Annotated in this window: 105 protein-coding genes and 3 pseudogenes (2 of these 108 only partly in view); 51 read left to right on the top strand and 57 right to left on the bottom strand. The window is 64.1% G+C overall.

Annotation, left to right across the window (positions count from 1 at the left end):
- Positions 1-1,350: the 5' portion of a glycosyltransferase family 39 protein gene (locus BRA1253DRAFT_RS09665; RefSeq protein ID WP_007593531.1), read on the bottom strand. The gene continues 300 nt to the left of window position 1, outside the view; 1,350 of the gene's 1,650 nt are visible here — the first part of the coding sequence; its start codon is at positions 1,348-1,350; its stop codon lies beyond the left edge, outside the window.
- 312 nt (positions 1,351-1,662) lie between these two features.
- On the opposite strand from BRA1253DRAFT_RS09665, the gene BRA1253DRAFT_RS09660 reads away from it, so the two are divergent.
- Positions 1,663-2,535 carry a hypothetical protein gene (locus BRA1253DRAFT_RS09660; RefSeq protein ID WP_007593529.1) on the top strand — a complete coding sequence of 291 codons (873 nt, stop codon included), beginning with the start codon at positions 1,663-1,665 and terminating at the stop codon, positions 2,533-2,535.
- Positions 2,536-2,695: 160 nt separating this feature from the next.
- A complete protein-coding gene (locus BRA1253DRAFT_RS09655; RefSeq protein WP_007593528.1) occupies positions 2,696-3,112 on the top strand; it encodes a MucR family transcriptional regulator in 417 nt (138 codons plus the stop codon).
- Between the two features lie 5 nt (positions 3,113-3,117).
- Here the strand turns inward: BRA1253DRAFT_RS09655 and BRA1253DRAFT_RS09650 are convergent, their stop codons facing one another.
- Complete coding sequence (locus tag BRA1253DRAFT_RS09650) at positions 3,118-3,549, bottom strand: SufE family protein (protein WP_007593527.1); 432 nt, start codon at positions 3,547-3,549, stop codon at positions 3,118-3,120.
- A gap of 67 nt (positions 3,550-3,616) precedes the next feature.
- Complete coding sequence (locus BRA1253DRAFT_RS09645) at positions 3,617-4,042, bottom strand: DUF5330 domain-containing protein (protein ID WP_007593526.1); 426 nt, start codon at positions 4,040-4,042, stop codon at positions 3,617-3,619.
- A gap of 384 nt (positions 4,043-4,426) precedes the next feature.
- Between BRA1253DRAFT_RS09645 and BRA1253DRAFT_RS09640 the strand changes: the two genes are divergently transcribed.
- From BRA1253DRAFT_RS09640 to BRA1253DRAFT_RS09630, 3 genes are read left to right on the top strand one after another with little or no spacing between them, the layout of a single operon-like run.
- Positions 4,427-6,358, top strand: coding sequence for a PAS domain-containing sensor histidine kinase (locus tag BRA1253DRAFT_RS09640; protein ID WP_088940909.1), 1,932 nt, complete (start codon positions 4,427-4,429; stop codon positions 6,356-6,358).
- Positions 6,351-7,061, top strand: coding sequence for a peptidoglycan-binding domain-containing protein (locus tag BRA1253DRAFT_RS09635; protein ID WP_007593524.1), 711 nt, complete (start codon positions 6,351-6,353; stop codon positions 7,059-7,061). The genes BRA1253DRAFT_RS09640 and BRA1253DRAFT_RS09635 overlap by 8 nt, the downstream gene beginning before the upstream one ends.
- Positions 7,062-7,118: 57 nt before the next feature.
- Complete coding sequence (locus BRA1253DRAFT_RS09630) at positions 7,119-7,463, top strand: DUF1491 family protein (RefSeq protein ID WP_007593522.1); 345 nt, start codon at positions 7,119-7,121, stop codon at positions 7,461-7,463.
- Here BRA1253DRAFT_RS09630 and BRA1253DRAFT_RS09625 read toward each other — a convergent pair.
- Positions 7,460-8,446 carry a DUF2336 domain-containing protein gene (locus BRA1253DRAFT_RS09625; protein WP_007593514.1) on the bottom strand — a complete coding sequence of 329 codons (987 nt, stop codon included), beginning with the start codon at positions 8,444-8,446 and terminating at the stop codon, positions 7,460-7,462. The two genes, BRA1253DRAFT_RS09630 and BRA1253DRAFT_RS09625, sit on opposite strands and share 4 nt — an antisense overlap.
- Before the next feature lie 253 nt (positions 8,447-8,699).
- On the opposite strand from BRA1253DRAFT_RS09625, the gene BRA1253DRAFT_RS09620 reads away from it, so the two are divergent.
- Both BRA1253DRAFT_RS09620 and BRA1253DRAFT_RS09615 read left to right on the top strand, forming a co-directional pair.
- On the top strand, positions 8,700-8,888 hold the full coding sequence (locus BRA1253DRAFT_RS09620) for a hypothetical protein (RefSeq protein WP_007593508.1): 189 nt from the start codon (positions 8,700-8,702) through the stop codon (positions 8,886-8,888).
- A 15-nt stretch (positions 8,889-8,903) separates the two neighbouring features.
- Positions 8,904-9,665, top strand: coding sequence for a hypothetical protein (locus BRA1253DRAFT_RS09615; protein ID WP_007593506.1), 762 nt, complete (start codon positions 8,904-8,906; stop codon positions 9,663-9,665).
- A 111-nt stretch (positions 9,666-9,776) separates the two neighbouring features.
- Here the strand turns inward: BRA1253DRAFT_RS09615 and BRA1253DRAFT_RS09610 are convergent.
- The 3 genes and pseudogenes from BRA1253DRAFT_RS09610 to BRA1253DRAFT_RS09600 form a co-directional block, all read right to left on the bottom strand.
- Positions 9,777-10,354: pseudogene (locus tag BRA1253DRAFT_RS09610) on the bottom strand (amino acid synthesis family protein).
- A 36-nt stretch (positions 10,355-10,390) separates the two neighbouring features.
- Positions 10,391-11,254: a fumarylacetoacetate hydrolase family protein gene (locus tag BRA1253DRAFT_RS09605; protein WP_035995055.1), complete on the bottom strand. Its 864-nt coding sequence runs from the start codon at positions 11,252-11,254 to the stop codon at positions 10,391-10,393.
- Positions 11,255-11,346: 92 nt separating this feature from the next.
- On the bottom strand, positions 11,347-12,048 hold the full coding sequence (locus BRA1253DRAFT_RS09600) for a GntR family transcriptional regulator (RefSeq protein ID WP_035995051.1): 702 nt from the start codon (positions 12,046-12,048) through the stop codon (positions 11,347-11,349).
- Between the two features lie 111 nt (positions 12,049-12,159).
- Between BRA1253DRAFT_RS09600 and BRA1253DRAFT_RS09595 the strand changes: the two genes are divergently transcribed.
- From BRA1253DRAFT_RS09595 to BRA1253DRAFT_RS46170, 4 genes and pseudogenes are all read left to right on the top strand, one after another.
- Positions 12,160-13,152 (top strand): zinc-dependent alcohol dehydrogenase family protein, encoded by a 993-nt coding sequence (locus BRA1253DRAFT_RS09595; RefSeq protein ID WP_007593500.1) that lies wholly within the window; start codon positions 12,160-12,162, stop codon positions 13,150-13,152.
- Between the two features lie 16 nt (positions 13,153-13,168).
- Positions 13,169-14,074, top strand: a complete 906-nt coding sequence (locus BRA1253DRAFT_RS09590) for a VOC family protein (protein WP_007593498.1) — start codon at positions 13,169-13,171, stop codon at positions 14,072-14,074.
- Positions 14,075-14,149: 75 nt separating this feature from the next.
- Positions 14,150-15,127: a tripartite tricarboxylate transporter substrate binding protein gene (locus BRA1253DRAFT_RS09585; protein ID WP_007593496.1), complete on the top strand. Its 978-nt coding sequence runs from the start codon at positions 14,150-14,152 to the stop codon at positions 15,125-15,127.
- A 156-nt stretch (positions 15,128-15,283) separates the two neighbouring features.
- Positions 15,284-16,659, top strand: a pseudogene (locus tag BRA1253DRAFT_RS46170) (carbohydrate porin).
- 34 nt (positions 16,660-16,693) lie between these two features.
- Here the strand turns inward: BRA1253DRAFT_RS46170 and arsC are convergent.
- The 3 genes from arsC to BRA1253DRAFT_RS09565 are packed head-to-tail and all read right to left on the bottom strand — an operon-like array spanning position 16,694 to position 18,151.
- Entirely contained in the window at positions 16,694-17,095 is a 402-nt protein-coding gene (arsC, locus tag BRA1253DRAFT_RS09575) for an arsenate reductase (glutaredoxin) (protein ID WP_007593493.1), read from the bottom strand.
- Complete coding sequence (locus BRA1253DRAFT_RS09570) at positions 17,092-17,796, bottom strand: MIP/aquaporin family protein (protein WP_007593492.1); 705 nt, start codon at positions 17,794-17,796, stop codon at positions 17,092-17,094. Before BRA1253DRAFT_RS09570 ends, arsC begins: the two co-directional genes overlap by 4 nt.
- Entirely contained in the window at positions 17,789-18,151 is a 363-nt protein-coding gene (locus BRA1253DRAFT_RS09565; RefSeq protein WP_007593491.1) for a helix-turn-helix transcriptional regulator, read from the bottom strand. Before BRA1253DRAFT_RS09565 ends, BRA1253DRAFT_RS09570 begins: the two co-directional genes overlap by 8 nt.
- Before the next feature lie 129 nt (positions 18,152-18,280).
- On the opposite strand from BRA1253DRAFT_RS09565, the gene BRA1253DRAFT_RS09560 reads away from it, so the two are divergent.
- The 3 genes and pseudogenes from BRA1253DRAFT_RS09560 to BRA1253DRAFT_RS09550 all read left to right on the top strand — a co-directional run bounded on the left by BRA1253DRAFT_RS09560 (position 18,281) and on the right by BRA1253DRAFT_RS09550 (position 21,295).
- Positions 18,281-18,598 carry a helix-turn-helix transcriptional regulator gene (locus BRA1253DRAFT_RS09560; RefSeq protein WP_007593490.1) on the top strand — a complete coding sequence of 106 codons (318 nt, stop codon included), beginning with the start codon at positions 18,281-18,283 and terminating at the stop codon, positions 18,596-18,598.
- A 51-nt stretch (positions 18,599-18,649) separates the two neighbouring features.
- On the top strand, positions 18,650-20,002 hold the full coding sequence (locus BRA1253DRAFT_RS09555; RefSeq protein WP_007593489.1) for an NAD(P)-binding domain-containing protein: 1,353 nt from the start codon (positions 18,650-18,652) through the stop codon (positions 20,000-20,002).
- A gap of 112 nt (positions 20,003-20,114) precedes the next feature.
- A pseudogene (locus tag BRA1253DRAFT_RS09550) lies at positions 20,115-21,295 on the top strand (MFS transporter).
- A 12-nt stretch (positions 21,296-21,307) separates the two neighbouring features.
- Here BRA1253DRAFT_RS09550 and fetB read toward each other — a convergent pair.
- The 3 genes from fetB to BRA1253DRAFT_RS09535 are packed head-to-tail and all read right to left on the bottom strand — an operon-like array spanning position 21,308 to position 23,739.
- Positions 21,308-22,108 (bottom strand): iron export ABC transporter permease subunit FetB, encoded by an 801-nt coding sequence (gene fetB, locus BRA1253DRAFT_RS09545; protein ID WP_007593487.1) that lies wholly within the window; start codon positions 22,106-22,108, stop codon positions 21,308-21,310.
- Positions 22,105-22,701 carry an ATP-binding cassette domain-containing protein gene (locus BRA1253DRAFT_RS09540; protein WP_007593478.1) on the bottom strand — a complete coding sequence of 199 codons (597 nt, stop codon included), beginning with the start codon at positions 22,699-22,701 and terminating at the stop codon, positions 22,105-22,107. Before BRA1253DRAFT_RS09540 ends, fetB begins: the two co-directional genes overlap by 4 nt.
- A 3-nt stretch (positions 22,702-22,704) precedes the next feature.
- On the bottom strand, positions 22,705-23,739 hold the full coding sequence (locus BRA1253DRAFT_RS09535) for a Cj0069 family protein (RefSeq protein ID WP_007593476.1): 1,035 nt from the start codon (positions 23,737-23,739) through the stop codon (positions 22,705-22,707).
- Positions 23,740-24,218: 479 nt separating this feature from the next.
- On the opposite strand from BRA1253DRAFT_RS09535, the gene BRA1253DRAFT_RS09525 reads away from it, so the two are divergent.
- The 4 genes from BRA1253DRAFT_RS09525 to BRA1253DRAFT_RS09510 are packed head-to-tail and all read left to right on the top strand — an operon-like array spanning position 24,219 to position 26,583.
- Positions 24,219-24,452, top strand: a complete 234-nt coding sequence (locus tag BRA1253DRAFT_RS09525; protein ID WP_007593473.1) for a hypothetical protein — start codon at positions 24,219-24,221, stop codon at positions 24,450-24,452.
- Positions 24,453-24,469: 17 nt separating this feature from the next.
- Positions 24,470-25,378 (top strand): DUF1259 domain-containing protein, encoded by a 909-nt coding sequence (locus tag BRA1253DRAFT_RS09520; protein ID WP_007593472.1) that lies wholly within the window; start codon positions 24,470-24,472, stop codon positions 25,376-25,378.
- Positions 25,379-25,393: 15 nt separating this feature from the next.
- A complete protein-coding gene (locus BRA1253DRAFT_RS09515) occupies positions 25,394-26,053 on the top strand; it encodes a hypothetical protein (RefSeq protein ID WP_157158569.1) in 660 nt (219 codons plus the stop codon).
- A 29-nt stretch (positions 26,054-26,082) separates the two neighbouring features.
- Positions 26,083-26,583 carry a heme-binding protein gene (locus BRA1253DRAFT_RS09510; RefSeq protein WP_007593468.1) on the top strand — a complete coding sequence of 167 codons (501 nt, stop codon included), beginning with the start codon at positions 26,083-26,085 and terminating at the stop codon, positions 26,581-26,583.
- Between the two features lie 130 nt (positions 26,584-26,713).
- Here the strand turns inward: BRA1253DRAFT_RS09510 and BRA1253DRAFT_RS41310 are convergent, their stop codons facing one another.
- Entirely contained in the window at positions 26,714-26,953 is a 240-nt protein-coding gene (locus tag BRA1253DRAFT_RS41310; protein WP_007593466.1) for a DUF1127 domain-containing protein, read from the bottom strand.
- On the opposite strand from BRA1253DRAFT_RS41310, the gene BRA1253DRAFT_RS44395 reads away from it, so the two are divergent.
- The gene (locus BRA1253DRAFT_RS44395; protein ID WP_198288337.1) at positions 26,865-27,152 is read left to right on the top strand and encodes a hypothetical protein; all 288 of its coding nucleotides are present in this window, start codon (positions 26,865-26,867) and stop codon (positions 27,150-27,152) included. The two genes, BRA1253DRAFT_RS41310 and BRA1253DRAFT_RS44395, sit on opposite strands and share 89 nt — an antisense overlap.
- A complete protein-coding gene (locus BRA1253DRAFT_RS45145; protein WP_245285890.1) occupies positions 27,139-27,525 on the top strand; it encodes a hypothetical protein in 387 nt (128 codons plus the stop codon). The genes BRA1253DRAFT_RS44395 and BRA1253DRAFT_RS45145 overlap by 14 nt, the downstream gene beginning before the upstream one ends.
- Positions 27,526-27,672: 147 nt before the next feature.
- Here the strand turns inward: BRA1253DRAFT_RS45145 and BRA1253DRAFT_RS43465 are convergent, their stop codons facing one another.
- Complete coding sequence (locus BRA1253DRAFT_RS43465) at positions 27,673-27,948, bottom strand: hypothetical protein (RefSeq protein ID WP_007593462.1); 276 nt, start codon at positions 27,946-27,948, stop codon at positions 27,673-27,675.
- A gap of 434 nt (positions 27,949-28,382) precedes the next feature.
- On the opposite strand from BRA1253DRAFT_RS43465, the gene BRA1253DRAFT_RS09495 reads away from it, so the two are divergent.
- Positions 28,383-29,201: an alpha/beta fold hydrolase gene (locus BRA1253DRAFT_RS09495; RefSeq protein WP_245285889.1), complete on the top strand. Its 819-nt coding sequence runs from the start codon at positions 28,383-28,385 to the stop codon at positions 29,199-29,201.
- Between the two features lie 636 nt (positions 29,202-29,837).
- Here BRA1253DRAFT_RS09495 and BRA1253DRAFT_RS41300 read toward each other — a convergent pair.
- The 3 genes from BRA1253DRAFT_RS41300 to BRA1253DRAFT_RS41295 form a co-directional block, all read right to left on the bottom strand.
- On the bottom strand, positions 29,838-30,032 hold the full coding sequence (locus BRA1253DRAFT_RS41300; RefSeq protein ID WP_007593453.1) for a hypothetical protein: 195 nt from the start codon (positions 30,030-30,032) through the stop codon (positions 29,838-29,840).
- Between the two features lie 814 nt (positions 30,033-30,846).
- Positions 30,847-31,314 carry a hypothetical protein gene (locus tag BRA1253DRAFT_RS09480; RefSeq protein ID WP_007593451.1) on the bottom strand — a complete coding sequence of 156 codons (468 nt, stop codon included), beginning with the start codon at positions 31,312-31,314 and terminating at the stop codon, positions 30,847-30,849.
- 15 nt (positions 31,315-31,329) lie between these two features.
- Positions 31,330-31,494, bottom strand: coding sequence for a DUF2933 domain-containing protein (locus tag BRA1253DRAFT_RS41295; RefSeq protein WP_245286078.1), 165 nt, complete (start codon positions 31,492-31,494; stop codon positions 31,330-31,332).
- On the opposite strand from BRA1253DRAFT_RS41295, the gene BRA1253DRAFT_RS45140 reads away from it, so the two are divergent.
- A complete protein-coding gene (locus BRA1253DRAFT_RS45140) occupies positions 31,432-31,647 on the top strand; it encodes a hypothetical protein (protein WP_245286123.1) in 216 nt (71 codons plus the stop codon). The genes BRA1253DRAFT_RS41295 and BRA1253DRAFT_RS45140 overlap by 63 nt on opposite strands.
- Before the next feature lie 91 nt (positions 31,648-31,738).
- The gene (locus BRA1253DRAFT_RS43460; protein WP_007593448.1) at positions 31,739-31,909 is read left to right on the top strand and encodes a hypothetical protein; all 171 of its coding nucleotides are present in this window, start codon (positions 31,739-31,741) and stop codon (positions 31,907-31,909) included.
- Positions 31,910-32,231: 322 nt separating this feature from the next.
- On the opposite strand, the gene BRA1253DRAFT_RS09470 is transcribed toward BRA1253DRAFT_RS43460, so the two are convergent.
- The 3 genes from BRA1253DRAFT_RS09470 to BRA1253DRAFT_RS09460 are packed head-to-tail and all read right to left on the bottom strand — an operon-like array spanning position 32,232 to position 35,705.
- Positions 32,232-32,816 (bottom strand): DUF1254 domain-containing protein, encoded by a 585-nt coding sequence (locus tag BRA1253DRAFT_RS09470; protein WP_007593446.1) that lies wholly within the window; start codon positions 32,814-32,816, stop codon positions 32,232-32,234.
- Complete coding sequence (locus tag BRA1253DRAFT_RS09465; protein WP_007593444.1) at positions 32,813-33,391, bottom strand: DUF1214 domain-containing protein; 579 nt, start codon at positions 33,389-33,391, stop codon at positions 32,813-32,815. The genes BRA1253DRAFT_RS09470 and BRA1253DRAFT_RS09465 overlap by 4 nt, the downstream gene beginning before the upstream one ends.
- Before the next feature lie 25 nt (positions 33,392-33,416).
- On the bottom strand, positions 33,417-35,705 hold the full coding sequence (locus BRA1253DRAFT_RS09460) for a transglycosylase domain-containing protein (protein WP_007593442.1): 2,289 nt from the start codon (positions 35,703-35,705) through the stop codon (positions 33,417-33,419).
- Positions 35,706-35,999: 294 nt separating this feature from the next.
- Between BRA1253DRAFT_RS09460 and BRA1253DRAFT_RS09455 the strand changes: the two genes are divergently transcribed.
- Positions 36,000-36,515 carry a YcgN family cysteine cluster protein gene (locus BRA1253DRAFT_RS09455; protein WP_007593435.1) on the top strand — a complete coding sequence of 172 codons (516 nt, stop codon included), beginning with the start codon at positions 36,000-36,002 and terminating at the stop codon, positions 36,513-36,515.
- Between the two features lie 155 nt (positions 36,516-36,670).
- Positions 36,671-38,251 (top strand): MDR family MFS transporter, encoded by a 1,581-nt coding sequence (locus BRA1253DRAFT_RS09450; protein ID WP_007593433.1) that lies wholly within the window; start codon positions 36,671-36,673, stop codon positions 38,249-38,251.
- 3 nt (positions 38,252-38,254) lie between these two features.
- Here BRA1253DRAFT_RS09450 and BRA1253DRAFT_RS09445 read toward each other — a convergent pair whose 3' ends face one another.
- From BRA1253DRAFT_RS09445 to BRA1253DRAFT_RS09435, 3 genes are all read right to left on the bottom strand, one after another.
- Complete coding sequence (locus BRA1253DRAFT_RS09445) at positions 38,255-39,892, bottom strand: alpha/beta-hydrolase family protein (RefSeq protein WP_088941312.1); 1,638 nt, start codon at positions 39,890-39,892, stop codon at positions 38,255-38,257.
- A 78-nt stretch (positions 39,893-39,970) separates the two neighbouring features.
- On the bottom strand, positions 39,971-42,472 hold the full coding sequence (locus BRA1253DRAFT_RS09440) for a GAF domain-containing protein (RefSeq protein WP_007593425.1): 2,502 nt from the start codon (positions 42,470-42,472) through the stop codon (positions 39,971-39,973).
- 113 nt (positions 42,473-42,585) lie between these two features.
- Entirely contained in the window at positions 42,586-44,241 is a 1,656-nt protein-coding gene (locus tag BRA1253DRAFT_RS09435; RefSeq protein ID WP_256375821.1) for a thiamine pyrophosphate-requiring protein, read from the bottom strand.
- A gap of 441 nt (positions 44,242-44,682) precedes the next feature.
- On the opposite strand from BRA1253DRAFT_RS09435, the gene BRA1253DRAFT_RS46165 reads away from it, so the two are divergent.
- Both BRA1253DRAFT_RS46165 and BRA1253DRAFT_RS09425 read left to right on the top strand, forming a co-directional pair.
- Positions 44,683-44,895: a hypothetical protein gene (locus BRA1253DRAFT_RS46165; RefSeq protein ID WP_157158568.1), complete on the top strand. Its 213-nt coding sequence runs from the start codon at positions 44,683-44,685 to the stop codon at positions 44,893-44,895.
- A gap of 153 nt (positions 44,896-45,048) precedes the next feature.
- Positions 45,049-46,494 (top strand): hypothetical protein, encoded by a 1,446-nt coding sequence (locus BRA1253DRAFT_RS09425; RefSeq protein WP_007593419.1) that lies wholly within the window; start codon positions 45,049-45,051, stop codon positions 46,492-46,494.
- 1 nt (position 46,495) lies between these two features.
- Here BRA1253DRAFT_RS09425 and BRA1253DRAFT_RS09420 read toward each other — a convergent pair whose 3' ends face one another.
- The 7 genes from BRA1253DRAFT_RS09420 to BRA1253DRAFT_RS09390 form a co-directional block, all read right to left on the bottom strand.
- Positions 46,496-47,179, bottom strand: a complete 684-nt coding sequence (locus BRA1253DRAFT_RS09420; protein ID WP_007593418.1) for a class I SAM-dependent methyltransferase — start codon at positions 47,177-47,179, stop codon at positions 46,496-46,498.
- Between the two features lie 8 nt (positions 47,180-47,187).
- On the bottom strand, positions 47,188-48,183 hold the full coding sequence (locus tag BRA1253DRAFT_RS46160; RefSeq protein ID WP_007593416.1) for a glycosyltransferase family 2 protein: 996 nt from the start codon (positions 48,181-48,183) through the stop codon (positions 47,188-47,190).
- 175 nt (positions 48,184-48,358) lie between these two features.
- The gene (locus tag BRA1253DRAFT_RS09410) at positions 48,359-49,921 is read right to left on the bottom strand and encodes a hypothetical protein (protein WP_051058520.1); all 1,563 of its coding nucleotides are present in this window, start codon (positions 49,919-49,921) and stop codon (positions 48,359-48,361) included.
- Between the two features lie 182 nt (positions 49,922-50,103).
- Complete coding sequence (locus BRA1253DRAFT_RS09405) at positions 50,104-50,268, bottom strand: Flp family type IVb pilin (protein ID WP_007593411.1); 165 nt, start codon at positions 50,266-50,268, stop codon at positions 50,104-50,106.
- 191 nt (positions 50,269-50,459) lie between these two features.
- Positions 50,460-50,642 (bottom strand): hypothetical protein, encoded by a 183-nt coding sequence (locus tag BRA1253DRAFT_RS09400; protein ID WP_007593409.1) that lies wholly within the window; start codon positions 50,640-50,642, stop codon positions 50,460-50,462.
- Between the two features lie 174 nt (positions 50,643-50,816).
- Positions 50,817-51,053: a hypothetical protein gene (locus tag BRA1253DRAFT_RS09395; protein ID WP_007593407.1), complete on the bottom strand. Its 237-nt coding sequence runs from the start codon at positions 51,051-51,053 to the stop codon at positions 50,817-50,819.
- A gap of 57 nt (positions 51,054-51,110) precedes the next feature.
- On the bottom strand, positions 51,111-52,094 hold the full coding sequence (locus BRA1253DRAFT_RS09390; protein ID WP_007593405.1) for a Ku protein: 984 nt from the start codon (positions 52,092-52,094) through the stop codon (positions 51,111-51,113).
- A 234-nt stretch (positions 52,095-52,328) separates the two neighbouring features.
- On the opposite strand from BRA1253DRAFT_RS09390, the gene BRA1253DRAFT_RS44390 reads away from it, so the two are divergent.
- The 13 genes from BRA1253DRAFT_RS44390 to BRA1253DRAFT_RS09330 all read left to right on the top strand — a co-directional run bounded on the left by BRA1253DRAFT_RS44390 (position 52,329) and on the right by BRA1253DRAFT_RS09330 (position 68,274).
- Positions 52,329-52,484 carry a hypothetical protein gene (locus BRA1253DRAFT_RS44390; protein ID WP_007593402.1) on the top strand — a complete coding sequence of 52 codons (156 nt, stop codon included), beginning with the start codon at positions 52,329-52,331 and terminating at the stop codon, positions 52,482-52,484.
- Between the two features lie 230 nt (positions 52,485-52,714).
- A complete protein-coding gene (locus tag BRA1253DRAFT_RS09385) occupies positions 52,715-53,386 on the top strand; it encodes a response regulator transcription factor (RefSeq protein ID WP_007593400.1) in 672 nt (223 codons plus the stop codon).
- A 121-nt stretch (positions 53,387-53,507) separates the two neighbouring features.
- Entirely contained in the window at positions 53,508-54,884 is a 1,377-nt protein-coding gene (locus BRA1253DRAFT_RS09380; protein ID WP_035993063.1) for a sensor histidine kinase, read from the top strand.
- A 159-nt stretch (positions 54,885-55,043) separates the two neighbouring features.
- Positions 55,044-56,444, top strand: coding sequence for a hypothetical protein (locus BRA1253DRAFT_RS09375; RefSeq protein ID WP_007593396.1), 1,401 nt, complete (start codon positions 55,044-55,046; stop codon positions 56,442-56,444).
- Positions 56,445-56,544: 100 nt separating this feature from the next.
- On the top strand, positions 56,545-56,814 hold the full coding sequence (locus BRA1253DRAFT_RS09370) for a hypothetical protein (RefSeq protein WP_007593394.1): 270 nt from the start codon (positions 56,545-56,547) through the stop codon (positions 56,812-56,814).
- Between the two features lie 131 nt (positions 56,815-56,945).
- Positions 56,946-58,061 carry a c-type cytochrome biogenesis protein CcmI gene (gene ccmI / locus BRA1253DRAFT_RS09365; protein ID WP_007593383.1) on the top strand — a complete coding sequence of 372 codons (1,116 nt, stop codon included), beginning with the start codon at positions 56,946-56,948 and terminating at the stop codon, positions 58,059-58,061.
- A gap of 37 nt (positions 58,062-58,098) precedes the next feature.
- Positions 58,099-58,608, top strand: a complete 510-nt coding sequence (ccmE, locus tag BRA1253DRAFT_RS09360; RefSeq protein WP_007593379.1) for a cytochrome c maturation protein CcmE — start codon at positions 58,099-58,101, stop codon at positions 58,606-58,608.
- Entirely contained in the window at positions 58,605-60,587 is a 1,983-nt protein-coding gene (locus BRA1253DRAFT_RS09355) for a heme lyase CcmF/NrfE family subunit (protein WP_007593375.1), read from the top strand. Before ccmE ends, BRA1253DRAFT_RS09355 begins: the two co-directional genes overlap by 4 nt.
- A gap of 4 nt (positions 60,588-60,591) precedes the next feature.
- Positions 60,592-61,074, top strand: coding sequence for a cytochrome c-type biogenesis protein (locus BRA1253DRAFT_RS09350; protein WP_007593373.1), 483 nt, complete (start codon positions 60,592-60,594; stop codon positions 61,072-61,074).
- A 231-nt stretch (positions 61,075-61,305) separates the two neighbouring features.
- Complete coding sequence (locus BRA1253DRAFT_RS09345; RefSeq protein ID WP_007593372.1) at positions 61,306-62,889, top strand: Do family serine endopeptidase; 1,584 nt, start codon at positions 61,306-61,308, stop codon at positions 62,887-62,889.
- Between the two features lie 282 nt (positions 62,890-63,171).
- The gene (locus tag BRA1253DRAFT_RS09340; RefSeq protein WP_035969420.1) at positions 63,172-63,852 is read left to right on the top strand and encodes a response regulator transcription factor; all 681 of its coding nucleotides are present in this window, start codon (positions 63,172-63,174) and stop codon (positions 63,850-63,852) included.
- Positions 63,836-65,290: an ATP-binding protein gene (locus BRA1253DRAFT_RS09335; RefSeq protein WP_007593370.1), complete on the top strand. Its 1,455-nt coding sequence runs from the start codon at positions 63,836-63,838 to the stop codon at positions 65,288-65,290. The genes BRA1253DRAFT_RS09340 and BRA1253DRAFT_RS09335 overlap by 17 nt, the downstream gene beginning before the upstream one ends.
- On the top strand, positions 65,287-68,274 hold the full coding sequence (locus tag BRA1253DRAFT_RS09330; protein WP_007593369.1) for a bifunctional [glutamine synthetase] adenylyltransferase/[glutamine synthetase]-adenylyl-L-tyrosine phosphorylase: 2,988 nt from the start codon (positions 65,287-65,289) through the stop codon (positions 68,272-68,274). The genes BRA1253DRAFT_RS09335 and BRA1253DRAFT_RS09330 overlap by 4 nt, the downstream gene beginning before the upstream one ends.
- Here BRA1253DRAFT_RS09330 and BRA1253DRAFT_RS09325 read toward each other — a convergent pair.
- Genes BRA1253DRAFT_RS09325 through BRA1253DRAFT_RS09305 form a run of 5 tightly spaced genes read right to left on the bottom strand, consistent with a single transcriptional unit; the run spans position 68,231 to position 74,199 of the window.
- Positions 68,231-68,464, bottom strand: coding sequence for a formate dehydrogenase subunit delta (locus BRA1253DRAFT_RS09325; RefSeq protein ID WP_007593368.1), 234 nt, complete (start codon positions 68,462-68,464; stop codon positions 68,231-68,233). The genes BRA1253DRAFT_RS09330 and BRA1253DRAFT_RS09325 overlap by 44 nt on opposite strands.
- Positions 68,454-69,281, bottom strand: coding sequence for a formate dehydrogenase accessory sulfurtransferase FdhD (gene fdhD / locus BRA1253DRAFT_RS09320; protein WP_007593366.1), 828 nt, complete (start codon positions 69,279-69,281; stop codon positions 68,454-68,456). Before fdhD ends, BRA1253DRAFT_RS09325 begins: the two co-directional genes overlap by 11 nt.
- 4 nt (positions 69,282-69,285) lie before the next feature.
- Positions 69,286-72,159, bottom strand: a complete 2,874-nt coding sequence (gene fdhF / locus BRA1253DRAFT_RS09315; RefSeq protein ID WP_007593363.1) for a formate dehydrogenase subunit alpha — start codon at positions 72,157-72,159, stop codon at positions 69,286-69,288.
- A gap of 10 nt (positions 72,160-72,169) precedes the next feature.
- The gene (locus tag BRA1253DRAFT_RS09310; RefSeq protein ID WP_007593362.1) at positions 72,170-73,726 is read right to left on the bottom strand and encodes an NADH-quinone oxidoreductase subunit NuoF; all 1,557 of its coding nucleotides are present in this window, start codon (positions 73,724-73,726) and stop codon (positions 72,170-72,172) included.
- Positions 73,723-74,199: a formate dehydrogenase subunit gamma gene (locus tag BRA1253DRAFT_RS09305; protein ID WP_007593361.1), complete on the bottom strand. Its 477-nt coding sequence runs from the start codon at positions 74,197-74,199 to the stop codon at positions 73,723-73,725. The genes BRA1253DRAFT_RS09310 and BRA1253DRAFT_RS09305 overlap by 4 nt, the downstream gene beginning before the upstream one ends.
- Positions 74,200-74,421: 222 nt before the next feature.
- Between BRA1253DRAFT_RS09305 and BRA1253DRAFT_RS09300 the strand changes: the two genes are divergently transcribed.
- A complete protein-coding gene (locus tag BRA1253DRAFT_RS09300) occupies positions 74,422-75,315 on the top strand; it encodes a LysR family transcriptional regulator (RefSeq protein ID WP_007593359.1) in 894 nt (297 codons plus the stop codon).
- Between the two features lie 3 nt (positions 75,316-75,318).
- Here the strand turns inward: BRA1253DRAFT_RS09300 and BRA1253DRAFT_RS09295 are convergent, their stop codons facing one another.
- From BRA1253DRAFT_RS09295 to BRA1253DRAFT_RS44385, 14 genes are all read right to left on the bottom strand, one after another.
- Positions 75,319-77,649: a PAS domain-containing sensor histidine kinase gene (locus BRA1253DRAFT_RS09295; RefSeq protein ID WP_007593358.1), complete on the bottom strand. Its 2,331-nt coding sequence runs from the start codon at positions 77,647-77,649 to the stop codon at positions 75,319-75,321.
- A 227-nt stretch (positions 77,650-77,876) separates the two neighbouring features.
- Positions 77,877-79,250, bottom strand: coding sequence for a cation-efflux pump (locus BRA1253DRAFT_RS09290; RefSeq protein ID WP_007593356.1), 1,374 nt, complete (start codon positions 79,248-79,250; stop codon positions 77,877-77,879).
- A gap of 212 nt (positions 79,251-79,462) precedes the next feature.
- On the bottom strand, positions 79,463-80,434 hold the full coding sequence (locus tag BRA1253DRAFT_RS09285) for a zinc-binding dehydrogenase (protein ID WP_007593352.1): 972 nt from the start codon (positions 80,432-80,434) through the stop codon (positions 79,463-79,465).
- A gap of 25 nt (positions 80,435-80,459) precedes the next feature.
- Positions 80,460-81,455: a nitronate monooxygenase family protein gene (locus tag BRA1253DRAFT_RS09280; RefSeq protein ID WP_007593350.1), complete on the bottom strand. Its 996-nt coding sequence runs from the start codon at positions 81,453-81,455 to the stop codon at positions 80,460-80,462.
- Between the two features lie 1,045 nt (positions 81,456-82,500).
- Positions 82,501-83,151 carry a hypothetical protein gene (locus BRA1253DRAFT_RS09275; RefSeq protein ID WP_007593348.1) on the bottom strand — a complete coding sequence of 217 codons (651 nt, stop codon included), beginning with the start codon at positions 83,149-83,151 and terminating at the stop codon, positions 82,501-82,503.
- Between the two features lie 70 nt (positions 83,152-83,221).
- Entirely contained in the window at positions 83,222-83,422 is a 201-nt protein-coding gene (locus tag BRA1253DRAFT_RS09270; RefSeq protein ID WP_007593347.1) for a hypothetical protein, read from the bottom strand.
- A 172-nt stretch (positions 83,423-83,594) separates the two neighbouring features.
- Positions 83,595-84,353 carry a hypothetical protein gene (locus BRA1253DRAFT_RS09265; RefSeq protein ID WP_007593346.1) on the bottom strand — a complete coding sequence of 253 codons (759 nt, stop codon included), beginning with the start codon at positions 84,351-84,353 and terminating at the stop codon, positions 83,595-83,597.
- A gap of 19 nt (positions 84,354-84,372) precedes the next feature.
- Positions 84,373-85,779 carry a hypothetical protein gene (locus BRA1253DRAFT_RS09260; RefSeq protein ID WP_007593345.1) on the bottom strand — a complete coding sequence of 469 codons (1,407 nt, stop codon included), beginning with the start codon at positions 85,777-85,779 and terminating at the stop codon, positions 84,373-84,375.
- A gap of 302 nt (positions 85,780-86,081) precedes the next feature.
- Positions 86,082-86,867 (bottom strand): fumarylacetoacetate hydrolase family protein, encoded by a 786-nt coding sequence (locus BRA1253DRAFT_RS09255; protein ID WP_007593344.1) that lies wholly within the window; start codon positions 86,865-86,867, stop codon positions 86,082-86,084.
- Positions 86,867-87,886, bottom strand: a complete 1,020-nt coding sequence (locus tag BRA1253DRAFT_RS09250; RefSeq protein WP_007593343.1) for a 2-dehydropantoate 2-reductase — start codon at positions 87,884-87,886, stop codon at positions 86,867-86,869. Before BRA1253DRAFT_RS09250 ends, BRA1253DRAFT_RS09255 begins: the two co-directional genes overlap by 1 nt.
- Positions 87,887-87,990: 104 nt before the next feature.
- Complete coding sequence (locus BRA1253DRAFT_RS09245) at positions 87,991-88,416, bottom strand: CBS domain-containing protein (protein ID WP_007593342.1); 426 nt, start codon at positions 88,414-88,416, stop codon at positions 87,991-87,993.
- A 176-nt stretch (positions 88,417-88,592) separates the two neighbouring features.
- Positions 88,593-89,915: an oxalate/formate MFS antiporter gene (gene oxlT / locus BRA1253DRAFT_RS09240; RefSeq protein WP_007593337.1), complete on the bottom strand. Its 1,323-nt coding sequence runs from the start codon at positions 89,913-89,915 to the stop codon at positions 88,593-88,595.
- Between the two features lie 256 nt (positions 89,916-90,171).
- A complete protein-coding gene (gene oxlT, locus BRA1253DRAFT_RS09235) occupies positions 90,172-91,458 on the bottom strand; it encodes an oxalate/formate MFS antiporter (protein ID WP_007593335.1) in 1,287 nt (428 codons plus the stop codon).
- 247 nt (positions 91,459-91,705) lie between these two features.
- Positions 91,706-91,843 carry a hypothetical protein gene (locus BRA1253DRAFT_RS44385; protein WP_007593333.1) on the bottom strand — a complete coding sequence of 46 codons (138 nt, stop codon included), beginning with the start codon at positions 91,841-91,843 and terminating at the stop codon, positions 91,706-91,708.
- A gap of 280 nt (positions 91,844-92,123) precedes the next feature.
- Here BRA1253DRAFT_RS44385 and BRA1253DRAFT_RS09230 point away from each other — a divergent pair, with 280 nt between their 5' ends.
- Complete coding sequence (locus tag BRA1253DRAFT_RS09230) at positions 92,124-93,494, top strand: Hsp70 family protein (RefSeq protein WP_007593331.1); 1,371 nt, start codon at positions 92,124-92,126, stop codon at positions 93,492-93,494.
- Between the two features lie 187 nt (positions 93,495-93,681).
- Here the strand turns inward: BRA1253DRAFT_RS09230 and BRA1253DRAFT_RS09225 are convergent, their stop codons facing one another.
- From BRA1253DRAFT_RS09225 to pcaB, 3 genes are all read right to left on the bottom strand, one after another.
- Positions 93,682-94,125, bottom strand: a complete 444-nt coding sequence (locus BRA1253DRAFT_RS09225) for an SRPBCC family protein (RefSeq protein ID WP_007593330.1) — start codon at positions 94,123-94,125, stop codon at positions 93,682-93,684.
- A gap of 262 nt (positions 94,126-94,387) precedes the next feature.
- Entirely contained in the window at positions 94,388-95,377 is a 990-nt protein-coding gene (locus tag BRA1253DRAFT_RS09220) for a tripartite tricarboxylate transporter substrate binding protein (protein ID WP_007593328.1), read from the bottom strand.
- A gap of 6 nt (positions 95,378-95,383) precedes the next feature.
- The gene (gene pcaB / locus BRA1253DRAFT_RS09215; protein ID WP_007593326.1) at positions 95,384-96,787 is read right to left on the bottom strand and encodes a 3-carboxy-cis,cis-muconate cycloisomerase; all 1,404 of its coding nucleotides are present in this window, start codon (positions 96,785-96,787) and stop codon (positions 95,384-95,386) included.
- Between the two features lie 674 nt (positions 96,788-97,461).
- On the opposite strand from pcaB, the gene BRA1253DRAFT_RS09210 reads away from it, so the two are divergent.
- From BRA1253DRAFT_RS09210 to BRA1253DRAFT_RS09200, 3 genes are all read left to right on the top strand, one after another.
- A complete protein-coding gene (locus BRA1253DRAFT_RS09210) occupies positions 97,462-97,671 on the top strand; it encodes a cold-shock protein (protein WP_007593324.1) in 210 nt (69 codons plus the stop codon).
- Between the two features lie 98 nt (positions 97,672-97,769).
- Positions 97,770-98,012 (top strand): hypothetical protein, encoded by a 243-nt coding sequence (locus BRA1253DRAFT_RS09205; protein WP_007593322.1) that lies wholly within the window; start codon positions 97,770-97,772, stop codon positions 98,010-98,012.
- Positions 98,013-98,066: 54 nt separating this feature from the next.
- Positions 98,067-98,291: a hypothetical protein gene (locus BRA1253DRAFT_RS09200; protein WP_007593316.1), complete on the top strand. Its 225-nt coding sequence runs from the start codon at positions 98,067-98,069 to the stop codon at positions 98,289-98,291.
- A gap of 65 nt (positions 98,292-98,356) precedes the next feature.
- On the opposite strand, the gene BRA1253DRAFT_RS09195 is transcribed toward BRA1253DRAFT_RS09200, so the two are convergent.
- The 4 genes from BRA1253DRAFT_RS09195 to BRA1253DRAFT_RS09180 all read right to left on the bottom strand — a co-directional run bounded on the left by BRA1253DRAFT_RS09195 (position 98,357) and on the right by BRA1253DRAFT_RS09180 (position 102,851).
- Positions 98,357-98,539, bottom strand: a complete 183-nt coding sequence (locus BRA1253DRAFT_RS09195; protein WP_007593314.1) for a hypothetical protein — start codon at positions 98,537-98,539, stop codon at positions 98,357-98,359.
- A gap of 375 nt (positions 98,540-98,914) precedes the next feature.
- Entirely contained in the window at positions 98,915-100,192 is a 1,278-nt protein-coding gene (gene frc / locus BRA1253DRAFT_RS09190) for a formyl-CoA transferase (protein ID WP_007593311.1), read from the bottom strand.
- A 154-nt stretch (positions 100,193-100,346) separates the two neighbouring features.
- Positions 100,347-102,080, bottom strand: a complete 1,734-nt coding sequence (gene oxc, locus BRA1253DRAFT_RS09185) for an oxalyl-CoA decarboxylase (RefSeq protein ID WP_007593310.1) — start codon at positions 102,078-102,080, stop codon at positions 100,347-100,349.
- A gap of 78 nt (positions 102,081-102,158) precedes the next feature.
- Positions 102,159-102,851, bottom strand: a complete 693-nt coding sequence (locus tag BRA1253DRAFT_RS09180; protein ID WP_197031202.1) for a GntR family transcriptional regulator — start codon at positions 102,849-102,851, stop codon at positions 102,159-102,161.
- A gap of 348 nt (positions 102,852-103,199) precedes the next feature.
- Here BRA1253DRAFT_RS09180 and BRA1253DRAFT_RS09175 point away from each other — a divergent pair, with 348 nt between their 5' ends.
- The 6 genes from BRA1253DRAFT_RS09175 to hyi form a co-directional block, all read left to right on the top strand.
- Positions 103,200-105,329 carry an acetate--CoA ligase family protein gene (locus BRA1253DRAFT_RS09175; RefSeq protein WP_007593308.1) on the top strand — a complete coding sequence of 710 codons (2,130 nt, stop codon included), beginning with the start codon at positions 103,200-103,202 and terminating at the stop codon, positions 105,327-105,329.
- A 196-nt stretch (positions 105,330-105,525) separates the two neighbouring features.
- On the top strand, positions 105,526-106,374 hold the full coding sequence (locus BRA1253DRAFT_RS09170; protein ID WP_007593306.1) for an IclR family transcriptional regulator: 849 nt from the start codon (positions 105,526-105,528) through the stop codon (positions 106,372-106,374).
- A gap of 108 nt (positions 106,375-106,482) precedes the next feature.
- Positions 106,483-107,283, top strand: a complete 801-nt coding sequence (locus BRA1253DRAFT_RS09165) for an NYN domain-containing protein (protein WP_007593304.1) — start codon at positions 106,483-106,485, stop codon at positions 107,281-107,283.
- Positions 107,284-107,368: 85 nt separating this feature from the next.
- A complete protein-coding gene (locus BRA1253DRAFT_RS09160) occupies positions 107,369-109,171 on the top strand; it encodes an adenine deaminase (protein ID WP_007593302.1) in 1,803 nt (600 codons plus the stop codon).
- 153 nt (positions 109,172-109,324) lie between these two features.
- Positions 109,325-111,115, top strand: a complete 1,791-nt coding sequence (gcl, locus tag BRA1253DRAFT_RS09155) for a glyoxylate carboligase (RefSeq protein WP_007593300.1) — start codon at positions 109,325-109,327, stop codon at positions 111,113-111,115.
- An 11-nt stretch (positions 111,116-111,126) separates the two neighbouring features.
- A protein-coding gene (gene hyi / locus BRA1253DRAFT_RS09150; RefSeq protein WP_007593299.1) for a hydroxypyruvate isomerase crosses the window boundary here: on the top strand, positions 111,127-111,597 show its 5' portion. 315 nt of this gene lie beyond the right edge of the window; 471 of the gene's 786 nt are visible here — the first part of the coding sequence; it begins with the start codon at positions 111,127-111,129; its stop codon lies beyond the right edge, outside the window.

Raw genomic sequence — 111,597 nt, 5'->3', positions numbered from 1 at the left:
CTGCTTCAGCGCCAGACCCCAATAATCCAGCATGAAGCGGTCGTCGGCGCCGCGCACGGTGCCGGCGATGTGGTTGAAGTGGGTGTATTGATAGGGATGCAGGCGGATCATCTCGGCGAGCGAGAGCGCCAAGCCAAAGCAGAAGGTGGCGAGCACGACCGGCTGCCAGGTGCGGTGATTGGCGCGCAGGCGCTCCATGGCCCAGCCAAAGGCAACGCCGCCGAGCACCGCCATCGGCGGGATCACGAAGACGAAATGGCGGATGCCGTTGTACAGCGCCGGCCGCTTCACCATTGCGATCGCCAGCGGCAGCGTCGCGGCGAGCGTGAGCATCAGGAGAATGGCCTTGCGGCGGGCGGGAACATCGCGGCGCGGCAGCAGTGCGAAGGTGCCGATCACGGCGCCGAACATCAGCACCAGCATCACCTCGGGCAACTGAAGCGCGAACAGCGTCGGCAGATAGGACCAGGGCATGTCGGGCACGGAAACGATCGCGCCGTCGAACATCTCCTTCCAGGGTTTCTCGAAGAAGTGCGAGAAGTAGGTCAGCGCCTCGAAGGGATTGCCGGGCTCCATGATCGACCACGGCCAGATCAGCCCCATCACGATGTAGCCGAGCACGAGGCCGGGCAACAGCACGTAGACGACATAAGCGAAGCGTCGGACCGATTCACGCAGGCCCTCGGTGCGCAGTTCCTCCAGGAACAGCGGCATGAAGCCGATCACGGCATAGACCAGCGCAAGGCCGCCGAGGATGCGGGTGCCGAGCGAGAGGCCGGCGCCAAGGCCGACGATCAGGATCGTGCGCGGCGACGGCTGCGGATATTCCTCGGCAAGGCGGACGAGGCCCAGCATCAGGATGATCATGGCCACCGCGAAGGGCGCATCCTTCGGGTTCATGAACATGTGGCCGTAGAAGATCGGGCAGAGCGCGAGCAGCAAGAGTGAGGCAAGTCCCGCAAGGGGACCACCGACACGGCGGCCAAGCCGCCACGTCACCGCAAGTCCGATCACGCCGACTACGGCGCCGAGCAGCCGGCGCGTCTCGAACAGCTCGAGCGGAATCACCTTGTGCAGGAGGGCCGCGACCATGTCGAAGCCGCCGCCATACATGTAGAGGTTGGCAAAGGAGAGGGCCGCGGTGTCCTTGAAACCGGAACCGAACATGCGCAGCAGCAGATCGGCGTATTCGGCGTGGGTGTAGTCGTCCCAGCCGAGCCCGTAGTCGCGGAAGGTCAAGCCTGCAATGACGGCGACCGCAGCCAGCACCAGCATGGCGAGATCGTCGCAAGTCCGTTCAACCGAGCGCCGCAGGGGCGTGTCGATCGCCGAAGTCGTGATGGATGTCATGGCTATTGGTGACCCGGAATCCCCTCTTGGCCCTGCTGGTGCGCGCGGGCCTGCTCCCCGGAATCCCTATAGCGCAGTTCCATTAGCAAGTAATTGGGCATTATGGCTAATTCCTGATGCGACGCAGCAAATCCGGCCAAACTTGAGAGCGGCCTAAAGTAGCGAGCCGTAGCTGAAGGGAATGTGAATAAGTCCCTGATTTCCTTTCCTTAAGGAACGCAGGTTATAATTCGACGTTGGCGTGGAACACCGGATGACGGTATCGTGGCGTGACGAGGGTCGCGTGTGGCTGCGCGGCCAGGGGTGAGTTCGATGGCGTTGGCATTGTTGATCGCGGGGATTTTCGCCGTTTTGGCGGGCCTCCTTGCGATCCTGTTCGGCTTCACCGTCAGGGAATTCAGTCTCGGCAGTACCCTCATAATCGCCGGTACCATCGGCGTCTGCTCCGGAATGTTACTGGCCGGCCTCTACGTCGTGGTCGCGGAATTGAAAGGCATGGCCCGCCGGCTGGCTGGATCCATCGCACCATCCGACGTTCGGGTCAGGCCCGTGCTGCCGGGTCTCGGGATGGCTGGAACGCCTGGCCCCGCGCCTGAGCCGGGCGCAGAGAAGATCGAGCCGGCGCCGCCATTGCCGGCCGCAGGACCGCCGCCCTGGCAGAACGAAGCAGCCGCGCGCGAGCGTCCGCGCGCCGAGCCTCCGCCACCGCCGGAAGCTCCGAGCCCGCCGGAGGTTCCGGAACCGCCGCGCCGGCGCAACCTGATGTTCGCCTCGACCTCCCGCAAGGAGCGCGAGCGCGCCGAGGCGAAGACCAGCGAGGGCTTGCCGCCGCTGCCGCATGCCGAGCCGTCGGCGGAGCCTGCCGCCCCGGAGACGCCGCCTGCGAGCTTTGACGACGCCTGGCCGAAGCCGGACCGTATGAGGCCTGCCGAGCCGCCGGCCGCCTCGCGGCGCCCGCCCCCGCGCTCGCCGTCGACCTTCGCTGAGACTGCTCCGCCGCCCGCACCGGAGCCGGCGGCCGCGGCCGAACAGGCGCCCGTGACCGTGCTCAAATCCGGCATCGTCGACGGCATGGCCTATTCGCTCTACTCCGATGGCTCGATCGAAGCCCAGATGCCGGAAGGGATGATGCGCTTTGCCTCGATCGACGAACTGCGCTCCCACCTCGACCAGCGTGGGGCTTGAGAGAGCTGGCGCAGGCAAGTAAAGCGCTGGCGTTCTTGTTGCTTCGTCAGTAAATCAGCCCATATTCCTCAGTCATTCCATTCAGTCGAACGTATTGTTGACACGGAATACTCTGACGTCGTCTCTCCCGTGAGACGCAAGGTGGAGAAAGGCGGGGCCGATGTCGGATGCCGGGGCTAAGAATTTCATTGAGCTGACGGCGGGCATCGTGTCGGCCTATCTCAGCAACAACCCGACGCCTGCAACTGAGATTCCGAACCTGATCAGCCAGGTGCATGGCGCGCTTGTGCGCGTTTCATCGGGTCGCACCGAGACGGTGCCGCTCGAGCCCGCGAAGCCGGCGGTCTCGCTGAAGAAGTCGATCGCGCCTGATTATCTGGTCTGTCTGGAAGACGGCAAGCGCTTCAAGTCGCTGAAGCGCCATCTGCACACCCGGTACAACATGACGCCGGAGCAATATCGCGAGAAATGGGGCCTGCCGGCCGACTATCCCATGGTCGCGCCGAACTATGCAGTGGCCCGCTCACAGCTTGCGAAGCAGATGGGACTGGGACAGCAGCAGCGCAAGCGGAAGTAGGATTTCTACGACGCTTCCGCGAGCGCTTCTTTCGCGTCGGTCTTGATGCGCTCGACCATCGAGCGCAGGCCGTTGGAACGCTGCGGCGTCAGATGGTCGCGAAAACCGAACTCGTCGAATACGGCAATGGCGTCGGTCGCAAGAATCTCCTGAGGCGTGCGGCCGGAGTAAAGCGACAGCACGATCGCGACCAGCCCGCGCACGATGTGGGCGTCACTGTCGCCGCGATATGTCAGGACCGGCGGCCCGCCATCGCGACGATCGATCAGCTTCTGAAGCCAGACCTGGCTGACGCAGCCATTCACCTTGTTCTCGGCCGAATGCTCGGCCTCGGACATCGGTTCCAGGGTGCGGCCGAGCTCGATGACGTACCGATAGCGGTCGTCCCATTCGTCCAGAATCTCGAAATTATCCCTGATTTCGTCGATCGTCGTCATGCTGGCCCAAGTTCCCGTTCAGGCCAATATAGGGACGCAAAGCGCCGAAATCGATAGGGTTTGGGCGCTAATTCGCCGTCGCGGGCGCCGGGCCGCGCCATTCCAGCGCGAGGTCGTCCTGGGACAGGGTGTCGCGCGGCGCCTCGCTGGTTGCGGTATCGCCTTCGCCGGCCAGCGCGATCGAGCCGGTGTGGTCGGGGGTCTTCTTGTCGGGCTTCTCGAGCTGCTCTTTCTTGTCGTTGATGATCTGGTAGATCTTCTTCGCGCCGTCCTGCGCGCGCTGGCCGATGATGGTCGCGGCCTGTCCGCCGACCTCGCACGCCGCCGGCTGGCGCTTGCAGAACTGGGTCATGTCGGAAACAGCCGCGGTCGCAGCCTGCACCGCGTCGGCAGCGCCGATCTGCGGCAGCTTGTCCGATTCGGGCGTCTTGTCTCGCGGCAGGAGCACCAGCACCAGCCCGAGCCAGAATGTGATGCGAAGCAGAAAGCGCATCTTGCGACCTGTATGTTAGATCCCGCCGCGGCGATCTCCACGGATGTCGGGCCTAGCAACTCTCGATAAATCGCAAGTGATTGCCTTCCGCTTAATTCGCGGAAAATTGACTCAAGAATCTTTGCAATCGACCGTGTCGTAAATTTTCGATTGACGACCACGCCCGTGATTCTGCCGCCACGCCCGTCCACCATTTCGAAACCATGCGGATCACGGTGAAACCCTGTGTTCACCATCCCCGCTGATGACGTCGTCAAATCGTCTAAAAAGCCCTGCGATGACGCGGTGTCTGGCGGCGCGCCGCGCTGCCTTAGTGTTCGTTTAAGGTCGCTCTGACACGGTGGCTCAACGATAAGGAGGCGTTCCGGCGCGTCTTCCCGACGAATGAGCCGAAGCGCGAGACCCGTGACAGTTTTGAGTATCATCCGCGATTGTCTCGATGCGCTGCTGCATCCCTCCGCGCGTTACGACGCGCTGACGCGAGCGCGCCATCGTGCCTTCATGGCCCCGCGGCTGCTCGGCAGCCTGGCCGCCTTTGCCGCATTCCCGGTCTATCTCGCCATGCGCGGCGCGCCGAGCGCGATCGAGGTCGCGGCCTTCGCCTGGCTGATTGCGCCGATCCTGTTGTCCTGGTTCCTGTCGCGCACCGGCCGTTACGAAGGCGCGCATGTGCTGTCGTCGCTGGCGCTGTCGGGCCTGATCATGGCGGTGGCGGTGACGACCGGCGGCATCGAATCGTTCGCCGCGATCTGGCTGGTCGTGGTTCCCCTCGAAGCTGCGCTGTCGGCCTCGCGCCGCGTCGCGGCCTTTGCCTCGCTGCTGGCGCTGTCCTGCGCCGGCATTCTCATCCTCGTCAGCCAGCTCGGCTGGCTGTCGATTGGCGACACCAGCGCTGCGGAACGCGGCGTGCTGATGGCGTTCGGCGTCGCCTCGGCGACGCTCTATGCGGCAGGTCTGGCCTTCGGTGCGGAATCGCTCGCGCGCACCAGCGTTGCGCTGCTGTCGCGTGAGGAAGAGCGTTACCGTCTCCTGGCGCGGAATATGAGCGACGTCATCTCGCGGCATCAGCGCAACGGCGCGGTGCAGTTCATTTCACCGGCGGTGGAAGCCATGCTCGGTGTGCCCGTCGCGCAACTGCTCGGCCACGGCCTGTTCGATCGCGTCCATGTCGCCGATCGCCCGGCGTATCTGACGGCGCTGTCCGATGCCGCGCGCGGCGAGGTGCGCAGCGTCGAGTTCCGGTTGCGCCGGGAGCGTGCCGGCTCGGAGCGCGGCCAGGTTGATTTCATCTGGGTCGAGATGCGCTGCCGCCCGCTCGATCAGGATATGGGCCGTGATACCACGCGCGAGGCCGATGTTGTCGCCGTGATGCGCGATGTCACCGACCGCAAGCTCGGAGAGCAGGCGTTCGATCAGGCGCGCAGCGCTGCAGAGGCGGCCGACGCCGCCAAGACGCGCTTCCTTGCCACCATGAGCCATGAGCTGCGCACGCCGCTCAACGCCATCATCGGCTTCTCCGAGATGATCACGCAGGAGCAGACCTTGATGCTGGGCGCAGCCCAGCGGAGGGAATACGCCCAGCTCATCAACGATTCCGGCAAGCATCTGCTCTCGGTCGTCAACGGCATCCTGGACATGTCCAAGATGGAATCGGGTAATTTCGAGATGGCGTCGGAACCGTTCGCGCCGCGTGCATCATTGATGCACTGCTGCAATCTGCTGGCGCTGAAGGCGCGGGAGAACGGCGTCGATCTCGTCACCGATGCGCCGCAGGACCTGCCTGTGATGACCGGCGATCCGCGCGCTTTCAAGCAGATCGTGCTCAACCTCGTCGCCAACGCCGTCAAGTTCACCGAGCGCGGCGGTCAGGTCACTGTAACAGCGGCGGTCTCGGGCTCGCAGCTTGCGCTACGCGTCAGCGACACCGGAATCGGCATCGCACCTGACGATCTCAAGCGCATCGGCGCGCCATTCTTCCAGGCCGGAAAAACCTATCAGCGTCGTCACGAAGGCACCGGCCTCGGACTTTCGATCGTCAAGAGCCTGGTGGCGTTGCATCTCGGCGAATTGACGGTACAAAGCAGGCTCGGCGAGGGAACTGCCGTCACCGTCAAGCTGCCGCTCGTCTACACGCCGCAGGCCAAAACTTCTGATACCAAGATTTCTGAGGCCAAGATGTCCGACAGCAAGGCGAGCGAGAGCAAGATCGCGACCTTGACGCCGGTGCTGCGCCAGGAACTTCAGCACCAGGAACTGCAGGACCATCCTCACGACCAAGTTCAGGACCAACCCGCTCTGGTGAAGAAAAGTGCCTAAGAAGTCTGCCAAGGACCAAGCCGCGCCGCGCCGCCGTGGCGCCAAGGTCGCAGTCATCGATGTCGAGACCGAGCGCAATCTCGTGCTGCGCGTGCTGCTGCATAGCCCCAAGGATACGCTCGCCGGTTTCGTCGCCGTGGCCGCTATCGGCGCGATCGTTGCCAACGCGCTGTTCCTCCAGACCGGGCGGCATCCGGCGCCGATGTTCGGCACCGTGATCAATCTTCCCGCGCCCTCGTCCCTGCCGCTGTCGAACCCCTTGCCCCGTTCGCGTCCGGTCGGGGCCGATACCTCGCCGCTCGAGCCGAGAGCGACGGAGTTTCGTGCCGAGCCCAGACCTGCCGAGCCCAGACCTGCGGACAAGCCGCCGGAGAGGCCTGTCGAGGCGACCGCATCGACGCCGCGCTCAGGCGATCCCATGACCAATCTGGTCAAGCAAACGATTTCGGCGCCGCCCTCCGTTGCGCGTCCGCCGGCGCCGATCCCCGTGCAGCAGAGCGCGGCGGCGCGGCGCATCGCCGGCGTGCAGCGCGCGCTGTCCGAATATGGCTACGGGAACTTGAAGATCACGGGCGCGATGGGTGGCGAGACCCAGTCCGCGATCCAGAAATTCGAGCGCGAGCACAAGATGCAGGTCACCGGCCAGCTGTCCGACCGCCTGCTCCGCGAGCTCGGCGCCGCGATCGGCCACCCCGTCGAATAGTCGTTGCTGTTGTGCGAAGGCTGGTGCTGATTGCAGCGCTGTCCTATCGTGGCCACCATGCGTTTGAAATCGAACATCTGGGTCTCAGCCTATCTGCGCCGGTGCCAGACCGAGGGCGTGTACGGCGCGGTGCGTCGTCGCGGTGCGGAGGAGGCGGGTGCGGTGTTCGTGAAGATCTCGCTGCTTGACGGCAATGCGATGCTCTATGTGCCGGCGCCGCAGACCTCTTATGACGACGGCCGGCCGGTCGATCGCTTCTTCGTGCCGTTTGCGCCGCAGCCGATGCCGGAGCCCGCGGTGGAGGAGCGCCTGACCAAAGAGATCCGCTTCGATTCCGACATCTGGATCGTCGAGACCGAAGACCGCGCCGGGCGGCATTTCCTCGAATTGGCGAAGACCTAACGATCCGATCCGTCAGTCCCCGTCCGCACCGCGGGCGCGGAGCCGGGCTGCACGCCCGGGCGTGTCTGGCTTGCGCCCGCACGCGCGCGCTGGCGCTCGCTGTCATGCAGCGACGGCTGGTACTTTGCGCGGGTGACGGCGAGCGTCGAGCCGCGCCAGGCGGCCAGCATCACCAGCGCCGCGCGGTCGCTGAGGCGATCGTAAAGACGCGACAGCCGGTACACGTCGGTCACGGAGTTGCCGATCTCCGGCTTGAAGAACAGCAGGATGCGCTGGAACACCGGGCTCGGCATGTCGAGCGCGCGCGCGGCGACCGCGAGCGCTTCGCCGCTTGCATCGTCGACGATCTGGGCTGCGACGCGCGAGGGCAGGATCAGGCTGTCGCCGAGCTCGAAGGCGAAATTCTCGACATCGCCCGCGATCGCCGCCATCTCGAGGATCTGGATTGCGCGCTTGGCGCGCACGGTCGGAATCCGCGGCGCGGCCTTCAGCGGGGTCTCCGCCAGATTGTGCAGGATCAGCGCGCGCTCGGAGGCGCCGGCGCGGAAGAACATGTCGTAGATATCGGCCGCGTCCTTTGGCTGCATCGCCATGTTCGAGGCCATGCGCAGCTCGGCGTCGGTTGGCGTGCGAACCGGCAAGGGGGCAGGAGGGGGGGCAGAGGCGGGCGCCTGGATTTCGCGCGCGAGCGGAACCCTGCGGCCCTCCTGCGCGGCTGACAGTCCGAGCTTCTGCATGATCGGGGCGGGCGTCGACGGATAGATCGCAAGCCGGGCCTTGACCGCTGCGCGCGTCGCGTCGTCGACCTGGTCGATCAGTCGTGTGGCGAGCTCGACGAACTGGCGCTGCTCGTCGTCGCTATGGGTGCTCGACTGGACATAGAGGTCGGTCAGCACGCGCAGCAGTGTCGGACGAACATCGACGCCTTCGCGACGGGAGAGGGTCATCAGCCCGTCGAATCCTGGAAACAACGACTTGGTCATGGAGAGATACGCGACCTGGAAGAGATACTCGCCGCCAGCCTATCGCGGGCTCCTTTAAAGGCTCGTTAAGGAAAACGAGGCGTGAAGCCGAACGCTTGCTTTGAAGCGTTCTCGTGCCGCAACGGGACGGCGGGTCGCGCCCGTGCGGTTACGGTCCCGCCGGCACGTTTACACCCCGTTAACCATGAACTGATCTTAATGAATGCATGTTGCAGAGGCGCGCCGGGTCGCGCGGCAATTGAAGAGAGCTGATATGGGGACCATCATCGAATTTCCGGCCGGTCGCCGGGTGAGCGCGTCGGGGGACGTGGCTCCGCGCGCGGACATGGGCACGATTTTGATCCTTCCCGTGATCCGCATCGAGCGCGAGAGCGACGAGCCAAGCGGCGATCACGGGCCGGAGCAGGGCACAGCGCCGGGGCGCCGTCGTCGTCGCCGTTAGCCTTCGGCCTTTGCAATGCCGGAGAACCTCCGCCAGATCCGGCCCGTCGTAACGGCCATCATGCTCGCACTGCTGGGTGCGACGCTTGCCGCCTGTAGCGGCGGCGATTTCGGCCGCACCCGCGCCGACATGCGCAGCGACGACATGCATCGCTGGCTGGGCGCGGAAGTCACCTCCAGCGTTGGCCTGAAGCCATCCCAATTCCAGCTCACTGACGAGGAGCGCCAGCTTCGCGACCTCGCCTATCCCCTGATAGAGCCGCCATTGTCGCGGCCCGCCTGGAAGAGCGTGTTCGGCGACTACAAGGCGCTGCCCTCGCCCTGGCGGCAAAAGATCGTGTTCGACCGCACCATGTACGGTCGCACGCTGATCGACGAGCCGCACCGTTCGCATTCTTCGCGCTATACGCAGCTGATGGAGGACGTGCGCAACGACATCACCCGCTTCGAGCCGTTCTTCGCCTCCGCGATCCGCGTCATCGACCTCGACAAGAAGCGCAATGCCAGCATGGCGCGTGTCTCTTCCCTCTCGCCGCAGGAGAAAGAGGACGCGATCGAGCGCATGCAGGAGAATTCGCTGATCATCCAGTGGGTGCAGCAGTGCCTCGAGCAGCGCGTCTCGTCCTATCGCTGGGGTCTGGAGCGGCTGGTGATCCAGGCGCCCGACGGCATGGCCGCCGATGCCGACCGCCTCATCGGCGAACTCGCCGCCCAGACCGCCAACCCGCCGGTCGCGGGCCAGCCGCCCTACGGCCGCGCGGTCGTCTCCAAGGGCTGATCGTTTCAAGGGTCGATCATTTTACGGCAGCGCGCCGGCGCTTGATTGCGTCGGTCAAGCGCGCTGCTTCGGCAGGTTCCCGACAAAATCCTTCAGCGCATCGTGCGCCCGTCAGCGCTGTCCGTCGTGCACGGAGATCGCGGATGCCGCAAGGCCGCCGATGCGCGCGTGAGGCCGGCCGCCGGTCGCCATCACGAGCCCGAAGGCGATCTCGTCGCGCCGTGGTGAATCCCACAGCGTCATCTCCGCGGTGCCGAAATGGCTGCGGACATAGGCGGCGTGAATGTGCCCGAGCGGAACCATGAGCCGCGTGCCCGGCCGCCGATGGTCTTCGCCGCCGGAACGATCGCCTTGGGCTGACCGAGCACCTCGCGCATGCCCTGGCCGCCGGCCTCGTGCCAGACCGCGCCGTGCTCGAGCTCGCCATCCTCGCCGACGATGATGCCCTTGCCATAGGCTTCGATCTGCGCGGCACCGCCGAGCTGCGCGATCAGCCGTGTTGCGAGTTCTCGCCCGAGCTCGCGCAAGGATGCCTGAAACGGCATCAGGTCGGGTTCGAAGCGGCCCGCGAAGGGATTGCGGATGACCGCAATGGCCGTCCCGACCAGCAGCGGCATCTCCAGCCGGGGACCGCGTTCGTGCCAGATGGTCTCGACGCTGAGCGCGGTCTTGCGGATGTCATGGGACATGTCTTGAACCACCTCTTGGGAGGACATGCGCTGACTCTAGGCTTCGTCGACGACGGGATTGCGCAGCACGCCGATGTTCTCGATCTCGACCTCGACCACGTCGCCGGGCTTGAGGAAGACCGGCGGCTTGCGGGTGAAGCCCACGCCGGCCGGCGTGCCGGTGGCGATGACGTCGCCGGGGACGAGGTCGAAGATGGTCGAGCTGTACTCGATCAGCCGCGGGATCGAGAAGATCAGCATCGAGGTGTCGGAGGATTGCACCACCGCACCGTTGACGCGCGTCTCGAGCTTCAATTTGGTGGGATCGCCGATCTCGTCCGGCGTGACCAGCCAGGGACCGAACGGGCCGGTGCCGACGAAGTTCTTGCCGGAGGCGATCTGCTGGGCGTGACGCTGCCAGTCACGCACGCTGACGTCGTTGTAGATCGAATAGCCCGCCACGTGATCCCAGGCGTCGGCCTGGCTGATGTGACGGCCACCCTTGCCGATGACGACGGCCAGCTCGCCCTCCCAGTCGAAATTGTCCGAGACTTTTGGCCGGACTACCGGCGCGTTGTGCGCGACCTGGGAGCGCCAGACCCGGAGGAAGATCGGTGGAAATTCCGTGATCTCGCGCTTCATCCCGAACGCCACGGCTTCATTGTGGTGGTCGAGATAATTGCGCACCGCGCAGACGATCTTCTCTGGACGCGGGATCACCGGCAGGTATTTGACGTCGCTTAGCGCCATCGTGGGCTTGTGCCCGGCGACGATGGCCTCGCGCCGCGCATAGTCGTCGCTGCCGAGGAAGTCCGCGAGAACAGGGTATTGGGGCAGGGCGCGGCCGAGATCCACGACGCCATTTTCGACAACGGCGCCCCAGCTTTCCCGATTTCCGTCCAAGAATGACAGCAGCTTCATGGTCTCGCCCCAAAGGTTGGCATTTTCGATCTTGCTCATTATTTTCGAAAATGTGGTGAAACGCAAGCCCACGGTGATAAAAAGCGTGCCGCCTATTCGGTGTCGAGCAGGTGCCCGGCGTAGGTCGCGACGTTGTCAGCCGTGGTGCGGATATGCGTCTCGATCAGCTGCACCGCGAGATCCGGATTGCGCGAGATCGCGGCCTGCATGATCGCCTGGTGCTCGCCGGCCTTGTCGCGCGGACGCGGCCGGAAATTGGCCGACAGATGCCGATAGCGCTCGGCGCGATCGAACAGATCGCCGCGAATGGCGAGGAGTGTCGCGGAGCCGCAGGCGGACACCAGGGCCTGGTGGAATTGGCGGTGGGCGATCTTCCATTCGGGATCGCGCAACGGATGCTCGGGATCGCGCTGCTCGATGCGCTTCAATCTGTGCAGGGTCGAGATGACGGCGATTTCCCAATCGTCGTCGCCCCGCTCGATGGCGCGGCGGATCAATTCCACCTCGATCAGCACCCGCGCATCGGTGACCTCCACCAGATCCTGGCGGCTGACGGGGGCCACGCGAAATCCACGCTGCTCCTGCGCGTCGACCAGACCTTCGGCGGTAAGCGCCGTCAGTGCCTCGCGCAGCGTCGTGAAACTGACGCCGAATCGTTCGCGCAGGACGTCGAATCGCAGCGGCTCGCCCGGCGCCAGGCCGCAGGCAATGATCTCCTCGCGCAGCCGATGGGTGATGTCGGCGGCAACGGTCTTGCCGAATTCCTTGCGGGGGCGAATGGCGCTTTCGGACATGGTCTCTGTCATTGAATCGATGGCTCAACATGCCGCGCCAACGACCATCTTGCAATAATTTTCGTAAACGATATGATTTTCGAAAATACGGCTTGGGAGGGGTGTGACATCATGCGAGCGGTGCTGGTGCGTCAGCCGGGTGGACCGGATGCACTCGAACTGGTCGAGCTTCCGGTGCCTATGCCGGGACCCGGCGAGGTGCAGATCCGCGCCGAAGCGTTCGGCGTGGGGCAGCCCGATGTGCTGATCCGGCGTGGCGTCTACAAATGGATGCCGCCGCTGCCGGCCAATCCCGGCAACGACGTCGCCGGCCGCATTGCCGCGCTCGGGTCCGGCGTCGAGGGGTTTGCGATCGGCCAGAAGGTACTGCTGAGCGCACGCGACCTGTCGCAGCGCGGCGGCTGCTACGCCGACTATGTGGTCGCGCCCGCGGACGCCATTCATGTGCTGCCCGACAATGTCGATCTGCAAGCGGCCGTGTGCCTGTCGAACTACCAGGTCGCCTACGCGCTGCTGCACGAGTGCCGCCATCCGCGCGCACCGGCGAGCGTGCTGGTGATCGGGGCGGCGGGTGGTGTCGGCACTGCGCTGGTGCAGCTCGCCAAGCTCGCGCAGATGAAAGTCATCGGCACGGTCTCCACCGAAGAGAAGGCCGCATTTGCGCGGGGCAACGGGGCCGATCATGTCATCTACTACCGCCGCGAAGACGTGGTGGCGCGGACCCGCGAGCTGACCAATGGCGAGGGCGTTGGCCTCGTGCTCGATCACGTCTGTGGGCCCGAGTTCACCGGCTATCTCGGCGCGCTCGGCAAATGGGGGACGCTGCTGTCGTACAACGCCTTCGCCGGATTGCCGGAGGAAAACCTGATGGCGGCGATGCGCGACCATCTCGACATCTGCCCGGCGATACGCTGCTTCTCATTCCACATCTACGACCACGATCGCAACGAGCGTCGCGCGCTCATGCGCAACGTGATCGACGCGCTGAGCCGCAATGCGATCAAGCCGGCGATCTCGGCGGTCCTGAAACTCGACGAGGTCAGGCAGGCCCACACGCTGCTCGAGCAGGGCTCGGCGCTCGGCAAGATCATCATGACGCCATGAGGGGGTGGATTGCACGATGACGACACAAGCACCCATTGCACGCTTCACCCGGCTGCGGCACGCGAGCTTTGCCTCGCCCGATCCCGAGCGGTTGCTCGACTATTACCGCGCCGTGATCGGTCTTGGCCTCGTCGGCCGCGACGGCAACCGCATCTTCCTCGCCAACGATGCCGAGCAGCTTTCGCTGGTGATCGAACCCGGCGACGCGGCGTTGACGAGCATCGCCTTCGAGATATCGCCTGATGTCCAGATCGAGGCGCTCGGCGCCGCGCTGAAGCAGGCCGATCTGCGGCCCGAACTTCAGAGCGATCCCCTGCCTGGCGTTTCCAGGCTGCTGTCGTTCAGCGATCCCGAAGGCACGCGCTTCGAGTTGATCCAGGGCTGGACGCCGACGCCCGCGCAGGAGCGGATCGCTGCGCTTGCCGTCACCAAGCTCGGCCATGTCGCCCTTCGCACGCCCGATCCGCGCGCCGCCTCGGAGTTCTACGCGAACATGATGGGCCTGCGGGTCTCCGACTGGATCGAGGACCGCTTCGTCTTCATGCGCAGCGGCTATGAACATCACACGCTGAACTTCGCGCGCGGGCCCGGCCGCGGCCTGCATCATGTCGCGTTCGAGCTGCGGGGGCCGACCCACATGCAGCAGGCGTGCGACCATCTCGCCCGACATAAGCTCCCGGTGCTCTGGGGACCGGTACGTCACGGCCCCGGCCACAACACGGCGATCTATCACCGCAATCCCGACGGGCATCTGGTCGAGCTGTTCTTCGACCTCGATCGCATGACCGACGAGGCGCTCGGCTATTTCGAGCCGCGTCCCTGGCATCGCGATCGACCGCAGCGGCCAAAAGTCTGGGTCGGTCTGCCGCGCGACGTTTGGGGCATGCCGCCATCGCCTGAATGCACGGAGTTCGCCCGCTAGCGGATTCAAACTCGACTTGAAGAACGCCGCCTCGCTGCGGCCAACGATAGAACAATCAAAAGGGAGGACGCATCCATGCGAAGGATGAAGCGGCTTGCTGCGGCGATTTTTCTGTTTGGCGGTTTTTTAGCAATCACTTCGGCGTCGGCGGACAATTATCCGTCGCGCCCGATCCGGCTGCTGCATGGATTTGCCGCCGGCGGCGCGGCCGACACGCTGTCGCGCATCATCGCCGACGGGCTCTCGAAGAAGCTCGGACAACCGATCATCGTCGAGGCCAAGCCCGGTGCCGGCGGCAACATCGCCGCGGATGCCATCGCGAAAGCGGCGCCCGACGGCTACACGCTCGGGCTCGTCACCGGCGCCCACGCGATTTCCGCGGCGACCTACAAGAGCCTCGCCTACCAGCCGGCCGAGAGCTTCGAGATGATCTCGACGCTGGTCTATTACGCGCTCGTCATTGCCGTGCGTAGCGATTATCAGGCAAAATCGCTGGGCGAGCTCGTCGCCATGGCAAAGCAGAAGCCGGGCGCGCTCTCCTTCGGATCGGTCGGTTTCGGCAGCACGCATCATCTGGCAGGAGAGCTGTTGAACGCAGCCGCCGGCGTCGAGATCGTGCACGTGCCCTATCGCGGCGATTCTCAAGCGGTCACCGCGCTGCTCGGCGGAGAGGTTCCGGTGATCGTCGGCACCCCGGTCCTGCTCGCCGCGCAGATCCAGGGCGGTGCGATCCGCGGCCTGGCGGTGACCTCGCCGACGCGCACCGCATTGCTGCCCGACGTGCCGACGGTTCAGGAAGCCGAGATCAAGGGATATGACGTGCGCACCTGGGCCGGCCTGCTGGCGCCGAAGGGAACGCCGACTGCCATCATGGCCGCACTCAATGCGGCGACGTTGGACGCTCTTAGGGATCCCGACCTCAAGCAACGTCTGGAGACCGCCGTCGGCGGCGAGGTTCGCGGCAGCTCGCCGCAGGAGATGAAGACGCTGATCGAGACCGAGATCAGCAAATGGACCGGCGTGGTGGAGCGGGCGAAGATCCCGAAGATCTGACGATCGAAAGTATAGAAGTGAACATAGTGCCGCGCGCGGGAACAGGATTGCCGCGCCGGCTCACATTGGTCGACGACCGGCTTGAATGTCGGGCTGCGGCGTGCGTCATTGATCGCTCGGGAGGTGAGCGTGGCCGCCAGAGCAATCAGGCATTCGATGCGGGCGTTGATCGTTGCGGCTTGCCTGGTTGCGGCTGCCCAGTCCGTGGCTCAGGAAGACAAGAAAACCGACGACGACAAGCCTGCCGATCCCGACACCGGCGAGAGCACGGTCGCGGAGAAAACGCTCGGGCTGCTGCCGAACCCCTGGCAAAAGTACGGGGTGAAGTTTGCGGCCACCTATATCGGCGAGGTGCTCGGAAATCCGACCGGCGGTCTGAAGAAAGGTGCGGTCTACGAAGGCAGGCTCAATCTCGCCGTCGATCTGGATTTCGAAAAGCTCGTCGGCATCGACAAGCTGACCTTTCACGCCAACATGTTTCAGATCCACGGCGACGGCCTCTCGCGCTCGAATCTGCAGAATTTCTTCGTCGTCAGCGGGATCGAAGCGTTGCCCTCGACGCGACTCTACGAGGCCTATTTCGAGAAGCAATGGGGCGACAAGAAACTATCGCTCAAGCTCGGACAGCTGGCGGCCGACAGCGAGTTCTTCAATACCAAGTACACGGATGTTTTCACCAACGCCTCGATGGGCTGGCCGGCGATCACGTCGCTTGCTTTGCCAAGCGGCGGGCCGTCGCCGCCTTTGGCGGCCATGGGCGCGCGCCTCCTGTGGAACGTGACAGAGCAGTTGTCCATCCTTGGCGCGATTTTCGACGGCGACCAGGCCGGTCCCGGTCCCGGCGATCCGCAGGAGCGTAACCGGTATGGCGTCAATTTCCGGGTCAACGATCCGCCGCTTCTGCTCGGCCAGGTTCAATATGCCTGGAACAACAGGAAGGGTGACCCGAACTTGACCAGTTCAAGGTCGGTGGCTGGCGTCATTTCGGATCGTTCGGGGATCAGCGCTTCGCATCCAACGGCGTCTCGCTGGCCGCGCCAACGAGCAGCGGGGAACCACGGCTCTTGTCGGGCGATATTGGAGCCTGGGCGGTCTTCGAGCAGCAGATTTATCGGGTGCCGAACAGCGACGATCGGGGCATCGGCATTTTCGCACGCGTGTCGGGCGCGCCGGCTGACCGTAATCTGGTCGATGTCTATGCAGATGGCGGCGTCGAGCTGATCGGGCTTAGCAATGCGCGCCCCGACGACAAGTTCGGCATTGCCGCCGGATATGCGCATGTCTCAAAGCGGGCCCAGACGCTCGACGCCGATTATGCCAGGTTGGTCGACCCGCGCTGGCCGGTGCGAAGCTTCGAGGGGCTGCTCACGGCCGTCTATCAATACCAGATCAAGGATGGCTGGACCGTTCAGCCGAACTTTCAATACATCGTCCATCCCGGTGGCGGCGCGACGGCTCCGGCGAGTCCGCTGCCGGGAAGGGCATTGCGAAATGCCTCGGTTTTCGGATTGCGCACGACCCTGAAATTTTAAGTCGAGGCAAACGCGAGCGAGGCCATGTCGGCAATCATCGCGCTTCGACCACCTCGCCATCCTCCTTCACGAACCGGCCGACGGGGTTGTCCAGGAGATCGATGACGGCTTCCGAGGGACGACACAGGCGTGTGCCCTTGGGCGTCACCACGATCGGACGGTTGATCAGGATGGGATGCGCGAGCATCTGGTCGATCAGCTCGTCGTCGGACCATTTGGGATCGTCGAGGCCGAGCTCCTTGTAGGGCGTGCCTTTCTCGCGCAGCAGCGCGCGAGCGGAGATGCCCAGGGCCTTGATGAGCTCGACAAGCGTTTGGCGGGATGGTGGCGTCTTCAGATATTCGATCACGACGGGTTCGACGCCGCTCTGCCGGATCATCGCCAACGTGTTGCGCGAGGTGCCGCAGGCGGGGTTGTGATAGATCGTGACGCTCATGAGGTAGTCTCCGCGATTGGGATGGGGCCTTGCGCCTGGGGCCGTCCGAGCAACCAATTCATCAACAGCATGCCGGCAAAGGCTCCGCACAGCTCCGCGAGAATGAATCCGGGCAGGTCGGTGGGACGTATGCCCGAGAACGTGTTTGTCAGCGACCTTGCGATGGCCACTGCCGGATTGGCGAATGAGGTCGAAGCCGTGAACCAATAGGCCGCCGTGATGTACAGGCCGACCAGCCAGGGGACGGCAGTCCGCTGAAACCGGATGCCGGCCAGGATTGTGACGACCAGACCGAAAGCAGCGACGGCTTCGGCGAACCATTGCGGTCCTCCGGTTCGCATTTTCGTCGAGAGATCGATCAGCGGCAGTCCGAACATCAGATGCGCCGCCATAGTTCCCGCAATGCCGCCGGCGATCTGCGCGACGACGTAAAGTGCGGCCTCGTTGACCGGCAGCTCGCGCTTGCCGGTGAAGACCAGCGTGACCGCCGGATTGAAATGCGCGCCGGAGATCGGTCCGAGCACGGTGATCAGGACGACCAGAATGGCGCCGGTCGGCAACGTGTTGCAGAGAAGCGCAAGCGCGACATCCTTGGTCAGCGTCTCCGCCATGATGCCGGAGCCGACCACCGTGGCGACGAGAATGCCCGTACCGAGCGCCTCGGCCGCGAGGCGGCGCGGAAGATCGAATTGATCAGGCACGGCTTCGCTCCTTGCGTCTTGGCTTGCAGCAGGCTTGCAGGGTTTCGACGACCGGCTCGCAAACTTCCGGCCGCCCGCCGCAGCAATCCCGCAGCAGGAAGACCGCGACGTTCCGGAATTCGGTGAGGTTGGCGCGGTAGACGATCGAACGGCTGTGCCGCTCCGAGGTGACGAGGCGCGCGCGCGTCAGGATCGACAAATGCGCCGAGAGCGTGTTCTGAGGGACCTCCAACAGCCGTGCGAGATCGCCCGCAGCGAGACCATCAGGCTCGTGCCTGACCAGTGCGCGGAAGGCCTCCAGACGGGTCGACTGGGCCAGGGCGGCGAGCGCGAGGCCAGCTTCTTCCGTTTCCATATATCCAGATTTATGGAAGTAATTGAAGCGCGTCAATCCGGAATTCCCCCTGGGCGACCCAGCCCGTATTTCGAACATTCCAGAAATATAGTTTGACAGTTTGGCATCCGCCGGCACATCGTGGCACGCATGAAGATCGATGACGCAGCAGCACGCCTTGAAGCCCTGGGCAACCGGACGCGACTCCAGATTTATCGTGCCCTGGTCCGGGCCGGACACTCCGGCATGCCCGTCGGTCGGTTGCAGGACAAGCTGAAGATCCCGGCATCGACGCTGTCGCATCACATCAAGACCCTGGTCTCGGTCGGGCTCGTCAGTCAGGTCCGGGAATCGACCACGCTGATCTGCCACGCAAACTTCGACGCGATGCGGGGGCTGGTCGATTTCCTGGCGGCGGAGTGCTGCGCAGACGAAGTCGGATGCAAGACGACGCAAACCGCGGCGTGATCCTTTTTGGCTGATATTGTTCGATGATTCTAGAAATATGGGAGAAGCCGAATGAACGCTAAGACGGTCGCCATCGTCGGGGCAGGGCCTGTCGGCCTCGCAGCAGCTGCGCACGTCCTGGAGCGTGGCATGTCACCCCTCGTGCTGGAGGCAGGATCCGAAGCGGGGCACGCGGTGCGCCAGTGGCAGCAGGTCCAGCTCTTCTCACCGTGGGAATATAACATCGACAAGGCCGCGGCGCGCCTGCTGGCGCCGACGGGATGGAATTCGCCGGACCCGGGCTCCTATCCGACTGGTGTCGAACTGCTCGATCGATATCTGACGCCGCTCGCGACGCGAACGCCACTGCGCGAGGTGATCCGGACGTCCAGCCGCGTCTCGGCCATCAGCCGCGTCGGCTTCGATAAGGCGAAGACGAAGGGGCGTGAGCAGGCGCCTTTCGAAATCCGCTACCAGAACGGCAAAGGTCCTGATGCGCTGCGCGCGGATGCCGTGATCGATACATCAGGCACATGGTTCTCGCCCAATCCCGCCGGAGCTAATGGCCTGCCCGCGATCGGCGAGCGCGAATGCGCCGGCCACATCGCCTATGGCATGCCCGATGTCCGTGGTGCCGGCCGCGCCAGATATGCCGGGAAGACTGTTGCGGTGCTCGGCGCCGGCCATTCCGCGGTGGGCACGCTGATCGATCTCGTGCATCTCGCCGAGGAAGTGCCGGGGACGCAAGCGATCTGGCTGTTGCGGGGCGCCGATCCCGCCAAGTCTTTTGGCGGCGGCCGGAATGACAAGCTCGCTGCACGCGGAGAGCTCGGCTCCACCTTCGCCGCGCGCGTGGCCGCCGGGAAGATCAGGGTCGAAACCGAATTCAGCGTCACGCAACTGTCGGACTCCGAAGGCCGCCTCGAGATCGCGGCCGGCACGCGAAGCGTGATCGTCGACGAGCTGATCGTCTCGACCGGCTTTCGTCCCGACTTTTCGTTCCTGTCCGAATTGCGCCTGCGGCTCGATCCCGCCATCGAGGCGCCGGTCGCGCTCGCGCCGCTGATCGATCCCAACGAGCACAGCTGCGGCACGGTGCGCCCGCACGGCGCGCGCGAGCTCGCGCACGATGAGCCGGGCTTCTACATGGCGGGCATGAAGTCGTATGGCCGCGCGCCGACCTTTCTCATGATGACAGGATATGAGCAGGTGCGCTCGATTGCGGCCGATCTCGCCGGCGACAAGAAAGCCGCCGCAAGGGTGGAGCTCGTGCTGCCGGAGACCGGCGTCTGCACGCGTGGCGGCGTGGAGTCGGGCGCCGCAGCGGGATGCTGCGGCGGGCCGGCGAAGGAAGAGCCGTCGGCCTGCTGCGCCGCCGATGAAACGGCGAAGAAGGCGGGTGGCGCGGGGTGCGGTTGTTCATGACATTAGTTCTTGCTGGAGAAGCCGGAGAGTTGCCCATTGTGGTTGGTGCGCCGTGTCGAGCTGGGGGGAGGACAGCATTCGTAAGCTGAGCGGCCGGTCCCTGATCGCGGTGATGTGCATCGGCCAGGTCGGCAATCTGCTGCCGCATGTGACGCTCTCCGCGAACTTGGCGCAGCATCTGATGCCGGCGTGGGGCCTGTCGGCGGCCGAAGGCGGCTTGATGGCGAGCGGTTACGCGTTCGGCTACATGCTCGCCGTGCCCGTGCTGACGACGTTGACCGACCGGATCGACGCACGGCTCGTCCTGATCTGGGGCTCAATCGTCAGCGGGCTGGCGACCGCAGCGTTCGGACTCTTCGCGCAAGGATTCTGGTCCGCGACGCGATCTGGTCGCTTGCAGGGCTTGGATTTGCCGGCGCCTACATGCCCGGCCTGAAGGCGCTGACAGACCGGCTTCCGGCCGGCGACACCTCGCGCGCCGTCACGCTGTACACGTCGAGCTTCTCGGTCGGTGTCGGCCTCTCGTTCCTGGTCGCGCAAGTGATCGCCGACCGTTGGGGATGGCGGACCGCTTTCCTTGTCACCGGCTTCGGTCCTATCGCAATGGTCGTCGCGTGCCTTCTGATGCAGGCGCAGCGGCCCGCGCCGAAGGCGGGACGTCTGTTGAACTTCGCGCCTGTCTTCGCCAACCGCGAGGCGCTCGGATACATCTTCGGCTACGGCGCCCATTGCTTCGAGCTCTACGGCATCCGCACCTGGCTGGTCGGGTTCTGGACCTTCGTCGTCGCGCATCAAGGTGCGCCGTCGTGGTTGAGCCCCGTCGTGCTGAGCTTCTGCTTTGCGGTGATCTCGATGCCGGCCAGCATCCTCGGCAACGAGGCCGCGCTGAAATTCGGCCGCCATCGCGCGATCACGGTCGTGATGATCGCGTCGGCCTGCGTGGCGCTAGTTATCGGCCTCAACACGACGGCGCCGGCATGGGTGCTCGCACTGCTGCTGCTCGTCTATGGCCTGACCGTGCCGGCGGATTCCGGCGCGTTGACCGCCGGCATGTCGGCCGCGGCCGTAACCGAACATCGCGGCGCGACCCTGGCCCTGCATTCGACGGTCGGCTTCGGCCTGTCGGCCGTCGGCGCCTGGGGCACCGGCGCCGCGCTCGACGCAGCCGGCGGCCCGCAGAGCGCCACCGGCTGGCTGCTGGCGTTCGTTGTCCTTGCGGCTGGTATCGCGTTGGGTCCATTCGCGCTGCTGTGGGCGCGGAAGGGCCAGTCTGTTCGGGCGCAATCGGCGTGAGGTCGCGCAATTCTACTCGGCAGTGAGAATTCGATCGAGGCGCAATCGATGTCGATGATCGGTGAGAAGGCGAGCGCCTCCCGTCACGGCGGCGAGAGTTCCCAATCCCGTTCCGCCGGCGATCAAGAACATGATCAAGAGCTGATACTTGACGGCGTCGATCGGTTCGACGCCTGCAAGGATTTGACCGGTCATCATCCCCGGCAAAGAGACAAGGCCGATCGCGGCCATGCTGTTCATGATTGGCGTGAAGCCGCTTCTCAATGCGTCCCGCAGGACCGGCAGCAACGCCTGATAGCGGGTCCCGCCAAGAGCAAGGCAAGCTTCGACGGCGGCTCGTTCGCGGACCAGGCTATTCGTCAGCACGTCCAGGCCCAGGCTTATTCCCGTCATGGTGTTGCCCAGGATCATGCCCAACAATGGCAGCGCATAGCGCGGATGATACCACGGATCCGGGCGTAGCTCCGTCAGAAGCGCGAACATCGTGACGGTCCCGGCCGCGAGCAACATGCATCCCGCCCCTAAGCCATAGCTCCAGATACCCGGCAGGCGTCGCTTTTGCCGAGCGACGATTTCCCGTGATGCGAAGAGAACCATGGCGACGGCGGCGAGGGCGGTCCAGAGCGGCGAGACCACGGCAAACAGGAACGTCAATACGTATCCGACGAGTATCAGCTGAAGCACCATCCGCACGGTGGCGATGGCCAGCTGCTTTTCAAGCTTGAGGCGGAGAGCAAGCGAGAGCGCGCCATCCATGACGACAAGGAGCGCGGGCAGAACCAAATCGCCGTATGCCAAGTGAATGTAACTCACGGCCGATTTTCCTCGATTCCACCGTCGGCATTCATCACAAAGACCCGCGACCCGACGCGGCGGGCCTGAGCGTTGTCGTGAGTGCTCCAAACGACACTCGTTCCATTCGAAATGCGTTCCGCGATCAAGGATTCAACGGCCGCCGTCGATGCCGAATCGAGGGCCGATGTCGGCTCGTCCAGGAGAAGAACCCGCGACCTCAGCATCAGCGCTCGCACCAGCCCCAGCCGTTGTCGCTCGCCGGTCGAAAGTCTTTGGATCGGCCAGGGACCGCAACTGCGCGGCAACCCCAGTCTCGTGACCAACGGTAAGGCATCATCCCAGCCGCTGAAGTGGTCTTGCACGATGTCGGACCACCAGCCCGGTTCGGCGGCGAGATAGGTCACTCGCTTGCGCCAGGCCGGGGCAGGCATCGCCTCCCTGAGCGTTCCGTCCAGTTTGACCATTCCTTCGTTGGGATCGAGATCCGCGATCGAGCGAAGGAGTTGGGTCTTCCCTACGCCAGAGGGCCCTTGCAGGGCGACGCATTCGCCGTCCTGCAAGTCGAATGAAACGGAGATGTGCAAGCGCTTGAGCGCGCGGACCGTGAGCATGTGTCAAAGCTTGCGCCGGAGCCGATCGGCAACCCGCACTGCAATTTCCGCCGGCGCCTCGTCCGGATAAGGATGCACCGAGCTGACATTGATCTCACCGAGGACATAGCTGTCGGTCCCGTCGGGACGGACCGGGCCAAGCATGAAGTCGGCGTCCCAAATCGCAGGCAGGTCAAGTCGCGGAATATCCAGCAACGACGTCAGCTGCGGCGTCCACTCGTCCTCCATCAACCGACGCAGCCGCTGGAAGCGCGGGTCTGCGTTGGACGCATAGAGCCGTGGTCCGGCCTCGGAACGGGCGGCCGGCGAGTCCACCAGGGCCTTGACCTTGTGATAGCCGAAGCCGGCACAGCGATCGCCCGCCATGTAGCAACGCAACACGCCTTCGCTCAAGCGAGGCTGGAATGGCTGATCGACCACGCTGCCATTTTCGAAATACTCCGCGCAACGGCGGACAAAATCATCCAGCGTCAGTTCCTCGGAGCCATCCCTGGTTGCGTCCAGCACCTTTATCATTGGAGAAGCCGGCAGCTTCTCGACCTTCCAGACGCCTTGGCCGCCATTGCCCCGGTTGCGCTTGATCACGCGCGGACCGGCGGCGAGCCGCGTCGGTAACTCGGCGCGCATCGCCGCAGCGGTTTGATATAGAGTGGTGTCGCTTCCCCAGCCCATCGAGCGGGTACGATACAGAACCTCCTTGGTGCCCATCTTGAGGATGACATCGGGATGAGCGCTGACCCACACGCCGCGTGCGGCGACGTCGCGCAGCAATGCGTCGAGACCAGCGCGATCTCGACCGTCTTGAATGGGGTTGACCCAGACGAGCACGCCGTCCACCCCGAGCAATTGTTCACGGACGTCCTCGGCGAAACTTTCATCATAGATCGCCGGGCGCGCCGCGATACCGACGGCGGCGAGGGCTTCGAAAAGCTGCGCGAAGCGGCTGTTTTGTGCCGTCGCGTCGCGGCGCGCGGCAGCGTCTCCGCGTGAGAGGATGGCGACGGTGTGTTGGTGAGAAGGGTGTCGTTCGGTGTCCATGCGCAAGCTCCACGAATGGCGTGCTGCGCAGAGCTTGGACCGAGGCCTCACGGGGAGTCTGCTTTTTCCCCACGCAAAGGACACTAGCGGGGCCGTCCGCGAGTTTCAAGATGTGGCTGGCGCGGTTCCGCGGAGCAGTGAATTCTTCGTGACGTTCGCCGGCGGCTTTGGTGGGCAGCCCGAAGCTCCCGCCGGTTGACAGCTCCCGCCCGGGGGCTTTTACTTGGGGCTCGGGGATATGCGATCTCCCCGTGAGGCGACATGCCCAAGCATCGCGTCCTGATCACCAAGGGCGCAGCATGTCATCATATACCCCCGATTTCATCCGTCAGACCGGCTCGACTTTTCGGCACGGCGTCCGCGCCGGTCGCATCGCTGTGCGCATCGATGCCCGCCGCCTCTTGCGCCGTGTGGGTATCGCGTAGGGCAAGATCGCGAAACGGACTTCACCTGGGGCAGGACAAACCAGGAGAATGGTCATGCGAACACGAACAATCTTCCGCACGGTTCTGCTGCTTGCGGTCGCGGGCGGGCTGTCGAGCGTGCACGCTCTGACGCAGGAGGAACTCGTCGCCAGGATCCAGGCGGCCGGCTACGCGCAAGTCAGCGACATCAAGTCGACGGCCGAGGGTATCACCGCAAAGGCGGTGAAGAACGGCAAGGCGGTGACGCTGGTCGTCGACAGCAGCGGTCAGGTCAAAGAGCGAAACTAAGCCTAGGGAGCAGCACGATGAAAAGAATCATCTGGGCCGTGGTCGGCATTGGCATCTGTCTTCTTGCATTTCGCTTCGGTCCATTCGTCCCGGCATATGCCCAAGATGCCGACTGGCAGAAGGTGGACGAGACCCTGGGCCGCAAGCCCGCCGTCTCGGACGACGTCCGCCGTTACGGCTTTCCCCGCAGCGATCTCTCCGTGACGTTGGACGGGGTTGCGATCAAGCCGGCGCTGGCTCTTGGCGGCTGGATCGCGTTCAAGCCTGCGCATGGCGGCGCAATGATCATGGGCGACCTCGTGCTGCTCGAGACCGAGATCAATCCCGTGATGGCGAAAATGATTGCGAGCGGGCTCGAGATCACAGCCGTGCACAATCATCTGCTGCGCGCGAGCCCGGCCACGTTCTACATGCACGTCGCCGGACACGGCGATCCCGTCAAACTGGCCTCGGCGCTCCATGATGCCCTGGCCGAAAGCAAGACCCCGCTGACGGTCACGGCGCCGGCGAACCCGCCGCCCGCCATCGACCTCGACACGGCGAAACTTGACCAGATCATCGGAGTGAACGGGAAAGCGAATGGCGGCGTCTACCAGTTCAACGTGAAGCGGCGCGACCCCGTCACGGAAGACGGCATGTTGCTGACCCCCGTCGCCGCGATGGGCGTCGCGATCGCCATCAATTTCCAACCGACGGGCACGGGCAGGGCGGCCATCACCGGCGACTTCGTGCTGACCAGCGACGAGGTGAACCCGGTCATCCTGGCGCTTCGAACGCACGGAATCGAGGTAACCGCGCTGCACAGCCACATGCTGGACGAACAGCCGCGGCTCTTCTTCATGCACTTCTGGGCCAACGACGATGCCCTCAAGCTCGCAGAGGGCCTCCGTGCGGCGCTCGACAAGACGGCGAGCACGAAGGGCTGATGCATGGACACGCGCATGAACAAGCTCATGGGCAAGCTTGCGCTGGCATCCATGCTGGTTTTATTCGTGGGAGGGAACGCCATGGCCGAGACCCTGAATTTCGACAACGCTGCTGCCGGAACGTCGCCCGACGGATGGACCTTGACGATGACCGGCAAAGGACAGCCGAAATGGACCGTGGAGGCCGAGGCGACGGCGCCCAGCAAGCCGAACGTTCTCAAGCAATCGGGACGGGCGACGTTTCCCCTCGCCATCAAGCGCGATACGGCCATCCGCGACGGCTTTGTCGAGGTGAAATTCAAGGCCGTCGCCGGCTCCGAGGATCGCGCCGCGGGAGTTATCTGGCGTGCGAAGGATGCCGATAATTACTACGTGGTCCGGGCTAACGCGCTGGAGGACAATGTCGTGCTGTACAAGACGATCAAGGGCGTTCGAATGTCGCTTGAGATCGTGGGTCGCAAAGGCGGCTATGGCGTCAGCGCGCCGGTGTCATCCGGGCAATGGCACGTGCTGCGCTGCGACTTCGCAGGACGTCGGTTCAAGGTGAGCTATGACGGAAAGCAATTGTTCGAGGTGGAAGACGCCACCATTCCGGACGCCGGCATGATCGGCCTGTGGACCAAGGCAGATAGCGTGACCCTGTTCGATGATCTGACATATGGTGAGACCAAATAGGCGTTTGGTCACCTATGCCGGAGATTGCCATGAACGTTCGATGCCTGTCGGTCGCGACGGCCCTGCTGATTGTGTCCATCTGCCCACTGCGGGCGGAGGAAGGTCTGGTCGCCTACAAATCGCTCGGTCCGGAACTGGCGCTCGATCTTGCGCGCGCTGCGTTGGCGAACTGCCGCACCCGTGGATACCAGGTTGCAGTTGCCGTCGTCGATCGCTTCGGCGTCACGCAAGTGATGTTGCGCGACCGCTTTGCAGGTCCTCACACGCCCTCGACGGCAGCAGGCAAGGCGTGGACAGCCGCCTCGTTCAAGACCAGCACGACCGAGCTGAACGCGATCAGCCAGCCGGGCATGATGCAGGCGGGCATTCGCAACCTTCCCGGAGCGGTCGTCATCGCCGGAGGACTGATCGTCGAAGCCGGCGGCTCCCTGGTCGGCGCGATCGGCGTGTCCGGCGCTCCGGGCGGCGACGCGGACGAAGCGTGCGCGAAAGCCGGAATTGACGCCGTACGCGACAAGCTGGACTTCTGAGGCGTAAAGATCGCGGTCAAAAAGTCCTTCAGCCTTTTCGCGAGCCTGGCGGCCGTCTGATCCGCAGGGATAAGCAGACGCGCCGCCTTCGCACGCTCAGGTGTGGCCGCTCATTGACAGGATTTGACGATCACCCATCGTCGCGCCAACCTGAGAAGTAACACCGTCGAGCCTCGCCAACGATTGTTCTCGATAAGCCGATGTCCGCGAGAAGCCGGTCGTCCAGTTCGAGAAGCTCGTCGTATTGGCGGCGCCGTGTGATGCCGTCCAGCAGTGCGAGCGTGAGTTTCCAGAACCATCCAGGGTTTGGAGAAGGAACGAAGGCTGAGCTGGATGCGCCGATTGAGCCAGTGGTGCTGTCGCAAGACATGTTTCACCTCCATAATGGAGCGAAACAACGCTTGGCTCGAAAGCTGGTCGGGCGGTTGTGTTTGACCCGATGGCCTTTGCTATCATGCTCGTCCTTGCCGCACAAGCGATCCGCTGATCTGGAAGCTGAAGGTGTCGCTGAAGTGCCGGTCATGCCAAAAGCGACGATCGGCGCCGCCCGTCCACATGATTCAAGCTGACGGCGATGCAAAGCATCGCACCCTGCAAATGAGTGCATCCGATCGAGGAGCGCTGATCGGAGCGCCGCCTGATGGTAGAGATCCTCGCTCCCTCAGTGGTACAACTGAGATGGGTATGCTGCCATTTGCAAGGCAGACCCTGTTCCCGCGAGATGGTTCTATGGACGCGAAATCAGCCGCACGATTTAAATGGCACATAGAGCGGGTCATTGAGGAGTTATCCTTGGCGCTCACGCTCGCTAAAGAGGCCTCTCCAGCAGATGAGTTTCTGAGCTTGAGGATGTCGGTGGGCGATATCATCTCTCAGATAGACGCCGTGCTTCAGGACAACATTTACAAAGATCATCCCGGTCTGGATGGCATGAAAGACTGACCGTTAACGTCCGCTTCGGGGCAAATGCGAAGAACTCAACCTGATCAAACCTGGTCCGCTATGCATCGCTTAGTGGACCTGAACGAGGTGCGCCGCTACTTCGCTGATGGGCCACGGGCTGACCTGCACTAGCAGCATCCCTTTGACTCAAAATAGACTGCGAAACTCGGCGATTGCCCTGGCTACGTCTTGCCGCCTGACGTCTTCGCGCGTTCGCTCCCCACCACGTTTGAAAGAGATCGTGACTTTGTCGGGATTCGTCCGGAGCCGACAGTCTGTCTTCCATGACAAATCGCCAAGCTTGATCTCCACCAATTCTTGATCATCATACGCGCGCTCGATCGATCGGAAGATTTGCCTGGTTTCATCGATCGAGAGCATCATCGACTGTATGACCTCGGAGCCTCCGGCACCAAATGACATCAGCCACACCTCGTCCGTCGGGAGTGAAACACGAAAGTATGTCAGTCGGGACAAATCGACTAGTTTGAAGGTGCTGAAGTGCGATAACCTCCGCGACACAAGCTTGGAAATTTCATTCCGCAAGTACCGTACAAGTGTTCGCAGGTGGAGTTGGTCGCTCTGAAACACCACGAATAGGCTCCCTGAAAACAAATCGGCAACTTAGAACAATTCCCGAGACCCAGCCAAGCTAACGGCATCCTGAGGCTCGGACTTCCGCTCAGGGTCAAGAAGCGAAGAACTCGGCCTGAGCAAATCACGTGCACCATGCATCGCTGAGCGGACCTCTCTGAGCTGGGCGGTGCGCCCCCACGAGCCGCCTTGCCGCTTTGGCGGATACTCTCTATGGTCGACAACTCATAGTAGCGGATTGCCTCACGAGAGGGATACGCGTCGTGGCAGGAATTCACGTTAGTCGCCGCCGCTTGCTTCGCAGTGCTGCAGCAAGCGGTCTGATGGCAACAGCGGCATCCAGCGTGATTGGTGCCGCCCGCGCCCAATCGGCGCGAAAGACCTTCGTCTTTGTCAGCGGGGCTTTTTGCGGCGGCTGGATATGGCGCCGGGTCATTGACCGGCTCGAACAGGGCGGCCACAAAGTGTTCGCTCCGTCGCTCACGGGTTTAGCCGAGCGCTCGCATTTGCTGAGCAAGGACGTCAATCTGGACACCCACATCGCCGACGTCGTCAACCTGATCAAATGGGAAAGTCTCGACAACGTCTGTCTTGTGGCGTGGTCCTACGCGGGCTTCGTAGGCTCGGGCGCGCTCGAAAGCATCGGCGATCGCGTCTCCTCGGTTGTATGGCTTGATGCCTACATTCCCGCAGATGGACAAAGGGTGGCGGACTTCGCAGCCGAGCCGGTTCGCAAAGGCATACAGGCGGCCATCGACAAGGGCGAGGCAGGCGTCCGTGGATCGCCGACGTATCCGCCCAGTGTCGTTGCCGAACGCGATCGGGTATTCGCCGAGTCCAAGGTTACTCCGCATCCGATCGGCACCTATCTCCAGCAGGTCAAGCTTTCCGGAGCGCTCCAAAAAGTGGCGAAGAAGACATACATCCGCCTGCCGAAATTTCCTCAGCCGGCCTTCGACAGGGCACTGGCAGACTGCAAAAGCGACAAATCGTGGGCCACGTTCGAATTGCCGGACATTGGGCACATGGCCATGCTCGATGCACCAGATCGCGTCAGCGAGTTGACAGTGCAAGCCGCGTGAGATCGACCTCCCCATGAGTTAAGGTGCAGACGTCGCGCCGGAGTGCGCTATGCCCGCTTGGGTCACAGGCGTCGGTTCGGTGCTCAGCGGCAAATTTCCGCGGTGGCCCCATCAACCAACACGTAGCTGCATCGCGTCAACGGAAGCGAAAGGCCGATTGGAGGTATTGCCGGCGCAACTGATCACCTCGTCCAGGGCGAACAGCTGGGCGGGCAGATCAAAGCGGGCACGCGGGCTCATCGTTCGCGCCCTGGCTGGTTTGCTTTCGGTTGCACGTCAATGGCACCGACGTTGGGGTGACGATTGTCGGCACGCCCTCGCTGCCTCATGCCGTCGCCTCGCATCCGTCCATCAAATAGGAAAGGCTGTGTTTCATACGCGCTGGCAGCGGCCGGCTCGTGCGATCGTCCGGACGCAGTATCTTGCGCGGTAGCAGAGGTCACAGAAAGTGCCGACACGAATAAGATCGCTAGTCTCGACATGACGGGCTCCTTGGCGGAGAGCAGGAACGCGCAGTGGGATAACTCAGTCGAAATCGTCGAGAAGGAGCTGGGCGCCAAGAAGGCGGCGAGACTATGCCGAGACCATGCAATGTCGAGAGCGGCCTGTTCAGCTACGCCATCCACCGAGGCAGCCTTAGTTCTTCGTCAAGGGCTTGGGCGGCTCTTCGGCCATGGCCTCGACATCAATGGCAGGAAGCTCGCCGGTGCGGTCTTTCAGGTCTGCCGCACGCTGTACCAAGCCAGCAGCGACCGTGGGATCCTTTGTTGTTTTTGCCATGCGCAGCAATGCCGCTGCGGCCTCACGGGCGAACTGATTTAAGCGCGACACGGTTGGACATCCGACACTTAGCTGACATGGAATGATTCAAGGGTCGAATATTCGTTCCGAATTCGGCTTAAAATGCGCACACGACACAGAAAGGACTTCAGCTCGGAGCTGGGCCAGCTGAGGTCCTTCGTGTGTCGGCACCACGTCATTTGAGGCGCGGTGGCGAATGGTGCCCAACTCAACAAGTGGTTCTTGGTTCCCGTTATCAGCCCAAATTTCGAGAAAAAACGGGCCCCAGCTCGCGGGGATGTTGGGGGGCATGGAGCTGGGGCCACTCGGGGTCGCCCTTGGGGAAGGGCATCGGGAAAACTTGGCAATCGCAGGAATGTTCCTGCCTTTTTCCAAAGAGTAAGTGTGTAGATCAACCGCACAAGCGGGGGACAATCTCGAACGAGCCCGCCATTCTAAGCGCGAGGTCGTCGCCTGAAGTTGTTGCCTATGTTCCGCCGATGGAACAATCAGGCCTTGTGAGGAACATCAATCTGATCTCTAGCCTGATGAACCCCTCCGGCTGAGGGTGCTCATAAATGTCGGCTCACCGACGGATTGTGTTGCAAAAGTCGAAAGTTGCAGGGCTCAAGATTTTTCGCGAAAACACTAAGCAGCGAGTGATCGCTGATTCGTATGACCTCAATCGCGTTACCGAAGTCGCCTGTGAATTTTGCGTGAGGCCATGAGGTCCCTCGCATCTTGTACGCGAAAGTCGCGCGCACGGCCCGCAGAATTTTGGTCATCGGCGAAAATCGACTTTGCAACAATATCCGACGTAAAGCGGAAGTCACCCACCTTGAGCGTGATCTGCGGCTTGTGACACCTAGCGGACATCAGCAAACGGGCTGGTGTCGAACCGGCGAACTTCAGCGGCGAAGGCCGCGATGCTGGCAGCCCAGATGAGCGCAAATCCGAGCAGTACCCATTTGAAGTCCGAGTTGATCATAACGTTGACGGCCGCCATCCAGCCTATCGAGACCACACCTGCAACAATAGCACCAGCCAGCGCCAAAGTACTTCGTTGGCGAAAAGCCGTCATGGCTAGAGTGAGCGTAAGCACACCCGTCGCCATCACGTAGCCGCCCATTACGTTGAATACGTGTGCAAGCCACCTTGCCAACCTTGGACCAATCGATTCCAGCTCGACAGGCGTAAGGTTCATGTAGCGGATGTCCTCCGGCAGCAGCGCAGGCCGAAGGAAAAGGAAATACCCGCCGACACCGATCAGGATGATTCCGGAAAGCCCCAGAAGGATTGACGAAGCAGACCAGCCGAATTCTTTGCTGCGCATAGGGCGCTCCCAAATTCAGCCGTGGTGATGGCCCCCAGCTCCTCGACGCCTACCGTGCATGAAAAAATGCATAAGCGGACAAGCCAAAAGGGGCAGCCAAAGCAGAGCACCGAGTACATGAGCCTGATGCTGGGTGAACAGGAGCGCTCCGGAGATTGCCGCGATGACGGCAAGCCCCATAACGATGAGGGAATTGCGCGACAAGCCCCGGCGTGCGCCGGACTGATCGTGAACATGGTCCGGCAAGGTCATCGCGGCATCCTCAAGACGGCACCATTGCCTGATTGCCCTGTTGCCAACAGGACCAAAACCAAACTCGCAGGTTTCGCATGAAAGCCCTTGATGCAAATCAAACGTCGGGTCCCGCAACGGTCGGCAACCGCAGTTGATGTGGGTCAAATCGCGATTTCAAGAAGCTGGTTTGATGGCGGTCTTTCCCGGTTTCAAGATGATTACCGTCGGCAGCTTCATGTACGGCCTTGCAGCCAGCATGATCTACGGGTGGGCAGTTGCGATCATCTACGTCTTCTTCTTCAATCTTTGGCCGCAACTCCTTCCTGCTGTTATTAGACCGCGAGCGGTGCATCGCACCTGAAGCGGGCACCAGAAACTACCGCCGTCTCCCGCGAACATTCCGCCCGCCTGCTATGGCAACGATAGCCATCCGCGGATCATGGCAATCTGCCCCGGCATGAAAAAACCCGCGCCGGATTGCTCCGCGCGGGTGAACTTTCGATGCTCCCATTCTGCCAGTGTTTTGCCCGACGAGTCAAAGCTGAACTGCGCGACGGGCAGGGATGTATCGGTCCAAACGCCTATTTGGCACAACCAAAATGGCTAACGATTTCAATGCTAACGCTACTGTGCATGGGGTTGTTTTTCGACTTTTTGTTTTCGCGTCGCCGAAGCTGCGCGCCTCAGCGCCGTCCCCGCGGTGCTTCCGCCTTGGCGGGCGGCTCGGTCTGCGGTCCGCAGCTCGCGGCCGCGAGCGAGCCTTGCGCCTGCGGCATCAGGCCAGGCTCGGGGGCGAGCGCCTTCATCACGATCAGGCCGGTGGTGCTGGGGGAATCGATGATCAGGCGGTCGGCCGCGGTGATCTCTTCGTCCTCGGGCAGCTCGTTGTGCTGCGGCTCTGTCATCAGGTCGAGCTCGATCACCTTCTTGCCGGCCGAACGGTCGTTGATGGCGTAATAGGCGATCTCGTTGCGGGTGTAGAACGACACCGAGGTGTAGGCCTGGCTGACGGGCACCGTCAGCTTGATCGGCCCGTTCGACAGATCGTAGCGGCAGATCGCGAGTGCAAAGGCCGGGTCCATGAACGGCATCGGCGAGGTCTGCGGATCGGCGAGCGGAAGCTGCGTGACGCCGTTGAGTTTCGTCATCGGCGTCAGCCGCGAATAGGCGTCCTGGGTCGCGATCCGTGGCAACGCCAGCACGCTGACGAGATGGACCACGAGGCCCAGCACTACGCCGGCAACGATGGTGAACAACAGCCGGATCATGAGCAGCCCGCCGTCGTGATCGTGGGCATTGGTGCGTCGCGCTGGGTGCGTGTGGCAACGCCGACCGGAGTGTCGTAGAGCCGCAGCATCAGCGCGTAGCGTTCGATGCCGCCGGTCGGCAGCCAGTTGCCGGCGCGGGAGCGCGATGCGATGCGGATCTCGAACGAGCCGTCGGACTGCCGCACGATCTCCTGGCTGGTGAAGCCGTAGCGCTGCAGCGAATTCGGGACGAGATGACCCTTGCGGTCGTAGAGCGTCAGCGTCCAGAACCGTGCCGGCGGCGTCACGCCGGAGACCACGACGTCGCAGCGGCCGTCGAGCACCTTCTTCTTGTCATCGGCGGTCGCGGTGAAGGCGACGCCGTCGCCGGTGCCGATCGGCAGCTCGCCGTTGCGCACGATGGTGGCGCGCGAATAGGGATCGACGTCGGCGGTGCCGGTGCGCGGGCGCGCGGTCCACGGGCCGATGGTCAGCGCGCCGATCTCGGTGCCGCGCGTCGTCGTCATCCAAGTCGCGCCGACGCCCACCACGGTTGCGAGCAGAAGAGCCGTCAATGTGATCAGGATCAGCCGCACTTGTTTCGATCAGTTCTTGTTTCGATTAGTTCTTGCGCGGGGCGGATGCGTTCGCATTCTCTTCCGCGTAGTTCTGCGGGAAGGCGAGCGCGCTCGTGGACGATGCCGGTTTGGCTTGCTTGGGGTCGGTGGCGGCCGATTTGGTCGCGGTCCGGGCCGCGTCATCCAGCAGCTTCTCGACCCGCACCAAAACGTCAGCGCCGCGCTTGGTCAATACGGGCGGCGGACCGGGCTTAGTCTCCAGCACCTTCGGCGCCGCATTGGCCTGCGCGTTGGCGATCCGCTCGGGCGGCAGCTTCTGGCCCATGCCTATGCCGGCGATTTCCCGGACCTCGACGCCTTGATGCGCCGCGAGCATGATGTCGTGCCAGGTCTGCGCCGGCAGCGAGCCGCCGGTCATGCGGTTGGTCGGCGAATAGTCGTCATTGCCGTACCAGACCGCGCAGGTGAAATTGCCGGTGTAGCCGACGAACCAGGCGTCGCGATACGCATTGGTCGTGCCGGTCTTGCCCGCGGTCGGAATGCCGTCGAGGGCTGCGCGGCGCGCGGTGCCTTCGCTGACGACGTGGCTCATCATGCCGGCCATGTCGGCGGCCACGGAGGCGGGAATTGCCTGGCGCGGCTTCGGTCCGTCGCGGTCCCAGCGCCAGACCGGATCGCCCGCGCCGGTGCGCACTTCCAGCACGGAATGCGGCGTCACCGCCTTGCCGCGGTTGGGGAAAGTCGCGTACGCCACCGCGTGCTCGAGCACGGTAACTTCGTCCGAGCCGATCGGCAGCGACGGCGTGTCGGGCAGCGGCGCCTTGAGGCCGAAGCGGCGCGCGACCTCGACGATCTTGGCGCGGCCGATCTTGGCCGGGTTCGGCGCCTTCGGCTGCTCCTTCTGGCCGATCGCGATCGACAGCTTGACGGGTACAACGTTGATCGAGCGCGTGATCGCCTGCGTCAGCGTCACCGCGCCGGAATAGGAATGGCCATAGTTCTGCGGGCACCAATTGCCGATGCAGACCGGGCCGTCGACCACGATCGAATTCGGCGTGAAGCCGTTGAGGAGCGCGGTTGTGTAGACGTAAGGCTTGAACGACGAGCCCGGCTGGCGATAGGCGTCGGTGGCGCGGTTGAACTGGCTGGCACCGTAGTCGCGGCCGCCGACCATGGCGCGGATGCCGCCGTCGAGATCGGAGACGACGGTCGCGGCCTGCGTCGCGTGATAGTCGCGGCCGAACTGGCGCAGCTGGTTCTCGACCGCGTCTTCCGCCGCCTTCTGCACATTGGCGTCGATCGCGAGCCGGACCACGAAGACGCGCTCGGTGTAGGATTTCGGGAAGGTGTCGACCAGCTTGCGCATCTCGTCGAAGGCGTAGTCGAGATAGTAATTCGGCGACGCCTCGTAGCGGCGGTCGACCGCGAAGGCGGGATTGCGGCGGGCGCCGAACACCTGGCCCTCGGTCATGAAGCCGGCGTCGACGAGATTGTCCAGCACGACGTTGGCCCGGGCGCGGGCAGCGGGCAGGTTGATGTGAGGCGCGTATTTGGTCGGCGCCTTGAACAGGCCGGCGAGCATCGCGGCCTCGGCGAGCGTCACGTCGCGTGCCGACTTGTTGAAGTAGAAATGCGCGGCGCCGTCGACGCCGAAGGTGCCGCCGCCCATATAGGCGCGGTCGAGATACAGCTTGAGGATCTCGTTCTTGGTCAGGCGCCATTCCAGCCAGACCGCGAGGAAGGCTTCGTTGACCTTGCGCTCGATGGTGCGCTCGTTGCTCAGGAACAGGTTCTTGGCGAGCTGCTGGGTGATCGACGAGCCGCCCTGGCGGACGCCGCCGGCCTGGGCGTTGGTGACGAGCGCGCGTGCGGTGCCGGCGATGTCGATGCCGAAATGCTCGTAGAAGCGGCGGTCCTCGGTCGCGAGCGTCGCCTTGATCAGCACATCCGGAAAATCTTCCAGCGGGATCGAGTCGTTGTGCTTGATGCCGCGGCTGCCGATCGGGTTGCCGTAGCGGTCGAGGAAGGTCACCGCGAGGTCGGACTTCTTCAGCCAGTCCTCGTCCGCGGTCTCGCGGAAGGCGGGGATGGCGAGGGTCAGCATCACCACCAGGCCCCCGAGGCCGAGGGTCGCAGCTTCCGACAGCGGCTCGATGAACACCCAGCGCTTCCACCGCCCGACATAGAAGCGGTCCATGAAGGTCGAGTAGCGCTCGTAGAGCTCGCGGATGCCCTTGGCCGAGGAGAACAGCGAGGAGTCGATGCGCGCATCGAGATCCAGGAAGAAATTCCGGATCCGGGCCTTCCAATGCGGTGGTATGATCTGGCGCACCTAGAACCCTTGCGGCTTGGTTCGAAAGCGTTCAAGCACCCGGCCGGGGCGGCATCAAGACGTCTTGCGGGAGTGTTGCGGCAAACCCAAGGCGCCCGGCCAGCGACGGTGGGGACTTGCTGTTCCTTCTAGCCGAGCAGGGCCTATAAACCAATGGTCACGCTTGCGATTTTGAACAACAGGCCTAATTGACCCCGGTTCATTACGGGCCTCACGCGGGCGTCGCTTGCGGCCCCACGGCCGCACGCCCTAGATGGCACCAGCCGTAGCTCTTTCGAACTTTTGTTGAGGCGCATGACCGCAGCTCCCAAACGACCTTCAGGCCAGGAAGGATTCTTCTGGAAAACCAAGACGTTGGAAGAGATGTCGGGGCCCGAATGGGAAAGCCTGTGCGACGGCTGCGGCCGCTGCTGCCTGAACAAGCTCGAGGAAGATGGCACCGGCGACATCTATTTCACCCATGTCGGCTGCAAGCTGCTCGATGGAGTGACCTGCGGCTGCAAGGACTATGCGAATCGTTCCGACAAGGTTCCGGACTGCGTCCGCCTGACCCCGGCCAATGTCCGCACCCTGAACTGGCTGCCGCCGAGCTGCGGCTACAAGCTCGTGGCGGAAGGGCGCGACCTCTATTGGTGGCATCCGCTGGTGTCAGGCGATCCCAATACCGTGCATGAGGCCGGCGTCTCCGTACGCGGTCGGGTCGAAGGCAGCGAGGTGGAGATCCCGGACGATGAGCTCGAGAACCACATCGTGCAATGGCCGGCGCAGCTGCCGAAACGGGCCCGCCTGAAGCGACGTCCGAAGGACTGATCCGTCGCACCAGATAGATCACGTCTTCGGGATGGCCGTGGGGTGGGATGCTCCCATGCACCGCGGTGCCTGCCCGAGAAGAACTTTGCTGTCTACATTGGCTGCCTAGAACGAATCCTTCGCGGCGTTGGGCCGCCTCATGGCTTCCGATCGAGATGAACAAGTTCGAGCGGCAGAGCAGTTCTGCCGACACCCAAACATTGCCCGACGATATGGCCGAGGAATTGTCGCGCCTTTCGAGCGAGGTCTTGAGCGTCGACGACGCTCCCTCGCTCGCGCCGCCGGCGCCGCTGTCGCAGGACGAGGTCCGCACCATCGTCATCAGCCTGATGCTGACGATGTTTCTGGCAGCCCTCGACCAGACCATCGTCGCAACCGCGCTGCCGACCATTGGGCGCCAGTTCCACGACGTCTCCAATCTCTCCTGGGTCATCACCGCCTATCTGCTCGCCTCGACCGCAGTTGCGCCGGTATTCGGCACGCTCAGCGACATCTACGGACGCCGCGTGATGATCATCATCTCGCTCAGCCTGTTCGTCGCGGGCTCGGTGCTGTGTGCGATCGCGCCGAACCTGCCGATGCTGATTCTTGCACGCGGTCTCCAGGGGCTCGGTGGCGGCGGCATCATGCCTGTCGTGCAGACCGTGATCTCCGACGTCGTGAGCCCACGCGAGCGCGGCCAATATCAAGCCTATTTCTCCAGCGTCTGGATGGTCGGCGGCATTCTCGGCCCGGTCATCGGCGGCGTGTTCGCCGAGCATCTGCACTGGTCGATGATCTTCTGGATCAATGTGCCGCTCGCGGCCGCGGCGATCGCGCTGCTGCTGCCCAGGATGAAGAAGATTCCGGTGTTCCACCGCAAGCGCAAGGTCGACTGGCTCGGCGGCGTGCTGCTGATGGCCTCCGCCGTGGTCTTCATGCTGGTGCTGACCTGGGGCGGCACGCGCTTCCCGTGGCTCTCGCCAACCGTGCTTGCGATGGTGGGCGGCGCCGTCGCGCTCGCGGTCACCTTCGTGTGGCACGCACGCCGCGCGGACGAGCCGTTCCTGCCGCTGCCGCTGCTCGGAGGATCGGTTGTGCCGTTCGGGCTGACGGCCGGCGGTTGCGCGCTCGGTGCGATCACGGGCCTCACAGTGCAGCTGCCGCTCTATTACGAGGCGGTCTATCACCTCAGCGCCAGCGAAGCGGGCCTCGCGCTGATTCCGCTCGCGGCGGTCTCGACCTGCGGCGCGGCCATCGCCGGTCGCACCATGGCGCGGGCCAAGCACTACAAGCGGGTCGCCATCGTCGGAACGTCCTGGGCTGCGCTGTGCGGCCTCGGCCTCACGTTGACGACGTTGCCGCTCTGGGCACTGCTGACGCTGATGGCTGCGTTTGCGCTTGGCCTCGGCACCACCTTTCCGGTCTGCGTGGTCTCGGTGCAGAATTCGGTCGCCCGCCCGCAGATCGGCACCATCACGGGCGCGTTGAACTTCTTCCGCTCGCTGATGTCCTCGTTCACGGTCGCGGCGTTCGCGGCCATCCTGCTCATCGCGCTCGGTGCCGACGTTCCGCTCGCCGGCGAACATCACGGCGCTGTCAATGCGATTCCCGCCGACGACATGCGGCATGCGTTCCGCTACGTCTTCGGCGCCGCGACGGCGCTGATGGCCGGCGCCGCGCTCTGCCTGATCATGATGGAGGAGCGGCCGCTGGCCGGTCCGTCCGTCACGCAGCAGGTGGAGATGGCGGAGTAGGGGTTAGCCACCGCGATCGGGATCGTCGTCGCCATTGCCCGTCTTCCGCGCTTTCGCTGCGAGCTGCTGCTTGAGCCGTGCGAGCGCTTCGGCAGACCAATCGCCGACAGCTGTGACCGCGACCCAGCCATCGACGTAGTGTTCGGGCGCGTAGACATGGCCGAAACCCATCGGCGTGTTGGTTGCGACCGCCATGTCGAGGGCGAGCTGCAGCATCGTCACGATAGGATACCATCGCAGCTCCGGTGATACGTCAGGCCCGCGCGGCGCATTCATCCAGGCCGGCGCCTGATAGGCATCGCGGTAGGCGAAGAATGTGATCGCGTCACTGGCGTATTGCAAATAGACCACGCGCATCGGGCCCCAGGGCGTATCCGGCGCCACCGTCGGCCCGTTCTGGTTCATGAAGCGCACGAAGCGGCCGTCGCGGAATTCCGGCAGCCAGGCCGGTGATCCTGGATTGCGGTTATCGGTAATCGAGCGCCAGATGCGGCTCTCGAATGGCGCTCCGCTCCATAGCGCGCCGGCGATGGGGTCGCCGATTGTCTCGAACAATTCTGCGGATTTTTCCGAGTTCATGGCACCGAGGCTGAGCCCGTGCAGATACAGCTTTGGCCGCTTGTCCTTGGGCAAGCTCGTCCAGTAGCCGTAGATTTCGGTGAACAGCGCACGCGAGGCCTCCACTCCGTATTCGGGCTGAAACAGCAGCGACAGCGGGCTATTGAGATAGGAATATTGCATCGCGACGCTCGCGACATCGCCATGATGGAGATATTCCACCGTATCCATCGCGGATGGATCGACCCAGCCGGTCCCGGTCGGTGTGACGACGATCAGGACCTTGCGTTCAAAGCCGTACTGGCGCTTGAGCTCGTCGAGCGCAAGCCTGGCGCGCGCCTGCGCCGTGTCGCGGCTGCCGAGGCCCACATAGACGCGCACGGGATTCTGCGCGGGCTGTCCCGTAACGGCCCTGATCTCCGTCGCGGTCGGGCCTGAGGCAATGAACCGGCGCCCCATGCGCCCGAGTTCCTGCCACTTCACCAGCGACGCAGAACTTCCGGTTCGATCGGGGGCGGCCGGTTGCGGCCGCTCTGGCTCTTGCAGGGCGTCGAGTTCGCGGAAGGAGGAGTCGAGCGCATTGAACGCGGTCCGGACCAGGACGTTGCTGGCGATCGACCAGAACAGCAGGCCTGCGATCAGCACGCCGAGCACGTTGGCGAGCTTCCGCGGAATGGCGTGCTTTATGCGCACGGCGAGGAAGCGGGCGACAAACACGAACAGCCGCCCCAGCACCAGCAGCACGGCGAACGTGATCAGGGCGATGACGCAGACCTTGAGCGGATGCGCGGTCTCGACCGGGGTCATCTTCATCACGGTGCGGATCGAATTCTGCCATTCGGCGGTTCGCCGCAGGAAGATAACGACGACCAGCAGGCAACCGGCCGTGACCAGCGCATTCGCAATCGATCTTGCCCGCGGCGAAGGTTCGGGCAATTCGAGATAATGCCACAGCTGGCGCCACAGCACGCCGGCGAAATAGCCGATCGCGAAACAGCCGCCGGCAAGCGCGCCTTGCGTGAGATAGCTCCGCGGAATCAGCGTCGGCGTCAGCGCGGCAGCAAAGAACAGAGCGCCCAGCATGAGGCCGACACCGGACAGCGAGAGCAATTGCCGTCGAACGAGCCAAGCCAGATTCGTCACGGCATCCTCCGGGCGAGTCTATCTCTTGTTCTTGTCTGAAAAGCTGCTCTGTCGCGGCAGCCGGATCGTGAATTCCGTGAACTTGCCCGGCTCCGTCGCGACGTCGATGGTGCCGCCGTGCTGCTTCACCACGATATCGTGGCTCATCGACAATCCGAGGCCGGTGCCTTCGCCGGCCGGCTTGGTGGTGAAGAACGGATCGAACATCTTTTCCTTCACCTCGTGCGGAATGCCGGTGCCGTTGTCGCGGATGCGGATCTCGATGCTGTCGCCGCGGTCGCGCGTTGCGGCGATCACCACCGGCTCGTAATCGGCGGCGCCGTCATCCGACTTGCGCTTGGCCACCGCGTGGAAGCCGTTCGAGATCAGGTTCAGCAGTACCCGGGTGATCTCCTGCGGAAACACTTCCGCTTGCCCGGCCGCCGGATCGAGTTCGCGCTTCAGCGTCACGTCGAACTGCGGCTTCTCGGCGCGGGCGCCGTGATAGGCAAGGTTGAGGCTCTCCTCGACCAGCGCGTTGATGTCGCTCAGCCGATGCTCGCCGCCGCCCTCGCGGGAATGCAGCAGCATGTTCTTGACGATGGAGTCGGCGCGCCTGCCATGCTGCACGATCTTCGCGAGATTGTCCTTCAACAGTCCGGTCAGCTCGTCGACCTCGCTGCGGACGTCATCCGCGAGCGGGAGCGGCGCCAGCGCCTCGTTCAGTTCGTCCGTCAGTTCGGCGGAGAGCGATGCAAAATTGTTGACGAAGTTGAGCGGATTCTTGATCTCGTGCGCAATGCCAGCGGTGAGCTGGCCGAGCGACGCCAGCTTCTCGGTCTGGACCAGCCGGTCCTGGGCAGCGCGCAAATCGTCGAGCGATTTGGCGAGGTCCCGGGTGCGATCCTGCACCTCGTTGAACAGGCGCGTGTTCTCGATGGCGATCACGGCCTGGTCGGCAAAGGTCTTGAGCAGGGCGATCGCCTTGTCCGGGAAGGGACCGGGCTCCGGCCGCGTCACGCCGATGGTGCCGATCGCGACGCCGTCGCGCAGCATCGGGATCACGAGGATGCTGCGATAACCTCGCGTCCGCGCCAGCTCTCTCATGGCGTCCGTAAGGTCGGGCTCGTTCTGCATGTCGCTGCGGAATGCGAACTCTCCGCTTCTTGCCACTCGGCTGTGAATGCCGGACGCCGATAGCGGCGCCGGGAACGAGCTGAGCAGCTCTTCGTTGCCGGCTTCGTTGTCGGTACTGAAGGCGGCCAGGTGCAGCAGGCCGTCGATGACGCGCGTGACGGTAGAGGAATGTCCGCCGACCAGGGACTTGGCGCTGTCGGAGATCGCCTGAAACACCGGCGTCACATCCGCGGGAGAGGCCGCGATCACCTTGAGGATGTCGGCGGTCGCGGTCTGCCGTTCCAGCGCTTCCCTCGTGGTGTTGAACAGGCTGACATTCTTGATCGCGATCACCGCCTGGTCTGCGAAGGTCTGCAACAGCCGCACATGATGCTCGCCGAACGCGCCGGTCGCGCGCCGCGTGGCGATGATGACGCCGATGGCCTGGCCGTCGCTCATTAAAGGCGCGAATAACATGCTGCGGTAGCCGCGGGCGCGCGCGATGTCCCGCGCCGCCGGTTCGACCTCGGTGTCGGGCAATTGCGCCGCCACACCACTGGCCACGAGCCGGTAGGGCGGGAACTGCGCGAATGGCACCGGGAACGAGGACTGCAGCACGCGATCGCCGGCCGGATCGGTCGGCGTGAACGCCGCAAGATGCGCGGCGCCGTCGATGTAGCGCAGAACTGCCGTGGAGAAGCCGCCGATCAGCCGGTTGGCGTTGGCGGCGATGGCGTCGAACACCGGCTGTACGTCGGAGGGTGAAGCGGCCATCACCTTCAGAATGTCGGCGGTGGCGGTCTGGCGTTCCAGCGTCTCGCGCGTCTCGTTGAACAGCCGCGCGTTCTCGATCGCAATCACCGCCTGGTCGGCAAAGGTCTGGAGCAACTGCACGAGGTCGGCTGCGAACGCGCCGGGCTCGGCACGAGTTACGCTGATCATGCCGACTGGCGTCCCCCGATTCATCAGCGGCATGAACAGCACGCTGCGAAAGCCGCGCAGCCGCGCAAGGTTCCGGTTCAGCTCCGGGACCTCCGCGGCTTCGCTATCGGGAAACTGGATCGTCTCGCCGCCGCGCACCAGCGCGAAGGTCGGAAAGTCGGCAATCTTGCGCGGGAACGACGCCTTCAGCCCTTCGTCCGCCTCGGTGCTCGTTGGTGTGAACGCCACGAGGTGGAGCTCGTCATCGATGAACTGAAGCACGGTGGCGGAGAAGCCGCCGAGCAAACGCCGGGAGCTGGACGCGATCGCCTCGAAGACCGGCCGGGTATCGGACGGAGAGGCCGCGATGGTGCGCAGAATCCCGGCGCTGGCGCTTTGACGATCGCGCGCAATCGCGAGCTCACTGCGAAGCTGCGCGTTCTCGGCTGTGGCCGCCTGTAACAGGCGCTCAAGTTCCGCGATGTCGTTGGAAGGGGCGGTCATTCGCAATCCGGCTTGATGCCGCGACAAGCGCGGCACCAGGGCGGATTATCACATCTCCTGCGGCCGGAGCCAGCGTCCGCGATAGCGAGTTTGCCGCCAGAATCCGGTCCGCTTCACGTGCCCGGCCGCGACACCTCGGTCTCCTTGCTGGTGATGAACTCCAGCAGCACGGGAATGCCTTCCTGCGTCTTCTGGATGCCGCGCCTGATCGCGGGGATGATGTCCTCAGGTCTCGTCACCCGCTCGCCATAGCCGCCGAAGGCGCGCGCCATCGCGGCGTAGTCGCCGGAAATGTCGGTCGACCGGTATTTTTCGGTCGAAACCGGCATCACCTTCAATTCGATCGCCATCGAGAAATTGTTCAGCAGGATCGACATGATCGGAATGCGCTCGCGCACCGCGGTCTCGAAATCCATGCCGGTGAAGCCGATCGCGGCATCGCCCCAGACATTGATGCAGAGCTTGTCGGGTTTTGCGAGTTTCGCGCCCATGGCTAGTCCAAGGCCGTAGCCGAGCTGCGTCGTCTTGCCCCAGCCGAGATAGGTGAGCGGCTCGACCGACTTCCAGAACGGCGAGAGCTGGTCGCGCGGGCTGCCGGCATCGTGGGTGATGATGGTATTGCCGATGTCGACGGTGTGTTGCAGGTCCCACAGCACGCGATAGGGGCTTAAGGGCGCATCATTGCTGGTGAGCTTCGGCATCCATTTCGCCAGCCACTCCTTGTGCGAGGCCGCGATCTCGGCCGCGACCGCCGAGGCGTCGCGATCTGCGGTGACGGTCTTGCCGATCTCCTCCAGCAGCGCATCGAGCACGAGCCCGGCATCGCCGACGAGGCCGATCCTGGCTTCCACGTCCTTGTTGAGATGGTTCGGATCAAGTGTGGAGTGGATGATGGTTTTGTCTTTCGGCATCGCGATGCCGAAATTGGTCTCGGTGAAGGAGCAGCCAATGCCGAAAATGACGTCGGTCTCGGCCAGGAACTTCGGCACCGCGCGCGGCACCGCAAGGCCGCCAGAGCCAAGCGAGAGCGGATGCGTCTCCGGGAAGGACGATTTGCCCCCAAGGCTGGTCGTCACGGGAATGGCGAGCCGTTCGGCCAGCCGTTTCAGTTGCGGCCAGGCCTGCGCGTAATGCACGCCCTGGCCGGCATAGATCACCGGACGCTTGGCGTTGACGAGCAGGTCGGCCGCCTCCTTCACATGAATAGGGTCCGCGCCATAGCGGGTGCGCAGCACCGGCGTATAGTTCAGCGGCTCCGGCACGTCCTCGTTCCACATATCGGCGGGAATCTCGACGATGACAGGCCCGCCGCGGCCGTTCTTCAGCTTGGTGAAGGCGCGACGAAAAATGTTGGCGACTTCCGCGGCCAGGATGATCGGCTCCGACGATTTCGAAAACGCCTTCATCGCTTCGCTCGAATTGAAGTTCGGCTCGATATGCGCGAGCCTGCGCTGATAGCCCATCGGCAGCACCAGCACGGGAACGGATTCGCCGTAGCATTGCGCGACACCGCCCATCGCGTTCTCCGCGCCGGGGCCGTGCTGCATGCAGAACGCGCCGATCGAGCGTCCCGATGTCACCCGCGAGATCGCATCCGCCATGTGGATGCCGACGCGCTCCTGCCGCACCATCACGGGCCGGATATCGGCCTTGGCCGCATGCTCGATCAGATGATTGACCGGATAACCGCAGAGGATCTCGATCCCCTCGCGCCTCATGATTTCCGCAATCGCGGTGCCGAGCTTCATGGCGTCTCTCTCCCTGGGCAGGCCGGTTGGTCCGGCCGATTAGGGAAGAGAGGATCAGGAATCGGGGAAAGGGTAAAGCGCGGGCGATGAGAGTCGCGGTAGGTCAGCTATGCAGCGAGCTGCCGTAGCCCGGATGGAGCGCAGCGCAATCCGGGGCCGTGCTACCCGGACATACCAATGACGAATTCGCCGCGCTCCATCCGCTACGACCGCTACTTGCAGCTTTGGCAGATCCTCAGCTTGCGTTTCAACGCCTCGTCTTCTTGATCGATCAATTGCTCAGCGGCGCCTTTAGCACCCGGATCGGCCCTGGAGCCCTTCGCCGTGCGTGACCTCACAGGCGGCACCACTTGGCTCGAGGTGTCATTGCCCTCGTCGGGGCCTACGCTGAAGCCATCGTAGTCGGCGGCCGGGTTCGGCGCCGATGGAAGCCCGCCGATCACCGGCGGCGAAGCTTCTCTGATGGATGCTGCCGGCGGAGGTCTGGAATTTTTGGCGCCCGCATGCGGCGGCGATGCATTGGGCGGAGAAAGCGAAACCGGCGGGGCGGCCGAAGTCTGTCCTCTTGCGCTGTCCTGCGACCAGACGCCGACAACGATGAGGCTGAAAGCCAGGAGCATCACGCTTCTCATCCGCATCCTTCAAGCAGCTGTGGTTGGTGGATTGACAGTGTGAAGCGTATCAGGACCCACATGGTCGTCAAAGCGCCGCAGCCTGGATTTCGCAGCCGGGAGTATAGTTCACAAAGCGTGACCGGCCCGCCGCACCAAGCCAGGCGCGGTGAAGTCAAAGAGGAATTTAACGCTTGCGCCCTAACTTGCGCTCGCCATGAGTGACCAGGTCGTCCACAGCGAGGTTCAACCGTTTTCGGCGCGTGCTGCGCTTCCCTGGCTGGTGAGCCTTGGGGTATATGCCCTGTTGCTGATTCTTGGACCGCGGCTGCTCAATGATCCCGACAGCTATTCGCACATCGAAGTCGGGCGCTGGATCATCGCGCACGGCATGCTGCCGGCGACCGACCCATTTTCCTTTTCGAGGCACGGCGCGCCCTGGATCACCTTCGAATGGCTCTCGGAGATCATCTACGCCGGTGCCTACGCGCTTGCCGGCTGGCAGGGCGTCCTCGTCGTCGCCGCCGCGGCGATGGCGCTCGCCTTTGGCCTGTTCACGTTCTTCCTGCTGCGCGAGCTTTCGCCGACCCAGACGCTGCTCATGGTGATCGCGGCCGTCATCCTGTTGGCGCCGCATATGCTGGCGCGGCCCCACGTGCTGGTGCTGCCGCTGATGGTGACATGGGCGGCTGCCCTGGTACGCTGCATGGATCGTGGAGGACCTCCGCCGTACTGGGCCCTTCCGCTGCTGGTCGTGTGGGCCAATCTCCACGGCAGTGTGGTGCTGGCGCTTGGACTGATCGGCCCTGCGGGCTTTGAGGCGCTGCTGCGCGAGAAGCGTAGCGAATGGCCACGCGTGTTCCTGCGGTGGCTGCCGTTCACCGCGCTCGCGGTCGCGGCGTCCTGCCTGACGCCCTACGGGCCGGAACCGCTGCTGATGCCGCTGACGACGCTCGGCCTCGGCCCCGCGCTCGGTTGGATCGCGGAATGGCGGCCGCAGGATTTCAGCCACATAGGCTTCTTCGAATTGCTGCTGCTGGCCGGCATCTTCGCGCTCTCGCGTGGCGTGACGCTGCCGGTCGTGCGTGCGTTGGTCGTGATCGGCTTGCTGCATTTCGCGCTGGCCCAGATCCGCAATGCGGATCTGCTGGCCATGCTGGCGCCGCTCTATCTGGCGGCTCCGCTGGGGCGGACGTTCGGCGGACCGGTGGGAGAAGATGCTCCCGGCTCGTCACGCGGCCTGAACCTGGCCACGCTGGGTGTGTTGATCGTGGTGAGCGGGGCGACGCTGGCGCGTGACATACGACCGGCTCCGGCCATTACCCCTCAGGCTGCCATCGCTGAAGCCAACCTCGCCACGGCGGGGCACGTGCTCAACGATTATTCCTTTGGCGGCTATTTGATCTTTGCCGGCATTCCCACCTTTATCGACGGTCGCGGTGAACTGTACGGGGGAGCGTTCATCAACCGCTACAATCGTGCCCTGGCGCTGGTCGATCTCGGCGACTTTCTCAAGTTGCTCGACGAATACAACATCGGCGCAACGCTGCTCGCGCCGGGAACGCCGGCCATAGCGATGCTGGACCGGCTGCCCCAATGGCAGCGCGTCTACAGCGACGACGTGGCGGTCGTGCACAAGCGGCGAGATATGCCGCAAAAATAGATCAAGCGGTCCCGAAGGCGACGTATTGGCCGCCGAGCGGCACGCCGCTCAGGGTCGCTTCGAGGCGCCGTGCCGGCTTGGTGTCCCAGGGCAGCAGCAGGAAATGGCGCGCACCGATCTCGCGCAAGCCGCCGGCAGCCATCAATTTTCGGGTTTTACCCGCCCCGAGCAGGACGGCGTCCCGGTCGAACTCACAACGCGCGACGGCAAGGCGGGTCAGCGGGTTGTATGGATTGTGCTCGATGACGCAGACGAGTCCCCCGGGTCGCGTCACGCGCCGCATCTCGGCGATGAATTGCGCCCATTCGGCCGGCACGACGTGGTGCATCACGCATACGGCGGTGACCAGATCGAAGCTGGCATCGTCGAAAGGAAAGGTGCGGCCGTCAAACTCACGGTAGTCGACCTTGCCGTTGTCAGCGCGTGCCTGCGCCAGGCTGGCCGAAGAAACGTCGATCCCGCTCAAGCGGCCGACCATGCCGTGCAGCAGGGGATGAAGGCTGCCCACGCCGCAGCCGACGTCCAGCATGTCGGGCCTCTCCTTGTCGAGCCGCTGCGCGATCAGATTGCCCAGGAGATCGGCCTTGGCGCGCATGAAGAAGTGATGCGGCAAGCCGGAGAAGTCGATCGAGGATTGGACCACGTCACGGTAGTTGTCGTGATAACCGTCAAAGAGTTCGGTCATGCGCCGGCTCACTCGTTGACGGCGTGGATCGCGGGTGCGGCCGCCGTCTCGTTGCGGTCGAAGCCAGCGCGTGTCTGCACCACATAGAGCGGGCGACGTTTCACCTCGGCATGGATGCGGCCGACGTAAAGCCCCACGATACCCGTCATCAGCATGTTCATTCCACACAACAGGGACACGACGACCATCGTCGAGGACCAGCCGGTCACGAGATGACTGTCGTTGCTGAGCCACAACAGGATCACCCAGCCGCCGTAGAGCAGTGCCAGACCCGAGACCGTCAATCCGCACCAGATTGCCAGGCGCAAGGGCAGATCGGAAAAGCCGAGCGCGGCGTTCATCGCGAGCCGCACCATCTTGAACAGCGGATATTTGGTCTCGCCCGCTGCACGTTCGAGGCGGTGGAAGGCGATCTCGGCCTGCCGGAAGCCGAGCCAGGCGATCATGCCGCGCACGAAGCGGTCCTGCTCCGGCATCTGCCGAAGCGCGTCGAGCACCTTGCGATCGATCAGGCGGAAGTCGCCGACATCGGCGGGGATGCCGACCGAGGACATCCTGCCGAGAAGCCGGTAGAACAGATGCGCGGTCGCGCGTTTGAATCGGCTTTCGCCGTCGCGCGACAGGCGGCGGGCGTGGACGATGTCGTTGCCTTCCTGCCATTTTGCGATCAATTGCTCGATCACTTCAGGCGGATCCTGCAAATCGGCATCCATGACGATGATTGCTTCACCTTGCGCGGCGTCCATGCCGGCGGTGATGGCGATCTGATGCCCGAAATTTCGCGACAGGCCGATATAGCGAAAGCGCGGGTCGCGCGTGGCGAGCGCCTGTAGCACGATCGAGCTGGAATCGCTGCTGCCGTCGTCGACGAAGATCGCTTCAGCCGGCCCATCGAGCCGCGACAGGACCAGGTCGAGCCTGCGCAGCAGCACCGGCAACACGGATTCCTCGTTGAACACGGGGATGACGAGGCTGTAGCGGATCGACTGGAAATTGGCCGCCATGCGAGAGAGTCCAACTCGTTGCAGGAGCGGAAGTCTATGCCGGCGGTGGTTAAGGTCGCCTTGCCACAACCATTAAGGATGTGGCGCGCCGGGGCGGCTTCCATTGAATCGGCGCGGATGGTGATGCCCGATTAACCACGCCGAGCAGCCGCGGCTTTGGCCCAGGACTTGCGGCCTAGGACTTGCGGCGGATCTTGTAGAGAACAAATCGCTTCGAGGTATCCAGCGCTTCCAGCAGATCCGGCAGTGGGTTTACGGCCCGCGGTCCGAGGACGTAGAGATAGTCGTAGTCCTGGGGCCAGGTGCTGACGAACGGCGGAACGCCATCCGGCGGCCGGCTTGCCGCAATCGCGGTCAGCACGCCCAGCGGCATCGGCCCCCCGTAGGGAATGGCAAGGCGGCGCACGTCCTCGCGTGGCCGCACGGGCTGCTTGCCCGCTTCCGTAAATAGATTGGGCACGAACGCGTTGGCATAGTGCACGGCGAGCGTAGGCGCATAATACATCGGATATGAGGTGAGGTCGGCGAAGGGCGGGTCTCCATTGTCGTCCGTGCTGGCGACCAGGATGCGCGAGCCGCGATCGATCTTGTGGAACGACTCGACGATGGCCGCATAGTCGGTGCGGTAAGGCAACCACACCGCGAGCACGACGGCGAGATTGACCAGGATGATGCCACTGATCGCGGCGAGCGCTGCCATTCTCCATGTCCGGCTGGGCAGCGTAATAGAGCAGAAGGCCGGCAGGATCAGAGCCGCAGCGGGAATCACGCGAAGGTCGACGAACGAAGTTCCGAACAGCTTCGAGGGAATGACGACGTAGAGCAGCGCGAAGCCGGTCGCGAGCCAGATCCCGGCTGCTTCGAGCTTGAGGACGCCGCGTCTTGCGGCGAAAAACAGCGAGATCATCAGCGCAAGCCCGGTCGCAGCCGCGATCGTCAAATTGTAACCGTTCATGATGCGCAACGGCCAGATCGGCTTGAGTCCGAAGAACCAGTTCGTTCCTTCGCTTCCGATCGATCCCGCGGTCATGCGCATGATCCCAAACAGGGCAAGCGCCGGTACGGCCAGCGCGGCGAGCCGCGCGGCGGCGACACCGTACGATATTCGCCCATGGCGGATGCGCGAGAGCTCGTAAAGGCCGAGCGTCGCGCCGTAGATGCCGAGGGAGAAGAAATGCGCCGCAAATAGCGCAGCGACGAAGACCATGTTGACGACGAAACGCAATGGCCATGGGCGTTCCGCGAGCATCAGATAGACGGCGATGCCGCAGAGAGCGAGGCCCAGTCCGAACTCGAAATTCACGAAGCCCCAGCTGAACGGTAGGCAGTAAAGGAACGCGAGCGCCGCAAAGCCGGCGAGATGGACCCGTCCCTTCCGCGCCCATTCGAGCAAGAGCGCGCCCCCAACGATCAGCAATTGACTCAGGAGCAGAAACAGCCGCGTGGCGTTCTCGACGCTGATCAGCCGCGCCATCTGCGGGACCAGCAGATCCATGCCAAGGTTGGGATAGAATGCCCAAGCCACTTCGTAATGCGGATTGGCGTTGGGGGTGCCGTTCTGGTTCAGAATATACATCCGGGCGAGGTGATTGGGATAGTCGACCATCGCGGGGATAGGGGTCAGCAGCACCGGAAGAAACGACACAGCCGCCAGGACAGCAAGAACGGTGATCGCCACCGATCGGTCCGAGCCAAGACCAGCCCGGATTGTCGAGGTCGGCTTGTCAGAAGAAATCATGTCATCGGGCCGCTGCAGTTTGAGCTTACGCTCTACGATGGCGCAACCGCCCGACACAACGCCATATTGCGAATTCGCGAAAATCAAGCTGGGTCGTCGCCGCATCGGAAGGAGGAGCCCGTCATCCGACGCGCTGCACGCGGACTTGTGCTGATGAGATTGCGGCGCGCCGGCAATGCCGGCTACTTGACCGCCGCGCCGACCGAGTTGAATTTGCCGCTCAGGAGTGCGCTGCCGGTGTTGTTCACGGCCGCGATGATCGCAAACGCGATGCCGGTGGCGATCAGACAATACTCGATGGCAGTGGCACCATTTTCATCGGCAAGAAATGACTTGAGCAAAGTCATCGTCAACTCCTGTTCATCCGTCCAACCTAGGCTGGTGCCGTTTTCGGAATGGTAAATTGATTCAGCAAATTTTCGCGGGCGCGTCAAAACCCAGGTGGATGGTCCTCACCTGCCGTTTGGTATGATGTCACCGATTGACTTAAGGTTTCGTCACCCAATTCGGACGCATTTGGCGATATCGTCATCCCGTCTCAGGACGAGATCTGGCGTTCCGGCGCGGCCTTGCCGGGGCGTTTCAGCACCGTTGCCAGGCGTCCGACCAGATAGCTCACCGCGCATGGCTGCGCCCGCGCGGAGCTGCCGGCGAGGCTTTCTTCCTCGGCCGCGTCGTTGACGATGCCGATGTAGTTCTTTCTGGCGTCCTGCTGCTGCACGAGCCTGCAAATCCCGGGTTCAATCGAGGCGCAACAATGCTGCGCGGAGCGGGAAGCGTCGGTTAATTTTGCCTTCCGTAGGATTACGTGTCGTCCCCGCGACCGCGGGCAGACGCTGAAAGCGCGGGCTTGGCTTAACGGATTGTTGAGCCTGTTCTTGAGCGGGGCGCCGGCTCAGTCGCGCCGACCGTCCGCATTCATCGCCCGCAATACCGCGATGCGGGCGAACATCATCCAGCCGCCGCCGGTCTCGGCCGCGTTGATCAGGGTTTCGATCGCGGTCTGCCAGTGGCTCGCATGCTGCGTGTCCTCGGGCAGTCGCATGATGTGATCGGCAGCTTCTTGCAGCGTCCGCAGCTTGCGCCCGCCACGTAACGAAATGGGATCGTCGAATGCGGTCGACCAGGGCATGTCAGGTCGGCCGATCGACGAGGGGAGGCATCACGGCGTCGTCGCTGTGCGATGCTGCTAGCCGGCCTTCTTCGCCCGAGCCGGCGCGCGCACCGGCTTGTCGCCTTTTTTGGGAGCGGCTTTCGCAGCAGCGTCCTTGCCGCCCTTGCCGGCGATTGGCAGCAGCATCTCGCGCTGGCCTTCGACGCGCTTTTTCGGCTTCTTGCCCTTGAGGGCGTCCTTGGTCACATCCTTGGCCACTTTCGCCGCGGGGCCTGCGTCCTTCTCGTTCGCGATGCTCTTCTTCAGCGCGTCCATGAGGTTGATGACGTTGCCACCGGTCTTGGGCGCGGTCTTTGCTGCGATGGGCGCGCCGCTGCGCTTCTTGTTGATGAGGTCGATCAGCGCGGTCTCGTAGTGGTCCTCGAACAGCTCGGGCTCGAACGCGCCGGACTTCTTCTCGACGATGTGCTTTGCAAGGTCGAGCATGTCTTTGGTCAGCTTAACGTCCTGGATGTCGTCGAAATAGTCGTTCTCGCCGCGCACCTCGTAGGGGTAGCGCAGCAGCGTCCCCATCAGGCCGCTCCCGAGCGGCTCCAGCGCGATGATGTGCTCGCGGTTGGTCAGCACCACGCGGCCGATCGCGACCTTGTCCATGCTCCGGATCGTCTCGCGGATCACCGCAAAGGCGTCGTGACCGACCTTGCCATCGGGCACGAGATAATAGGGACGGATCAGATAGCGGCTGTCGATGTCGGTCTTCGGTACGAACTCGTCGATCTCGATCGTGTGGGTGGAGTCCAGCGCGATGTCGTCGAGCTCGTCCTTGGTGACCTCGATATAGGTGTCGGTGTCGACCTTGTAGCCCTTGACGATGTCCTCCGAAGTCACCTCGTCACCGGTCTCGGCGTCGACTTTGAGGTACTTGATCCGGTGGCCGGTCTTGCGGTTGATCTGGTTGAACGAGACCTTCTCGGTATCCGAAGTGGCCGGATAGAGAGCGACCGGGCAGGTCACGAGCGACAAACGCAGAAAACCCTTCCAATTGGCGCGGGGGGCCATGGGCTACTCCAAACGCAACGGGGACAGAAGACGAAGATACCATCGGGGAACACCGAATCATAGCAAGGCGGATCGCTGAATCTTGCATCTGCGTTAACCGGCCGCCCGGCGCGCGGTTGCAGCCTGATCCGGCTGCAAAGGCCGGAACATCATATCCGATCATGCGTTGCCACGGGACATTCCGCCGCGAGGAGTCGCAGCCATCCGACGCGACGGCCAGAAATTGAGGTCACCATGGCAACCACGCGAGACCAACGTCAGATCGTGGAAACTCCGACCGAGGCGCGCCAGGGCGAGCCCGGGCCGTCGGTGGCGGCGCTGCTCGCCATATCCACCGGGCTCGCGATCCTGATCCTCGCGGTCATCTGGTTCGTTTTCTTCCGGACCTGATCGGCAGATCGACCGGACGGTTCGCACCTTCCGACTCGCCGCGTAACGCGGCACATTGCGCCCGCCAGGCCGCCGGTTCGTCCGGTGGCCTGGCGGGCGCAGTGCGTTGATCGCGAACAGGTCGGATATGACCAAAAAGTAACGCGGCCGGTTCCCCGTGTTCATATTCAGTTCACGCCGGAATTGCTCATCTGTGCGGGTGTTCATGCGGCCTAATTCTGGAGAGAAGCGTGCGCCTGCTCGTCGTTGAGGACGACCCCGATCTCAATCGCCAGCTTACCAAGGCGCTGACCGACGCCGGCTATGTCGTCGATCGCGCCTTCGACGGGGAGGAGGGGCATTATCTCGGTGACAACGAGCCCTACGACGCCGTGGTGCTCGACATCGGCCTGCCGAAGAAGGACGGCATCTCGGTGCTGGAAGCCTGGCGGCGCAACGGCCGTACCATGCCGGTCCTGATCCTCACCGCGCGTGACCGCTGGAGCGACAAGGTCCAGGGCTTCGATGCCGGTGCCGACGACTATGTCGCAAAGCCGTTCCACCTGGAGGAGGTGCTGGCGCGTATCCGCGCGCTGCTGCGCCGCTCCACCGGTCATGCCCAGAGCGAGCTGAGCTGCGGCCCCGTCACGCTCGACACCAGGACCGGCCGGGTCAGCGTATCCGGCAATCCCATCAAGATGACGTCGCACGAATATCGGCTTCTGGCCTATCTGATGCATCATTCGGGGCGCGTCGTGTCCCGCACCGAGCTGGTCGAGCATCTCTACGACCAGGACTTCGACCGCGACTCCAACACCATCGAGGTCTTCGTCGGCCGCATCCGCAAGAAGCTCGACGTGGACATCATCCAGACTGTCCGTGGCCTCGGCTATCTCCTGACCCCGCCGACCCCCGGCGCTTGAAGCGTGGTGTCTCGGACTATCTTGTCTAGACGTATCTTGGCTTGACGGGCGGCCCGGCAGAGGCCTTGTTCGGGTCATGAGTTCCGACCCCATGCCACCCCGCGCCTCCGGGATCATTCCGATGCCCGCCAGCTCGCTCGCGAACCGCCTGTTTCTGTCGGCGACCGCGTGGCTCGTGGTGATCCTGGCCATCACCGGCGTGGTGCTGTCGTCGGTCTACAAGAATGCCACCGAGCGCGCCTTCGACCGCCGGCTCAATCTCTATCTCCGCACGCTGATCGCCGAGGTCGCCACCCCCGACGAGCCCCCGGACCGCCAGTTCCAATCGCTCGGCGAGCCTCTGTTCGAGCTGCCGTTGTCCGGCTGGTACTGGCAGATCACGCGGACCGACACCGAAAAGCCGGAGGTGCGCTCCTCGCGCTCGCTCTGGGACAAGAAGCTGCCGAAGCTGGAAGAGCAGGGCACCGAGCTTACCGCCGCCGGCATCCGGATCGCTTATGTCGACGGTCCCGAGGGACAGAATCTGCGTATGGTGGAGCGGCCGGTCGATCTCGGCGCGGACGGCAAATTTCTCGTCAGTGTCGCCGGCGACGACACCGAGATTTTCGACGAGACGCGCAGTTTCGATTACTACCTTGGCGGCACGTTCACCGCGCTCGGCATCGTGTTGCTGCTGACCACCGTGTTTCAGGTCCGCTTCGGTCTCGCGCCGCTCAAGCGCATCTCCGAATCCATCGCCGACATTCGGTCCGGGCGGGCGGAGCGGCTCGAGGGCGAGTTCCCGGTCGAGATCGCACCGCTGGCGCGCGAGACCAACGCGCTGATCGACGCCAATCGCGAGATCGTCGAGCGCGCACGCACCCATGTCGGCAATCTCGCCCACGCCATCAAGACGCCGCTCTCGGTCATCGTGAACGAGGCCGGCGCGCATGCCACCGACCCGTTCGCGGCCAAGGTGATGGAGCAGGCCGACGTGATGCGTGACCAGGTCGCCCATCATCTCGAGCGCGCGCGTATCGCGGCGCGGGTCTCGGTCGTCGCGACGGTGACGGAGGTTGCACCGGCCATCGAGGCATTGCGGCGGACCATGGAGAAGATCCACCGCGGCCGCGGCATCGTGGTCGAGGCCGAGGCCGATCCGTCGGCGAAATTTCGTGGCGAGCGGCAGGATCTGGAGGAGATGGTCGGCAATCTCGTCGACAACGCCTGCAAATGGGCGGCCTCGCGGGTCTTCATCGAAGTTCTGGTGGAAGCGCCGCATCAGGCGAGCAGCGGTCCGCGGCTGCATATCATCGTCGACGACGACGGCCGCGGCCTGTCGGAGGCCGAGCGCACCCAGGTCTCACGGCGCGGCCAGCGCCTCGACGAATCCAAGCCCGGATCGGGGCTGGGGCTGTCGATCGTGACCGAGCTCGCTGCGCTCTATGGCGGCAGCCTCTCCCTCGGCCGCGCACCGACTGGGGGCCTGCGGGCGGAGCTGGTCCTCCCCGGAATATAATCCCTTGTTCCGACGCGACTATTTGGTCTGCGGCACGTCGATCTGGACGAAACCAGGGGTATTCGGAGCGACTTCCTAAACGGCTTCTTAAGTGGCCCCACCTATGATCGAGCAGGACGGACCCCACGTCCGCCATTTTACCGTTCATTACCCGGGCGCATGAGCCAGACATCGATCGAGCGGCTGAGGGACTATCTCGCGCAGCTCCCGCCGCAGGCGCAGGCGCTGCTGATGCGGGAGTTCGAGCGTGCGCTCGAGCGCGGCCAGGACACGGCCGTGGCAACCCTCGTGCTCGACCAGCTGCGCAAGATTGTCCGCAAGACGGAAGCCGACGAGGCCCCACCGCCGCGTACGGACGATCTGTCGCGGCTGCTGTTCCAGGTGCTGGAACCATTCCTGGTCGAAGCAGGCGCCCCGATCCGGGCCGGGCAGATCCGCCGCTCTTCGCTGGCTCCGATCTGGCAATGGCTCGGCCGCGACGGTGCTCCGGCCAAGCTGAATGAATTCGAGGCGGCGCTGGCGCGCATGCCGGCCGACAGCGCAGGGCAAGTCGAAGCGCTGGCCTCGAAGCTCCAGGCGGTCGCTGCGGATGCCATCTTCGAGCTGACGGGACCGGGCGGGGGTGACAAATCGCGTGCGCTCGCCCGCGTCGGTCCGCCCAACGTGATCGAGGACCTCTATTCGACCGGGGCGGTGCTTGCGGTCCGCGACGCCATCGCCACCTTGAACGAGAAGCTGCCGCGCTCTTTGCGCGCCTTCGGCGATGCCCAGATCGCCTCGGTGACTGCGGCGCTCAACATTCCCGTCCTCCAGACGCCGCAGATGCTGCCCTTCGCGCTCTCCATCGTCGTGCAGCGGATGACCGCGCCGTGGCAGATCATCCGCCTCGCCATCAAGATTGCCGCGTCCGACGACGAGATCCGTGTCGCGGCAACGCCCTATGGCGTCGCGGTCACGATGGCGCTGCATGACCTGTCCTGCGTGGCCGCCATCCTGCGCATGGACATCAAGCGCGGTCATTTCGACAATGTCGCCGGCAATCTCAAGACGCTGCACGACGGCGTCCGAGGCCTGCGTACCGAGCTCGACCTGCGCAATGATTCCGCCTGGGGCAAGCAGTTGACCTCGATCCGGGCCGACATTTCCAACGCGCTGCAATCCGAGATCGACAGTGTTCCCGGCCGCGTCCGCCGCATCCTGCGCCAGCGCGCCGAGAAGGACATTCCGCCGGGCGCGCGGATCGACAGCACCGAGGTCGAGGAAACCGTGGCGCTGATCGATTTCGTCGCGACCTGTCGCAATTATGCGAGCGAGCTTGCGATCAACGAGGTGACACTGCGCACCTATTCCGACCTGCAGCAATATGTCGAGCGTTCGACCGAGCAGCTGGTGCAGTCGCTGCGCGGCGCCGATCACAAGGTCCGCACCTATCGGCAGCAGCAGATGCAGGCCGCGATCCGCTTCTGCCAGGTGCTGTTCGGGGATGATTATGCCTCGCTGATGAGCCGCGCCGCGGAGAACGCGGCCACGGGCGAGCGCAAATCGTCGCGCGCGAGCTGATCCAGGCGCATATTTCAGCAGTCACAATTTCAGGTTGACGGTGTCGGTGGCTGGCCCTACGGTCGCCGTGCAACTTTCTGATATTTCTATCTGTGGGCGCATGAAATCCGTTATCAGTTCCATCGAAATCGAAAATCGCGTCGTCGTTGCCAAATATCAAAGGCTGATGGTAGGCGCGAAGGTGGTGCTGGTCGAGAAGGCAAGCGGTCGGCAGCTTCCTGAGACCGTCACCAGGGTTGCATCGCCCGTTCCCGTCGGGGCGTTGCGCATCAGATTGCCCGACGCTATCGAGCCGGGAACATACTTCCTGAAGGCCTTCAACGGGCATGGCGAGGACGCCGCTCAAAGCGCGGACTTCGAGATCGGCTAAGCCGTTGGATTTTCACCGTTTCGGGACTGTGCGCGGTCGCGCCGAATTGACAATTGTCAATTGCCGCATCGTCCGGCCGTGGTGTAAAGCGACCTGTGGGCGCGGCTTGCGCGCTGCCGGAAGCTTGCCAGATGACGCTATGGTTCGTGTTCGCGCTGATGACGGTCGCGGCGATCTTCGCCGTGCTTTTGCCGCTCGGCCGTAGCGGACGCGCGCAAAATCAGGGCAGCGAAGTCGCGGTCTACAAGGACCAACTCGCCGAGATCGAGCGTGATCTTGCCGCAGGGCTGATCGCAGCGCCCGAAGCCGACGCCGCGCGCGTCGAGGTCAGCCGCAGGCTGCTCGCCGCGGCCGGAAGCGAGCCCGCAACGGCACCGAAATCCAGCCTCAAATGGCGCCGCGCGGCGGCCGTGTTGGCGCTTGCCGGCCTGCCGCTGGTTGCGATTGGTGTCTATGTGCCGCTCGGCTCGCCCAGGCTTCAGGACTTTCCGCTGGCGCAGCGGGAGCGCGGATCCGGGTCCGGCATGGCGCAGTCGCTCGAGAATCTGGTCGTACAGGTCGAGCAACATCTGGAAAAGAATCCAACCGACGGGCGCGGCTGGAACGTAATCGCGCCCGTGCTGGAGCGGCTCGGCCGCTTCGACGACGCCGTGCGCGCCTATCGCAACTCGCTCACCTACAATGGCGAGAGTGCGGAGCGCCGGTCCGACCTCGGCGAAGCGATCTCGGCCGCCGCCGGTGGCGTCGTGACCGCCGAAGCCAAGACCGAGTTCGAGCGCGCGCGCGCGCTCAGCGCGGATGATCCGAAAGCGAACTACTTCCTCGGTCTCGCCGCCGAGCAGGACGGCCGCAAGGACGACGCCGCCAATATCTGGCGAGCGCTGCTGGCGAAAGCGCCGGCGGATGCGCCGTGGCGCCCTCTGGTGCAGAGCTCGCTCGCGCGAGTCGGCGGCGGTGGCGCTACGATGCCGGCGCTGTCGGATGAGACCCTCGCGGCTTCCAAGGACATGAAAGAGGGCGATCGCAACGCCATGGTTCGCGGCATGGTCGAACGGCTCGCCACGCGCCTCAAGCAGAATGGCGACGACGTCGAGGGTTGGCTGCGCCTGGTGCGCGCCTATCTCGTCATGGGTGATCGCGACAAGGCGGTGGGGGCATCGACCGATGCCCGCCAGGCGGTTGCCAACGATGCAGCGCGGTTGCGCCAGCTCGATGAAGGCCTCAAGACACTCGGGCTCGACGGATGACGATGTCAGGACGAGACGGGCAGGGAATGGATACGCCATGACGCGCAAGCAGCGACGTATGACCATCATCGGCGGCTCGCTTGCCGTGCTCGCGCTCGCGGCCGCGCTGGTGCTCAACGCACTGCGCGACTCCATCGTGTTCTTCTCGACGCCGACCATGGTCGCCGAGAAGCACGTCGCGCCCGGCAAGCGGTTTCGCCTCGGCGGCCTGGTGCAGCCCGGCTCGCTCCAGCGCGGCGACAATCTCGCGGTGACCTTCGAGGTCGCCGACGGTGGCGCAAAGCTTCCGGTCGCCTTCAAGGGCATTTTGCCTGATCTGTTCCGCGAAGGGCAGGGCGTCGTCGCCGAAGGCGCGCTCGACGCCGATGGCGTGTTCAAGGCCGACACCGTGCTCGCCAAGCACGACGAAACCTACATGCCCAAGGACGTCGCCGATGCCCTGAAGAAGCAGGGGCACTGGAAGGATGATTACGGCGCCAAAGCTTCCGATGGCGTCAAGCCCGGGGCCACGACCGCACAGGGCAATCCGCAGGGAGCAATTCGGTGATCGCGGAGTCAGGACATTATGCGCTGGTGCTGGCGCTCGGACTGGCACTGATCCAGTCCATCGTGCCCCTGATCGGCGCGCGACTGCGTGATGACGCGCTGATGAATGTGGCGCGGTCCACCGCGCTGGTGCAGCTCCTGTTCGTCGGTGCGTCGTTCGTCGCACTGGTGATGCTGCACGTAGAGTCGGATTTCTCGGTCGTCAACGTCTACGAGAATTCCCACTCCATGAAGCCGCTGCTCTACAAGATCACCGGCGTGTGGGGAAACCATGAAGGCTCGATGCTCTTGTGGGTGTCGATCCTTGCGCTGTTCGGCGGATTGGTGGCCGCCTTCGGCAACAATCTGCCGCTGTCGCTGCGCGCGCATGTGCTGGCCGTACAGGCGTGGATCGCCAGCGCATTCTATCTCTTCATCCTGGTGACCTCCAACCCATTCCTGCGCATCGCCAACCCGCCGATCGAGGGACGCGATCTCAATCCGGTGCTTCAGGACATCGGTCTCGCCGTGCATCCGCCAATGCTCTATCTCGGCTATGTCGGCTTCTCGATCTCGTTCTCCTTCGCGATCGCGGCGCTGCTGGAGGGTCGGATCGACGCAGCCTGGGCGCGCTGGGTGCGGCCGTGGACGCTGGTCGCCTGGATCTTCCTGACGCTCGGTATCGCCATGGGTTCATACTGGGCCTATTACGAACTGGGTTGGGGCGGCTGGTGGTTCTGGGACCCGGTCGAGAACGCCTCGCTAATGCCGTGGCTTGCCGGCACCGCGCTGCTGCATTCGGCGCTGGTGATGGAGAAGCGCAACGCGCTGAAGGTCTGGACCATCCTCTTGTCAATCCTGACCTTCTCGCTATCGCTGCTCGGGACCTTCCTGGTGCGCTCGGGGGTCATCACCTCGGTGCATGCCTTCGCGACCGATCCAACCCGCGGGGTGTTCATTCTCCTGATTCTCTGCCTGTTCATCGGGGGCAGCCTGTCGCTGTTCGCCGGGCGCGCGACGTCGTTGAAGCAGGGCGGCCTGTTTGCGCCGATCTCGCGCGAGGGCGCGCTGGTGCTGAACAATTTGCTGCTCACGGTCGCCTGCGCGGTGGTGCTGTTCGGCACACTCTATCCGTTGGCGATGGAGATGCTCGCCGATTTCAAGATGTCGGTCGGCGCGCCGTTCTACAATCTCACCTTCGCGCCACTGTTCGCGCTGTTGCTGCTCGCCGTGCCGTTCGGGCCGATGCTGGCGTGGAAACGCGGCGATCTGCTCGGCGTCACCCAGCGTCTGCTCGCGGCAGGCGTAGCCGGGCTCGTCGCCGTCGCCATGGTCTGGGGCTGGGCGCGCGGCGGCAGCGCGCTCGCGCCATTGGCAATCGGACTTGGCGTCTTCGTCATTGCCGGCGCAGCGACGGATCTGGCCGAACGAACTGGTTTGTTTCGCCTGCCGTTCGCGACGACGCTGCATCGTGCCCGCGGTCTGCCGCGCTCGGCCTGGGGCTCGGTATTTGCGCATGCCGGCCTCGGCGTCGCGTTGATCGGGATCGTTTGTGAGACCACCTGGAATAGCGAATATATCGCGACCATGAAACAAAACGACGTCGCCCATGTCGCCGGCTATGACGTCAAGCTGGATGGCCTGTTTCAGCGTCAAGGGCCGAACTTCCACGAGATGATCGCCGAGTTCAACGTCAGCAGTGACGGCGAGAAGCTCAGCGTGATGACGCCGTCCAAGCGCAGCTTCACCACGCGCGGCTCCTCGACCACCGAGGCCGCGCTGCTGACGCGCGGCGCCAGCCAGCTCTACATCTCGCTCGGCGACGCCACTGCCGAGGGCGCCATTGCCGTGCGCATCTATCACAAGCCGCTGGTGCTGCTGATCTGGTGGGGGCCAGTGCTGATGGCATTCGGCGGCGTGCTGTCGCTGTCGGACCGGCGCCTGCGGGTGGGTGCGCCAAAACCGGCGCGGGCCAAGCAGCGCCTTCAGCCGGCGGAGTGATCTGATGCGCCGAATGATGGTCGCGTTCGTCGCGCTGATGCTGCTGGCCTTGCCTGCGGCGCATGCCGTGCAGCCCGACGAGATCATGTCGGACCCTGCGAAGGAGTCGCGTGCACGCGACTTGTCGCGCGAGCTGCGCTGCATGGTTTGCCAGAACCAGTCGATCGACGATTCCGATGCGCCGCTCGCGCGCGATTTGCGGCTCCTGGTGCGCGAGCGCATCGCGGCAGGCGACAGCAATTCGCAAGTGCTCGATTTCCTGGTTGCGCGCTACGGTGAGTTCGTGCTGCTCAAGCCGCGCTTCGAGCGCCAGAACATGCTGCTGTGGCTGCTCGCGCCGCTGCTGCTGATTGGCGGCGGTCTGGCGTTATGGCTGCAAATCCGCCGGCGCTCGCGAAGTGGTGCAGACGTCCCGGCTGCGCCGCTCACGCCCGACGAGGAAGCGCGGCTCGCCGCATTGATGGCGGATGAAGCCAAGTCTCACTAGCTACGTTGCTGCGCGCAGAAGCCGGCACTGCGCGGGTGTTCCCGGAACTTCGTTAAGTTCCTTCAGGCTCACTACTTTCGGCCGCGATAAACTGCCGCATCCGCATTCTCCGTTCATTACAAAAGTTTAACCCCGCCGCCAGCGCACGGTAAGGCGGCAGCCCCCATCTTCAGGTTCGTAAGGTGCCGCCGTCAGGTACCAAATGGATTTCAAGGCCCTGGAGATCTCTGCATGACCGACCGTTCCGACCTCTCGAACCTTCCGTCCTACCGGCAGCCCCGCCGGTCCGTTTTCTCGGCCCGCAAGTTCGCGCTGATGGCCTCGGTCGTCGCCGGCCTCGGTGCCGCCGTCTACGGCTTTGGCCCGTCGACCTCGCCAGCCGATCTGTTCTCGAGCCCGGCGCATGCGCAGGTCAACAACGAGGTCCGCAAGGTCGAGCGTCCGATCGGCTTCGCCGACATCGTCGAGCGCGTGAAGCCGTCAGTGATCTCGGTGAAGGTCAATATCAAGGAAAAGACCGCGAGCAATGATGACGGCGATGACGCGCAGTCGCCGTTCCAGCCGGGCTCTCCGATGGAGCGATTCTTCCGCCGCTTCGGCGGTCCGGACGGCATCCCGGGCCTGAAGGGTGGTGGCGGTCGCGGCCGCGTCGTGCAGGGCCAGGGCTCGGGCTTCTTCATCTCGGCTGATGGCTTTGCCGTGACCAACAACCACGTGGTCGACGGCGCCGACAAGGTCGAAGTCACCACCGACGACGGCAAGACCTACACAGCCAAGGTGATCGGCACCGACCAGCGCACCGACCTCGCCCTGATCAAGGTCGAGGGCAGCTCGAACTTCCCGTTCGCGAAGCTTGCCGACGGCAAGCCGCGGATCGGTGACTGGGTGCTCGCAGTCGGCAACCCGTTCGGCCTCGGCGGCACCGTGACTGCCGGCATCGTTTCGGCCAGCGGCCGCGACATCGGCAACGGCCCCTACGACGATTTCATCCAGATCGATGCGCCCGTGAACAAGGGCAATTCCGGCGGTCCGGCCTTCGACACCAACGGTGAGGTGATGGGCGTCAACACCGCGATCTACTCGCCCTCCGGCGGCAGCGTCGGCATCGCGTTCTCGATTCCCGCGAGCACTGTGAAGAGCGTGGTGGCGCAGCTCAAGGACAAGGGCTCGGTCAGCCGCGGCTGGATCGGCGTGCAGATTCAGCCGGTGACATCCGACATCGCCGACAGCCTCGGCATGAAGAAGGCCGAAGGCGCGCTGGTTGCCGAGCCGCAGGCGAATGGTCCGGCGGCCAAGGCCGGCATCGAGTCCGGCGACGTGATCACGTCGGTCAACGGTGAAACCGTCAAGGATGCCCGCGAGCTCGCCCGTACAATTGGCGGCCTGGCGCCCGGCGCGACCGTGAAGCTCAACGTGCTGCACAAGGGCCAGGACAAGGTCGTGAACCTCACCCTCGGCCAGCTGCCGAACACGATCGAGGCCAAGGCCGACATCGACAAGGACAGCGGCAAGGGCGCGAGCCGTGGCACTGATGTGCCCAAGCTCGGGATGACCGTCGCGCCCGCCGATTCCGTGGCCGGCGCCGGCAAGGAAGGCGTCGTGATCACCGAAGTCGATCCGAAGAGCGCGGCTGCTGAACGCGGCTTCAAGGAAGGCGACGTGATTCTCGAAGTCGGCGGCAAGAGCGTGAGCACCGCCGGCGAAGTCCGCGACGCCATCAACACGGCGCGGACCGACAACAAGAACAGCGTCCTGATGCGGGTGAAGAGCGGCGGCCAGTCGCGCTTCGTCGCCGTGCCCATCGCCAAGGGGTAACCAAGGGCCAGGCCTCAGGAGGCCTCCGAGATGAAGGGTGTCGCCGGCATCAGTCGCCCCCGCCGACGGCGCCCTTCGGGGGAGCAGCGCAACGTTTGCTTCCCCTGTCTACCTTCCGGTGGAATACGCCCCCCTCCGTCGGAAGGCCTAGGGCGGTGAAGTCCCCCAGCTTCACCGCCCGCCTTTTTCTCGATGCCAGAGTCGTTCACTCGGCTTGCATGCGATTGCCGCTCGCGCCATGTTTAGAGAAGGCTCACTCCCTTGACCGTTGCCGAACGCACGATGCGCCTCCTCATCATCGAAGACGACCGCGAATCCGCCGACTACCTCGTGAAGGCGTTTCGCGAGGTCGGGCACATTGCCGACCACGCCGCCGACGGCGAGGAAGGCCTCGCCATGGCCGAGAACGGCGATTACGACGTGCTAGTGGTCGACCGCATGCTGCCCAAGCGTGACGGCCTGTCGGTGATCGGCGCGCTCCGCGACAAGGACGATTCGACGCCGGTGCTGATTCTCTCCGCGCTCGGCCAGGTCGACGACCGCATCAAGGGCTTGCGCGCCGGCGGCGACGACTACCTGCCGAAACCCTATTCCTTCGCCGAGCTGTTGGCCCGGGTCGAGGTGCTGTCGCGCCGCCGTGGCGGTCCGGCCGAGGACACGCTGTACCGCGTCGGCGATCTCGAGCTCGACCGGCTCTCCCATCGCGTCGCGCGCGGCAAGGACGAACTGACGCTCCAGCCGCGCGAATTCCGCCTGCTCGAATATCTCATGAAGCATGCGGGCCAGGTGGTGACCCGCACCATGCTACTGGAGAACGTCTGGGACTATCATTTCGATCCGCAGACCAACGTGATCGACGTGCACATTTCGCGGCTGCGTTCCAAGATCGACAAGGGTTTTGAGCGGCCGCTGCTGCACACGATCCGCGGCGCGGGATACATGATCCGTGACGGCATTCGGTAAACTCGTCCGCACCACGGCATTCCGGCTGACGCTGGTCTATTTGCTGCTGTTCGCGATGTTCGCGGCCTCGCTGCTGGCCTATTTCGCCTGGAATACGCGGCGGCTGATCACCGAGGAAATCACGCAGACGGTCAATGCCGAGACCTCGGAGATCAACGAGATCTACGGCCGGCGCGGCTTGCGCGGTCTCGTGCTTGCGATTGAGTACCGGGCGCTGCGCCCGGGCGCCAATCTCTACCTCGTGACCACGCCGACCGGGCAGGCGATCGCCGGCAATGTCGGCTCGCTGGCGCCCGGTGTGATGGCGACGCGCGGCTGGTCGGAGACGGCATATCGGCGCATCGAGGATGCGGACGAGCGCGACCATCGCGCCCTGGTGCGCGTCACCGAGCTCGAGAATGGCTTCCGGCTTCTGATCGGCCGCGACCTCGCCGAGCGGCGGCGCCTGTTCGGCATCGTCGCCAAGGCCGCGCAATGGTCGGTGCTGATCGTCGTGGTGCTTGGCCTGGGCGGCGGGATCTTCGTCGCGCGCAGGGTGCTCAGGCGCATCGACGCCATGTCCGGGACGGCCCATCGCATCATGACCGGCGATCTCAGCGAGCGCCTGCCGGTGGGACGCAGCGGTGACGAGCTCGACCGCCTCGCCGAAAACCTCAATGCCATGCTGGAGCGCATCGAGGCGCTGATGGCGGGGCTGAAGGAGGTCTCCGACAACATCGCCCACGATCTCAAGACGCCGCTGACACGCTTGCGCAACCGCGCCGAGGAGGCGCTGGCGAAATCAGGCAGCGAGGCCGATTACCGCGCCGCGTTGGAGCGGACCATCGAGGAATCCGACGGCCTGATCCGTACCTTCAACGCGCTGCTGATGATCGCGCGCGCCGAGTCCGGTCAGGCGCGCGGCAACATGGACGATTTCGACGCTGCCGATGTCGCACACGGCATCCACGAGCTCTACGAGCCGCTGGCTGAAGACGACGGCATGACGCTGAAGGTCGAGGCCGATCCGACGCCGGTGCACGCCAACCGCGAACTGATCAGCCAGGCGCTCGCCAATCTGGTCGAGAATGCGATCAAATACGGCAAGCCGGTCGCGCTAACAGGTGGAACCGTGGTCAGCCTGGATTCAAGGCAGATCACGATCGAGGCGAAACGCGAGGGCGACCAAGTGCTGCTCAGCGTCACCGATCGCGGCCCCGGTATCCCCGAGGCCGACCGCAAGCATGCCGTCGAGCGATTCGTGCGGCTTGAAGCCAGCCGCACGCTGCCGGGCTCCGGCCTCGGCCTCAGTCTTGCGTCTGCGGTTGCAACGCTGCATGGCGGCGAATTGCGGCTGGGCGATGCCCATCCGGGCCTCGTCGCCACGCTGGTGCTGCCGGCGCTCGCGGGCGACAGGGTTGCTCCTCCAATACCGGATGTGCCACAGAAGGTGGCATGAACCACTCCGCGCCGGGAAACGCGGACAAGCATGGTGAGAGACTTGCCGCACGCTTCGCGGAGGCTCCCCATATTGCCGCTTCCGTCACCGACGAACGACGCTTCGAAAACTGGCTGGCCGAGCTCGAGCCGGCGCAATCGGCCCGTCTCCAGGCGCTGCTGGTTCATCCCTTCGCCGCCAATGTCCTCGCCGGCATCGCCGAATTCTCGCCCTATCTGTTCGATCTGGTGCGCGCCGATCCCTTGCGCCTGATCCGGCTGCTCGAATGCGATCCCGATGCGCATCTTGCCGCACTGATCGCGGAGGCGAGGGGAGCGGTGCTCGCAGTGCTCGACGAAGCCGAACTGATGCGGTTGCTTCGCCGCATGAAGGCAGAGGCCGCACTTCTGATCGCGCTGTGCGACATCGGTGGAGTCTGGCCGGTGATGCGGGTAACGGCGGCGCTGACCGATATTGCGGTCTGCTCCGTGCAGGCGGCGCTGCAGCACCTGCTGCGGCAGGAAGCCGCACGTGGAAAGCTTTCGCCGCCCAATCCCGAAGCACCGGAACAGGGCTGCGGGCTGATCGTGCTTGCGATGGGCAAGATGGGCGCGGGCGAGCTGAACTATTCCAGCGACATCGATCTCATCGTGTTCTTCGACCCTGATAACACGACACTCGTGCCTGACATCGAGCCGCAGCCGTTCTTCGTGAGGGTGACGCAGGGCATGGCGCGCATCCTCCAGCAGCGCACCTATGACGGCTACGTCTTCCGGGTCGATCTGCGGCTGCGCCCTGATCCGTCCTCGACACAGGTGGCGATCTCGCGGGACGCCGCACTGCATTATTACGAGCGGGAAGGGCGCACCTGGGAGCGCGCCGCGATGATCAAGGCGCGCGCCTGCGCCGGCGACGCCAGGGCTGGCGAAGCACTGCTCGCCGAGATCGCGCCCTTCGTCTGGCGCAAGCATCTCGACTTCGCCGCGCTTGCCGACGTTCACGACATGAAGCGGCAGATGCAGACCTATCGCGGCCAGAGCGAGGTTGCGGTCGAAGGGCATAACGTGAAGGTCGGGCGCGGCGGAATCCGCGAGATCGAGTTCTTCGCCCAGACCCAGCAATTGATCGCCGGGGGGCGACATCCCGAACTGCGCGTACGGCCGACGCTCGCCGCGCTCGGCGTGCTCGCTTCCAGCAACTGGATCACGGTTGCGGCGCGCGACGAGCTGACCACGGCGTACCAATTCCTGCGTCGGGTCGAGCATCGCCTCCAGATGATCGCAGACGAGCAGACCCACACGCTGCCCGAGGACAAGGAGGCGGTCGAGCGTTTCGCCTGGTTCTTCGGCTATCCGGATCGCGAGACCTTTGCCCGCGACCTTTTGCGCCAGCTCGAGATCGTGCAGGGCCACTACGAAAAACTGTTCGAGGGCGACGATCCGACCGGCACGGCCAAGCTGCCGGCGCTCGACTACAGTGCGGGTCCCGACGATCCGCGGCTGCTTCAGTACCTGGCGACACTCGGCTTCAAGAAGCCTGCCGCCGTCGCGCAGACCGTGCGCGACTGGATCACCGGCGACTACCGCGTGTTCCGCAATGAGGCGACGCGAAACGCATTCGTCGAATTCGTGCCGGCCCTGATCGACGGTCTCGCTCATGCCGAGGAGCCGGATCGGGCCGTCGTGGCGTTCGACCATTTCCTTGGAGCGCTTCAGCGCGGCGGCCGGCTGATCACGCTGCTCGGGCAGAACCGCGATCTCGTCGCGCTCGTGGCCCTGGTGCTGGGCGCGGCGCCTCGGCTCGGCGAGATGCTTGCGCGGCAGCCGCAACTGATGGACGGCCTGATTGATCCGCGCTTCTTCGGCGCCATGCCCGACAGGCAGGAATTGTCGGGGCGACTTGCGACGACGGTGCAGGATGCGGGCTCTTACGAAGAGTTCCTCGACCGCCTGCGTCTGTTCGGGCAGGAGAGCCTGTTCCTGATCGGCACGCGCATTCTCTCAGGCACGGTCTCGGCACAGCAGGCGAGCACGGCCTTTGCCGACGTCGCCGAGGGCATCGTCCATACCGTGCATGGCCTCGTCGCCGACCGTTTCGCCGCCCAGCATGGCCGGATCAAGGGGCAGGAGACCGCCATCATCGCGATGGGCCGGCTCGGCAGTCGCGAGATGACCGCGTCGTCCGATCTCGACCTGATCCTGCTTTACGATTTCGACAGCGACAATCCGGACTCCGACGGTGCGAAGTCACTGCAAGGTGCACATTACTTCGCCCGCTTCACCCAGCGCCTGATCAGCGCGTTCACGACGCGCACCAATTACGGGGTGCTTTACGAGATCGACATGCGGTTGCGCCCCTCGGGGCGCGCCGGCCCCGTGGCTTCGAGCCTCGTTTCGTTCGCGGACTACCAGGCCAACGAGGCCTGGACCTGGGAGCACATGGCGCTGACCCGTGCGCGCGTCGTGTCCGCTTCGCCCGAATTCCGGGAACGGATTGAACGCGTCATCCGCGCTGTCCTGACTCGTCGCCGCGATCCCGGAATCACCGCCAACGATGTTGCCGACATGCGGCGTGCGATCGCCCAGGAGAAGGGCGAGGCTGATTGCTGGGATCTCAAATATGCCGCCGGCGGCATGGTCGACATCGACTTCATCGCGCAATATCTCCAGCTCGTGCATGCGCACGAGAAGCCGGAGATTCTCGACGTTGGCACCACGCAGGTGCTGGAAAATGCATGCAGGCTGGGCGTGCTGTCGCAATCGGAGACCGAGATATTGCGGGCCGCAGCGCGGCTCTATCACGACCTGACGCAGATCCTGCGGCTCTGCGTCAGCGATCGGTTCAAGCCGGAGACTGCCGGCACCGACCTCTTGCGCGTGATGGCACGCGCCGGCGATGCGCCGCATTTCTCCTCGCTGGAGGCGCGCGTAAAGGAAACGCAGAGCGAGGTGCGCCGTGTGTTCAGGGCGCTGCTGGAAGGGACGTCGCCTGCTGCAGCGAGGTGAGCGCCTCCCGCACGTTCGGCTCCAGGCCCACGCCGCCGGCATCGAGATGGGCGAAGATCGCGCGCTTCATCCGCGGGTCCCAGAACTTCTTGATGTGGTCGGCGATCCCCGGCACGGCCTTGTCGTGGCCCTGGCTCCGGAAGAACGTGCCGATCTGGTTGGCCATGTAGATCAGGCGGTCAGGCGACATCGGCAACCTCCGTGGCATGACGGGTGACAACCCGGCTGCCATGCGAAAACACTTCGAACCCGTCCTGGCGGGCAATGGCAATCAGCGTGATGCCGGCGGCCTCCGCGGTGCGCACCGCAAGCGCGGTCGGCGCAGAGACGGCGACCATCACCGGCGCGCCGATGGCGGCGGTCTTCTGCACCATCTCGACCGAGACGCGGCTCGTCAGCAGCACGATGCCGCCGCTTGCAGGCGTGCGGCTGCGCGCCAGCGAACCGGCGAGCTTGTCGAGCGCGTTGTGGCGGCCGACATCCTCGCGCAGCGCGACGATACCGCCGGCAGGCGACCAGAACGCGGCGGCGTGAACGGCGCGGGTTTGCAAATTGATCGATTGCAGCGGTGCGATGGTCTGCATCGCCGCCATGACCTGCTCGGGCGTGAACGTCTGTCCCTGCGGCACGACGGCCGCAGGCCGCACAGCTTCGGCAATCGAGTCGATGCCGCAGATGCCGCAGCCGGTCGGGCCGGCGATGTGGCGGCGGCGCTCGCTGATGCGCGCGGCATCTTCCGAGGCCAGCCACATGCGCAGCTCGATGCCGTCGTCGAGGCGGACGATTTCGAGCGACTTGATGTCATCGACGGATTTGATGATGCCTTCGTCCAGGCTGAACCCGACCGCAAAATCTTCGAGGTTCTGCGGCGTTCCCATCATGACGGCGTAGGTGCCGCCATTGTAAGTCAGCGCCAGCGGCGTCTCCTCCGGGATCAGCCGCGCTCCTTCGGTCGCGACACCGTCGCGCCAGATCTCGCGGTCGATGGCCTGGACCGGCACGTGCATGCCGCTACTCCGCAGCCTCGGCCGGCGCGATGCGGCGGGAATGCCGCGCCTGCGCGTCGTAGGCCTCCTGCCAGTCGGACGGGCCGTTCGAGGGCGAAATCTGCACCGCCGTGACCTTGTATTCGGGGCAGTTGGTCGCCCAGTCCGAATAGTCGGTCGTGATGACGTTGGCCTGCGTGTCCGGATGGTGGAACGTGGTGTAGACGACGCCCGGCGCGACGCGATCGGTGATCTCCGCACGCAGCGTAGTCTCGCCGGCGCGGCTCTTCAGCCGCACCCAATCCCCGTCGCGCACGCCGCGCTGTTCGGCATCGTGCGGATGGATCTCCAGCCGATCCTCGGCATGCCAGACCACGTTCTCGGTGCGCCGGGTCTGCGCGCCGACATTGTACTGGCTGAGGATGCGGCCCGTGGTGAGCAGCAGCGGATAGCGCGGCCCGGTGCGTTCGTCGGTCGCGACATATTCGGTGACGACGAACTTGCCCTTGCCGCGGACGAAGCCGTCGATATGCATCACCGGCGTGCCCTCGGGCGCCTTGTCGTTGCAGGGCCATTGCACTGAGCCGAGCTCGTCGAGCTTGGCATAGGAGACGCCGGCGAAGGTCGGGGTGAGCGCCGCGATCTCGTCCATGATCTCGGAAGGATGGCTGTAGCTCATCTCGAAGCCCATGGCCTTGGCGAGGCGGATGGTGACCTCCCAGTCGGCGAGGCCGTTCTTCGGCGTCATCACCTTGCGCACGCGCTGGATGCGGCGCTCGGCGTTAGTGAAAGTGCCGTCCTTCTCGAGGAAGCTGGAGCCAGGCAGGAACACATGGGCGTAGTTCGCGGTCTCGTTCAGGAAGAGGTCGTGGACGATGACGCATTCCATCGCCGATAGTGCCGCCACCACATGCTTGGTGTTGGGATCGGATTGCAGGATGTCTTCGCCCTGCACGTAGATCCCCATGAACGTGCCTTCGACCGCGGCGTCGAACATGTTGGGAATGCGCAGGCCCGGCTCGGGGTTGAGCTTGACGTTCCACAGCGCCTCGAACTGGTCCCGCACGGCGTCGCCCGAGATGTGGCGGTAGCCGGGAAGCTCGTGCGGGAACGAGCCCATGTCACAGGAGCCCTGCACGTTGTTCTGGCCGCGCAGCGGGTTCACGCCGACACCGGGACGACCGATATTGCCCGTGGCCATCGCGAGGTTGGCGATCGCGATCACGGTGGTCGAGCCCTGGCTGTGCTCGGTGACGCCGAGACCATAGTAGATCGCGCCGTTGCCGCCGGTGGCGTAGAGGCGCGCTGCTTCGCGCAGATCCTTCGGATCGACGCCGGTGAGGATGGCGGTGGCTTCCGGGCTGTTGTTCGCCTGGGCGACGAACGCCGCCCATTCCTCGAACTCGTTCCAGTCGCAGCGCTCGCGCACGAAGGCTTCGTTGGCGAGGCCTTCGGTGACGATCACATGCGCCAGCGCCGTCATCACCGCGACATTGGTGCCGGGCATCAGCGGCAGGTGTAGCGCCTTCACATGCGGCGATTCAACCATCTCGGTGCGGCGCGGATCGATCACGATCAGCTTGGCGCCCTGGCGCAGCCGCTTCTTCAGGCGGGAGGCGAACACCGGGTGGGCCGAAGCGGGATTGGCACCGATGACGACGACGACGTCGGTGTCCTCGACCGAATCGAAATCCTGCGTGCCGGCGGAGGTACCGAACGTGGTCGAGAGGCCATAGCCGGTCGGGGAGTGGCAGACCCGGGCGCAGGTGTCGACATTGTTGTTGCCGAAGCCGGCGCGGATCAGCTTCTGCACCAGATAGGTTTCTTCATTGGTGCAGCGGGACGACGTGATGCCGCCGATAGCGTCGCGGCCGTATTTCTTCTGGATGCCGCGCATCCTGTCGGCTGCAAACGAGAATGCCTCGTCCCACGACACTTCGCGCCAGGGATCCTCGATCCGCTCGCGGATCATCGGGTTGAGGATGCGTTCCCGGTGGTTGGTGTAACCCCAGGCGAAGCGGCCCTTGACGCAGGAATGACCGCGATTGGCCTTGCCGTCCTTGTACGGCACCATGCGGACGACTTCCTCGCCGCGCATCTCGGCCTTGAAGGCGCAGCCGACGCCGCAATAGGCGCAGGTGGTGACGACCGAGTGTTCGGGCTGGCCGATCTCGATCACGGATTTCTCGGTCAGCGTCGCGGTCGGGCAGGCCTGCACGCAGGCGCCGCAGGAGACGCATTCGGAGCCGAGGAAACTCTCGCTCATGCCGGGCGAGACGCGGCTGTCGAAGCCGCGGCCGGAGATGGTCAGCGCGAAGGTGCCTTGCACCTCTTCGCAAGCGCGGACGCAGCGCGAGCAGACGATGCACTTGGAGGGATCGTAGGTGAAGTACGGGTTGGATTCGTCCTTCGGCATCCAGGCGGCGTTCACCTCCCCATTGGATTTTGCGAAGACGTGGTTCTCGCCCTCGTAGCCGTAGCGCACGTCACGCAGCCCGACCGCACCGGCCATGTCCTGCAACTCGCAATCGCCGTTGGCGCCGCAAGTGAGGCAGTCGAGCGGATGGTCGGAGATGTAGAGCTCCATCACGCCCTTGCGCAGCTTCTTCAGCCGATCGGTCTGGGTGTGCACGACCAGGCCCGGCAGCACCGGCGTGGTGCAGGAGGCCGGCGTACCGGCGCGGCCCTCGATCTCGACCACGCAAAGACGGCATGAGCCGAACGCATCCACCATGTCGGTCGCGCAGAGTTTCGGGATCTGGTGACCGGATTCCATGGCCGCGCGCATGACCGAGGTGCCCTCGGGCACCGAGATCTGCTTGCCATCGATGGTGAGCGTCACCATCGTGTTCGATTTGGCGCGCGGCGTACCGAAGTCGATTTCTTCGATCAGAGACATTGTCGTTCTCCTATTCCGCGGCCTGAAGAGTAGTCGGGGTCGGGATGAAATCCTCCCGGAAGTGCTTCAATGCGCTGAGCACGGGGTAGGGCGTGAAGCCGCCGAGGGCGCAGAGTGAGCCGAATTTCATGGTGTTGCAGAGGTCTTCGACGAGTGCGAGGTTTTCGCTCACGCGCTCGCCGTTGATGATCTTCTCGATCGTCTCGACGCCGCGGGTCGAGCCGATCCGGCACGGCGTGCACTTGCCGCAGGATTCGATGGCGCAGAATTCCATGGCGAAACGCGCCTGCTTGCGCATGTCGACGCTATCGTCGAACACGACGATTCCGCCATGGCCGATCAGGCCATCGCGCGCGGCGAAGGCCTCGTAGTCGAACGGGGTGTCGAACAGCGCGCGCGGGAAGTAGGCGCCCAAGGGACCGCCGACCTGCACCGCGCGGATTGGGCGGCCCGTGAACGTGCCGCCGCCGATGTCGTCGACGAGTTCGCCGAGCGTCACGCCGAAGGCTGTCTCGAACAGCCCGCCGTGGCGGATGTTGCCGGCGAGCTGGATCGGCATCGTACCGCGCGAGCGACCCATGCCGAAATCGGCATAGGCCTTGGCGCCCTCGGCCAGGATGAAGGGAATGGCGGCGAACGACAGCACGTTATTGATGACGGTCGGCTTGCCGAACAAGCCGTGATGGGCGGGCAGTGGCGGCTTTGCGCGCACGAGGCCACGGCGGCCTTCGAGGCTTTCCAGCAGCGAGGTCTCTTCGCCGCAAACGTAAGCGCCGGCGCCGACGCGGACCTCGAGATCGAAGCTGTACGTGGAACCACCGATGTTCGCGCCGAGATAGCCGTCGCGCTTCGCAGCCTGGATGGCTGCGTTCATCGCCTCGATCGCGTGCGGATATTCGCTGCGGATGTAGATGTAACCCTTGGTCGCGCCGACGGTGATGCCGGCGGTCGTCATGCCCTCGATGACGAGGAAGGGATCGCCTTCCATGATCATGCGGTCAGCGAAGGTGCCGCTGTCGCCTTCGTCGGCGTTGCAGACGATGAACTTGCGATCCGCTTTCGCCTGCGCGACCGTCTTCCATTTGATGCCGGTCGGGAAGCCTGCGCCGCCACGGCCGCGCAGGCCCGATGCAGTGACCTCAGTGAGGATCGCATCCGAGCCGAGCGAGAGCGCGCGCTCCAGGCCCTTGTAGCCGCCATGGGCACGGTAGTCGTCGAGCGAGCGCGGGTCGATCACGCCGCAGCGCGCGAAGGTCAGGCGGGTCTGGCGCTTGAGCCAGGGGATCTCGTCGGTGGCCCCGAGCCGCAGCAGATGCGGCGTGTTGCTCGCGAGCGCGTCGAGCAGGGAGGGCACATCGGTCTCGGTCACAGGGCCGAACGCGATCCGGCCCTGCGGCGTCGCGACCTCGACCAGCGGCTCGAGCCAGTACAGGCCGCGCGAGCCGGTCCTGACGATCTCGACGGCAATGCCACGTTTGGCTGCAGCCTGCTCCAGCGCCAGCGCGACCTCGTCGGCGCCGACCGCAAGCGCACCCGCATCGCGAGAGACATATAGACGGATGCTCATCGCTGCGCCTCTGCAACGAGAGCATCGATACGCTTTTCATCGAGTCGGCCGATCAGCCGGCCGTCGAGCATCGCGGAGGGCGCGGTCGCGCACAGTCCGAGGCAGTAGATCGGCTCCAGCGTGACGCGGTCATCGGCCGTGGTGTGGCCGAGCGACACGCCGAGCTTTGCCTCCGCACGCGCAGCCAGCGCGTCGCCGCCCGCCGCCTGACAGGCCTCCGCGCGGCAGAGTTTCAGCACATGGCGGCCGGCCGGCTTGTGGCGAAAATCATGGTAGAACGTGAACACGCCATGCACTTCGGCGCGCGACAGATTGAGCGCGTGCGCCACTATAGGAATGGCTGCCGCCGGCACGTAGCCGAACGCATCCTGGAGTGCGTGTAGAATCACCAGCGTCGCGCCTTCCTGCTTGCTGTGTTCGGCGATGATCTCGGCGCCGCGCGTTTCGTCCCAAGGCTCGTAAACCGCTGTCATTCTTCGTTCTCGACCGGAGCGTCTGCTGATCGCAAACTATTTGGAATCGTTCGAAGATCAATAAAGCTGTCTCATGCTGCGATTGCGGATTCCGATCGATTTGCGATGGCAATCACTCGATTTGAAATTGCGATTGGAGCCGTCCGCCGGGCGGTTTTTGCGTGTTGGAAGGGGGAGGGCATGCTAGCTTGCATGCCGCCACACGATCGGAGGGGATGACGGTTGCTCGACAAGCTTGAACTGCTGCTGGCGCTGGCGAAGGAACGGCATTTCGGCCGGGCCGCCGAAATGTGCGGCGTGACGCAACCGACGATGTCGACCGGGCTGAAGCAGCTCGAGGAGATCCTCGGCGTGATGCTGGTCCAGCGCGGCTCCCGCTTCCAGGGTTTTACGCCGGAAGGCGAGCGGGCGCTGGATTGGGCGCGGCGCATCGTCGGCGATGCCCGCGCGATGCGTGACGAGATCAACGGGCTGAAGCATCAGCTCTCGGGCGAGATCCGTATTGCCGCAATCCCGACCGTGCTCGGTATGGTCGCTGCGCTGACGACGCCGTTCCGCGCCAGGCATCCCGAGGTGCGCTTCAGTATCCGCTCCACGACCTCGTCCGAGGTGCTGGGGTTGCTCGAGAATCTCGAGGTGGATGCGGGGCTGACCTATATCGAGAACGAGCCGATCGGCAAGGTGCGCACCATTCCGCTCTATAACGAGAGCTATCGCCTGCTCACCGCGCCGGATGGAATGTTCGGCGATCGCGAGACAGTGACGTGGAAGGAGGTCGGGCAGGTGCCGCTGTGCCTGCTGACACCCGACATGCAGAACCGCCGCATCATCGACCGCGCGTTGCGCTCCGTCGGCGCGGAGGCGACGCCGACCTTGACCTCGAATTCGCTGCTCGTGCTGTTTACCCATGTGAAGACGGGGCGCTGGGCCAGTGTGATGCCGGCCAAGCTGGCCGAGACGCTCGGCCTGTCCGACACCGTGCGCTCGATCCCGATCACCGATCCCGATGTCAATTACAGCATCGGCATGGTGATCCCGCAGCGTGATCCGATGACGCCGCTGATCGCTGCGCTGGTCAATGTCGCGCGGGAAGTCGCGCCGTCGCTGCAATCGTAGCCATCAGGCCGCAGCCGATATTCCTGACGCCGACTTCATCGCGTCGCGGGGCAGGGTGACGCGCACGACGGTGCCGACCTCCAGCTTTGAGCGCAGCCGCATCGAGCCGCCATGAAGCTGCGCCAGCGAGCGGGCGATCGCCAGCCCCAGTCCCGAGCCGTGATAGGTCTTGGTGAGCTGGCTCTCGACCTGCTCGAAGGGGCGGCCGAGCCGCGCCAGCGAATGCGGCGCGATGCCGATACCGGTGTCGGCGATCATCAGCACGATCCTGTCGTCGAGCTGCCGGCTGCGCACCACGATACGTCCGCCGTCGGGCGTGAACTTCACGGCGTTGGAGAGCAAATTGACGATGATCTGCTTGGTGGCGCGGCGGTCGGCGACGACGGAGATGGATTTCGCGATGTCGGCGTCGAGCGTCAGGTGCTTGTCCTGTGCCCGGCCGGTGACGACCCGCAGGGATTCCGCCAGCGTCTGCGCCAGGTCGAGCTCTTCCATGTCGAGCTTCATGCGGCCGGCCTCGATCTTGGACATGTCGAGGATGTCGTTGATGACTTCGAGCAGGTAATGCCCGCTGGTTAGGATGTCGTGGCAGTATTCCTGGTACTTCTCCGAGCCGAGCTCGCCGAACATGCCCGAGCCCATGATCTCGGAGAAGCCGATGATCGCGTTCAGCGGCGTGCGCAGCTCGTGGCTCATATTGGCGAGGAATTTCGACTTGGTCTGGTTGGCTTCCTCGGCGCGGGTCTTCTCGCGCTGATATTTCTCGGCGAGATCGGCGAGTTCGCCCGCCTGGCGCTCCAGGGCTGCCTGCGAGCGCTTGAGGTCGATGACGGTGGCGCGCAGGCGTAGATCGTTGTCGACCAGCTTCTGCTCGTGCTCCTTGATGCGGGTGATGTCGGTGCCGACGGAGACGTAGCCGCCGTCCTTGGTGCGGCGCTCGCTGATGTGCAGCCAGCTGCCGTCGTCGAGCTGCGCCTCGAAGGTACGCGCGCCCGGGCCCTGGCTCGCAGTCTCGTTGTGCCGGGTGCGGACTTCGGGCATGCGGCCGACCTCGAGCACCGTCTCGTAGGAGGTGCCGGGGATGACGGCGGAGTCGGGCAGCTTGTGCAGGCGCTGGAAGTGCGAATTGCAGAGCACCAGGCGGTCGCTCGCATCCCACAGCACGAAGGCTTCGGGAATGGTCTCGATCGCGTCGCGCAGGCGCAAATCGGCTTCCACAGTCCGCTCGGCGAGGCTCTTCTGCTCGGTGATGTCGACGGCAATCCCGATCAGGTGAACGCTGGAGTCGGTCGCGCCGCTGGTCTTTTCGCAGCGGACGCGCAGCCAGATCCAGTGGCCGTCGACATGCTGCATGCGGAAGGTCTGGTCGATGTGGTCGATCTTCTCGGAGATGAGCTGGTCGGCGATCTCGAACAGATCGATGTCGTCGGACTTCACCAGCGCGTTGACCTCGCCGAAGGTGAGGAGCTCGTTGCGGCCGTCGAGGCCGAGCATCGAAAACATTGACTGCGACCAGAAGATGCGGCCGCGCGACAGGTCCCAGTCCCACAGCCCGCAGCGGCCGCGGTTGAGCGCGGTGTCGATGCGGCCGCGCACGGCGTCGTTGATCAGGTCGCCCTCGCGGGCACGGGTGGACTGCCAGTGGAAGGCGAAGCCGAGGATCAGGACCACGAAGCCGGTGGTGGCCGACAGCGTCACCGACAGCGCGGCGTCCGAGCCCCAGATCGGCTCGTTGCGCTCCTGGATCACGGTGACGAAGCCGGGCAGCGACTTGATCTGCCGCGAGGTCGCCATTGCAGCGTTGCCGTTCGGCAGCGTCATGTCGGAGATGCTGCCGTCGCGCGGGGGCGCCGCCAGCAGTTGCGCCGTCGTGATTGCGTCGAGCAGGCGGTCGTTGCCCGAGGGATCGCTGTCGACCGGGATGCGGGCGAGGATGCGGCGGTCGAGTCCGGCCGAGGTGACGATGACGTGGCGGCCCGAGGCGGTGCCCCAGGATGGAATGAGATCGGGCAGCAGCGCCGGCAGGCTCTCGATGTTCTTCAGCCGCTCCTGTCGCGCGGAGGTCAGGCGGTCGACGCGCTCGGCGAGCAGGTCGGCGAGCGCCGCGATATCATGGCGGATCACCAGCCGCTTCTGGCGTGTCTGGTCGACCACCTGCACGAATGCGCCGAGGCAGATCGTGATCAGGAACGCGATGATGAGCGTCGGCACGGCACGGCGCAGCGCAGGCTCCGCGATCAGGAGCCGATGATAGGCAGGTTTCGCGATCGATTGCGCCAATCCTTTGATCGAATCGGATTGGACGCACGCGTTCGCGGCGTCTGCACGCGACATGCCTAAAGCCCCCTGGAAACCTGCTTGCAACTTGAGTTCGGAAGCAGCCCCACATCGCTTCCGAATCATGGTCGATTTGAATCCAGATTTCGCGGGCTGTCGAGAGTCAACGAATCGTTAACGCGAATTTATTCTTATCCAACGCGCAGTTTGTGCGTCGCGCGTCCGCAAACTTACGTGCGCGGCGAGTCCGAAACGAGAACGTGTGACTCCTCGCACATTCTCTGTCACGCGCGCGGCGGTTCTGCGTGACTGATGACGCGCTTCACGCTCGGGAACGCGCGCCGCAACGCGCGCTCGATCGCATCGACATGCTCGTGCACCCGGATCACGCTCATCGACGGCTCGGCACGGCAGTGAAAGTTGACGATCTCGCCGGCGTCGGTGTTGCGGACGCGGACATTGTGGATGTCGTGGATCTCGCCGCCGGCGGCATATTCCGTCAGGGCGGCCGCAATGACCCGCACCCGTTCCGGTGCGGCGTCGACCCCGAACGGCAGTTCCGGTTCGAGCGGCTCGATGTGGACGTCGACCTCGACGTCCGCGCCGAACTCTTCCTGGATGTTGCGTTCCAGGGTGTTGGCTATGTCATGGGCGGCATCGAGCTGCATCCCGGCGTCGACCTCGAGGTCGATGCTGACGATCAGCTTGGCGCCGAGGTCGTGCACGGTGACGTGGTGGATGGCGAGGCCCGAATTGTGGGAGATGACCATGATGCGGTCGCGCACGGTCTCGTTGTCGCGCGCCACGGGGACTGCGGTGAAGGTGAGGTCGGTATCGCCGAACGCCTTCTCGACGGCTGCTTGCGCGCTGCGCTTGATGTCCTCGACCCGGTCGATGGGGTAAGTCCGCGGCACCTTTGCGATCGTGTCGATAAATGTGGTGGCCCCGACCATGCGCACGCGGAGCCGCTCGACGTCGATCACACCCGGTACGCTGCGGATCGCGGCCGTGGCCGTCTCATGCGCGCCTTCGGGGGCACGGTCGACCAGCGTCTGCACGGTCGAGCCGGCCATGCGCAGGCCGAGCAGGGCGATCATCACGGCCACCGCGGCGGCGGCCGCCGCGTCGCCCCACCAGAAGCCGAGGCCAGCGAGGATCAGGCCCACGATCACGGCGAACGAGCCCATCACGTCGGAGGCGAAATGCAGCGCATCGGCGGCGAGCGCCTGGCTCCTGGTCTCCCGCGCGGCGCGGTGCAGGGCACGGGCGCGCCACAGATTGACGACGATGTCGATCACCAGCACCACGAACGGCACGGCCGAAATGGTCGGCGGCGCGGTTCCCTCGCGCAGCCGGCTGTAGGACTCCACCAGGATGCCGCCGGCGAGCACATAGAGCAGGGCGGTGACGCCCAGCGCCGAGACGCTTTCGAGCTTGCCGTGGCCGTAATGATGCTCCTCATCCGCCGGCTTGTCGGATACCCGCACCACCGCCCAGGTGATGATGGTCGCGACCAGGTCGATCGACGAATGCAGCGCCTCCGAGATCAGCGCCAGCGAGCCGATCGCGATCCCGACCGCGAACTTGGCCGCCGCCATGCCGCCACTGGCGAAGATCGAGATCGCTGCGACCGAGGTCTTGTTATGTTGGGAGCTCATGGCGGGGGATTTAGCAGCCTGTGACTGAACATCAAGCGACGATCCACAGGTGCGTAGACGCTAGTGAGTTGCAGGAGCGATGACCCCCCTGGTTTTGTAGGGTGGGCAAAGGCGCGGAGCGCCGTGCCCACATCTTTCGGGGACGCTGACACATTGTGGGCACGCTTCGCTTTGCCCACCCTACGAGACCGAGGTCTTTGGCCCCTCGAACGTTAAGGCAGCGTCACGACGATCTTGCCGAGATGCTTGTTGGCCTCCATGTGCTCGAACGCCTTGTCGATGTCGTCGAAAGCGAACACCTTGTCGATCGGCAGCTGCAGTTTTCGTGACTCGACCGCGCCCCAGATGTCCTTCTTGACCTCGTCGAAGATCTCACGGATCTCCGCGATGGTGCGGGTGCGGAAGGTGACGCCGACATAGTCGATGCGGCGCGCCGCGTGCAGGTCGAAGTTAAAATCGGCATGGGTGCCGCCGAGCCGGCCGACATTGACAATGCGGCCTTTTACCTTCGTCGCGGCGAGGTTCTGGCTCGCGACCTTGCCCGAGACCTGGTCCACGATGAGGTCGACACCTTCGCCGTTCGTCGCCTTCAGCACCTCGTCGACCCATGTGGGGTCGGAGGAATCGACCGCGAGGTCGGCGCCATACTCCTTCAGTCGGCCGCGGCGAGCCGCATCGGTCGAGGAGCCGATCACCAGCCTGGCGCCCTTGAGTTTCGCGATCTGCATCGCCATCAGGCCGACGCCGGAGCTTGCGCCCTGGATCAGGACGGCTTGCCCGGGCTGCACGCCGCCGATGGTGACGACGGCGTTGTGCATGGTCGCGAGTGCGACGGGCAGGGTGGCGGCTTCCTCGAAGTTCATGTTCGAGGGCGCGCGGAACAGCCGGCCGTGATCGGCCAGCGTGTATTCGGCAAACGCCGCGCCGCCCGAACCCATGATGCGGTCGCCGACCTTGACGCCTTTGGCATCCGGTCCGAGCGCGGCGACCTCGCCGGCCCATTCCATGCCGAGCACGGTCCCAGCACCGCCGGCCGCGCCATGGGCGTGGCCCTTGCGCATGCCGGTGTCGGCGCGATTGAGGCCACAGGCGCGGACGCGGACCAGCACCTGCGTGCCTTCAGGCCTTGGTTGAGCGACGTCGGAAATTGTAGCGCCACCAGGGCCGTAGACATAAGCCTTCATGTGTTGCTCTCGCTTCTTGCAGTGATTACTCCGCAGCCTGCGCTGTCGGATGAACGATCATGCCTTCGAGCCGGCTGCGGATGATGGCCTCCGCTTCGCGCACGATGCGGGAGATCAGTTCGGCGCAGGTTGGGATGTCCTGGATCAGGCCCTGGACCTGGCCCGCCGACCAGATGCCTTCATCCGAGTTGCCGGTCGCGTAGACCATCTTGCCGCGGGCGCCGGCGACGAGCTCGCGGATGTCCTCGAACTTGGCGCCTTCCTTCTCCATCGCGACGACCTTGGTCGAGATCTCGTTCCTGGCGACGCGGGAAGTGTTGCGCATGGTGCGGAAGATCAGCTCGGTCTCGCGCTCGTCATTGGCGACGATCTTCTCCTTGATGAGCTGATGAATGGGGCTCTCTTTCGTCGCCATGAAGCGGGTGCCCATGTTGATGCCTTCGGCGCCGAGCGCCAGTGCGGCGACGAGGCCGCGGGCGTCGGCAAAGCCGCCGGAGGCGATCATCGGGATCTTGATCTTGTTGGCGGCGGCCGGGATCAGGATCAGGCCGGGGGTGTCGTCCTCGCCGGGATGGCCCGCGCATTCGAACCCGTCGATCGAGATGGCGTCGACGCCCATGCGCTCGGCCGAGAGCCCGTGACGGACGCTGGTGCATTTGTGCACGACCTTGACGCCGTGCTTCCTGAACTCGTCGACATGCTCCTGCGGCTTGTTGCCGGCGGTCTCGACCACCTTGATGCCGCTCTCGATGATGGCGGCGCGATATTCGGCATAAGGCGGCGGCTTGATCGCGGGCAGGATGGTGAGGTTGACGCCAAACGGCTTGTCGGTGAGATCGCGACAGCGGGCGATCTCCTTCCTGAGGTCCTCCGGCGTCGGCTGGGTCAGCGCCGTGATGAAGCCGAGCGCGCCGGCATTGGCGACGGCGGCGACCAGCTCGGCACGCCCGACCCATTGCATGCCGCCCTGGACAATCGGGTGCTCGACACCGACGAGTTTGGTGAACCGTGTCTGCAGCATGATCTGTTTCCTCCGCCTGTGTGGCGCTCTGTTATCGTTTGATGGCGGCAGGATGCCGCCCAGGTCGGGAAAAGTCTATTGGAAGGGCGTGCGGTGGAGGCGGGGCGATCATGCGGGGAGTGCGGGGATTCCGCAGGGCGGATAATTGAGGTGGTAGCACCGGGCGCACGAGGGTTTTTGTGCGCCGCTGCTTCAACACCGACGGAGGATGAGGAGCTTTCGGAGACCATCAACTTGCATTTTCTCGCAAGGCACGCCTTCGCCCTCTCGCGGCGTATTCCGCCCGAGCTTTGCTTGGTCGCATCACCCTTGCGGTAACAAGGGCGCAGGGAAGGCCGGGCGCCGGCTGGCACCCGCAAGTCCGTGCGCCAAAGGAATGCACACGGGGTGGACCACAGGTCAGCCAATCGCCCGGCCTTCCCTGCGCGGTGGTTTACGGCTTACTTCGTGCTCTCCCCGGGGAGCGATGCACTATTGCCCCCGTCGCCCCGCAGATGGCTGACGCGTCCGCCCAGTCGGGCAGCACGCATCACTACAGGACTTGACGCACAGACCCCGGGCGTCAGGACCACACGACTTCGCCGTCCGCGCACGTCCTCGCTGGGCCTTCGAGAGCTGGCGTGTGCTCGCACCCGAAGCCATGCGAAGACGCTGTCGGCGCCGTGTCGCAGGCGCGAAAGCCTGTGCTCACGGTTTCCCGCCCTGCAAGGCTCCCCGCGCTCGACGCCGTCGCGTCCATCGCTGCCTAACCCGCGGTTCGTGACGATCGCGATCCGCCCCTTGTCCCGGGTCAGGGTGTGTCGTAGATACGACAAATCCGAATTTCGGTAAAGTGGAATATTTTGGACGATGGGGATTGACAGGCGGGGTGGGAAATTTGTGCGGGTGTTTTGCCCGACGGGCACTCCGCCAATCCATCGTGCCCCAATTGCTTCGGCATCGTCATTACGAGCGCAGCGAAGAAATCCAGACTCTACCCGTGGAGGGACTCTGGATTGCTTCGCTGCGCTCGCAATGACGGCGTCGCGTGGTGCGCCCTGGGGGGCTACTCCGTCGACAGCCGCACCATCTGGCGGTCGCCGTTCATTTCCTTGAGGCTGTTGACGAAGTTTTCCGGGCGCTGCCAGCGGTAGGGGACCTTCAATCCCATGTACTCGGCGATGTCGCCGATGAAGCCGGTACAATTGGTGGTCTCGGCGTTCCAGACCGGCGAGCTCGCCTGCAGTTTCTTGATATAGGCAAACACGCGCTTGGCGTCGGCTTCGTTCAGATAGACGCGGTAGTTCGCGGTCAGATAGTCCGGGTCGAGATCGCCGTAACTCGCGCCGGTCTCCGCCGGCACCCAGGTGAGGTGACCGAGCACATAGGCCCAGGTGTCGCCGGCCGGCGTGAGCCCTGCCACCTCGACGGCGCGCTCGCTGGTCTTGCCGTACCAGACGAAGGCGTGGCCCCAGCTCGCTGCCGTGCGGGCGCGGAAATCGACGTAGTACGGACCTTTCTCCGCGCGCGCGACCGCGCGCCGCGCCGTTTGCGGCGCCGGCCGTGATGCGGTGTCGGTGGTGGCAAGCGCGTTTGCGTCAGCAACGCGCTTGTTCGCTTCGTGGGCGGAGGCCGAGGGTGTCGTGCACGCGAGCAGGGCCGCGAGCGCGAATCCCGCAAGGATGCAGGGTCCCGATCGATCAGGTTTGTTCGTCACGCTATGCCCCTCGACTGTCGGCCACTCACGCAGAGTCTAGCTTTGCTTCTGCGCGTATTTCGCTAACGCGTCAGTAGCGCGCCGCGACGGCGCCGGGCGCCTTGCCGATCGGGGCCTTTCCAACCGGGCTCTTGCCAATCGGCATCTTGCCGATCGGCGCCTGCTCGGAATAGACGGGAACGGGCTGGCGGCGCGGCAGATCCGCAGCATTCGCAACCGTCACCAGAGCAAGCGTAGCACCCACGACAAATACAATCTTCTTCACAGTCATACCCCTAGAAGGTTTGGTCCAAACACGGCACCGCCGTGCCCCCAGACACGCCTCACAGAAGGGCGGCCGAATGCGACCACAGTGCGGCATCCGCGCGACATGTTGGCGGCATCTGCCGGGCGCGCCGAAATGTGATGTGTCTGAATGTTTCGCCCTCGCGCAACTCGTTCGCTCAGTGATCGGCGCTGAGGCGGAAATGCATCTCGATCTTCGCCGGTGAGGGGTCGCCCGCCACGCGCCAGGGTGAAAAGCCAGGGGTGGGATCAGGATCGGAGGGGAGATCGATCGGCCAGCTCTGCGTCGGCGAACCCGGAAGCGTCAGGCTAACGGCGCGATGACGCGTTTTGTACGACAACGACGTGGAGGCAATGATCGCTTTGCGCTCGCCTTCATGCGCGCGCCAGTTCGGAGGCAAATCGGCATTGGCATACCTGGTCGCTTCCTCGACCTCGATGTGCACATCCTCCGCCTTGTCCGGCAGCGTCATGCCAGCGGGAAGGCGAAACTCGATGTGGAGCGTCATGTAGCCGTGACTGAGATAGGGCGAGCGGATGAGTTCGTACCAGCCCCAATAGCCAAGGATTGCCGCGATGAGTAGAACAGTGAGAGCAAAGGGTGCGGAGAGCCGCGTGGTGCGGTGAGGCGTGGTGTCGGAGGTTTCCGCGGGCGGCTGTGGCGTTGCATTCCGGACCAGGCCGAAGCGCACGAACAGCCAGATGCCGGCGATCAGGCCAACCACACCGCCGATCGGACCGATGTCGAAGAAGGCGCCCATGGCGATGCCGCCATCGCGGTCTGGCCCGGCCAGCGCGATCACCAGTGCGGCAAGGGCGAACCAGCCGGCGAGCGCGCCGAGGAGGGCGGAGAGGAGGCCGAGGATCAAGCGCATGTCCGGATTGGTCGCGCGGATGGGGATCGCGGTTCGAACCATCCCGAAGGATCGGGTGCCTTCACCCGATCCGGTTGAGGCTGTTCCGGATCGTCGAGAAGATGCCGCCGATGTCTTTTCGCAAGCCGTCGAGCGCGTTGAAATTGTCGAAGATGCGGGCGATGCGGTCTTCGACCTCGCGCTTGCTCTTGGTCAGCGCGTCGACGCGCGAGGCGAGGGTGACGTCGCCGCTCGCCTCAATCTCGCCGACGGTTTTGGCGAGGAGATCGCGCGTGGTACCGACGTCCGCGATCATGGCTTCGATTCCGAATACGGGCGCCTTCAGCGGGACGAGGTCAGCCTGCGACTTCGACAGCTCCGCCTTGAAGGCGTTCAGCGTCGCCAGCGTTTCCTGTAACGCGCCGAGGCGCTGGCGCGACTGGAGCACAAAATCGTTCAGCGCATTCTGGCGGTCGACAAGCGTCTTGCCGTCGGCGTCGGTCTCGACACCGGCGAGCGAGCGCTCGAGCTGGGCCTGGCGCTGGCCGAGCTCTTCGAAATCGAGCCCGATGCCTTTTAGGATGTGGAAGCTGTCGTCGATGCGGGCCAGGCGCTGCTCGATCTCGATCTTGTTCTTCGACAGCGTCTCGACGCGGGCGCCGAGAGGGGCTTCGCCGCCGGTTTCGAGCTCGTCGACGCTCTTGGCGAGGCGCTCATGACCGAGGCTCAGCTCGCCGATCAAGGCATTGAGGCCGGCGTCCGACGCGCGCAACGGCACCAGCTCGGCGTGGGACTTCGCCAGATCTTCCTTGTACTGGTTCAGGGTCGCAAAGGTGTTCTGGACGGTGCCGACCCGGGACAGCAGCGTCGATACGTCGCGCGCGATGTCCTTCAGCCGGTCGGCGAGGTTGTTCTTGCGGTCGTCGGTCTCAAGGTTGTGCAGCGAGCGTTCGAGCTGGTTCTGGCGGTCGCGGATCTCGGTGAAAACCGGCTCGACGGCGCGGCGCTGCTCGGCGACCTTGCCGACCATGTCGCGCAGTTCCTGCTGGCGCCGGCGGATTTCGGCGAGCTGGTCGTGCATGTCGGTGGATTCGTTGCGGCCCCGCTGCAGCAGGGCCCGCTGCTCGGTCTCGCCCAGCTTGTCGTGCAGGGCGGAGACGGCCTCCCGCGGATCGCTCTCGATCAGGTGCCGGACGGTGGCGTCGAGGTGGTTTTGCAGGGCGTGGGCGACGACGACATCCTCGCGGGTCTTCTTGAGGCGGTCGCGCAATGTGTCGAGGCGCCGGTCCTGGCGCGAGAGCCGCCAAGCGGAGGCGCCGATCAATGCGAGCGCCAAGGCCAGGATCGCGCCGGTCGCAATGCGTTGCGGGACAGGCAGGCCTCCGAACCAGGCAGGCAGGTGGCCGATATCGTAACCGAGCGCCTGCTGGGCGAAGATCGCAATGGCAGTGAGCAGAACAAACCAGGCAACCAGGAAAAACAGCCACATCGTGACTTCCTCACGCCGGCACACATTATCGCCATAATTGCTATTGGAGAGCGGAACCGAGATCAAGGGCGGCGGAGGCTTGCCGGACAGGTCCAGTCGCACGATCCACGGCTGAATGCGTCAGCCGATCGGTGGAGCGCGGGTGTGGAAGTTGCCGGGTTTTCCTCCGCGGGGGCGCTGGCTCCCTCCGCCGTCATTCCGGGACCCGCGCAGCGCGAGCCCGGAATCCGTTGAACTGCAGTCTCTACCGCCCAATGGATTCCGGGCTCGGCGCTGCCCGCGCCCCGGAATGACAGAGTGCCCTACAGCCGAAACTCGTTGGTCAGCTCGCCGATGCCCTCGATCGCGACGGTTACCGTGTTCACCGGCTCTTTCATCACGCCGACGCCGACCGAGGTGCCGACGGCAATGAGGTCCCCGGGGAGCAGGGTCATGTCATGGGAGATCCTGCTGACCAGCTCCTGCGCGGTGAAGATCATGTCCGATATCGGATAGTTCTGCCGCTCCGCGCCGTTGAGGATGGTGCGCACCACCAGCTTTGCCGGATCGAGACCGGTGGCGATGACGGGGCCGAACGGGCCGTAATCGTCGATGCCCTTGGCCCGTGCCCATTGCGGGAAAGTGGGATCGCTGGTCAGGATGTCGTTGGCGGTGATGTCGTTGACGCAGGTGTAGCCGAAGATGAAGCCGTCCGCTTCCGCCGGCGACACCCGCGCGCAGGTCCTGCCGATGACGATGCCGAGCTCGCCTTCATACGTGGTCTTGCCGTCGTAATAAGAGGGACGGCGGATCACCGCGCCGGGTGTCGTGATGCTGGTGGTGGCCTTCAGGAGGTAGAGCGGCTCCGGCGGCTCGGGCTGGTTGAGCTTGGCCGCGAGCGCGTGAAAATTGTTCCAGAGCGCGACGATCTTGCTGGGCACGCAGGGCGCGAGCAGTTCGACCTCCGACAGCGCCAGCGTTTTGCCGGTGGCTGCATGGCGGCCGAACATCTCGCCCTCATGCACGCTGATGCCTGACGAATTCAGCGTGCCGAAGCCGGTCGTACCGCTCTTGCGGAAGCGGAGCCAATGTTTGATCTCGCCAGCCATCACGCCACCGCCAGTGCACGCGGATCCGATGGCGTCGAGATGCCGTCGTAGAGACCGGCGATGCGGGCGCGCTGGGTCACCATCGCCAGCACGGAATCGAGCGCGGGGGTGGCGACGCCGGTGAGGCGGCCCATCTCCTGCACGACGGTGACGAGCGGGTCGATCTCCATCGGGCGGCCCCGCTCGAGATCCTGGAGCATCGAGGTCTTGTGCGCGCCGACCTTGCGGGCGCCTTCGATGCGGCGCTCGACGTCGACGCGGAATTTGACGCCGAACGTCTCGGCGATGCCTTGCGTCTCCATCATGATCGCGCGCGACAGCGCGCGAGTGGCCGGATCGGTGCAGATCACGTCGAGTGTTGCATGGGTGAGTGCGCTGATCGGGTTGAAGCAGACATTGCCCCACAACTTGAGCCAGATCTCGTCGCGAATGCGGTCGAGCACCGGCGCTTTCAGCCCGGCTGCGACGAAGAGATCGGCGAGGCGTTGCACGTCCGGGGTGGTCTCGCCGGAGGGCTCCCCCAGCGGAAAGTTGTTGCCGTAGACGTGACGGATCACGCCGGGCGCCTCGATCTCGGTGGCGGGATAGACGATGCAGCCGATGGCGCGCTCGGCGCCGATTTCGCGCCACTGCCGTCCGCCGGGGTCGATGCTCTCCAGCGTCGAATTCTCGTATTGGCCGCCATGCTTGTAGAAGTACCAATAGGGGATGCCGTTGACGGCGGTGACGATGCGGGTGTGGGGGCCGAGCAGCGGCTGCATCGTCTCGATCACGCCGGTGATCGAGTGCGCCTTCAGCGTGATGATGATATAGTCCTGCACGCCGAGCTCGGCCGGATCGTCGGTGCAGCGCGGATGCACGGTGTGCTGCTCCTCGCCCGCGAGCAGCGTCAGGCCGCGCTCGCGCATCGCGGCAAGGTGCGCGCCGCGTGCGACCAGGCTGACGTCGGCGCCCGCGCGCGCGAGCTGAACCCCGAGATATCCGCCGATTGCTCCGGCGCCGTAGATGCAGATCTTCATGGAATCCTCGCGAAGCAGCGGAAGCCGGATTTCGGGACGAAAGATCCGGTCCGGCTCGGAAGGCTCCGAGCCGGGTCCGGTAGTCGCAGGGGAAGTGAGGCGCTTTAAGCTGCTTGCGGCGTGCCGTTGATCGCTTCGTCCATGAAGGACGCGATGTCACGCATGCTGATGACCGAGACGAGGCTGTAATCGTCGATGACGGGCAGGTGCCGGATGTGATTCCGGTTCATGAGATGGCGGACGTGCTCGATCGTGTCGCTCGACGTGCAGGATACGAGCTGCTGCACCGAGACGAGCTGCGAGACCTTGACGTTGACGGCATTGGCGCCGTGCTCGGCGACGGCGCGCACGACGTCGCGCTCGGTGAACATGCCGACCGCGGTATTGCCCTCGGAGCGGACCACGTCCTTCACCACCAGTGCGCTGATATTGTTGGCGCGCATCAGCTTGGCGGCGATACCCACGGTTTCGTTCATTCGCACCGTGACAACGCGCGGTGTCTTCTTGCGCAGAATGTCTCCGACCAGCATTGCAACCTCCTTGGGTGAATGATGAAGCAAGTGTGGTATACATAATGCCAATCGTCAAGCACTCGATTTGGCTCATCCGAAAAATCTTGCGGCAGCAATGCTGACGTTTGCCGTAAGCCAAAAAGAAAGGGGCGCATCGCTGCGCCCCTGTCTCACCCGTGCAAGATGCGTGTTCGTTATGCCGTCTCGGTCTTGGCGTTCCCCGTCGCGGCGTTGGCGCTCTCGGCTTCCTTGCCGAGGATGAAGGAGCGGCGCATCGGCTTGATCACGAATAGCGCCATCAGCGCCGCCGTCGCGTTCAGTGCCACCGCGACCACGAACACGGCCTTCCAGCCATACGTGGCCGAGATCACGCTCGCGAGCGGAACGAGCAGGGACGCCGTCCCCTTCGCCGTGTAGAGCATCCCGTTATTGGTGGTCGCGAACTTCGAGCCGAAGGTGTCGCCGCACGTGGCAGGGAACAACGAGTAGATCTCGCCGAACACGCCGAAATAGACCGCGGTGGCGAGCACGAAGACGACAGGCACGTGGCCATAGGCCGACAGCGTCAGCAGCATCAGCGCGGCGGTGCCGAAGGCGATGAACATGGTGTGCTCGCGGCCGATCGTGTCGGAGACGAAGCCGAAGAAGGGCCGTCCGAAACCGTCGAAGATGCGGTCGAGCGAGATCGCGAACGTCAATGCCGCCATCTGGAAGCCGGCGAGCGTGACCGGCGTGTCGGCGATCTTGAAGTCGTGCGCGATCGGGGCGATCTGCGCCGCGGTCATCAGGCCGCCGGAGGCGACCATGACGAAAACGAGATACATCACCCAGAAAATAGGGGCGCGCAGCACCTGGGGCGGTGTGAAGTCGATCTTGGTCTGCGGCAGATTGAGCTGCTTCTTCTTCGGCGGGATCGAAATCCGCGGCGGCTGGATGAAGAAGGCGAGCACGAAGACGATGACGCCCTGGCCGATGCCGAAGGTGAGGAACGCGTGCTGATAGCCGCTCGTTGCGATCATGGCGGCGATCGGCACGACGGTGAGTGCAGCGCCTGCGCCGAAACCGGCGGCAGTCGCACCGGCGGCAAGGCCCCGGCGATCGGGAAACCATTTCAGCGCGTTGCCGACGCAGGTGCCGTACACCGCGCCCGCGCCCATGCCGCCGATGATCGCGGCCGCGTAGAGCAAGGTGAGGCTATCGGCATAGGAGTTGAGAATCCACGACAGCGCGATCATGACGCCGCCGAACATGATGACGATGCGCGGGCCGTATTTGTCGACGAACCAGGCCTCGATCGGCACCAGCCAGGTTTCGGTGACGACGAAGATGGTGAAAGCGAGCTGGATCGCGGCGCGTCCCCAATGGTGCGCGTGATCGATCGGATCGACGAACAGCGTCCAGCCATATTGCAGGTTGGCGATCATCGCCATGCAGACGATGCCCATGACGAGCTGGAGCCAACGGAAACCTGTGCGAAGAGGCGCGGCTGTGACAGCGCCATCGGTGCTGGAAATCATCAAAAACCTCCCGAGCGCCTGTCTGGTTCGGCACCGGTCACAAGATGACCTGATGTCGCAATATTGTGGCTTATCGTCGCAAGCGCGATCGCGAGCTTGGTATACCATATCCCAGATTGCAAGCCTTATCTTGGCGGGCCGGCGACAAAATGCGAGTTCCGTTTGCAGCACGGCGGGATCGCGCAAGCTTCGCGCAAAACGAAGACGCCCGGCCGCGAGGCCGGGCGTCTTGCGCGAGAAGCGCTTTTGGAGTGCGTCAGACGGTCGATTGCGCGACCACGACCTTGCGCCAGGGCTTGAGCACCGCGATCGCCAGCGCCGAGGCCAGGATGTTGGCGCCGGCCGCGATGATGAACACGTTGTCCCAACTGCCCGACGACTGCTGCATGTAATTGCCGATCGGGACCAGCAGCGCGGCCGTCCCCTTCGCGGTGTAGAGCAGGCCGGCATTGGTGGTCGCGAACTTGGCGCCGAACGTGTCGGTACAGGTCGAGGGGAACAACGAGTAGATCTCACCCCAGGCGAAGAACACGAAGCCCGAGAGCAGCACGAACCAGAGCGGATCGTGGCCCCAGAGGTAGAGCATCCAGATGCCGATACCTTCCATCCCGAAGGCGATGAACATCGTGTTCTCGCGGCCGATCATGTCGGAGATCCAGCCGAAGAACGGACGCGTCAGGCCGTTGAGCACGCGGTCGATCGTGGCCGCGAAGGTCACCGCGGTCATCGTCACCGCCATCAACGTGACCGGCACGTTGTCGATCTTCCAGTCGGCCGCGATCGGCTTCAAATTGGCCGTCACCATCAGGCCGCCGGCGCCGACGATCACGAACATGAAGTACATCAGCCAGAAGATCGGCTGACGCAGCACCTCGGTCGGCTGATAGTTGCGGCGGCTCTGTTGCAGATTGGCGTTCGCCACCACGCTCGGCACCTGGCCTGCCTTCGGCGCCAGCAGGAAGAAGGCGAGGATGCAGATGATGATGCCTTGTCCGAGGCCGAAATAGAGGAATGTGGTCTGGAAGCCGCTGTCCTTGATCATGGCCTGGATCGGCGCGACGGTGAGCGCGGAGCCTGCACCGAAGCCCGCGGCGGTGATGCCCGCGGCAAGACCGCGCTTGTCCGGAAACCACTTCAAGGCGTTGCCGACGCAGGTGCCGTAGACGCCGCCGGCGCCGATGCCTGCGATGATCATGCCGAGATAGTAGCCGTTGAGCGTGGTCGCCTCCGCGTTGATCGCCCAGCCGGCGGCACAAAGCACGCCGCCGACCAGCACCACGATGCGCGGACCGTATTTGTCGACGAACCATCCTTCGATCGGCACGAGCCAGGTCTCGAACAGCACGAACAGCGTAAAGGCCCATTGGATCGACGCGCGATCCCAGCCGAATTTCTTCTGGATGTCGGGGACGAAGAACGTCCAGCCATATTGATAGTTGGCGATCATCACCATCGCCGCGACGCCAACCGCCAACTGCGTCCAGCGATACGTGTCGCTAACGCGCGCGGCTGTCGGGGCGGTTGCTTGCACCATGTCCGTCATAAAGCCTCCCGTGGCGCCTCTCATTTTTCTGCGAGCGCTGGAACGGCATTCTTGTATGCATTATGCCAAGCTTCAAGCGCTGGTCCGGTCACCGTGCGCAAATGCCGCAGCACCTTGCCCGGTGGCGGCTGTGACTCAGGACAGCACAAGTAGAAATGGCCCCGTCATCCGGGGCCATTCATCAAAAGTCGTATGCGAACCGATTTAAAACCGTGCCGCTGCGCGGCGGCGCGGGAGGCTGCCCGGCTTACAGGCCGAAGCGCGGCAGGTCGCCATTGTGATTCGAGATCTCGGCGCTCGCCATCAGGAGGCGGTCGATCGTGGCCATCAAGCGGGCGAACAGCGAGGATGAGGGCGCGAGAGCGACGGAAGCGGTCTTGGACATCGAAAATCCCTTTCTTGAGACGGTCAGTGCTGCTGTCTCATTTCGAAGGGCAATCTATGTATACCAGATGCCAATGTCTATACATGCCATTGCATAGCAGCATTTAGCTCTTCGCATTGCAGCATAATAATCCGTTAAATGGGCCGATTTGAGCGGGGATATGCCCAAACCCCGCCGAAACTGAACCATTTGACCGTCGATGTCCAAAAACGGAGCCTTGGCAGCGGCACACGAAGCCGCTAGTGGTCTGCCCCCTTCCAATCATCTGTCAGAGTGGTTCATGTCGAGCGCCTCGCCCGCCGTCTCGATCGGCATCGATTTTGGGACCAGCAACACGGTCGTGGCCCTTGCGGCGGACGACCGCCGGGTCGAGGCCATCCGCTTCGACCATGGCGGACAGCGCCACAGTGTCTTCGTATCGGCGCTGTGTTTCTGGGAGGACCGGCCGGGAGCCGGCGCCCAGGCCGAAGGCGGCCCGTGGGCGATCGAGCAGTTCCTGGAAGGGCGGCATGTCTACCGCTTCCTCCAGTCGTTCAAGACCTTCGCCGCGAGCTCCAGCTTCAACACCACCCAGGTGTTCCGGCAGCGCTACAAGTTCGAGGACATTTTGGCGGCGTTCCTGCGGACGCTGGCGCGCCATGGCGGCGATAAATTCGGCTTCGAGACGTCCACCATCACGGTCGGTCGCCCCGTCCGCTTCGCCGGCGGCAATCCTGACGAGGCGCTCGCGATGCAGCGCTACCGGGCCGCGTTCGAGCGCCTTGGCGCCGGCCACGCGCGCTATGTCTACGAACCCGTGGGCGCAGCGTTCTCCTTCGCTCGCCGCCTGGAGCGGGATGCGACCGTGCTGGTTGCGGATTTCGGGGGCGGTACCAGCGATTTCTCCGTGATGCGGTTCTCGCGTGCCGGCGGCGCCTTGCGCGCCGAGCCGCTCGGCCATGCCGGCATCGGGATTGCGGGCGACACGTTCGATTACCGCATCGTCGATCACGTCGTCTCGCCGCGGCTGGGCAAGGGCTCGAGCTTCCGCTCGTTCGACAAGGTGCTGCCGATCCCCACCGGCCACTACACCAATCTCGCGCGCTGGCATCAGCTTGCGATGATGAAGAGCAACGGCGACCTGCGCGAACTCCGGGAGCTTGCGCGCACCGCGGTGAAGCCGGCTCTGCTCGAGGATTTCATCACCATCGTCGATCTCGACCTCGGCTTTTCGTTGTACCGCGCGGTATCCGACGCCAAGGTCGCGCTGTCGGCGCAGGATCAGGTGGAGTTCCGCTTCAAAGGCGGCGGGGTCGACATTGGCTCGACCATCACGCGGAAGAATTTCGAAGCCTGGATTGCCGACGATATCGCGAGGCTCGGGGCCACCGTCGACAAGGTGCTTGGCGAAGCCGGCATCACCGCGCGCGAGATCGAAAAGGTGTTTCTGACCGGCGGCACGTCCTTCGTGCCGGCCGTTCGAAAACTGTTCGCCGAGCGGTTCGGCAACGAACGGCTGATGTCGGGCGATCAGTTCGAGTCGATCGCCTACGGCCTTGCTTTGATCGGACACAGCCCGGACCCCGACCGCTGGACCGCAAGCGGCGGGATTGCGCCGAAGGCAGGGGCGAGGCTCGCTGAGATGACACTCGATCGCTGGTTCCCGTCGTGAGCTGGCCATCGCACTTGGCGACCGTTTCGGCGGCCCATCCTTCGAGACGCCCGCCTTTGGCGGGCCCTCAGGATGAGGTCGGAGTATGTGGCCGCAGTCTCGACGAGCGCTGTTGCCGCTAGCCTCATCTTGAGGAGACCGCGGAGCGGTCGTCTCGAAGGACGAGGCGCTCGCTCTACCTCAGACGCTATTGCTTGATCTCAGGCTCGACGAGCTTCGCCAGATTGCGCAGCGATTCCTGCCAGCCGAGATAACAAGCCTCCGGCGGAATGACGTCGGGGATGCCGGCCTGCGTGATATCCAGCTCAGTGCCGACGGATACCTTCTTCAGGATCACGGTGACCTGGATTTCGCCGGGCAGATTGGGGTCGTCGAACCTGTCGGTGTAGCGGAGACGTTCGCCGGGAACGAGCTCGAGATATTCGCCGCCGAAGGCGTGGCTGTTGCCCGTCGTGAAGTTACGGAACGACATCTTGAACGTACCCCCGACCTTCGGCTCGAAATGATGGACCGTGCAGGTGAAGCCGTTCGGCGGAAGCCATTTCGCCAGCGCATCCGCCTCCAGGAAGGCGCGATAGACTTTCTCCGGGCTGGTCGTCAAAACGCGGTGCAGGCGGACAGTGCTGGGCATGATCATCTTCCTCATGAATCGCCGGGCTCGACGTCAGCGTCTATTGCCCATTCATGTCTAGATGACGGATCAGATACCGCCGATCCGACAGGGCGTCTCGATTTTTTTGATGGATGATTGGCAGACTGCCGCCACGTCGTGCGGCGTCATGGTGAATGCGAGATTGTAGCCGGGGATCGTCGGATTGTTCCGCCCGCCTGCGGCTGATGCGCCGACGGCGAAAGCTGGCCGGCGATCACGCGCTCGACTGCATCGGTCGCACTTATTGATCGAGTCGAATCTGCGCGGTTTTGACGATGTCCTGCCAGCGCGCGATCTCTTCGGTCATCCGTCGCTTGAGCGGTTCGGGGCCTCGCTGGTCCGGCGGTGGCAGGATCAAGCCTACCAGTTCGAGCCGTCTCCGCACGCCGTCATCGTCGAGCGCTGCGCAAAGCGCATCCGAGAACCGGTCGCGAATGGCGTCAGGCGCGCCTTTCGGCAGGTAGAACGCGAACCAGCTCGATGCGACAAACTGTGGAAGCCCTGCTTCCCTGGCCGTCGGTGTCTCCGGCAATTGCGGAACCCGCGCTGCGGCCGAAACGGTCAGGAAACGCAGATTGTTGTCACCCAGGAAGGGAAGAACGTCGCCCAACAATCCACAACTGAAGTCGCTGCGGCCGGCGATCAGGTCGGTCATCGCCAGTGCTGATCCCCGATATGGCACCTCGACCGGCTTGAATCCGATCACGGAGGTGAACAGCAGACAGCTGATGTGGCTGATCGAACCGACACCCGCATGGGCCAAGGTGAGGTCCGGGCCGCGCGCCTTGGCGATCGCGATGAACGACGCCATGCTGTCCGCGCCAAGGTCGCGGCGAGCGACGACGAGGATCGGCGTTTCCGCGACCAGGCCAATCGGCGTGAAATCAACCAGCGGGTCGTAACGCAGATTCGGATACAGCGCGACCGATGCCGCATGCGTCCCGACGTGACCGCTGACGAGCGTATAACCGTCGGGCGCGCTTTTTGCGACGCGCGCTGAGCCGGTCGTGCCGCCCGCCCCGGCGATGTTCTCGACAATGATCGGCTGCCCGAGTTTTCGCGACATGTGTTCGGACACGATCCGGCTCATCACGTCATTCGGGCCGCCAGCCGCGAACGGGACGATCAACGTGATCGGCCGTGATGGGAAGGGCGACTCGGCATGTGCCGCATTCAACATTGACAGCATCGCAGCTGCGAGGAGGGCCGTATGCTTGCGTTTCAGAATCATATGGCCTCACTCCGCATCAGGGGCGTCGTCTTGCGCAGCACTGGCCGGTCGATCGGCACAGGCCGCGAGGACACGATCGACCTCACGGGCGGACAGGCCGATGTATCGAGCCGGGTCCGCAGCCGCCTCGATCTCATGCAGGGCGATGTGGGCCGTCACGGCCGGATCGCGCGAAAGGCTCTGGGCCAATGTCAGGCCCGAAGCGATCGCGTGCGTGCATGCCGCGCTCACCATCTCGTGCGCATGATGGCGCCCGACGTGTAGAGCCAGCGCCATCATGACGGCCTCGGCGGCGATGAGACCCTGTGTCCGCCCGAGATTGGCCTGCATCGCATCGGGTCTGACGACCAGTCCGCCGCAGAGGCGAACAGCGTTGTCCAAGGCCCGGGAGACCAGTACGAATGCTTCCGGCAGCAGCGACCATTCGGCCTGCCACGGTCCCGTCGCCCGTTCATGGTCGTGGACCGAAGCGTCGAGCATGGCGCTCGCGAGCCGGCGCAACGACAGTCCGGTGCTGAGAATCTGCTCACAGATGATTGGGTTGCGCTTGTGCGGCATGGTGCTGGAGGCGCCGTGGCCCTGGCCGCCTGGCTCCAGCACTTCGCCGACCTCAGTCTGCGCCATCAACACGACATCGGTCGCGATCTTGCTCAAGGTCGCGGAGATCAGCCCAAGCAGGCAAACCGTCTCGGCCAAACTATCGCGCGCGGCGTGCCATGCCACCAGAGGTTCGCCGAGTTCGAGTTCGCTGGCCAACGCAGCGCGGACGCTGCCGCCATTGTCGCCGAGTGATGCGAAAGTGCCGACCGCACCGCCGAACTGGACCTGGAGGACTCTTGGTTTGAGTTCGGCGAGACGTTGCCTGTGGCGCAGCAGGCCCGACAGCCAGACGGAAACCTTGAATCCGAAGGTGATCGGAATCGCGTGTTGAAGTTTCGTCCTGCCGACCATGGGCGTATCGCGGTGGGTACGCGCCAGATCCGCAAGCGTCGATATCAGGCGCTCCAGATCGCGGTGGATGAGCTCGAGCGCGTCGCGGATCTGCACCACGAGCGCGGTGTCCATGATGTCCTGACTCGTGGCGCCCCAATGGACGAATTCGCCATGGGGGTTGCCGGTGAGTCGGATCAACTGCTCGACCAGATTCACGACCGGCAAACCAGCGCGCAAAGTTCCCGCCGCCAATTCGTCGAGGTCGAGTAGTTCAGCACGTGCAGCGGAGGCGATCGCAGCAGCAGCCTCGGCAGGAATCACACCGAGCTGCGCTTGAACCTTCGCCAGCGCGACCTCGACCAGAAGCATGGACTCAAGCGAATTGCGCTCACCGAAAATTGTGCGCATCGGGGCGGTGCTGAAAATGTCGGCGAGGTGACGACTGCTGAAGACCGTTCCGGGTTCGAAACTCAGCATGGCCGTATCGCGATCATGGATGAGCGAACGCGCGCGCGTTCAAACCAGTCGGCAAGCCTCAACCCGAGCTCATGAATGGCGACCCTTACCTTGCGGGCGTATGGCGACGTCTGAGTAAAAAATAGCCGCATCGGTCGGTATCGGTCCCTCCGTCGTCGCGCTCCATTGCGCGCCGTACGGCTTGGCATCGATCAAGCCTAGGTTACCCCCTCGTTTTGTAAAAATGCATTATTGCGATACATGCGTTCTGAATTGGAGAACGCGTCGAGCGCCCTCAAAATACTCTGAATTCGGATATTGCAAACCGTGATCGGGTTTGGGTTGCAGATCGTCGCCGAGAAAATCAGAGCCGCTACGAAAGCTTCATGGGACGCGATCTGGACTCCGTGCGGCGGAGCCGACGCATGTGGCGCTCGGCAGCCCTCCCAGAGCAGTTGGCGCCGGACGATGAGTGCTCGGCAGCGTGGCGTCATGTCCCTAGCCGGGCTCCCGAGGCGTTAAATTCGGTCAAGCCTTGCAAATGGTGAGGATGAGGTATACGTTGAGGCTGTTCGTTCAGCCGCTGTGCCTTGTTGAATGCGCCCGCGGGCTCCTTTTCCATAGACATCGACGAATAGAATTTGTTCTGCGTGACGATCACGCGGAACCTGCGCGTATGCGCTTTGGAGAAGAAAATGACGACAGGTACTGTGAAGTGGTTTAACGGCCAGAAGGGCTTTGGATTCATTCAGCCGAACGACGGCGGCAACGATGTGTTCGTTCACATCAGCGCGGTCGAGCGGGCTGGTCTTGCAGGTCTCGCTGAAGGCCAAAAGGTCAACTTCGAGCTCAAGACCGACAAGATGCGGGGCAAGGTCAGCGCTGAGAATCTCTCGCTGGCCTAAAGCCTTGGTGCCGTTTCACGGATGTACTGAAACGGCCATGCCACCCGCTCGATCCCAGGATTGAGCGGGTTTTTGTCCGTTGCAGAGCAGGGTGAATAATGAGCGCCAAGAGACCGGCCGAACCGTCACCCGAAAGCATCGCGCGTACTAACCGTCAGCGTTTGGCCGCTGAGGAAGGCGCTCGGGCGATGGTGGATGTTGGAAAGCAAGCCGTCGATGTTCGCAAGAACATGGCGCGGCTTCGAGAGCTGCGCGAAGCCAAGGAAGCGGCAGACGCCGCCCTTCAGGCATCGTTGCCCGCGGCCACCCCGACGAAACGCAAGAAGAAGGTGACGCCATAGCTGCCTTCCATTGCGGCGACGACAATTCGGAGAGGGCCGATCACATGCCAAAGAGTGCGGATCGTGCCTAGAATCAAGTCGGATGGCGGTGGCACCATCACCTTCTTTCTCGCGCTTGGCGCAGGACGACAGATGTGCCGTCTTGCGACGACGTTCCTGACGCAGAAGCAGGCTTTCAGTTATCTTCGCAAGAACCGGACCGAGTTAGAGCGCATGGCGCGGGCGCAGCTCGCTTCCGGGGCAGTTGAAGACGGAATCGTCGTGCTCTCGATGCTGTAGATCAGGCGGATTTCGGCGCCCCCGCTTCAGCGGAATTCGCCGTCGGAGCCTGGTACCGTCCGCGCTTATTCGGAACGGCTTCCCGGCTTCGCTTCGCGGGCCAATCGCTCCGCTTTCAGCCGTTCGCGATTCTCGTTGAAGGAGTTCTGGTCCTTCGCATAATCATTGATCGGCTTCTGCGTTGTCGCAGGCTTGAACGCCTTGTTGGCTTCACGCTTGGCGCGATCAGAGGATTGATCTTTCGACATTTAAGCCCTCAATTTGATCAAAGAGCGTGGTCCTGGCGAGTGCCGGACGCGACGCCACCCGTGCCCGAACTGAAAGGCCGACTTGCCATCCTCGGAAGCGAAGGCGACCAGTTCTTCAGCGTGGGGCAGGGTCTTTGCGAGGCGTGCTGCACTCGCTGTGGAGATGGCATGCTGGCATTTCCGGGCATGCTCTCATTCCCGGGAGCACGCCGGTCGAGGGAGCAACGGCCGGCCGCCGCGTCTGTTCCTCGCGAACCAATCTTTAATCCAGCCTTCGCGGCGCGGCAAGCGTGCCGATCGTGCGATGCAGCCCCTTCCGCGTCAACAAAAAGGCCGCCGAAGCCGGCGGCCTTTCGCGTCGTGAGATGAGCCCGCTTACTCGGCGGCCTGCTTTTGCGGCGGATCGAGCGCGCCGGACTTGTGGATATCGGCGACCTGATGGTCCGAGAAGCCAAGCACGGTGCGCAGGATCTCGTCGGTGTGCTCGCCGAGCAGCGGGGAGCGCTCCACATCGCTGGGGGAGTCCGACAGCTTGATCGGGTTGCCGACCGAGATGTACTTGCCGCGGGTGGGGTGGTCGACCTCAACCACGGTGCCGGTCGCGCGCAGCGACTGGTCCTCGGCGATCTCCTTCATCGACAGGATCGGGCCGCAGGGGATGTCGTCCTTGTTGAGGATTTCCATCGCCTCGAACTTCGTCTTCGTCATCGTCCACTGTTCGATGCGGCCGAAGATCTCGTTCAGGCGCGGCAGGCGGACGGCCGGCTTGGCGTAGTTCGGATCGGTCTTCCAGGAGGGCTCACCGATCACGTCGCAGATCTTCTCCCAGACCGGGGCCTGGGTGATGAAGTAGATGTAGGCGTTGGGATCGGTCTCCCAGCCCTTGCACTTCAGGATGCGGCCGGGCTGGCCGCCGCCGGAATCGTTGCCGGCACGCGGCACGGCATCGCCGAACGGAATGCCTTCGCCGAACTGGCTGTATTCCTTGAGCGGGCCGTGGGCGAGGCGCTGCTGGTCGCGCAGCTTGACGCGCGCGAGGTTGAGCACGCCGTCTTGCATCGCAGCCGTCACCTTCTGGCCCTTGCCGGAATGGGTGCGGTGATAGAGTGCGGTGACGATGCCGAGCGCCAGATGCAGACCGGTGCCGCTGTCGCCGATCTGCGCGCCGGTGACCAGCGGCAGGCCGTCGCGGAAGCCGGTGGTGGAGGCGGCGCCGCCGGTGCACTGTGCGACGTTCTCATAAACCTTGCAGTCTTCGTACGGTCCGGGGCCAAAGCCCTTGATCGAGGCGACGATCATCTTCGGGTTGATCGCCTGGATCTTCTCCCAGGGGAAGCCCATGCGGTCGAGCACGCCGGGGCCGAAGTTCTCGACCAGCACGTCGCACTTCTTGATGAGCTCGGTGAGGACTTCCTTGCCCTTGGGGTTCTTGGTGTCGAGCGTGATCGAGCGCTTGTTGTGGTTGAGCATGGTGAAATACAGGCTGTCCACGTTCGGGATGTCCTGCAGCTGGCCGCGGGTGATGTCACCCACGCCCGGGCGCTCTACCTTGATCACGTCGGCGCCGAACCAAGCGAGCAACTGCGTGCAGGTCGGCCCGGACTGGACGTGGGTGAAGTCGAGAATGCGAACGCCCTCGAGCGCTTTTGTCATCGTGTTGCTCCTGTTACTCTTCTGTTTCCGTCATGCCCGCGAAGGCGGGCATCCATTATTCGCTGAAGGTTCAGTTGGGCCTCAGTGCTCGCCTCAAGGATGATCTGGCGATTACTGGATTCCCCGCCTGCGCGGGGAATGACCCGGCGGCTGGTTACTTCTTCTTCTGCAGAACGCTCTGCGGATTGAGGTTGCCGATGCGGCCGCTCTCGGAACCGGCGGCCGGATCGATCACGGCGTTGATGAGCGTCGGCTTGCCCGAGGCCATGGCTTCGTTGACGGCGCGCTTGAGCTCGTCCGGCGAGGTGGCGTTGACGCCGACACCGCCGAAGGCTTCCATCATCTTGTCGTAGCGGGCGCCCTTGACGAACACCGTCGTCGCCGGATCGGCATTGGCGCCGTTGACGTCGGTGCCGCGATAGATGCCGTCATTGTTGAAGATGACGACGCAGATCGGCAAATTGTAGCGGCAGATGGTCTCCACTTCCATGCCGGAGAAGCCGAAGGCCGAGTCGCCTTCCACCGCGAGCACGGGATGGCCGGTCTCGAGCGTAGCCGCGATCGCCTGGCCCATGCCGATGCCCATCACGCCCCAGGTGCCGACGTCGAGACGCTTGCGTGGGCGATACATGTCGATGACGCCGCGGGCGAGGTCGAGCGTGTTGGCGCCCTCGTTGACGAGGATCGCCTCGGGATGATCCTTGATGACGTTCTTCAGCACGCCGAGCGCGCCGTGATAGTCCATCGGCGATTTGTTGTTCATGAGCTTCGGCGCCATCTTGGCGACGTTCTCTTCGCGCTTGGTCGAAATCGCCTTGGTCCATTCGACCGGCGGCGCGGTCCAGCCCGACGCCATCGCCTGGTTGAAGGCGGAAACGACCGAGCCGATGTCGCCGACGACGGGCGCGACGATCTCGACGTTGGAGTCCATCTCGCGCGGTTCGATGTCGACCTGGATGAACTTCTTGGGCGCTTCGCCCCAGTTCTTGCCCTTACCGTGCGAGAGCAGCCAGTTCAGTCGGGCGCCGATCAGCAGCACGACGTCGGATTCCTTCAGCACCGTCGAACGGGCGGCGCCTGCGCACTGCGGATGCGTGTCGGAGAGGAGGCCCTTGGCCATGCTCATCGGCAGGAAGGGAATGCCGCTCTTCTCGACGAAGGTCTTGATCTCCTCGTCGGCCTGCGCGTAGGCCGCGCCCTTGCCGAGGATGATGAGCGGACGTTTTGCGCTCTTCAAAACATCAAGCGCGCGCTTGATCGAAGCGGGCGAGGGGATCTGCGCGGGAGCCGCGTCGATCACCTTGACCAGCGACTTCCGGCCGGCATCGGCGTTCATCACCTGGCCGAACAGCTTTGCCGGCAGGTCGAGATAGACGCCGCCCGGACGGCCGGAGACGGCGGCACGGATGGCACGGGCAAGACCGATGCCGATGTCCTGGGCGTGCAGCACGCGATAGGCTGCCTTGCACAGCGGCTTGGCGATCGCCAGCTGGTCCATTTCTTCGTAGTCGCCCTGCTGGAGGTCGACGATCTCGCGCTCGGAGGAGCCTGAGATCAGGATCATCGGGTAGCAGTTGGTGGTGGCGTGCGCGAGCGCGGTGAGACCGTTGAGGAAGCCGGGAGCGGAGACGGTGAGGCAGATGCCGGGCTTCTTGGTGAGGTAGCCGGCGATGCCCGCCGCATAGCCGGCGTTCTGCTCGTGGCGGAACGAGATCATGCGAATACCGGCCGCCTGGGCCATGCGGCCCAAATCCGTGATCGGGATGCCCGGCACATTGTAGATGGTGTTGATGCCGTTCAGCTTGAGCGCGTCGATGACGAGATGAAAGCCATCCGTCAATTCCTGCTCGGTGCCCGGTGCTTCGGACTTGGTCGCGGTATTCAGCATGGGCCTTGTCTCCCTGGTCTCAAGATGCCGTTTCAGGCTTTAGGGGCGATGCCTCGCCCTTCTGGTGAACGTTGCTGGCTAGAAGAGTTCCTGACCATGCGCTTCGACGTAAGCGGCAAGGCCAAGGGTGTGATCGCGGGCGCGCTTCTCGGCGAGCTCGGTATCGCGCGCCTCCAAGGCTTCGATCATGCCGAGATGCTCGGGGAGCGACGTCGCGGTACGGTCCTTGCGTCCGATGGTCAGTTGCCGATAGCCACGCACGTGCAGCAGCAAGTCGTTGGTGAGATCGACCAGCACCGGTGATTCCGACAGCGAGATCAGCGCCTGGTGGAAGGCGATGTTGGCGCGCGAATATTCCTCGACGTGATCCTCGGGCAGGCGGTCTTTACCAAAATCCTTGAAGTAGTCGCGCAGCGCCGTGATGTCTTTCTTTCGCGCTGTGGCGGTGATGAGGCGGGCCGCCATGCTCTCCAGCGCCGCCCAGGCGCGGATCATGTCGACGATCTCGCTCTTGGTCCTCCGCACCACCATGATGCCGCGGCGCGGGACCGTCTTCACGAAGCCGTCCTGCTCGAGCATCGCGATGGCTTCGCGGATCGGCGTGCGGCTCACACCCAGGCGCTCGGACAACGCCCGCTCGTCGAGCATCACCGGCTCGGGTGTCGAGTAGATGTCCATCTTGAGGATGGCTTCCTTCAAGGCGTCATACGCCTTGTTCTTGAAGCTCGACTCCGGGGCAATACGAACGATTGCGATATCTGCCTCGGCCATGTTCGGCAACGCCTTGGTTGGTTTCCGCAGTGACACGACGAATCTCCTCCAGTGGGAGTCGTCTTTTACAGGATTATTAACGGGAAAGTTTTTGGCATACCAAATACCAGAATGTCAAGCTGCCTATTTTTTGCAGCGTTCTAAGGTGCGCTGCAGCTTGACAAGTTGGCTTCTGGCATACCAAATGCCATCGCCAGCCATTTTTGATCCAAGCCGGCGGAGTAATCTCGGCTTTATGCCACTCCGTTCCGCGACATGGAACAGAGCGCGGCGAATGGAAAGCATCACGGGCAGCCGCAACACGCGCGCGCTTTGAGAACGCAAGAACCAAGGTCAAGGGAGAGCCACATGTCCAATTCCAAAGATGCCGTCCGCAAGGTGCTTGACCAGGTCAAGGCGGACAAGCGCACCAGCCTGACCGCGCCGGAAGGCAAGCTGGTCTGCGACGCCTACGGCATTCCAGTGCCGAAGGAGGGTGTGGCGAAATCGGCCGGCGAGGCCGGCAAAATGGCCGCCTCGATGGGCTTTCCGGTGGTGATGAAGATCGTCTCGCCGGACATTCTCCACAAGACCGAAGCCGGCGGCGTCATCGTCGGCCTCAAGACGGCCGAAGACGCCGAGAAGGCCTACGAGACGATCCTGTCCAACGCCAGGAAGTACAAGTCCGACGCCAAGATCGAGGGCGTCCAGGTGCAGCAGATGCTGGCCGGCGGCACCGAAGTGATCGTCGGGTCGATCACCGATGCCTCGTTCGGCAAGCTGGTTGCCTTCGGCCTCGGCGGCGTGCTGGTCGAAGTCCTGAAGGACATCACCTTCCGCCTCGCGCCCGCGACCAAACAAGACGCGCTGTCGATGCTCGACGGCATCCAGGCGCATGAGATTTTGAAGGGCGTTCGCGGCGGCGAGCCGGTGAACCGCACCGCGCTTGCGGATGTCATCGTCAAGGTCTCGCAGCTCGTCACCGATTTCCCCGAGATCGTCGAGCTCGATCTCAACCCGGTGTTCGCGACGGCCAAGGACGCGATCGCGGCCGACGTCCGCATCGTCGTCGACTTCGCTTACGTGCCCAAGCCGAAGCCGCGCCCGACCGAAGAGATCGTCGCGGCCATGAGCCGCATCATGCAGCCGAAGGCGGTTGCCGTGGTCGGCGCTTCGGCCGAAGACGGCAAGATCGGCAATTCCGTGATGAAGAACCTCATCAACGGCGGCTACAAGGGCGACATCTACCCGATTCATCCCAAGGCCGCCGAGATCCTCGGCTACAAGGCCTATAAGAGCGTCAAGGACGTGCCCGGCGTGATCGACACCGCAGTGTTCGCCATTCCCGCGAAGTTCGTCGCCGCGGCGCTCACCGAATGCGGCGAGAAGAAAATTCCCGGCGCGGTCTTGATCCCGTCCGGTTTCGCGGAAGCCGGCGCGCCGGAGCTGCAGGCCGAGATCGTCGAAGTCGGCAAGAAGTACGACATCCGCCTGATGGGCCCGAACATCTACGGCTTCTATTATACGCCTGCCAATCTCTGCGCGACCTTCTGCACCGCCTATGACGTCAAGGGCCACGCGGCGCTGTCCTCGCAGTCGGGCGGCATCGGCATGGCCATCATCGGCTTCTCGCGTTCGGCCAAGATGGGCGTGTCCGCGATCGTCGGCCTCGGCAACAAGTCCGATATCGACGAGGACGATCTGCTCGCCTTCTTCGAGCAGGATCCGAACACCAACCTGATCGCGCAGCACTGCGAAGACCTCAAGGACGGCCGCGCCTTTGCGGAAGCGGCAAAGCGCGTCTCCAAGAAAAAACCGGTCATCGTGCTCAAGGCCGGCCGCACCTCGGCCGGCGCGAAGGCGGCCTCGTCGCACACCGGCGCGCTCGCCGGCAACGACAAGATCTACGAGGACGTCCTCGCGCAGTCCGGCGTGATCCGCGCCCGTAGCTTGCGGCAACTGCTCGAATTCGCCCGCGGCGTGCCGGTGCTGCCGACGCCGAAGGGCGAGAACGTGCTGATCATCACCGGTGCCGGCGGGTCGGGCGTGCTGCTGTCGGACTCCTGCGTCGACAACGGCCTGTCGCTGATGTCGATGCCGGCAGATCTCGATGCTGCCTTCCGCAAGTTCATCCCGCCGTTTGGCGCGGCCGGAAATCCCGTGGACATCACCGGCGGCGAGCCGCCGATCACCTACGTCAACACGGTGAAGCTCGGCCTGACGGACGAGCGCATTCATTCGCTGATCCTCGGCTACTGGCACACCATCGTCACGCCGCCGATGGTGTTCGCCCGCAACATGGTCGAGGTGAAGAAGGAGATGGAGGCCAAGGGCTTCGTGAAGCCGATCGTCGCCTCGCTCGCCGGCGACGTCGAGGTCGAGGAGGCCGCCGAATATCTCTACCAGAACGGCATCCCGGCCTATGCGTATTCGACCGAGCTGCCGGTCGAAGTCCTCGGCGCCAAGTACAAATGGGCGCGCGGAGCAGGGCTGCTCTGAGGCTGCCTTCGCCTCTCCCCGCCTGCGGGGAGAGGCCGGAATTTGCACAGCAAATTCCGGGTGAGGGGCACTCTCCACAAGTCCGTCTCTCACCGTATTCGCGGAGATAGCCCCTCACCCCGACCCTCTCCCCGTTAGAACGGGGCGAGGGAGGGCAGGCGGCTCGCGTCTTGTCTGATTGGCAATGCAGGTCGCGATGAGCAAGAACGTGATCCGACGCAAATCGATCGAGCCCCGATCGTCATCGGAGCCTGACCACGACGCGCGCGACGGCGGCGTGCAATCCGTTGATCGCGCGCTGTCGATTCTCGAAACATTGTCCGAAGACGACGAAGGCTATCGCCTCAGCGATCTCGCCGTTCGCACCGGGCTCTCGGCCTCGACCGTACACCGCCTGCTGGCGACGCTGGAAAGCCGCCGCTTCGTGCAGTTCGACCGCGCCGAATCCAAATGGCATGTCGGCGTGCGCAGCTTCACGGTGGGCGCGAGCTTTGCCCGGCGGCGCAATTTCAGCGCCCAGGCTATTCCCTATTTGCGCAAGCTGCGTGATCTCACCCGCGAGACCGCCAATCTCGCCGTGGTCGACGACGAGTTCATCATCGTGCTGACCCGCATGGAGAGCCGTGAAATCATGCGTTCGCTGACCAAGGTCGGCGGCCGCGTTCCGATGGTAACGTCGGGCGTCGGCAAGGCGGTGCTCGCGACCTATTCCGACGAGGACGTCGGTGCCGTCATCCGCCATCACGGCATGCCACGCCTGACCGAGAAATCGATCGTGCGACCAAGCGACCTGTTCAAGGAGCTCGCGACCATCCGCAAGCAGGGTTTTGCGATCGACGACGAGGAAGCCGAGATCGGCCTGCGCTGCGTTGCCGCCGTGGTCTACAACGCGCTTGCCGAGCCGTTGGCGGCGATCTCCGTTTCCGGCTTGACCAGCAGGGTCACCGATGCGCGGCTGCCGGAGATCGGCCGTGTGGTGCGCGAGGTTGCGGCGGAACTGACGGCCGCGCTCGGGGGTGTGACCCCGGTCGCGAAGCCAGCCTGACCCCGGTTCGCGGTCCGTCGTGGCCCGTTGAAGAAATCAGCTCTGGCGGCAGCTGCCCCGACATCGGTATATCCACGCACCGTTGTCGCCTCCTTTTTAGGAAAAGTCATGCCGTCAGAGCTCCGTTCGCCCCGTCTCGCTGTCCTGATCGATGCCGACAACGCTTCGGCAAAGATTGCCGATGGACTGTTCGAGGAGATTGCCAAGATCGGCGAGGCCAGCGTTCGCCGCATCTACGGCGACTTCTCCAATGCCAGGTCCAGGGGCTGGGCCGACATCCTTTCCAAACACGCCATCATCCCGCAGCAACAGTTTGCCTATACGACCGGAAAGAATGCCTCCGACATCACCCTGGTCATCGACGCGATGGACCTGCTTCACAGCGGCCGGTTCGACGGCTTTTGCCTGGTGTCGTCGGATAGCGATTTTACCCGTCTGGCCGCCCGGATCCGGGAGCAGGGCATCGATGTCTTTGGGTTCGGCGAACAGAAGACGCCGGAGAGCTTCCGGCAGGCCTGCCGAAGGTTCGTCTACACGGAGAACCTGCTTGCCGCGCCGGCGCACACCCAGGACGCCGCTTCGAGATCGAAATCGCTTCAGCCGCTCGATGCCGCGACCCCCATCATCAAGAAGGTCATCACCCAGATGGAGAGCGAGGACGGCTGGGTCACGCTCGGGGAAGTCGGCCGCCAACTTGCCAATCTCGCGTCCGATTTCGATCCGAGAACGTTCGGCTTCCGCAAGCTGAGCGACCTCGTGCGCAAGACCAATTCCTTCGAGATCGACGAGCAGAACGGGAGGTCAATGCGGATTCGGGTCAAGCCCACTGCCGCAGCGGCCCCGAGACGACGGAACTCGCGCAGGCCCGCGAGGTCAGGGGCGGCAGGCGCTTCGCCGCCTAAAGCGTAAGCAGGGCGTGCCGTTATATTTGCGCTTGCCCGGTCTGGCGCAGGGCGTAACCATCGCGGGACCGTAACGCCACGCGAGGGTCCCGATGACCAGACTTACCCGCTTCGCCGTCGCACCGTTGCATTCGATGACCCGGCGTCTCGCCGATGTGGCCGCGGCGCGGGTCGCGCCGGATCTCGTCGTCACCGGCGCGCGGGTGCTTTCGACCTATTCGGAGCGCATCCATCAGGGACGTGAGGTCTGGATCACCGGCGGCCGCATCGCGGCGGTGAAGCCGGCTGGAATAGCCAAGAAGGCCTGGAGCGGCGTCACGACCTACGATGCCGCGGGCGGCATTATCGCGCCGGGCCTGGTTGATCCGCACATCCACATTGAATCCTCGATGGTGACGGCCTGCGCCTATGCCGAGGCCGCCCTGCTCAACGGCACCACCACGATCTTCTGCGACAGCCACGAGATCGGCAACGTCATGGACGTCGCCGGCGTCGAGGCGATGCTGGAGGACGCGCGCGAGGCGCCGCTGTCGATCTTCTTGACAGTGCCGAGCACGGTGCCCGCGACTTCGGCCGCACTGGAGACTGCGGGCGGCGACCTCACGCCGGACAAGATCGCCGGCCTGTTCGACCGCTGGCCGGAGGCTGTCGGGCTCGGCGAGAAGATGGATTTCGTGCCCGTGACCATGGGCGATGAGCGCAGCCACGCCATCCTCGCCGCCGCCCTGAAGCGTGGACGGCCGGTGTCCGGCCATGTCTATGGCCGCGAATTCGTTGCGGCTTATGCGGCATCCGGCGTCACGGATACCCATGAGGCGATCGACCGCGACATCGCCGACGATTTGCTCGATGCCGGGGTCTGGGTCTTCCTGCGCGGGGGACCGCCGACCACACCGTGGCACTCGCTGCCGCAGGCGATCCGCACTATCACCGAGCTCGGCGCTTCGCACAAGCGCACGGCCGCGTGCACCGACGATCGCGACGCCGATGATCTCCTGCTGTTCGGTCTCGACTGGGTGGTGCGGGAGGCGGTGAAGGCGGGAATGTCGCCCGAGCAGGCCTGGTCGATGGGCTCGCTGCATGGCGCGACGCGCTTCAACATGGACAGCGATATCGGCGGGCTCGGCGGGGGGCGCCGCGCCGATCTGGTGCTGATGGACCACAATCTGAAGCCGCAATGCACTTGGTATGGCGGCGAGCTGGTGGTCGAGAACCGCAAGATCACGCCGCGGCTCGATCAGGCATTGTCGCAGCGATATCAATACCCGAAGGCGGCCTACGCGACTGTGAAGCTGCCGGAGAAGCTGAAGCTGACGCCGGAGCTGCCGGCGAAGGCCTGCACCGTCAACGCCATCAAGACCGCGTTGCCCGGCATCACGCTGATCCATGAGAAGATCGAGATCGAGCCGGCCAAGGATTGGCCGGAATTGTTCGCGCGCTACAGCCTGTGCTTCGTCACGGTGGTCGAGCGCCACGGCAAATCGGCCGGCAATGTCGCCTATGGCCTCTTGAAGGACTTTGGCCTGAAGCGCGGCGCGGTCGCCTCCAGCGTCGGGCACGACAGCCACAACATCATCGTTGCCGGTACCAACGAGGCCGACATGCAGGTCGCGGTGGCCGCCATCAAGGAGCAACAGGGCGCCGTCTGCCTCGTCGCCGAGGGCAAGGTGAGGGCGCTGGTGCCGCTGCCGATCGCCGGTCTGCTGTCCGACAAGCGCGTTACCGAAGTGGCGGAAGAGGTCAAGGTGCTGAAGAAGGAATGGGCGGAAGCCGGCTGCACCATCCCCTACATGGGCTTCAATTTGATTCCTCTATCGGTCATTCCGGAAATTCGCATCACCGACAAGGGCCTCGTGCTGGTGCCGCAGATGGAGCTGGCGCCGCTGTTCGAGTGAGCGCTTTCACGCGAGTCTCGACCTAACCGACTGAAGCCGCCGCGATTTTTTCGCGGCTGCCGCATCGTGGAAAATAAAATCGATCTCGTTGAGTGAAGCCCTCGCGGGCCCGATGATCTCGCTCGAGCCAATGCAACTCAAGCGAGGTCCGATATGGCGAAGATGCGAGCCATCGATGCTGCCGTGCGAATTCTGGAGAAGGAAGGCATCTCGACTGCCTTCGGCGTTCCCGGGGCCGCGATCAATCCGCTTTACTCGGCGCTGAAGAAGCGCGGCTCGATCCGCCATATCCTGGCGCGCCATGTCGAGGGGGCCTCGCACATGGCCGAGGGTTATACGCGGGCCAAGGCGGGCAATATCGGCGTCTGCATCGGAACCTCGGGGCCGGCGGGCACCGACATGATCACCGGGCTCTATTCGGCGATCGCCGATTCCATCCCGATCCTCTGCATCACCGGCCAGGCGCCGCGGGCGCGGCTCTACAAGGAGGATTTCCAGGCCGTCGACATCGAATCGATCGCAAAGCCCGTGACCAAATGGGCGGTGACCGTGCGCGAGCCCGGGCTGGTGCCTCGCGTGTTCAGCCAGGCCTTTCACATCATGCGCTCGGGAAGGCCTGGCCCGGTCCTGATCGACATGCCGCTCGACGTGCAGCTCGCCGAGATCGAGTTCGACGACGAGACCTATGAGCCGCTGCCGGTCTACAAGCCCACCGCGACGCGCAAGCAGGTGGAGAAGGCGCTGGAGATGCTCAACGCGGCCGAACGGCCGCTGATCGTCGCGGGCGGCGGCGTGATCAATGCCGACGCCTCGGATTTGCTGGTGGAATTCGCCGAGATCGCCAACGTGCCGGTCGTGCCGACGCTGATGGGGTGGGGGGCCATCCCCGATGACCACGTGCTGATGGCCGGCATGGTCGGTCTTCAGACCAGCCACCGTTACGGCAATGCCACCATGCTCGAATCCGATTTCGTGCTGGGCATCGGCAACCGCTGGGCCAACCGCCACACCGGCTCGGTCGAGACCTACACCAAGGGCCGCACCTTCGTGCATGTCGACATCGAGCCGACCCAGATCGGGCGCGTGTTCAACCCCGACCTCGGCATCGTCTCGGATGCCAAGGCCGCCCTTGAGCTTTTCGTCACCGTCGCCAGGGAGTGGCGCCGGTCAGGCAGGTTGCGCGAGCGCCAGGCGTGGCCCGCTTCCTGCCGCGACCGCAAGAAAACGATGTTGCGCAAGAGCCATTTCGACAACGTTCCGATCAAGCCGCAGCGCGTCTACGAGGAGATGACCAAGGCCTTTGGCCGTGACACCTGCTACGTCTCCGTGATTGGCCTGTCGCAGATTGCCGGGGCGCAGTTTCTGGGGGTATACAAGCCGCGCAACTGGATCAATGCCGGGCAGGCCGGGCCGCTCGGCTGGACGCTGCCCGCGGCGCTCGGCGTGCGCGCGGCGTGTCCGGATCGCGACATCGTCGCGCTCTCCGGCGACTACGACTTCCAGTTCCTGATCGAAGAGCTCGCGGTCGGGGCGCAATTCAATCTGCCCTACATCCACGTCGTCGTGAACAACTCCTATCTCGGCCTGATCCGCCAGGCCCAGCGTGGCTTCGACATGGACTATCACGTCCAGCTCTCCTTTGAGAACATCAACGCGCCCGAGCTCGGCGGCTATGGCGTCGACCATGTTGCGGTCGCCGAAGGCCTCGGCTGCAAGGCGATCCGCGTCACCGACCCGAAAGACTCGCAGGCGGCGTTCGCGACCGCGCGCGAATTGATGGCCAAGCATCGCGTGCCCGTGATGGTCGAGTTCATCCTCGAACGTGTCACCAACATCGCGATGGGCACCGAGATCGACAACATCGTCGAATTCGAGGAGGTGCTGGATCTGCCGCTCGACGACGTCGCGACCGCGCGGCCCGGCGTGCTGCAGCCGGCGGAATAGGGAACAGCATCATGCCGAAATTCGCCGCCAACCTCACCATGCTCTTCAACGAAATGCCGTTCGTGGACCGCTTCGCCGCGGCCAAAGCGGCGGGCTTTTCCGGGGTCGAGTACCTCTTCCCCTATGATTTCGACAAGGCGCTTTTGCGCGAGCAGCTCGACCGCCATGGGCTGACGCAGGTGCTGCACAATCTGCCGGCCGGCAATTGGGCGGCAGGCGAGCGCGGCATCGCGATCTTGCCGGATCGTGTCAGCGAGTTCCGGGACGGCGTGTTTCGCGCCATCGACTATGCCAAGGCACTCGATTGCGAGCAGCTCAACTGTCTCGTCGGCATCGCGCCTGTCGATGCCGACCCGCGTGAGCTCAACGAAACGCTGGTCGGGAATCTGCGGTTTGCAGCTTCGACCCTGGCGCGCGAGAACATCAAGCTTCTGGTCGAGCCGATCAACACGCTCGACATTCCCGGCTTCTTCCTCAACGGC

It is taken from the genome of Bradyrhizobium sp. WSM1253 (assembly GCF_000244935.1).
Lineage (GTDB): Bacteria > Pseudomonadota > Alphaproteobacteria > Rhizobiales > Xanthobacteraceae > Bradyrhizobium > Bradyrhizobium canariense.
This window is presented reverse-complemented; position numbering and strand designations above follow the sequence as displayed.

Excerpts from the sequence above, each read along its gene's own strand:
- BRA1253DRAFT_RS09660 (WP_007593529.1), top strand. The coding sequence starts at position 1,663 with ATGGCGTTGGCATTGTTGATCGCGGGGATTTTCGCCGTTTTGGCGGGC.
- BRA1253DRAFT_RS09655 (WP_007593528.1), top strand. The coding sequence starts at position 2,696 with ATGTCGGATGCCGGGGCTAAGAATTTCATTGAGCTGACGGCGGGCATC.
- BRA1253DRAFT_RS09650 (WP_007593527.1), bottom strand. The coding sequence starts at position 3,549 with ATGACGACGATCGACGAAATCAGGGATAATTTCGAGATTCTGGACGAA.
- BRA1253DRAFT_RS09645 (WP_007593526.1), bottom strand. The coding sequence starts at position 4,042 with ATGCGCTTTCTGCTTCGCATCACATTCTGGCTCGGGCTGGTGCTGGTG.
- BRA1253DRAFT_RS09640 (WP_088940909.1), top strand. The coding sequence starts at position 4,427 with ATGAGCCGAAGCGCGAGACCCGTGACAGTTTTGAGTATCATCCGCGAT.
- BRA1253DRAFT_RS09630 (WP_007593522.1), top strand. The coding sequence starts at position 7,119 with ATGCGTTTGAAATCGAACATCTGGGTCTCAGCCTATCTGCGCCGGTGC.
- BRA1253DRAFT_RS09625 (WP_007593514.1), bottom strand. The coding sequence starts at position 8,446 with ATGACCAAGTCGTTGTTTCCAGGATTCGACGGGCTGATGACCCTCTCC.
- BRA1253DRAFT_RS09620 (WP_007593508.1), top strand. The coding sequence starts at position 8,700 with ATGGGGACCATCATCGAATTTCCGGCCGGTCGCCGGGTGAGCGCGTCG.
- BRA1253DRAFT_RS09615 (WP_007593506.1), top strand. The coding sequence starts at position 8,904 with ATGCCGGAGAACCTCCGCCAGATCCGGCCCGTCGTAACGGCCATCATG.
- BRA1253DRAFT_RS09605 (WP_035995055.1), bottom strand. The coding sequence starts at position 11,254 with ATGAAGCTGCTGTCATTCTTGGACGGAAATCGGGAAAGCTGGGGCGCC.
- BRA1253DRAFT_RS09600 (WP_035995051.1), bottom strand. The coding sequence starts at position 12,048 with ATGTCCGAAAGCGCCATTCGCCCCCGCAAGGAATTCGGCAAGACCGTT.
- BRA1253DRAFT_RS09595 (WP_007593500.1), top strand. The coding sequence starts at position 12,160 with ATGCGAGCGGTGCTGGTGCGTCAGCCGGGTGGACCGGATGCACTCGAA.
- BRA1253DRAFT_RS09590 (WP_007593498.1), top strand. The coding sequence starts at position 13,169 with ATGACGACACAAGCACCCATTGCACGCTTCACCCGGCTGCGGCACGCG.
- BRA1253DRAFT_RS09585 (WP_007593496.1), top strand. The coding sequence starts at position 14,150 with ATGCGAAGGATGAAGCGGCTTGCTGCGGCGATTTTTCTGTTTGGCGGT.
- arsC (WP_007593493.1), bottom strand. The coding sequence starts at position 17,095 with ATGAGCGTCACGATCTATCACAACCCCGCCTGCGGCACCTCGCGCAAC.
- BRA1253DRAFT_RS09565 (WP_007593491.1), bottom strand. The coding sequence starts at position 18,151 with ATGGAAACGGAAGAAGCTGGCCTCGCGCTCGCCGCCCTGGCCCAGTCG.
- BRA1253DRAFT_RS09560 (WP_007593490.1), top strand. The coding sequence starts at position 18,281 with ATGAAGATCGATGACGCAGCAGCACGCCTTGAAGCCCTGGGCAACCGG.
- BRA1253DRAFT_RS09555 (WP_007593489.1), top strand. The coding sequence starts at position 18,650 with ATGAACGCTAAGACGGTCGCCATCGTCGGGGCAGGGCCTGTCGGCCTC.
- BRA1253DRAFT_RS09540 (WP_007593478.1), bottom strand. The coding sequence starts at position 22,701 with ATGCTCACGGTCCGCGCGCTCAAGCGCTTGCACATCTCCGTTTCATTC.
- BRA1253DRAFT_RS09535 (WP_007593476.1), bottom strand. The coding sequence starts at position 23,739 with ATGGACACCGAACGACACCCTTCTCACCAACACACCGTCGCCATCCTC.
- BRA1253DRAFT_RS09525 (WP_007593473.1), top strand. The coding sequence starts at position 24,219 with ATGCGAACACGAACAATCTTCCGCACGGTTCTGCTGCTTGCGGTCGCG.
- BRA1253DRAFT_RS09520 (WP_007593472.1), top strand. The coding sequence starts at position 24,470 with ATGAAAAGAATCATCTGGGCCGTGGTCGGCATTGGCATCTGTCTTCTT.
- BRA1253DRAFT_RS09515 (WP_157158569.1), top strand. The coding sequence starts at position 25,394 with ATGAACAAGCTCATGGGCAAGCTTGCGCTGGCATCCATGCTGGTTTTA.
- BRA1253DRAFT_RS09510 (WP_007593468.1), top strand. The coding sequence starts at position 26,083 with ATGAACGTTCGATGCCTGTCGGTCGCGACGGCCCTGCTGATTGTGTCC.
- BRA1253DRAFT_RS41310 (WP_007593466.1), bottom strand. The coding sequence starts at position 26,953 with ATGTCTTGCGACAGCACCACTGGCTCAATCGGCGCATCCAGCTCAGCC.
- BRA1253DRAFT_RS45145 (WP_245285890.1), top strand. The coding sequence starts at position 27,139 with ATGATTCAAGCTGACGGCGATGCAAAGCATCGCACCCTGCAAATGAGT.
- BRA1253DRAFT_RS43465 (WP_007593462.1), bottom strand. The coding sequence starts at position 27,948 with ATGTCATTTGGTGCCGGAGGCTCCGAGGTCATACAGTCGATGATGCTC.
- BRA1253DRAFT_RS09480 (WP_007593451.1), bottom strand. The coding sequence starts at position 31,314 with ATGCGCAGCAAAGAATTCGGCTGGTCTGCTTCGTCAATCCTTCTGGGG.
- BRA1253DRAFT_RS45140 (WP_245286123.1), top strand. The coding sequence starts at position 31,432 with ATGAGCCTGATGCTGGGTGAACAGGAGCGCTCCGGAGATTGCCGCGAT.
- BRA1253DRAFT_RS41295 (WP_245286078.1), bottom strand. The coding sequence starts at position 31,494 with ATGGGGCTTGCCGTCATCGCGGCAATCTCCGGAGCGCTCCTGTTCACC.
- BRA1253DRAFT_RS43460 (WP_007593448.1), top strand. The coding sequence starts at position 31,739 with ATGGCGGTCTTTCCCGGTTTCAAGATGATTACCGTCGGCAGCTTCATG.
- BRA1253DRAFT_RS09470 (WP_007593446.1), bottom strand. The coding sequence starts at position 32,816 with ATGATCCGGCTGTTGTTCACCATCGTTGCCGGCGTAGTGCTGGGCCTC.
- BRA1253DRAFT_RS09455 (WP_007593435.1), top strand. The coding sequence starts at position 36,000 with ATGACCGCAGCTCCCAAACGACCTTCAGGCCAGGAAGGATTCTTCTGG.
- BRA1253DRAFT_RS09450 (WP_007593433.1), top strand. The coding sequence starts at position 36,671 with ATGAACAAGTTCGAGCGGCAGAGCAGTTCTGCCGACACCCAAACATTG.
- BRA1253DRAFT_RS09445 (WP_088941312.1), bottom strand. The coding sequence starts at position 39,892 with ATGCTGGGCGCTCTGTTCTTTGCTGCCGCGCTGACGCCGACGCTGATT.
- BRA1253DRAFT_RS09440 (WP_007593425.1), bottom strand. The coding sequence starts at position 42,472 with ATGACCGCCCCTTCCAACGACATCGCGGAACTTGAGCGCCTGTTACAG.
- BRA1253DRAFT_RS46165 (WP_157158568.1), top strand. The coding sequence starts at position 44,683 with ATGGATGCTGCCGGCGGAGGTCTGGAATTTTTGGCGCCCGCATGCGGC.
- BRA1253DRAFT_RS09425 (WP_007593419.1), top strand. The coding sequence starts at position 45,049 with ATGAGTGACCAGGTCGTCCACAGCGAGGTTCAACCGTTTTCGGCGCGT.
- BRA1253DRAFT_RS09420 (WP_007593418.1), bottom strand. The coding sequence starts at position 47,179 with ATGACCGAACTCTTTGACGGTTATCACGACAACTACCGTGACGTGGTC.
- BRA1253DRAFT_RS46160 (WP_007593416.1), bottom strand. The coding sequence starts at position 48,183 with ATGGCGGCCAATTTCCAGTCGATCCGCTACAGCCTCGTCATCCCCGTG.
- BRA1253DRAFT_RS09410 (WP_051058520.1), bottom strand. The coding sequence starts at position 49,921 with ATGATTTCTTCTGACAAGCCGACCTCGACAATCCGGGCTGGTCTTGGC.
- BRA1253DRAFT_RS09405 (WP_007593411.1), bottom strand. The coding sequence starts at position 50,268 with ATGACTTTGCTCAAGTCATTTCTTGCCGATGAAAATGGTGCCACTGCC.
- BRA1253DRAFT_RS09395 (WP_007593407.1), bottom strand. The coding sequence starts at position 51,053 with ATGCCCTGGTCGACCGCATTCGACGATCCCATTTCGTTACGTGGCGGG.
- BRA1253DRAFT_RS09390 (WP_007593405.1), bottom strand. The coding sequence starts at position 52,094 with ATGGCCCCCCGCGCCAATTGGAAGGGTTTTCTGCGTTTGTCGCTCGTG.
- BRA1253DRAFT_RS44390 (WP_007593402.1), top strand. The coding sequence starts at position 52,329 with ATGGCAACCACGCGAGACCAACGTCAGATCGTGGAAACTCCGACCGAG.
- BRA1253DRAFT_RS09380 (WP_035993063.1), top strand. The coding sequence starts at position 53,508 with ATGCCCGCCAGCTCGCTCGCGAACCGCCTGTTTCTGTCGGCGACCGCG.
- BRA1253DRAFT_RS09375 (WP_007593396.1), top strand. The coding sequence starts at position 55,044 with ATGAGCCAGACATCGATCGAGCGGCTGAGGGACTATCTCGCGCAGCTC.
- BRA1253DRAFT_RS09370 (WP_007593394.1), top strand. The coding sequence starts at position 56,545 with ATGAAATCCGTTATCAGTTCCATCGAAATCGAAAATCGCGTCGTCGTT.
- ccmI (WP_007593383.1), top strand. The coding sequence starts at position 56,946 with ATGACGCTATGGTTCGTGTTCGCGCTGATGACGGTCGCGGCGATCTTC.
- ccmE (WP_007593379.1), top strand. The coding sequence starts at position 58,099 with ATGACGCGCAAGCAGCGACGTATGACCATCATCGGCGGCTCGCTTGCC.
- BRA1253DRAFT_RS09350 (WP_007593373.1), top strand. The coding sequence starts at position 60,592 with ATGCGCCGAATGATGGTCGCGTTCGTCGCGCTGATGCTGCTGGCCTTG.
- BRA1253DRAFT_RS09345 (WP_007593372.1), top strand. The coding sequence starts at position 61,306 with ATGACCGACCGTTCCGACCTCTCGAACCTTCCGTCCTACCGGCAGCCC.
- BRA1253DRAFT_RS09340 (WP_035969420.1), top strand. The coding sequence starts at position 63,172 with ATGCGCCTCCTCATCATCGAAGACGACCGCGAATCCGCCGACTACCTC.
- BRA1253DRAFT_RS09330 (WP_007593369.1), top strand. The coding sequence starts at position 65,287 with ATGAACCACTCCGCGCCGGGAAACGCGGACAAGCATGGTGAGAGACTT.
- BRA1253DRAFT_RS09325 (WP_007593368.1), bottom strand. The coding sequence starts at position 68,464 with ATGTCGCCTGACCGCCTGATCTACATGGCCAACCAGATCGGCACGTTC.
- fdhD (WP_007593366.1), bottom strand. The coding sequence starts at position 69,281 with ATGCACGTGCCGGTCCAGGCCATCGACCGCGAGATCTGGCGCGACGGT.
- fdhF (WP_007593363.1), bottom strand. The coding sequence starts at position 72,159 with ATGTCTCTGATCGAAGAAATCGACTTCGGTACGCCGCGCGCCAAATCG.
- BRA1253DRAFT_RS09310 (WP_007593362.1), bottom strand. The coding sequence starts at position 73,726 with ATGAGCATCCGTCTATATGTCTCTCGCGATGCGGGTGCGCTTGCGGTC.
- BRA1253DRAFT_RS09305 (WP_007593361.1), bottom strand. The coding sequence starts at position 74,199 with ATGACAGCGGTTTACGAGCCTTGGGACGAAACGCGCGGCGCCGAGATC.
- BRA1253DRAFT_RS09295 (WP_007593358.1), bottom strand. The coding sequence starts at position 77,649 with ATGTCGCGTGCAGACGCCGCGAACGCGTGCGTCCAATCCGATTCGATC.
- BRA1253DRAFT_RS09290 (WP_007593356.1), bottom strand. The coding sequence starts at position 79,250 with ATGAGCTCCCAACATAACAAGACCTCGGTCGCAGCGATCTCGATCTTC.
- BRA1253DRAFT_RS09285 (WP_007593352.1), bottom strand. The coding sequence starts at position 80,434 with ATGAAGGCTTATGTCTACGGCCCTGGTGGCGCTACAATTTCCGACGTC.
- BRA1253DRAFT_RS09280 (WP_007593350.1), bottom strand. The coding sequence starts at position 81,455 with ATGCTGCAGACACGGTTCACCAAACTCGTCGGTGTCGAGCACCCGATT.
- BRA1253DRAFT_RS09270 (WP_007593347.1), bottom strand. The coding sequence starts at position 83,422 with ATGACTGTGAAGAAGATTGTATTTGTCGTGGGTGCTACGCTTGCTCTG.
- BRA1253DRAFT_RS09265 (WP_007593346.1), bottom strand. The coding sequence starts at position 84,353 with ATGGTTCGAACCGCGATCCCCATCCGCGCGACCAATCCGGACATGCGC.
- BRA1253DRAFT_RS09260 (WP_007593345.1), bottom strand. The coding sequence starts at position 85,779 with ATGTGGCTGTTTTTCCTGGTTGCCTGGTTTGTTCTGCTCACTGCCATT.
- BRA1253DRAFT_RS09255 (WP_007593344.1), bottom strand. The coding sequence starts at position 86,867 with ATGGCTGGCGAGATCAAACATTGGCTCCGCTTCCGCAAGAGCGGTACG.
- BRA1253DRAFT_RS09250 (WP_007593343.1), bottom strand. The coding sequence starts at position 87,886 with ATGAAGATCTGCATCTACGGCGCCGGAGCAATCGGCGGATATCTCGGG.
- BRA1253DRAFT_RS09245 (WP_007593342.1), bottom strand. The coding sequence starts at position 88,416 with ATGCTGGTCGGAGACATTCTGCGCAAGAAGACACCGCGCGTTGTCACG.
- oxlT (WP_007593337.1), bottom strand. The coding sequence starts at position 89,915 with ATGATTTCCAGCACCGATGGCGCTGTCACAGCCGCGCCTCTTCGCACA.
- oxlT (WP_007593335.1), bottom strand. The coding sequence starts at position 91,458 with ATGACGGACATGGTGCAAGCAACCGCCCCGACAGCCGCGCGCGTTAGC.
- BRA1253DRAFT_RS44385 (WP_007593333.1), bottom strand. The coding sequence starts at position 91,843 with ATGTCCAAGACCGCTTCCGTCGCTCTCGCGCCCTCATCCTCGCTGTTC.
- BRA1253DRAFT_RS09230 (WP_007593331.1), top strand. The coding sequence starts at position 92,124 with ATGTCGAGCGCCTCGCCCGCCGTCTCGATCGGCATCGATTTTGGGACC.
- BRA1253DRAFT_RS09225 (WP_007593330.1), bottom strand. The coding sequence starts at position 94,125 with ATGCCCAGCACTGTCCGCCTGCACCGCGTTTTGACGACCAGCCCGGAG.
- BRA1253DRAFT_RS09220 (WP_007593328.1), bottom strand. The coding sequence starts at position 95,377 with ATGATTCTGAAACGCAAGCATACGGCCCTCCTCGCAGCTGCGATGCTG.
- pcaB (WP_007593326.1), bottom strand. The coding sequence starts at position 96,787 with ATGCTGAGTTTCGAACCCGGAACGGTCTTCAGCAGTCGTCACCTCGCC.
- BRA1253DRAFT_RS09210 (WP_007593324.1), top strand. The coding sequence starts at position 97,462 with ATGACGACAGGTACTGTGAAGTGGTTTAACGGCCAGAAGGGCTTTGGA.
- BRA1253DRAFT_RS09205 (WP_007593322.1), top strand. The coding sequence starts at position 97,770 with ATGAGCGCCAAGAGACCGGCCGAACCGTCACCCGAAAGCATCGCGCGT.
- BRA1253DRAFT_RS09195 (WP_007593314.1), bottom strand. The coding sequence starts at position 98,539 with ATGTCGAAAGATCAATCCTCTGATCGCGCCAAGCGTGAAGCCAACAAG.
- frc (WP_007593311.1), bottom strand. The coding sequence starts at position 100,192 with ATGACAAAAGCGCTCGAGGGCGTTCGCATTCTCGACTTCACCCACGTC.
- oxc (WP_007593310.1), bottom strand. The coding sequence starts at position 102,080 with ATGCTGAATACCGCGACCAAGTCCGAAGCACCGGGCACCGAGCAGGAA.
- BRA1253DRAFT_RS09180 (WP_197031202.1), bottom strand. The coding sequence starts at position 102,851 with ATGGCCGAGGCAGATATCGCAATCGTTCGTATTGCCCCGGAGTCGAGC.
- BRA1253DRAFT_RS09175 (WP_007593308.1), top strand. The coding sequence starts at position 103,200 with ATGTCCAATTCCAAAGATGCCGTCCGCAAGGTGCTTGACCAGGTCAAG.
- BRA1253DRAFT_RS09170 (WP_007593306.1), top strand. The coding sequence starts at position 105,526 with ATGAGCAAGAACGTGATCCGACGCAAATCGATCGAGCCCCGATCGTCA.
- BRA1253DRAFT_RS09165 (WP_007593304.1), top strand. The coding sequence starts at position 106,483 with ATGCCGTCAGAGCTCCGTTCGCCCCGTCTCGCTGTCCTGATCGATGCC.
- BRA1253DRAFT_RS09160 (WP_007593302.1), top strand. The coding sequence starts at position 107,369 with ATGACCAGACTTACCCGCTTCGCCGTCGCACCGTTGCATTCGATGACC.
- gcl (WP_007593300.1), top strand. The coding sequence starts at position 109,325 with ATGGCGAAGATGCGAGCCATCGATGCTGCCGTGCGAATTCTGGAGAAG.